Origin of the sequence: Parapusillimonas granuli, from assembly GCF_013416525.1 — a bacterium.
Classification (GTDB): Bacteria; Pseudomonadota; Gammaproteobacteria; order Burkholderiales; family Burkholderiaceae_B; genus Parapusillimonas; species Parapusillimonas granuli.
The window spans coordinates 396,221-494,705 of the sequence record NZ_JACCEM010000003.1 but is presented as its reverse complement, the minus strand read 5'-3'; the positions used below and the strand labels follow the sequence as shown (position 1 = coordinate 494,705).

Below are 98,485 nucleotides of genomic sequence, written 5' to 3'. Positions count from 1 at the left end.
GGCCGGCGGGCGGCTGCCGCCATGAGTCTCATCCAATCAGCCAAGATGAATGGGCATGATCCGTATGCCTATCTGAAGGATGTGCTCACACGCCTGCCGACGCATCCGAATAACAGGATCGAAGCGCTCTTGCCGCATAACTGGGCTCCGCTCACCACCGCCTAAAAGATATCGGCCGCTTACGCGGCCGAGTCAATGTGTGATGCGCGGACGCTTACGGTTGTCTCTTTTCAAACGCGGGCATTTAGGAGTGGAAAACTCAGCTGCGTTGCTGCCGTCCGGGAAGTACCTTTTCAATCAGATCTCCTGGAACGCATGACACGACTATGCTGCCATAACTATAACGTTTGGTAGTAAGACATCCGCTGCATTGATCGCTTATGCTCCATTACCATCACCGTTCAGTTTTGGCAATGCTTTACCAGCACGCTCCACAAGTCCGATGGCTTTTTCAAGCGCGCCGATATCTGGCATAGAGTCATCTGACCGCTTAAATGCATTTGTACCTGTAATGTTCCAGTGCTCGAATGCTTCCTTGACTTGAGACCATTCAGCAGCAGCTCCGTACGATTCCAAGTAGAACTTACCAAAGTTGATGGCATGCCGCCGGTCGCCATTCTTCAATGCTTCTTGCATGTATGAATTGCCAAGAACGAAAGAGTATTTAGCAAGACCTGCAAGTAGGGCAATTGCTACTAAACCTTTGAAGACTGCGAACGCCAGGAACTCCCAAGTGACCGGGTCGGGGACTGAAATTGCCGTGGACAATGTCACGTATGCAAAAAAGGCTATTGCAGCTACCAGCGATCCTGCCCCAATGCCACTCCAAATTTTCGACATTTTGTGAAACTGAGCTTCTTTTTGATCCAGTGTCTCAAGCGCATCGGCAACGTAATCCTTTGATGTGCGCTCGATCTTCTTTCTGCTTTCTTCGTTATACCGTTCCTTCTCAAGCGCAAGCTCAAGGTGTGCCTGATGTAATTGTTCTTCCCGCTCAACAATCTCTGATTGCAACCGATTGCGAAGATGTTCAACCTCCGCCTGACGCTTCATTAAGCGTTCTTCTACGTCACGGTGTCGCGCCATGAGTTGTTTCTCACGTTGCATGAACATTTTTTCTCGCTCTTGCTGTTCCTTTTGGAGCGCCGCCTCTCGGGCGAGTTGTTCTTCCTGGGCACGCTTGCGATAGGCGTCGAATTCTCGCTGCTGTATCTCCAGCAGTCCTCGAAATTCGTCTAGTTCCCGTTCGCGAATTGAGAACCTCTCATGCTCATCCCGATTAAGCGCACGGCTGCGCTCTGCTTTCACGCTTTCTTGCATACTGCTAGCCCCTCCTTGGAGGAATATTGAATCACCCCAGGAATTGCGGAGGCTGTTTGGTTAAAGTGAAACAGGTTCCGCAGCGGGTGCTGCAAATTGTCGATAGTATCGCTCTTCAGCTTCTGCCGGCGGTATGTCGCCAATAGATCCGAGCAGGCGTTGGTGATTGAACCATGAGACCCATTCTAGGGTGGCCAGCTCTACGGCAGCCTTGGTCTTCCAGGGGGCTCGTCGGTGAATCACCTCCGTTTTGTACAGGCCGTTGAGGGTTTCGGCCAAGGCATTGTCGTAAGCGCTGCCGGTGCTGCCCACTGACGGGTTGATCCCTGCTTCGTTCAGCCGCTCGGAATAGCGGATGGAAACGTATTGGGCGCCGCGGTCCGAATGATGAACAAGCACCTGCTCCATCAGCAACCGCTCCGAACGGACCGAGTACAGCACCTGCAGCAGCATCGCCCGTAGCAGCTTCTGCGGCGCAATGCCGGGCCGCCCCCCCTTTGAGGCGTCTTCATACATGCCTGCAAACAGGTCTTCGAGCTGGCTTAACGCATCATTGACCATCGCGCGGATCGCCCGCAACGGGTGGGTGGCAGGAACAAAATCGTCCAGCTTCTTGATGCTGAATAGGCTCTCGGTAAAAGTGTCGGATCCGCGCATCCCTCATTATCGCGCGAAGACAACAGCTACGCTCAGTATTTCAGCAGCCTGCTAGACTGGTTTTAGCCCAGTTTTTTCATAGGGGGACTCCAATGGGGTTCCTGACTGATCTGAAGATCCGCTCCGCCTCGCCCAGCGCCAAAGAGTACCTGCTTGCCGACGGAGATGGCCTCTACTTGCGCGTCCGTGCGACCAGCAAGAGCTGGCTCTATCGCTACGAGTCCGAAGAGAAGCAGCTTAAAGTCGGCTTGGGTGCCTACCCTATTGTCACGCTGGCTATGGCACGCGAAAAAGCCAGGGAGGCAAATGCTCTACGAGTCCAAGGCGTCGATCTTCAAGCGGCCCGCCGGAAACAACAAGAGCAAGCCCTGCTCGCCAAGCTCAATACTTTCGAGTTGATATCCCGCGCTTGGCTGAAAACCGCGAATAAAGACCGTGAATGGTCGCCCGGATACAAGAGCAAAGTCACTCGTCATCTTGAAATCCACGTTTTCCCGTGGGTCGGCAATATGGCGATAGATAGCATCAAGCCCACGGAGATCGTACGCTGCCTTCATCGCGTCAAGGATCGCGGCACTCTGTATTTCAGCAGCCTGTTAGGGCGTTACGTACGACAAGCTGAAAAAATCCATACGGACGATACGCCTGTACCGGTTCTGGAACCAGGACGGTGCAAAACCCGCACGGGACGGCTCTGATATGTGCGCGATGATCGCCCGGCCGCCAGCCGTGCACCACCGGTGCGGGCCATATTATGATTGGTGCCATTGAGCCGGTGCGCAATGCGGGCGGTCGCCTACGATGGCAAACAGGCTGTGGCGATGTTGCGCTATGAGCCTCATGAGCCGGTCAACTCGATCTTGACGCGTTTGGATACAGCCATTGCCACGGCACAAGCCAGTGGTCAGCGCGTCGATGAGTGGAACAAGCCGGGGGTTAGCTGGACTTAAAGGCGCCGACCGTCAAGGCGGTACTCAAATGACGCTTACAGATATTCTCTAAACTCAAGGCGCTGTTACGGCGGGCGGCCAAACGGACCGTAGACGCCTTGTGGAAGGAGATCGGCAGAACCTTGGATCTGTCTACGCCTGACGAGTGCGCCAATTACTTCGCCTCTTGTGGATACGTAAAGATATAAATCAAAAATGCTCTAGTGCTTAAGTGCCGGCGCTTTCCAGTTGTTGTATGGCTTCGTTGCGGGAATCGTCAACCAGCTTTTCCATCGCGCGCCCCGCTTCTTCAGCGCGGCCCGCGACCAAGGCGTCGAACAGGGTCCGCCAGTGCCGCGCGGATTGCTGCCGGCGCTCTGCCGACGCAAGACTGACGCGCGTGTAGCGCCAGCTCTGGCGGGCCAGGGAGCGCAGGATATCCGCCAGCCGCTCGTTGCCGGAAGCCTGAGCCATGTCGAGCGCCAGCTCCACGCTGGCCGCAACATAGGCGGCGCCGCCGTCGGCTTCGGCGGCAAGCCGCTCCAGCGCTTCAACTCTGGGCGCGAAATTCAGGATCAGAGCATGATCCGCAGTGGCGAGGCGGCGTACCATCGCGCCTCCGAGCACCATGCGGATCTCGAAGATGTCGTTGACTTCCTTGCTTGAGAGCTTGGTGACGTGCGCGCCCTTGTTGGCTAGTACGCGCACCACCGAATCGCGCTCCAGAATGCGAAGCGCTTCGCGCACCGGGCCACGACTGACACCGTATGACTCTGCCAGAGCTTCCTCGCGGATGCGTTCGCCGGGTTGATATTCGCCGGCGATGATGGCGGAGTAGATATGTTCGGCGATCTGTTCAGGGAGCGTGGTTAGCACCGACCGCTGCGCTCCAAAGGTGGCTGTGTGCCCGGCATTGGCTTTCATTAATTCTCTATGACTGCGAGTTCTTGGCCTTCTTTCACAGCGTCTCCTTCAGCAACCAGAATCTTGACAAGGCGACCGCCGTCCGGGGCCATTACGGGGATTTCCATCTTCATGGATTCCAGCACCATGATAGTTGCGTCCTCCTCAAGTATATCGCCGGGTTTGGATTGAATCTTCCAGACACTTCCGGTCACTTCCGACAGGATCGTTTCGGTAGCCATGACGTTTCTCCTTGTTTATGTGATGAAGGGCCAGTATACTTTATTGTCTTATTGTTAACAATCTGAAAGTAGACAATAATATCGACTTACAACCAGGAGACAATCATGATAAAGACCCCCCTTACCTTCTTTGCCCGCTGCTTCGCGGTGGCCGGCTTGAGCCTCGCGGCGGCCCTGCCTACCTCAGCGCAAGAAAACTGGCCCCGGCAGACTGTAAAACTGGTCGTCCCTTACGCGGCCGGTGGCACCACCGACCTGATCGCCCGCCGTCTGGCGGAGCGCCTCAATACCGAACTCGGCCAGACCGTCGTAGTCGAAAATAAGCCCGGCGCCAGCACCAACATCGGCGCGCAATCCGTCGTGAATGCCAAAGACGGCCACACCATTCTGCTGGGCAGCATCTTCCAGTTGCTGAATCACACTTTCGGGCCCAAGCCGGACTTCAACATGTTCGAAGCGCTGGAGCCTGTCAGCCTGGTGGCGAACATGCCCTTCGTGCTGGGAGCCAATCCGGGCACGCCATTCAACAATGGCAAAGAACTGGTCGCAGCGGCAAAAGCCGAACCCAGGCACCTGTCTGTCGCGCATGCGCAACTGGATGTCTCGCTGACGCTGCTGAACGACAAAGCCGGCATGGAACTGCTGCTGGTGCCCTACAAAGGCGGCGCCCCCTCCATTTCGGCGGCAATGGCCGGCCAGGTGGACATGGCTTACTCGCTGGTTCCGGTAATGCTGCCGCAACTCCAGGCCGGCAATCTCAAACCGCTGGCCGTGTCCTCCGCGAAACGCTTTGAAAGTTTGCCCGACGTGCCGACCTTTGCTGAGAGCGGCGTCGATTTCATCATGGAGATGTGGTACGGCCTTTTCATGCCGGCCGGCACTCCTCAAACCATCATCGACAAGCTGGCCGAAACGACGCAGAAGATCATGGCCAGCGAACAGATGATCACATCGATCCGCGCCGCCGGCGCCGACCCGGTGCACAACACCCCGGCTGAATTCCGCGCCCAGTTGGAGAAGGAACAGACCACATGGGACGAGGTTGCACGATCCATGCCCAATCTGGTACAGCGGTGAGGAAGAAATGAATCAACAGCATGAAGGAGCAAAACGGCAGATTCGCCGCCTGTTCGTGGCGAATCGTGGCGAGATCGCGGTGCGCGTGGCGCAGGCCTGCCGAACACTCGGCATCGAAGTCGTCGCCGGCGTGTCGGAAGCCGATCAAAACAGTCTGGCTGCCCGGATGGCCGATAGCATGACAGTCATCGGCGCCGCGCCCGCGGCGGAAAGCTATCTGAACATCGAGAAAGTAATTAGCGCGGCCAAGCGCAGCGGCTGCGACGCCCTGCATCCCGGCTACGGCTTTCTGGCGGAACGTCCGGCCCTTGCCCGCGCCTGCGCCGAAGCCGGCATCCTGTTCATCGGCCCGACGCCGGAAGCCATCGAGCAGATGGGCGACAAGATCACGGCGGTGAAGCTGGCCGAAGCCGCCGGCGTGCCGCGCGTGCCTGGCTCCGATGCGGTGAAAGACGCCTCCGAGGCAGCCGGTGTCGCACAGGCCATCGGTTATCCCGTGCTGCTCAAGGCCACCGCCGGTGGCGGCGGCCGCGGCATGCGCGTGGTGCGTGAGGAAGCCGAACTGGCCGTCGCCATGGAATCCGCCTCCAATGAAGCGCAAGCTGCTTTTGGCGACGGCACCGTCTATCTTGAAAAGTTCATCGAACAGGCCCGCCATATCGAAATCCAGGTGATGGGCGATCGCCTCGGCAATGTTGTCCACCTGGGAGAGCGCGAATGCTCCACTCAGCGACGCCACCAAAAGCTGATCGAAGAAGCGCCTTCTCCCGCCATTAACGCCGGGCTGCGCGCCGAGATGGGACGATGCGCCGTCCAGCTCGCCCGCAATGTGAACTACGTCGGCGCCGGCACCGTGGAGTTTGTGCTCGACGAAGCAGAAGGCCACTTCTATTTCCTCGAAATGAATACGCGCATCCAGGTCGAGCACCCGGTCACCGAGATGGTGACCGGCATCGACCTGGTGGCGGAACAAATCCGCGTGACGCAGGGCCTGCCGCTATCTTTCAAGCAGGAAGACATCCAACTACGGGGCCATGCCATCGAATGCCGTATCAACGCGGAAGACTTCAATAAGAACTTCCTGCCCAAGCCGGGCCTGATCACCGCCTGGAATCCCCCAGAAGGCAATGGGATCAGGCTGGATTCCCACTGTTATGCGGGCTACAGCGTGCCGCCCTACTACGATTCACTGCTGGCCAAGCTGATCGTTCACGGCGCCACACGCGCCGAAGCCATCGAACACATGTTGCAGGCCCTGAAAAACTTCGGTATTGAAGGTATCCCCAGCACTATTCCCTTCCACCAGGAAGTGCTGCGCGAGCCGGCTTTCATTGAAGGAGCCGTCACCACGCGCTGGGTGGAGCAGACCTTCCTGCCTGAGCGCAAGGCGCGTCTGCGCGCCGCTGCGGACGCGGCCAAGGCCACCGCGGTGGCGGCCGCATCCACGCAGGAGCAAGCATCATGAACGACCCGCGACACCCCTCCTATGACGGTCCCTTGGCAGGCTACCGCGTGCTGGAACTGGGCTCCACCGTCGCCGGCCCTTTCTGCGGCCGGCTGATGGCCGACTTCGGCGCCGAAGTCATCAAAGTGGAACCCATCGACGGCGATGCCGTGCGCACGATGGGCAAACGCAGCAAAGGCGAATCGCTTTACGCGGCCAGCATCCTGCGCAACAAGTCCTTGATCGCCCTGGATCTGCGCAGCGAAGAGGGCCGCGATATCATCCTGCGCCTGATCAAGCGCTGCGATGTGCTGGTAGAAAACTTCCGGCCCGGCCAGATGGAAAAATGGGGGCTGGGCTATGACGTCCTGTCAGCCATCAACTCCGGGCTGGTCATGGTGCGCATCAGCGGTTTCGGCCAGAGCGGGCCCTACCGCGAACGCCCCGGCTACGGCGTGATCGGCGAAGCCGTCAGTGGCTTGCGGCACATCACAGGCGACCCTGACCGCCCCCCTACCCGCGCCGCAGTGTCCCTTACGGACAAATTCACCGGCCTGTACGCCGCCTTCGGTGCGGTGATGGCATTGCTGGAACGCAAGCGCAGCGGCAAAGGCCAGGTAATCGACGCCGCACTGTACGAATGCGCCTTCAGCTTCATGGAGCCGCACATTCCGGCATACGAAAAGCTGGGCCATATCGCCAACCGCGCCGGCTCGCGCCTGCCGGACAGCACGCCCAACAACCTCTATGCCACCCGCGACGGCACCCACATCCACATCACGGCAATGGGCGAAGCCGTATTCAAGCGCCTGGCGGCGGCTATGGGCAGCCCTGAACTGAGCGAAGACCCGAAATACGCCACCGCCCGGGCGCGCTCCGAGCACCATACGGCACTCGATGCGCTGATCAGCGACTGGACGGCCAATCACGACCTAATCGAACTGGAAAACCTGCTGCAGGAAGCGGCGGTGCCTGCAACACGTATCTACACCATGGCGGATATTTTCGCCGACCCGCACTTTCATGCCCGACAGATGCTGGTGCAGGCGCCGCACGAAACACTGGGCCAAGTGACAGTCGCCGGCGTTGTGCCCAAGCTGTCGCGCACTCCCGGCCAGGTGAACCAGGCAGGCGGCGCAGTGGGCCGGGACACCCAGAGGGTTCTAGAAGACATCGCCGGGCTCCCGGCGGCAACGATTGAGAGACTGCGTGCCCGGGGTCTCATCCACTGCCTTGAAACACAAGCCGCCTGAAAGGCCGGCAAGCATCACGCAACAAATAGGAAACGATTATGGACATGGTAACGAAACCCCTCGCCGACCCGCTTCAGGCGGAATACCAACGACGCTGCGATCAAGCCCTGGCCATGGGCGGCGAAGCCAAGCTGGCCGAGCGCAAAGCCGCCGGCCTGCTGAACGCCCGCGAACGCATCGATCAATTGGTGGACCCCGGCAGCTTTCTCGAATCCGGCATGCTGGCCACATCGGTGATCGAGTCTGCCCGCGAAAAATCCCCCGCTGACGGCAAGATCGTCGGTTACGCGCGCGTTGCGGGGCGTGAGGTCGCCGTCGTCTCCAATGACTTCACCGTAATGGGGGCCTCCAGCAGCGCTACCAACGGCAAGAAGATCGGCCACATGAAGCGCACCGCGACGGCGCGCGGCCTGCCGTTGATCTTCCTGGGTGAGTCATCCGGCGCCCGCATGCCGGACACCATGGGCGCGCGCGGCATGGGCACCATGCTGGGCCACGACCCCGCACAGTACACGCGCATGCGCGAAACGCCCTGGGCCGGCGCGGTGATGGGCTATTGCTACGGCTCATCCACTTGGTACACCGGCTTCTGCGACTTCAGCGTGATGCGCAAGGGAGCCATTATGGCCGTCTCCAGCCCACGCCTGGTATCCATGGCGGTGAAGGAACAGATCGATCCCGAAGAGATCGGCGGCTGGAAGCTCCACTCCGAAGGCACCGGTCTGGTGGATATGGTTGTTGACACCGACGAACAGGCGCTGGAAGCCATCAAGAAGTACCTGAGCTACATGCCCAGCCACCACAACGAAGCGCCCCCCGTCTTGCCGGTGACACCGGGCTCCGGCGAAGACATGCACAAGATTCACCAACTGGTGCCGGCGAACCGCACCCAAGTCTACGACGTGCGCAAAGTGGTGAAAACCATCTTCGACAAAGACAGCGTGTTTGAAATGAAGCCGCGCTTCGGCAAGGTGGCTGTCACCGCGCTGGCCCGGCTGGACGGCCGCACCGTGGGCGTGATCGCCAACAATCCACTCCACAAGGGAGGCGCACTGGATACAGAAGCCTGCGAAAAAATCACCAGCTTCATCGTGATGTGCGACTCGTTCAACATCCCGCTGGTGTTGCTGGTGGACACCCCAGGATTCATCATCGGGCTGGATGCGGAGCGCAAGCGCGCGCCAGGCAAGATTATGAACTTCATGACGGCGCTCCAGCTCGTGACGGTGCCGAAGATCTCCATCATCTTGCGCAAGAGCTACGGCCAGGCCTATTTGAACATGGGCGGCGGCCGCAACTCCGACGAAGTCGCCGCCTGGCCAACGGCGGAAGTCAGCTTCATGACGCCGAGCTTTGCCGTCAATATCGTACACGGCCTCAACCCCGGCGACCCCGGCTTCGAGGAAAAGCTCGCCGAAATGGAGAAAAACAGCAACGTTTATGATCTGGCTTCGATCTACGCGGTGCAAAACGTCATTCTCCCTCATCAGACCCGCGATTACCTTATCCGCACGCTGGAGGTGCACCGTCTGCGCCTGACCAACGGCGTGGGTAAACACCTGATGCAAACCTGGCCATCCACCTACTGAGACAAAGCCCGAACGCCATGCTGATTGAAATCCTGTTGGTCGGAGCAGTATCGGGATTCATTCAGGGGCTTTCGGGCTTCGCCTTCGGTCTGGTCGCCACTTCCATGTGGGCCTGGATGATGGAACCACAACGGGTCGTGCCGCTGGTGGTGATGGGGTCGTTCGTAGGGCAGTGCGTCTCGATCCTGAGCGTGCGGCATGAAATCCGCTTTGCGCGCGTGCGGCCTTTCATCGTCGGCGGCGTGATCGGCATACTAATGGGCGCGGCACTACTGCATGCGCTGAACGCGAATTCCTTCCGCGCAATATTCGGGATTTTCCTCGTGGTCTATTCCTCAGTCATGCTTCTGATGAAGCAACTGCCGAAGATCCAGAAGGTGGCTTGGGGCGCTGACAGCGTCATCGGCTGGATCTCGGGCGCGCTGTCCGGCGCCTGCGGCATGGGCGGGCCGCCCATAACCCTGTGGTGCTCGCTGCGCGGATGGAGCACCATCTCCCAACGCGCCACCTTCCAGGCCTTCTTCATCACCATGCAGATGCTGCTTCTGCTGGTGTACGCCTGGCAGGGCATTATCGACAAACCTCTGCTGATCAGCTTCGCCTGGCTGGTGCCTGTCATCATGCTCACCTCCTGGAGCGGCTCGCGCGTCGGCCGCCATTTCGGCGACGTCCAGTTTCAGAAAATCGTCTTCGGTCTGCTGCTGCTTTCCGGCATCGTGATGCTGCTGCCAGCGATTTCCAGCCTGGCGGGCAGACTCGCGTCTTTCTAAGCCGCTTTAACTTTGATCATGAAACCATTGTTATGTGAAGCAGGCGCCGCTCTGGCCGCCTTGAGAAAAGGTCCGCACACCAGCGCACACCTCGTCCGGTGGTGCGCAGCCCAGCAGAACTGGGACAAAATCCACTATGACGCCGGATACGCGCAACAGCGCGCCGGGCTGAAAGAACGGGTGATCAACGGCGCCCTGAAGCAGCACTACCTGACGCAAGCGCTTCAGTTGAATTTCTCCCCCACAGTACGCATACAACGTCTGAAGTACGATTTTTCCGGCCCAGACTACGTCAATGAAACGTTGGAAGTCCAGGGCGAAATCGTGGATGCGTGCCCGGAAGGTGATGATCTGAACGTATATATCACGCTTCGCATCTGGAATCTGGAGCAGGCCCAGGCCAACACCCTGGCCAAAGCCATTGTCGTGGTGCCGCAAGAAGCCGGAACAATGGTGGAGCGCGGCGCTGCGGAAGGTTTTATCTCTAGCCGCATCGACGACCAGCCGGGCCAGATCGACCCGGCCGCGCCCGCATCCGTTCGCCGCTTGCATGGCTTGGTTTACGAGCGTCTTGACTCCCGCTTTCCGCTGGATTTAAGCCGTCTGCGATTATTCTGCGACGCGATCGGGGACATGCCGCGCCTTCATTATGATCAGTCCGCCGCGACGGAAGCCGGATACCGCCATGTCATCGCACCTCATCTGTTTCCCATACACGGCCTGGAGACGCTGCCCGACTCTCTTCCGCTATCCTCTGAACTAGGCGCCCTGGGGCGCGAGGCGGTGAATGAAGTCGGCCGCAATTTTGGCAGGCATTCCGGCATCCCCGACCACGGCATGGTGAACGGCGGCAATGATGTCGAATTCTTCTCCTTCCTGGAAGTCGGAGAAACCGTTCGGGCGCAAAGCCGCTTGCTCGAAGCCAGAGTCAGACGGGGCCGCAGCAGCGGCAACATGCTGATCACGACATCGCTGAATACCTACTCGACCACGAGCGGGCGTCTGCTGCTGCGGGAACGGCAAAGCATCCTCTACAGGGATTTTTAGCCGCACCCATTTCACGCGGATCATACCGTCAAGCTGTCTTTACCGGCCTTCAGCGGGCGCAGTTTTTCGTCAAAATCATTCAGGCTGGGAAACTGGAGAGGCGCGTCGGCGTTAATCGACCGGATGCGTTTTCTCCATGATTCCATGATTTCCCGGCGAGCCTCATCAGAGATATAAGGTATATGCCAACCGATAAAAGGCGGCAGCACATCCAGCCCAGTGGATGCCAGTGTTCCCTGCAGGAAAGGCCTGAGCATGACCTCTTCCAGCGGGCCATGCATGCCGTCCTCTCCGAACATATGCGCTTGCCCGCCCAGCGTGATAGCCGCCAATGCCCGCCGCCCGGTCAACCCGCCCCGGTCATAGAAACGTTTACCGCCGTAGATCTCGCCCGAAACGAAAACGCGGTAGGTGATGGCAGCGCTTCCGGCCGCTCTGTGCCTTTGGATGTTGTTGAGTTCGAATCCAGTGTGGCGAGCAATGGTGTGGCAGGTAACCACATCTGTGCTGTCACAACAGCTGGGACTGCGAAGTGCAGTGGAAGGGGGAGGGTCAACCCGGTAACAACCGCTCTATCAATAGCCTGAGCTACGTGGACGTTCTCAGCGATTAAGGGCTAAGGAACACAGCAAAGCCGAAGAATTTAAATGCTCTTCGGCTTTGCTGCATTCTAGGCATGCGGCTATCTCCTTTTTCACCTGAATTGAAAGGTCTGGATTCAGGAAGACTGCATCGCCAAGCAGCTCAATTCGAATACGTCAAGCACCGCAGCCGGACGCCTAGCTCAGAAATGGTAGGCCTCATTACGCAACCCCGCTATTTCTTCTGCACGGTAGGTCGTTGCATCAGCACCTGTACAATCGAGGGATTGGCTTCCAGCTCCGACATAGCGATCTGATAGCCATACAGCTTATGCAGCCCCAACACCACGGCGCAGGATCGGGAAAAGCCTCCCTCACAAGGCAACACTGCAATACGCGCTACTCCAGTACCAGCATAGGTGGAGAGTCTTCGACAGCCGCATGGCCATGTTCTCCGGAGATCTCCGTAAATTCGGCTTGCTCCCGGCCTTTGCAGCGGCTTCAATTTCGGCAACCACATAGCTCAAGGAAGATGCAAATATGTTCCTGTGGATGCCTTTGATCCTCGCCTGCGGCTTCTATGCCATCTCCTTTTGCGCAATGGCATCGCGCGAGCGCCCCGAACAGGTCATCGCGCTACTTGAGTACGCCGTCCAGCATGCGGGCGCGCCAGTGCAAGAGACACTACCAACGCCAGCCCCTTCTTGAGTCGCCGAGTCACCACCTTGTCAACGCAACGCGCAACTTCACCAAGCCGGAGAGGGATTATTGGATGACCGCTGACACTACGCACAGGTAGGTGCACACCCCTTCGTTCCCTAAAAGGCACGCTCGACTTGCACCCATCCCTACTCCCATGGCTTGAACCTTTCAACCGCAAACGGCCCCGCCGCCGCCCCCATACGCACCTCTTCCTCCAGCAACGCCGCCATGCGGGCGCCCGAAGGCGACAGCACGGCGCCCGCCCTGGTCCGCAGGCCCAGCGTGCGCCGGATGACCGGCTCGACCAGCGGGACGAACACTAGGTCATCCTGCCCCGGCGGCACACCAAGGCGGGCCAGTACGGTCACACCCAGATTGCGGCGCAGCATGGCGATCAGGGTCAGCATGTTGGCGATGAACAGGGGCCGGTCGCGCAGGACCGCCGCCTCCGGCCAGTCGCGCAGCTGCTTGTGCGCGACGGTTCCGATGAGCGGCAAGGATTCGATTTCTTTCCATGTCAGCGATTTTCTGAGGGCGGCGGGATGGCTGCGGTGGCAGACCAGCCCGAACTCGTCTTCGTACAGCGGCTGGAACGTCAGGGCTGGGTCCTGGCTGACCACGCTGCACAGGCCCAGTTCGACCTGCCCATTGAGCAGCATCTGCTCGACGCCTTCGGAGTTGTCGTCATGCACGTTGAGCATCACATTGGGATATAGGCGGCGATAGGCTTGCAGCAGGCCGGGCATCCAGTGCGTGGCAACCGACATGACGCTGGCAATGCTCAGGTAGCCGGTGTCGCTGCGCGCCATGCGGCCCATGGTGCCCGCCACCAGGTCCGCATGCGCCACCAGTTGCTTGGCCAGCGTAATACAGGACTGGCCAAAGGTGCTGAGCCTGACCGGGCTTCCGCGGATGAAGAGCGGTTGTCCCAGCCGCTCTTCCATTTCACGGATCGCCAGGGAGATAGCCGGCTGGGAGCGGCAGGCTCGTTCGGCCGCCAGGCGGAAGCTGCCGGTGTCCGCCACGTAGACGAAGTAGCGGTAATGATTGATGGAAAATAGTTCCGTCATGGAATTTGAAATTCTCATCGTTGGATCAGAATAATTAATTATATTTATTTTATCGGCCTACCTATAATGAATTCATGAGTACGCTATCGACACCCGCACACCTGGATTTCAGCGCCTTTGACTCGCGTCGCCCCATCATGGCGGACGATTGCCTGGTCTATGAGGGAAAGCGGTCGTCGTCGTCCACGATGCCGTCGCTGCTGTTCGTGGCGGGCGGCTACCATGGCGCGTGGTGCTACAGCCACTACCTGGATTTCTTCGAACAACGCGACGTGGCATGCCTGGCTGTGGATTTGCCGGGGCATGGCGCGCTGGCCGGCCATCTGGACGTTGGCGCGGGCATTGCGCAATTGGCGCAAGCCCTGGCCGCATGCTGCCGCAGCCTTGCGCAGCCGGTGGTGCTGGTAGGGCATAGTGTGGGCGCATTGCCGGTGCTGCTTGCGGCCATGCAGGTGCAGCCCGCGGGCGTGATCCTGCTGGCGCCCTCGCCGCCGGGCAATTTGCCGGGCGCGCGCATGCTGCCGGCAGTGCCGCCGGACAGGCCCAAGCCGGCGCCGGATGCCGCCGAAGTCCGGCACCGGTTCCTGGGGACGAAATGCGACGTGCCCGTCGACACCGTCATGGCTCGCCTGGGGCCGGAGAGTCCCGCCGTACTCAATGATCGCTACAGGCTGGGCATCGCCATCGACCCGGCGCGCATTGCCTGCCCAGGCATTTGCTTTGAAGCAGAGTTCGACGATGGCGAGCGCCATCCGCCGGGCCAGGACCAGGCGATCGCTCGTTTTCTAGGGTTTGAACACCGGATCATGCCGGGTCAGCCCCATTGCATGATGTATGGCTCGCGCTGGCAGGAAAGTGCACACGCATTGCTGGACTGGTTCCGGGATACCTACGGCTCGCCTGGCGCAGCGAACCTTCCCGGATACTCAAGCCAGCGAAACGCCGCAGTACCCTAAAAAAGGAAACGAAACATGAGTAAGCAACTTATCGGCATCATGGTGCGGACTACGCTGGCCGCTTCTTTGTTGTTCACCGCCGCAGCGCAGGCGCAAGCGTGGCCGGGAAGCAAGCCCGTAACCATCGTCGTGCCCTCCGCGCCGGGCGGCGCAGGCGGCATCATCGGAACGGCGGCCGCCAAGAACGCGGCAGCCGACGGCCATACCTTCCTGTTGTCCACCAATTCCACCCAATCCGCCAACCAGTTCCTCTACAAGAGCCTGCCTTACGACGCCGCCAAGGATTTCGTCGATATCGGCATGATAGGGAAGTTCGGCACGGTAGCCGTGGTGGCGCCCAACAGCCCGATCAAGGACCTGAAGGAGCTGGTCGACCTGGCCAAGAAAAAACCCGGCGAGGTGTTCTTCGGCTACTACAGCTCGTCTTCGCAAGTTCCGCCCAACCTGCTCAAGCAATACGCCGACATCAACACCGAAGGCGCGGCCTACAAGAACATCACCCAGATCCTCACCGATTTGCGCGGCGGCCTGATCCAGTTCGCCTTTGTCGACTATCTGACCGCCAAAGGCCAGATAGACGGCGGCAATCTCAAGCCCATCGCCGTCACCGGGGCGCAGCCCAATCCCCTATGGCCCAACGTCCCGACCACTGACAGCATCTATCCGGGTTTCGTGGTGGAAGGCTGGCTGGGCATTTCGGCGCCCGCAGGCACGCCGAAGGAAGTCGTGGCGAAGATGAACGGCTATCTGAAAGCGGCCGTCGGGGACAAGGCGACGCGAGAACAGCTGACCAATATGGGCCTGCAGCCCGAAGCGATGGACGTCGATGCCTTCGGCCAATATGTGCGCGATGACACGCAACGCTGGAAGGAATGGGTCAAGACGGCCAAGATACAGCCGCAATAAACGCAGCTGCGCCCGCGGCGGCATCAGCCGCAAGCCATCGAAGGCCGTCAACCGGCCGGCAACAGCCCCGCGATTGATCGCGGGGCTGTTTTATTTGATGGGCGCATTCGACTTGCCCAGCAGCCTATGCATCTGGCGCCCTCGCACTCGCCTGTGCCTGGAGTCATGCCAGGGGCTGCTGCGCTATTCTTATCTGTGAGATGCGAGGGTTAGAATGTCGAGTACTTTGACATAATCTATAGCGCCAACGCCTCATGCGATATGCAAGTACTACCCCCTCTGAATTCGCTGCGCGCTTTTGAGGCTGCCGCGCGCCGGTTAAGCATTACGGAGGCGGCTGACGAGCTGCATGTGACTCCGGGTGCCGTTAGCCGGCAGATTCGTGCGCTGGAAGCGGCATTGGGCAGGCAGCTGTTCGTCCGCGGCCATCGGCAAATCTCGTTGACGCCGGCGGGGGAAGAATACTTCAAGGCCGTGACCAAGGCTGTGGCAGACTTGCGCGATGCCACCTCGAAGCTAACCAAGGGCACCGGGCCCAATAAACTCAAAGTCCGTGCGTATACCACCTTCGCCATGCGATGGCTGATCCCGCGGTTATCGAGTTTTCATGCTGAAAACACCGGGGTAGAGGTGCTCTTGACGGCCTCGCTCGATCCAGTGGACTTTGACCGGGAGGATATCGACGCCGCCATCAGGCTCGGTCCGGGCTCTTGGCCGGACGTCAGGGCTTATCGCCTTGCGTCGAATGTACTGGTGCCGGTATGTTCTCCGGAACTTGCGCGCAGGGTGCGTGAACCCGCCGACCTGGTGAATCAAGTCTTGCTGCATTCAATCGCCCGGCCGGACGACTGGGCGATCTGGCTGCGGAAAGGCGCCGGCCTGTCCACGATAGATCCATCGAGTGGAATGACTTACCAAAGTTCCGCGATGGCCTATGCCGCCGCCCTGGAAAGCCAAGGTTTCGCTATTGCCCAGAAGTTTTTGGTCGAAGGAGACTTGGCAAGTGGAAAGCTGGTCGCGCCATTTAGCCAGGCCGTAGACATGGGCGATTTCACCTATTATCTGCTCACTCCAATGGCTCGCGGGGAAAGCAAAAGCATGCGTCTGTTCAGGGAGTGGCTGCTGTCGCAGTTTGCATGATGCGCCACACCGATATATGAGCACTGTCATCGCCACGCATTAGCTGCTTCGCTGCGACTCGACGATATCGACTTTTTCGATTGAGAAAATATCAAACGATAGGGCGGAAATATCGTTTGTCGCGCTCCGGGCGAAACGCCAGAATGGCCTCCAAACGAACCGAACAACCTGGAGACCGCTGTGACATCCGCCGTCGACACTCTATGGGGTGTCCCGCGTTCTTCATATGCGTCCGGCCAGGTCCTTTATGTCTGCGGTAGTCGCAGTCTTTCGTCCCCGAGCGCCTGAGAAAGTGAAATGAGCGTACACAAAACCCTGTCCGGCCATGTCGCCACATTGACAATCGATCGCCCCGCTGCCCTGAACGCGCTGGATTTGCCTACCTTGCGGCGCCTGCGCCAGCACCTGATGGAGGCGCGAGACAATCGTGAAATACGAGTCGTCGTCATAGCCGGCGGCGGGGACCGCGCCTTCTGCGTCGGTGCGGACCTCAAGGGAACAACGACATCGCCGGCGCCTTACGCGGAAGCCTATTTTCAGGCCAAAGAGATAGCGGCGGACATGGGGCTGTACGTCAGGCTCATGGATCTATCTGACCTGGATTTGAACAAACCCCTCATTGCCGCGATAAACGGCCACTGCCTGGGCGGTGGCTTGGAGCTGGCTCTGCAATGCGATCTCCGGATCGCCTCTCACAACGCGACGTTCGGCCTGCCGGAAGTCGCAGTCGGATCCGTCCCTGCCGTGTCGGGACTACATCGGCTGCTACGTGCGGTCCCGTCCGCGGCGGCCATGCAACTGGCATTGACGGGCAACCGCATTCAAGCCGAGCAAGCTTTGCAATGGGGACTGATCAGCGAGATGGTTCCCCAAGAGAAGCTGGCAACCCGTATCGCAGATATCGCCGGGCAAATCGCTGCGAATGCTCCATTGGCCGTGCAGGCTGTAAAGAAGCTTGCCGCTCAAACCGCGCACCTGAGCTATGCGGACGCTCAACAACTCACCGAGCTGTACTGGGGTGTGCTGCGCGACACCGATGATCGCCGAGAGGGAAGACGGGCTTTCGCCGAGAAGCGCAGCCCCCGATTTGCGGGGCGCTGAAGGCAGGCAGCACAGAGGAACAAAAAATGATTCGTGAAGCGCTGAAGGGCATCACTGTCGTCGATTTTACGCAGATTGGCGCGGGACCCACATGCACGATGCTTTTGGGGGACATGGGAGCCCGTGTCATCAAAGTCGAACCGCTGGAAGGTGAAATAGGCCGAGGCTTGGGCCCGGCCTGGGTCGGAGACGATGCCGCGCTTTTCCATGGGTTCAATCGCGGCAAGCAAGGCATCGCCCTGAATATCAAAACCGAGACCGGGTGCGAGATCGCCCGCAAGCTGATCGCCAAGGCCGATGTCGTCGTCGAAAGCATGAGACCCGGCGCCATGGAACGAGCCGGGCTGGATTACGGCCAATTTCGTGAGCGGCATCCGGGCTTGGTCTATTGCTCGATCTCCGCTTATGGCCAGCAGGGTCCATATGCCGGACGGGCAGGCGTCGACGGCGTCCTGCAAGCAGATTCCGGATTAATGAGCTTGATTGGCACGCCAGGCGGCGAGCCGTGCAAGGTCCAGACGCCCATTGTCGATATCATGACCGGCTACGTCGCCTGCCTGGGCATCCTGGCCGCCGTGACCGAGCGAAATCGCACCGGCCTGGGCCAACACATAGACGCGAGCTTGCTGAACGGCGCCCTGGCGCTTCAACAGTCATCGCTCAGCAGCTACTTCGCCGACGGCCGTCTTCCTTCGCCCATGGGCAGCGCGGCGCCATACTCCGCTCCGAACCAGGCATTCCAGGCAGCCGATGGATGGATCATGGTGGCAGCCTACATGCCGGAACGCTGGAAGGCGCTCTGCCGCGTGCTGGACCGCCCTGAACTCGAAACCGATCCACGTTTCATGACGTCGCCCCTACGCGTTCAGAACCTACCGGCGCTGGCGGCCACACTGACGGACAGTTTTCGCGCCCGATCTTGCGACGACTGGCTTGCAGTGCTCGAGCAGGCGGACATCATATGCACGAAAGTGGCCAATTATGACGACCTGGCACGCCACCCCCAAATCGAGGCCAATCGCATGTTGGTCGAGCTTGAGATAGACGGCCATGGAACGATACGCGTGCCGGGCTTTCCGCTAAACAGCCATGTTGCGAATAGCAAACCGTACACCCGCGCGCCTTCGATAGGTGAACATACATACGGCATCTTGCGAGAAGCGGGCTATGGCGCCGACGCGATCGCAAGCCTGGAAAAGGCTGGAGTAGTGAGGTGCGCGAACCATGAATAGCCTTTCCATTCTCGATGCTGTTTCAACGCGGCGCAGCGTCCGCGCTTTCCAGGCCACCCCCGTGGAGGCCCCGACAATCGCCGCGATTCTGCAGCATGCGGCTCGTGCTCCAAGCGCGTCGAACACGCAACCTTGGCATGTCCACGCATGCGCCGGACCCGCGCTACGGGGCCTCAGCGATGAACTCGTCAAAGCGCACCATGAGGCCAGCGGCGAGCACGCAGAGGAATTTCCCTATTACCCCGGCGAATGGCTGGATCCTTACTTGGCACGCCGGCGACAGGTGGGGAAGGATCTGTATGGGCTGCTTGGAATACCGAAAGGCGACACTTCCCGCATGCAACGACAGTATGCGCGCAACTATGAATTCTTCGATGCCCCGGCAGGCCTTTTTTTCACGGTCGATCGTCGATTGGTCACAGGACATGCCGCGTGGATGGACCTGGGCGCGTTCGTCCACGGTGTCATGCTGATTGCCAGGCACTACGGTCTGGACACCTGCGCACAGCAGGCGTTCGCCCGATATCACAAGATCATACGTAGACACCTGCCGATCAGCGATGAAGAGATCCTGGTCTGTGGCATGTCGATCGGGTACGCGGACCTCGCCCATCCAGCCAATCGACTCGAGACGGCGCGCGAGCCTGTCGAAGCATTTACCTCATTCACCGGATTTTCCATTGCACCCAACGCAGGTGCTCTAAATGACCCCATCCTCAAGGAGACATCATGAACTATCAGTCGCTATTTCGCATTCCAGCGCTGGCCGTGCTTTCTGCAGGACTTGCGCTTGGAGCGCTGCCCGTTGCGCAGGCCGCCGACTACCCCAGCAAACCGATCACGCTGGTCGTACCTTTCGCGCCCGGCGGCTCAACCGATATTCTTGGCCGCCTGGTCGCGGACGAGCTGCGATCCCGGCTCGGACAATCCGTAGTTGTCGAAAATCGCAGCGGTGCGAACGGGAATATCGGTACGGCTCAGGCAGCACGAGCAGCGCCCGACGGGTACACACTATTGATGGCGAACGCCGGCACCAACGTCGTCAACCCGTCGCTTTATAAGAACCTCCCCTGGGATCCGATCAAGGATTTCACGCCGCTCGCGATGGTGGCCGTGGTCGATAACGTTGTTGTCGTAGGCCCCACCCTGAAGGCGCAGTCCCTCAAGGATCTCGCCGATGCGGCCAGAAGCAATCCAGGCACGGTGAATTACGGCTCGGTAGGCGTGGGCAGCATCTTTCACCTGGCCGCCGAGATCTTCGGCCAAGAAGCGGATGTGAAGATGACTCACGTTCCTTATCGGGGTGCCAATCCGGCACTGACGGACCTGATGGCGGGCAACATACAGGTCATGTTCGCCACCATTCCAGGCGCCCTGCCGTTCATTAAGTCGGACCGCTTGCGGGCGATCGCCGTGACGGGGCAAAGCCGGTCCTCTCTTTTTCCCGATCTGCCCACAGCCGTGGAGGCCGGATATAAAGACGTCGTCATTGACAACTGGTTCGCTGTCATGGGCCCGGCCGGGCTGCCGGACGACGTCAAGAACAAGCTGATGCGGGCGCTCACCGATATGCAGAACGATGCGCGTTTCCAGGCGAAGCTGAAGGAACAGGGTGCGGAGCCAGGAAAGATAGGCGGGAAAGAGCTTGAGCAGCAGATGATATCGGATATCGCCAAATGGAAGAAGGTGGTTACAACAGCGAAGATTTCCATTAACGAGTGACCGTTTCCACGAACCGGCCGGGAACAGGCGCTGGTGCGCTGCCTGGCCAGTTCGCCCGTTCCAGCCCAGGCAACCGCAAACTACCCCCTGACCCGCTTCATCACATAATCCCCCAGATTCTTGAAGTGCGTCGCCAGCGCGCGTTTTGCGGCTTCGGCGTCGCCGGCCTCCAGGGCATCGAGGATGGCCAGGTGTTCCGCCCGGTCGTCGTCCACGCGGCCGAAGGGGTCCATGAGCTCGAACAGCCGGTTGCTGACGCGTGCCTGTGCGATGAGCCGCGCAAGCACGACGTTGCCCGAGGCTTCAGGGCACAGCATGTGCAGCATGTCGTCGACCTGCCAGTGGATGGGTTCCTGGTGGTTGCTGTCTTTGAGCGCTTCGATTCTTTCGCGCAGGTCCGATATCTTGTCCTTGGGGATCTTGCCGATGGCCAGCTCTATGGCCTTGCTTTCCAGCCATTCGCGAACCTGCAGGCTCTGGAAGTGCTCTGACGCCTTGACCGTCCGCACCGAATACGACCTGGCCCCCGCGCGCACCAGCAAGCCCTCTCCTTCGAGCCGCACCAGGGCTTCCCGCATCGGTGTGCGCGAGATGTTGAGTTCTTCGGCAAGACGCCCTTCGACGACCGCGGAGCCGCCGGGCAGTTCGCGCTGCAGAATCAGTTGCCGTATGGTGTGGTATGCGAGGTCGCCCAGGTTGATGGGGGTGGGCTCAGCCGGCAGGCGTTTGGTGGATCGCATGTCTTTCATGTTTTATGTGGGGCAGTCTGGCTACGTTTCTGTACACTTTCTATGATCAACAGGCCGCCGCCGATCACGATGCAGGCGCCGATGATGGCGACGGGGTCGAACGACGTATTAAAAACGAAAACATCAATTATCCCCGCCCAGACCATTTGCACATAGACGAATGGGGACAGGACCGAGGCGGCGGCGCCCGTGTAGGCCCAGATGAGCAGGAAATGGCCCACCGTGCCGAGCGCGCCCAGCACGCCCATCAGCGCCCATGTGGAGGCCGGCATGGGGGTATAAGACCACGGCAGGGCCAGGGTGGTGATGAGGGTACCACCCAGCGTTACGTAAAACAACGAGGTCAAGGGGCTGTCGCGCCGGCCCACCATGCGCGTCAGCACCTGGTAGAGCGCGTAGAACGTGGCCGCGCCCAAAGGCAGCAGCATGGCCCATTGCCAGTCCGACGCGCCGGGCCGCATGATGACCAGCACTCCGGCGAAGCCCATCAGGGCGCCCATTATCTGCTTGCGGGTGATTTGCTCTTTCAGGAAGTGCGAGGCCGCAAGCAGGACGATGAAGGGCGACACATAGGATATGGCGTAGGACAAGGCCACGGGCAGCACTTTCACGGCCTGGAACATGCAGCCCGTGGCGCCCACCAGCAGTATGCCGCGGGTCAATTGCAGCGCCAGGCTGCTGGTGGCGACCGTCTGCGAGACACCGGCAAAGAGCATGACCAGGACCACCAGCGCGAGGCTGCCGGCGTATCTGCCCCAGACGACGAGTGCGGGCGGCAGGGATCCCATCACCATCACCTTGGCCAGGGAATCGAGCGCCACGAAAAACACCGTCGCCGCGATGTACAGGGCTATGCTGCGCAAGATGGGATTCCGGGCGCCTGCGTTCATAAGGGCACGGTGCTCAATGGCGCAGGATCTTTCCGACGAAATCCTTGGTGCGCTGCTGCGTGGGATTGTCGAAAATCTGTTCGGGCGTGCCGACTTCAACGACGTGGCCGGACGCCATGAAGACCACCTTGGCGGAAACCTCGCGCACGAAGGCCATTTCGTGGGACACGATGAACATGGTCATGCCTTGCGACGCCATGAGGCGCACGACGTCCAGCACTTCGTTGACGAGCTCGGGGTCCAGCGCGGCCGTGACTTCGTCCAGCAGGATGATGTCGGGGCGCAGGGCAAGCGCGCGCGCGATGGCGACGCGCTGTTTCTGCCCGCCGGACAGTTCGTCGGGGTAGGCGTCGTGCTTGTCGGCCAAGCCGACCCGTTCAAGCAGGTGGGTGGCATATTCGATCACTTCTTTTTTGTCGCGCCCGCGTATCTTGATTGGCGCGATGGTCACGTTCTTCATGACGCTCATGTTCTGGAACAGATTGTATTGCTGGAACACGATGGCCATGTGCCGGCGCAATTCCTGTACCTGGGCCTTGTTGCGGTAGTCGATCTTCTTGCCGTCCAGGATGACGTGGCCGGAGATGGGCGGCAGCAAGCCGGTCAATACGCGGAGCAGCGTGCTCTTGCCCGAGCCCGAAGGGCCGATCAGGCTGATGGTCTCGCCCTTTTCGACGGCCATGTTGATGTCTTCAAGCACGGTCTGGCCCCCGTATGAGGCCTTCAGGTTAACGATTTCTAGCTGGGGCAAGTTTTTTCTCCAACCGCTGGCCGAATTTTGCAAGGGGATAGGACAGCGAAAAATACAGGATGAGTATGGTTCCAAAGACGAGCGTCGCCGAAAAGCCTTTGTTGTTCATGACCTTGCCGGCGTAGGTGAGCTCCAGCACGCCGATCTGGGACGCCAGCGCCGTATCCTTGATGAACAGGATGAAGAAGCTGAACACCGGCGGCAGGATTACCTTCCATGCCTGCGGCACCACCACATAGCGCAGGGTCTGGAGGTATGAAAAATTCATGGCGTACGCCGCATCCCATTGGTTGTCGTGCACGGATTCGAAGCCGCTGCGCACGATCTCCGCAATGAAGGCGGTGCCGATCGCGCAGACCGTGACGAGCGCCACGCTGAACATGGACAGATCCCATTTCAAGGCCTGGAAGACGAAGAAGGCCAGCATCAGCGTCACCAGGAAGGGAATCCGGCGGAACATCTCGGTGTAGAGGATCAGGGCGCCCCTCAACGGCATGAGCACGGGCGAGGTCGTGTTGCGCCCGACCGCGATCAGGAAGCCCAGGACCGACCCGATGACGCACCCCAGAGCCGACAGCAGGAAGGTGGCGAGCAGCGCCTTCAACAGGAAGACGATGTTGTAGTAGGTGAAGAACCTGGGGATTTCGTTCAGTAGCGTTTCCAGCATCAGAAGAGCCTCATCTTTGCGCGGAAGCCGTAGCGGCCTATCAGTGCGAGCGAGAGCGTCGCCAGGAAGGTGATCGCAATGTATACACCCGCGGTGACCGTGAATATCTCGACGGACCTGAAGGTTTCCGAATTGATGTTGAAGGCGCGCCCCGTCAGCTCTTCGAGCCCGAAGATGGCCGCCATGGACGTGCCCAGCGTCATGATGATGTACTGGTTCGACAGGGGCGGGAACAGCACCTTGATGATGTGCGGCACGATCACGTAGCGTATGGACTGGATGCGCGAGAAACCCATGGTTTCCGCCGCTTCCATTTCAGTCACCTGGACCGATTCGAAGCCCGCGCGCTGGATTTCCGTCAGGTAGGCGCCGGCGTTCAAGGTCATGCCAAGCAGCACGGCCTCGTACGGAGTCATCAGTATGCCGATCTCGGGCAGGGCGAAGAAGATGAAATAAATCTGCACCAGCTGCGGCGTGTTCATGAAAAAGCCTACGTAGCCGTTCACGCAGCGCCTGGCGATGCGGTTGCCGTACGCCTGCAGCGAGGCGCCGATCAGCCCCAGCAGCATGCCGCCCGCAAAGGCCAGGAAAGCCACCTGCAGGCTGATCCAGGCGCCGCCCAGCAAGTAGGGAAAGTGGCCCCAGATGGCCGAAAACTGCAACTCCATATCGTCTCCTTGCAACGCACCCGGGGTGCGTCTTCGCGTCTTGCCTTGCCGTGCGCGGGCCCCTGGGGAACTACCGCCGGGGCCCGCACGTACAAGGTCTGTTCGGGCCCCGGGCGCCGAAGCCCGGAGCCGCAACAGCGCGCAGGGCTATTTGTTGTAGTAGGGAGAGCTGCGCGGATCATGCAGCATGGGGCCCCCGAACCATTTTTCCCACTTCTCGTCGATGAAGCCGTTCTTGTGCAGCTCCTTGATGATGCCGTTCAGGCGTTCGGCCAGCGAGGTATTGCCCTTCTGGACGCCCATGCCGCAATAGTAGACGTCGATCGGGGTCTGCATCATGTGCCATTTGACGTTTGCATGCTTGTTGGTGTGTTCGCGCATGAAGTCCAGCACGTCGATCATGGCGTCGGCGCGGCCCTGGGCAAGCGCGCGCACCGCGTCTGGGTAGTTGTCCAGCAGCAGCAGCTGGGCCTTGGGAAGCTGCTCTTGCACGAGCTTCACGGGCGTGGCGCCGCGCACTTCCACCATCCTGACCGAAGAATTGTTCAGGTCGGTCCATTCTTTGTACGGCTTGTCCTTGGTGGTGAGCACCCCGAGCACTTCCGTATGGATCGGCACCGTGAAGTCGATGACCTTGGCGCGTTCGTCGGTGCGCGTCATGGCCCCCATGACGGCGTCGATCTTGTTGCTGATGACGAAAGGAATGCGGTCCGGCGAACCGACCGGCACGATCTCGAGCTTGACGCCGAGCATTTCGGCGATCTTGCGCGACACGTCGACGTCGAAGCCGTCGATCTCGTTCTTGTCGTTATACACGCCCAGAGGCGGGAAGTTGGGATTGATGCCCACGATCAGCTTCTTGCTGGCCATGACCTCGTCGAGACTGCGCGCATGGGCCGCCGCCGGGCCCAATGCCAGGATGGCTGTGCCGGCCATTACGAAAGCACCCACAAAAGCCTTGATTAGCTTCATTTGTCTTCTCCATGTATGAATGAATCGGCCCGTTGCGCCCTTGGTGGGAACCACAAGCCACCCGCGTAATTCTTCTTGCCTTGTCGTGTACGATTCGTATACGATACGTACACTGTACGTGATGACCAGGATGAAAGTCAAGCCTGAACGAGTTTTTTGTTGGGCTGAATCAAGGACGGGGTGGGAGACATGCGAATCACAAAAGGGGTGGCACGGGGCGAGCCGGTGTCGTTTACGTTCAATGGCGTGTCCTATACGGGCTATGCCGGGGAAAGCGTCGCCTGCGCGCTGTTCGCCTCCGGCATGGCGCATCTGCGCGACAGCCCGCGCAGCCATCAGCCGCGCGGCATGTTCTGCCTGATGGGCTCGTGCCAGGAATGCCTGGTCTGGGTAAACGGACGCAAGGTGCCGGCCTGCCAGCAGCCCCTGGTGGCGTCGCTGCAGGTGTCCTCCATCAGCAACGAGGCGCCGTGATGGACAACGAAGTCGACGTGGTCGTGCTGGGCGCCGGGCCCGCGGGCGTGAACGCCGCGGTCGCCGCCGCCCGCCATGGCCTGAAAGTGGTGCTGGTGGATCAAAACCATGATGCGGGCGGGCAGGTATTCCGCCCGATGCCGCCAGGCTTCGCCTCGTCCGGAAACTCGCCCGCGACGCACGAAGGCGACGAACTGCGCCGTCACCTCGCGCATAGCCGGGTGCTCGCCTTTTTCAACCATACGGTCTGGAACGTCAGCACGGGCTTGCGGGTCGATGCGGTCGGGCCGGACGGTCCGGTTCACTGGCAATGCAGGGCCCTGGTGCTCGCTTCCGGGACGACCGAGCGCGTCGTGCCCTTCCCCGGCTGGACTCTGCCCAAGGTGATGGGGCTTGCGGCCGCCACCATATTGCTGAAGTCGCAGAAAATGCTGCCCGGCGCCAACACCCTGGTCGCGGGCTGCGGGCCTTTGCTGGCGGCGGTGGCGGTGGGCATCGTGGAAGGCGGGGGCAAGGTCGCGGCGCTGGCCGATGCGGCGCCCCGGTCGGCCTGGCTGCAAGCCTCGCCCGCCATGGCGTCCCGCCCCGACTTGATGTGGCAAGGAGCGAAATGGCTGGCGCGGATCAAATCCGCGGGCATTCCCATATTCTCGGCGCATGCGATCGAAAAAGTCGAGGCCGCCGGCAGGGGGCTGCGCGCCACGCTCGCCCCCGTGGATGGCGACAGGCGGATCATCCAGGGCGAACGGCGGGTGGTGCATGTCGATGCCGTGGTGGTCGGCAACGGTCTGGTGCCGGGCACCGACGTGAGCCGATTGCTCCGGGCCGAACATACCTTCGACAGGAAGCTGGGCGGCTGGGTGGTGGTGACCGACGAGCGCTGCCGCACTTCTTTCGCCGGCCTGTATGCTGCCGGCGATGGCTGCGGCATCTCGGGCGCCGCCGCGGCCGTCCACCATGGCCTGCTTGCCGGCCTGTCCGTCGCGCACGACCTGGGCGCGCTGGACAAGAACGCTTTCGAGCGTGAAGCCGGACCGGCCCAGCGCAGCCTGGGAAAAGCCGGCAAGTTCGGTCGGGCCATGGGAGCCTTGATGGCGCTGCCGGCCAGGCAGGTCGAGACCATTGCGCCGGACACGGTGGTGTGCCGGTGCGAGGACGTCACCCGCGCGGAAATCGACGCCGCCGTCGCCGGCGGCGCGCGCGACATGAACCAGCTCAAGGCCTGGACCCGCTGCGGGATGGGGCCGTGCCAAGGCCGCAGCTGCGGCGACGTGGCCGCGGAGCTGGCGGCGCTGAAAGCCGGCTGCGAACGCACCGAAGTCGGCTTCTTTACCGGCCGCGCGCCCTTGCGGCCGGTCTCCCTGGAGCAGCTGACCGGGGACTACGACTACGCCGACATCCCCTTGCCGAAGGCGGCGCCGCTATGACGAACGGACCGGACCTCATCAATTCGGCCGACCGGCCGTTCGACGCGGCGGTGATCGGCGCGGGAGTCATGGGCTGCTCGACGGCATTCCACCTGGCGCAGGGAGGCATGAGCGTCGCCCTGATCGACCGCGGGCAGCTTTGCCGCGAGGCGTCGGGCGTGAACGCCGGCACCTTGACGCTGCACATGACCCGCGCGGCCCTGGTTCCCTATGCCATGAAAGCCTGGGAAATGTGGATGACGGCGGAACAGTGGCTGGGCGCCGGGGTGCTTGCCACCCATGTGCCCGGCCTGACGCTGGCATTCACCGAGGCGGAATGCGAGATGCTCGAACAGCGCGCCGCCGCCAGGCGCGAGTATGGCGCGAACATCAATATCCTGACGCCGCGACAGGCGCTCGAGGTCGAGCCCGGCCTGAACCCGCGCCTGCTCAAAGCCGCGCACTGCGACATCGACGGCTTCGCTTCCGCCTATCTCACCGGCCGCGCCTTCAGGCATGGGCTGGACGCGCAGCGAGTGAGCCTGTACGAAAATCTTCCGGTGGAAGCCGTGGACCGCCTCGGCGGCGTGTTCCGCATCCGCTGCGGCGGCGGCCGGGTGCTGCATGCCCGGCGCATCGTATTGGCCGGCGGAGTCTGGATAGAGCCGATGCTGGCCTGGCTGGGGGTGAAGATCCCGATCAAGACGCTGATCAATCAGTTGAGCATCACGGAAAGAATGCGGCCCGTGATGCGCACCGTCATGAGCGTGGCCAACGGCCTGCTGTCGCTCAAGCAGTTCGCGAACGGCACCATATTGATCGGCGGCGGCTGGCAGGGCGTCGGGGATCGTGAACGCGGCGGCGTCGAGGCCATTCCTGAAAACCTCATCGGCAACATGCGCCTGGCGCGCTATGTCGTGCCGGGGATGTCGGAAGGCCGCATCGCGCGCATCTGGCTGGGGCTGGAAGCGGAAACGGCCGACGCCATGCCCATCATCGGCGACGTGCCCGGGGTGGAGGGCGCCTATGTCGTCGGGAGCGCGCACTCGGGCTACACCAGCGGCCCCTTCATGGGGAAGATCATCGCACAGCACATCCTGGGCCTGCAGCCCGAGATGCCTTTATTCGATCCCGCCCGCCTGCTCGACAAGCAGCCGGGCAATGAGGAAACTTAATGTTCACAAGCAAAAAAGCAAGCTTCAATGGAATTTATGCCGCAACGATCTGCCCCTTCACCGCGGACGGCGGGATCGACGAAGAGGCTCTTGCCGCGCATTTGCGCGAAGTGTCGTCCGTGGACGGCATCGTCGGCTTGCTGATCAACGGGCACGCCGGTGAAAACTTTTCCCTGAACCGGCACGAAAAAAAGCGCGTCGTCGAGATCGCCCATGAAGTCTGCGGCGAGCGTTCGATACTGGTCAACGGCATCAACGCGGAAAACAGCCACGACGCGCGGCTGGAAACGGCCGAGGCCCGGGAGGCGGGCGCCGACATCGCCTTGATCTTCCCTCCTTTTTCCTGGGCGCTCTCGCATACGACCGAAATGGCGGTGCAGCATCACGTGATCGCCAATGAGGCCGCGCAAATGCCGATCATGCTGTACCAGGCGGGGGTGAACGCCGGCGCCATGGCATACAGCCACGCGACGCTCGAAGCGCTGGTGCGCCTGCCCAATGTCGTGGGCATCAAGGAAGGCAGCTGGGAAACCAGCGCCTATGAAGGCAACAGGGCGCTGGTGAAGCGCGTGGCGCCGCAGGTCGCCGTCATGGCGTCGGGAGACGAGCACCTGCTGACTTGCTTCGTGCTGGGCTCCGAAGGCAGCCTGGTCAGCCTGGCCATCGTGATTCCGGAAGTCATCGTGGCGCTGGATCGCGCGGTTCGCGCGGGCGACCTGGCGCAGGCGCAGGCGCTCAATGCACGCATCTATCCGCTGGCCAAGGCCATTTACGGCACGAGCCCGGGCGGGTACGCCAATGCCAGGCTAAAGGCCTGCCTGAAGCTGCTGGGCCGCATCAAGAACGATGCGGCGCGCGCGCCCATAGGCATCCTGCCGAAGAACGAAATCGCATCGCTGGAACTGGCCTTGAAAGCGGCCGGGCTCTGAACAACCGCTGGAGACACCATGCCTACACTCATACGCAACGGACGCATCATTACGGCCGTCGACGACTACGTCGCCGACATCCTGCTGGAAAACGGACGCATTCAGGCCATCGGAGCCTCGCTGTCCGCCGGCGCGGACGTGACCGTGGTCGACGCGGGAGGCCTATATGTGCTTCCCGGCGGGGTCGATTGCCATACTCACATGGAGAACACCTTCGGCGATTCGACGACCTGCGATACCTTTGAATCCGGTACCAAGGCGGCCGCGTTCGGCGGCACGACCACCATCATCGATTTCGCCTTCCAGAACAAGGGCACCAGCCCCCTGGAAGCCATTGCGCGGGCGCAAGCGACCGCCGGCGACAAGGCCAGCATCGATTACGGCTTCCATGTGATCGTCACGCACGTCGACGACAAGGTGCTGGAAGACATGAAGGTCGCCATACGCCATGAAGGCGTAAGCAGCTTCAAGATGTTCATGGCCTACCCCAACACCGTGATGGTCGACGACGCGGCCATCTTCAGGGCCATGCGCATGGTGGGCCAGCATGGCGGCATGGTCGCCCTGCATGCGGAAAACGGCACGATCATCGAACTGCTGATCAAAGAGGCGCTGGAACAAGGCCATACCTCGCCGCGCTATCACGGCCTGACGCGGCCCGCCCTGATGGAAGGCGAGGCCACGCACCGGGGCATCCGCCTGGCGGAGCTTGCCGAAGCGCCGGTGTATTTCGTGCACCTGTCGGCAAAAGAAGCGCTGAAGCACGTCGTTGAAGCGCGCGACCTCGGCATACCGGTATTTGCCGAAACCTGCCCCCACTACCTGTTTTTCGATGACTCGGAATACGAGAAGGAAGGCTTCGACGTGGCGCGCTACGTGATGAGCCCGCCGCTGCGCGACAAGGAGTCGCAGAAGGCGCTATGGACGGCCCTGAAGACCGATGACCTGCAGCTCGTTTCCACCGATCATTGCCCATTCTGCATGAAAGAAGGACACCTGGGCCGAGTGCGCCAGAAGCCTTACGGCGAGGATGATTTTTCGCGCATACCGAACGGCGTGCCGGGCGTCGAAACCCGCATGACGGTGATTTACGACGGCGGCGTGCGCCAGAACAGAATCACGCTGAACCGTTTCGTGGAGCTGACCTCGACCGCGCCGGCCAAGCTGTTCGGGCTGTTCCCGCGCAAAGGCACCATCGCCGTGGGCAGCGACGCCGACATCGTGCTCTTCGATCCGAATGAATGCCACACCATTTCCGCCCACACGCATCACAGCAACTGCGATTACACCCTGTTCGAAGGAAAGCACGTGCATGGACGCGTCAAAAAGGTATTTCTACGCGGCGAATTGATCGTCGACGGGGACAGCTGGCTGGGCAGGCCTGGAAACGGCCGATTCGTCAAACGCGGCGAAGTAGGCGGATACTAAGGGAGCCATATGGATTCGAACACAATAAACGATCGCCTTGCGGGCTGGGTGGACCAAAATTTCGACGCGGAAGTCGCCTTCCTGCAGCAGCTGGTGCGCATGCCGACTGACACGCCGCCCGGCGACAACGCCCCTTACGCGCTGGCGGTGGCCGGCATGCTTGAAGAATGGGGCTGGCAAGTCGGTAGGCATCCCGTGCCCGCCGAGCGCGTACGGGCCTACGGCATGGAGAGCATCACCAATCTGGTGATCAGGCGGGAATACGGCGCCGGGCCGACCATTGCGCTCAATGCGCATGGCGACGTGGTCCCGCCCGGCGAGGGCTGGACCTTCCCGCCTTACGGCGGCCAGGTCCACGATGGGCGGCTCTATGGCCGCGCCGCGGCCGTATCCAAAAGCGATTACGCGAGCTATCTGTTTGCGGTGCGCGCGCTGGAAGCGTCCGGCGCCCGGCTGAAGGGAGCGATAGAACTGCATTTCACCTGCGACGAAGAGTTCGGCGGCCTGCTGGGGCCGGGCTGGCTGCTGGACGAAGGTCTCGTGAAACCCGACCTCGCCATCTGCGCAGCCTTTAGCCATGCCGTGGTCATGGCCCATAACGGCTGCCTGCAATTCGAGGTTACGGTCAACGGCAAGGCGACGCACGGTGCCGTGCCGCATACCGGACATGATGCCTTGCGCGCCGCCAACAAGATCCTGGATGCGATCTACACGCAGGCCGACAAGCTGGCCACGGTCCGTTCTTCCGTAGCCGGCATCGATCACCCGACCATGATCGTGGGCCGCATCGCCGGCGGCACCAACACCAATGTCGTGCCGGGCCAGGTGGTCCTGAAGATGGACCGGCGCATGATCCCGGAAGAAGACCCGGCGCAGGTCGAGCAAGACGTGCGCTCCATGATCGAGAACGCCGTCCAAGGCCTGGACGGCATCCGCGTGGAGATCCGCCGCTTGCTGCTCGCGAACGCCCTGCGGCCGCTGCCGGGACATGAAAAGCTGGTGTCGGCCATTCAGCAAGCCGCCAAAACGGTGCTCGGGGAAGACATCCCCGCGGTGGGCACGCCGCTATATGCGGATGCACGCTTGTATGCGGAACGCGGCATACCGGTCGTGATGTATGGCGCCGGCCCGCGCACCCTGCTCGAATCCAACGCCAAGCGCGCCGACGAGAACATCGCCCTGGAGGACTTGCGGGCGGCCACCAAGGTGATCGGGATGGCGCTGGCGACGCTGCTGGCGGCGGACGGACGCTGACGCCGCTCCCCCGGCCGGGCTCGCGCTGACGGGACTTGCGAAGGTAACGGGCAACTGATCGAGTGGGGCAATCATTTCTCCCGGCGGCACGAACTGACCAGCGCGCGCTGGCAGGTTCTGGGCGCCATCTCGATGGCGCCCCAGGCGCCCAGCATTCCTCAGATCGCCGCGGCCATGGGCGTCACGCGGCAAGGCGTACAGAAGCAGATCAGGCTGCTTGTCGACGAGGGGCTGGTTCCAGCCCCGGCCAATCCGACACACAAGCGCTCACCCCTGCATGCGCTGACAGCCAAAGGGCGGGACATCTACGGCTCCCTGACCGAACGCTGGCACGAGCATGTCGGCGGCATGGCCGCGGAGTTCAAGGCTGCCGACCTGGACGCCGCGATCCGCGTGCTTTCGGCCATGTCGCGCGGCGGGTTCAACATGGACGCGGTCCCCGTTTCCGGGCCGGCGGCCAACCGTCAGGAAGGGGAGTCATGATGCCAAGAATCATCCATCCGGTCGCCGGGCTGATCGCCCTTCTCACCATCGCGACGTTCTGGATTTCAACCGCCTCTACCGAATTGTTCGCTTCCGATGCAGCGGTCGCAGCGGTCAAGACCGCCATTCCCTGGGGCTTCATTCTTTTGATACCGGCGCTGGCCATCACCGGCGGATCGGGCTTTGCCTTGACCAAAGGGGCGCGCAAAGGGCTGGTCGGCGCCAAGCTCAAGCGCATGCCCTTCATCGCCGCCAACGGCCTGTTGATCCTCGTGCCGGCGGCGCTGTTTCTCGCCGCCAAGGCCAGGGCCGGTGAGTTCGATGCCATGTTTTATGTCATACAGGTGCTGGAACTGCTGGCGGGCGCGGTGAACATCGCCCTGCTGGCGCTGAATATGCGCGACGGCATGGCGCTGGCACGGCGGCGGCGCGGGCTGCGGAATTGAAAGACGGCGCCGGCCGATCTGGCCGGCGTCAGGAGGAACCAGCACCCACCTCGGGCGGCAGCAGTTCGAGCAATAGCCGGCGGTGCGCCGCCCGCAGCTTTGCCAGCGTGGCGCCCGCCGCTTCCGCATCCTGAAGAAAGCGCAGAATGGCGGCCAGCAGCACCGGCGCGTGTATGAGCTGGACCATGTCGGTCAATGCGCTGTCGCGCAGCAGCCCGCCGGCGACGGCCTGGGTGATGGCCGCCTGCTGTTTGCTCAGGAGTTCGGCGTGCAGAGTGTTCCAGGGCTTCAGCGCATCGCGGGCCCTGGGGCCTTCCGCGATCAGCAGATGCAGCGTCCGCACGAAGCGATCGTCTTGAAGGCGCCCGTAGGCGCGGTCCAGAAACTCGTCTATGGTCTGGGCCAGCGATGAGTCTCCGGGCGCGGCGCCGGCCCGGGCGGAGCCGGCCACCTGCTCGCTGAACAACAGGTCCGGCATCAGCATCCGCTGCAAGACGGCCTCGAAGATGGCTTCCTTGCTTTTGAAATGCGCATAAAGCCCCCCCTTGGACATGCCAGCGCGCTCGGCGATGTCGTCCATGCGGGCCGCGCCGAACCCGCGCTCGGAGAAAACGAGCAAGGCTGCGTCGAGTATCTGGTCCTGACGCTCGTGCGCGGGCAGGCGCCGGTTGCGCGGCTGGCGCTCGGCGCGCTCCGAGCGGCCGGGCGCGGGCCGGACCGATTCGCGCTCTTGGGTTTGCGTGTGTTTGGGCATAGCAATTGATTCTCGGAGAATGCGTGGACGGCCAGTTTGATCTATATCAGAGCGTCCCGTAGAATTATCGACTAAAAAGTCGTTAACGACAAATCTCCATCATGCCGAGGCCCAAAATGAACGCAGAGACCAAGACCGCAGCCCGATTGACGGACGAGTTCTTCCATGCCAGCCAGGCTCGGGCATTTGCTTCTCTTTCGCCCGCCTCGCTCAGTCTTGCATGGCTGGACTGGGCCATGCATTTGGGGGCGTCTCCCGGCAAGCAGATAGAACTGCTGCGCCTGGCCTTCGACCACCAGCGCGAACTGGGCCAGTACCTGGTCGAGTGCCTGAAGGCCTCCGGCGATCCGTCCACGGTCTGCGTCGAGCCGCCGGAGACGGATCGCCGATTCAGCGATCCGGCCTGGTGCAAGTGGCCGTACAACATAATGCACCAGAGCTTTCTGGTGACGCAGAATTGGTGGGAAGAAGCCACGTCGGACATGCGCGGCGTCAGCCGCCACCACCTGGACCAGGTCTCTTTCTGGGCGCGCCAGCTTCTGGACATGGCCTCGCCCGGCAACCAGCTCTGGACCAACCCCGTCGCCCTGGACCGCACGATCCAGCAGCGCGGCATGAACCTGATGCGCGGCGGTGCCTATTTCCTTGAAGACATCGTGCGCCACCAGGCGGGCATGCCCGTGGCCGGCGCCGACAAATTCCGGGTCGGCCACGACGTCGCCACGACGCCCGGCAAGGTGGTCATGCGCAACGGCCTGGCCGAGCTCATCCAGTACGCTCCTTCGACCGAGACGGTGCGCCCGGAGCCCATTCTGCTGATCCCAGCCTGGATCATGAAGTATTACATCCTGGACCTGTCGCCCCACAATTCTCTGGTGCGCTATCTGCGCGACCAGGGCTATACGGTCTATTGCCTGTCCTGGAAGAATCCCAAGGACGAAGACGCCGAACGGGGCATGGACGACTACCTGCGCGAAGGTTTTTTCGCCGCCCTGGATACGATCAACAAAATCCAGCCCGGGCGCGCGGTGCATGCCACCGGCTATTGCCTGGGCGGCACGCTGCTGGCGATCGCGGCGGCCGCCATGGCGCGCGACGGCGACCAGCGGCTAGCCAGCATCAGCTTGTTCACGGCCCAGGTCGACTTCAGCGAACCGGGCGAAATCGGCCTGTTCATCGACGAATCCCAAGTCCACATGCTCGAGGCCCAGATGCAGCGCCGGGGTTATTTCAGCGCCGACCAGATGGCCAGCGCCTTCCAGATGCTGCGCTCCTATGACCTGCTCTGGTCGCACGTCATCAACGTCTACCTGCTGGGCGAGCGCCGTCCCATCAATGACTTGATGGCCTGGAACGCCGACACGACGCGCATGCCCGCGCGCATGCATTCCGAATACTTGCGCCGCCTTTATCTGAACAACGACCTGAGCGCGGGCCGCTACCCCGTGGCTGGGCGGCCCGTGTCGATCAGCGACATCCGCCTGCCGATGTTCGCGGTCGGCACCGTGACCGACCACGTCGCCCCCTGGCGCTCGGTTTACAAGCTGCACCAGCTCTACCCGGGCGAACTCAGCTTCGTGCTGACCAGCGGCGGCCACAATGCCGGCATCGTCAACGAACCGGGACATCCGCGGCGCCACTACCACATACGCGAGCGCCGGCCGCGCGACCCCTTCCTGCCGCCCGATGAATGGCTGGCCAAGGCCGACCTGCAGCAAGGTTCCTGGTGGCCCGCCTGGACACAGTGGCTGGCCGGCCGGTCGGGCAAGGCCGAAGCCCCGCCAAGCCCGGGCTGCTCCGATTGCCCTTCGCTGGGCGACGCGCCCGGGCGCTACGTGCTGGAGAAGTGAGCCATGCAAGCGCGATATTGCCGGCCGCTCCGCCGCGTCCGGACGCGCGTGCGGCCGCATTCCGAGCTGACGCAAGCTTTTTGACCGATTTTCGCCATGACTAGATTATCAAGGATGCCCATCCGCGCCCTGGGTGCCGCCGGCCTGCTGCTGGCCCTGTCGTCCTGCGTAAACCTGGCTCCCCAGGCCCTGCTGCCGCCGCTTCCGGTAAGCGACGCCTGGCCGCAGGATACGCAAGCCTCCGCCGCGCGGAGCCTGGCGAACCTGGACTGGGCCGGCTATTTCCAGGATGCCGAACTGCGTCGCCTGATCGGCCTGGCGCTCGAACACAATCGCAATCTGCGCCTGGCCGTGCTGCGCGTCCGCGAGGCCGAGGCAAGCTACCGCATCCAGCGGTCGGACCAGATGCCGTCCGCCACGGTCTATGGCCACAGCGAGCGCAGCCGGACGCCGGCCGACCTGAACCTCACCGGCCTGCCATTGACCCAGTCCCGGCACCAAGCCGGCGTCGGCCTGACCAATTGGGAAATCGATTTATGGGGGCGCATCCGCAATCTCAAGGACGCCGCGCTGGACGAATGGCTGGCGACGGACGCCGCCCGCCGGGCGGTGCAGGTCGCCCTGGTGCGCCAGGTGGCCGACTCGGCGCTGGCTTTGCGCGAACTGGACGAGCGCGCCTTTCTTGCCGGCGAGGCCGTTCGCGACCGCAGGCAGACACTGGAGATCTTCACCCACCGCCAAGCCGCCGGCTCCTCATCGGAGCTCGAATTGACTCAGGTGCGCAGCCTGCTGATACAGGCGCAATCCCTGCAGGCGCAGCTGGAACAGGAACGCGCCGCCGCCCTGCATGCGCTGACCCTGCTGGTGGGCGCCGACGCGGATATCGCGCCCGCCCGCGGGGTCTCCCTTGAATCGACGCGGCTGGCTCACCTGGAGCCCGGCCTGCCATCCGAAGTGCTGCTGGCGCGCCCGGACATTCGCGCCGCAGAATACCGGCTGCGTTCCGCGCACGCCCGGATCGGCGCCGCGCGCGCCGCTTTCCTGCCGCGTATCGCCCTGACTTCCAGCGCCGGTTCGGCCAGCGCCGAGCTGGATGGGCTATTCGGCGGCGGCAGCAAGGCCTGGACCTTCGCGCCGACGATCGATATTCCGATTTTCACGGCCGGCCGCCTGCAGGCCAGCCTGGACGTCGCGGAAGTCCGCCGCGACATGGCCGTGGCCTCTTATGAGGAAAGCATACAGACGGCGTTCCGCGAAGTGTCCGATGCATTGTCCGCACGCCAGTGGTTGGCCAGGCAGCTGGAGATCCAGGCGCGCATGGCGCAGACGCAGGCCGAACGCGCCGACTTGGCCCAGCTGCGCTACGACAGCGGTGCGGCGCCTTACCTGGAAGTGCTGGACGCCCGGCGCGAATTGCTGACCGCGCAGCAGCAGCTCGTCCAGATCCGCCGTGCCTGGCTGTCGAGCCAGGTCGCCTTGTACGCCGCCCTGGGCGGGGGCGCGGGCCCCGCGCTCGCTAGCACGGCCGCCGCCTCGAACGCCCCCGCCGACCCGGCGCCGGCCGCCGGCAGCCCGACCTCATCAACCGAAACCGTACTCTGAGCCACATGAGCCTGACTGAAAAAATCAAGAAATCCCTGCCGCTGCTCCTGATCGCCGCCATCGCCGCGGGCGCCTACGCGGCATGGCATCTGTCCCGGGATGGCGGGCCGCCGCCCGGATTCATGCAGGGCAACGGCCGCATCGAAGCCACTGAAATCGATATCGCCACCAAGCTCCCGGGCCGCGTGGAGCAGATCCTGGTCAACGAGGGCGATTTCGTGAAAGCCGGCCAGACCCTGGCGATCATGAATCCGGAGTCCCTGCAGGCGCAGCTGGAAGAAGCCCAAGCCCGCCAGCGCCAAGCCGACCACGCCGTTGCGGCGGCCCGGGCCCAGGTCGCGTTGCGCGAAAGCGAAGTGGCGACCAACCAGGCGCTCGTCCGGCAGCGCGAAAGCGACCTGAACCTTGCCCGGCAGCGCCTGCGCCGCTCCAGCACGCTGGCCAAGCGGGGCGCCACCTCGCAGCAAGAGCTGGACGACGACCGCGCCGGCGTCCATGGCGCGGAAGCGAGGCTGGAGGCCGCCAAGGCCCAGGTCATCTCCGCGCAGGCCGGCGTGACCGCGGCAAAGGCCGACCAGGTAGGCGCCGAATCGGCCGTCGCCGCGGCGGCCGCGACCGTGACGCGCATCCGCTCCGACCTCGAGGACAGCCGGCTCAAGGCTCCACGCGACGGGCGCATCCAATTGCGCGTGGCACAGCCGGGGGAAGTGCTGGCGGCCGGCGGCAGGGTATTGAACATGCTCGACCTGGCCGACGTGACCATGACCTTCTTCATGCCCGAGACGATAGCCGGCCGCCTGGCCATGGGCAGCGACGTGCGCATCATTCTGGATGCGGCGCCCAACTACGTCATTCCGGCAAAGATCTCTTTCGTTGCCAGCCAGGCGCAATTCACGCCCAAGACCGTGGAAACCGCCAGCGAACGGCAGAAGCTGATGTTCCGCATCAAGGCCCGCCTCCCGGTGGACCTGCTGCAAAAAAACCTGGAACAGGTCAAGACCGGCCTGCCCGGCGTCGCCTGGGTCCGCTACGATCCGTCGCAGTCCTGGCCCGAGTTCCTGAATGTCCGCCTGCCCGAGTAAGCCCATGGATGCTTGCGTCGCCCGCATCAAAGGCCTGAGCCATCGCTACGGCGAGACCCAGGCATTGGACCGCATCGACCTGGACGTGCCCACGGCGCGGATGGTCGGCCTGATCGGCCCCGACGGCGTGGGCAAGTCCACCCTGCTGTCGATCCTGGCCGGGGCCCGGATCATACAGGAAGGCGGCGTCCATGTGCTGGGCGGCGACATGGCGGAGCGCACGCACCGCAACCGCACGTGCCCGCGCATCGCCTACATGCCGCAAGGTCTGGGCAAGAATCTGTATCCGACCTTGTCGGTCGAGGAGAACCTCCAGTTCGTCGCCAGGCTCTTCGGCCAGGGCCCGGACGAGCGCCGGCGCCGCATCGACGAACTGACGCGCAGCACCGGCCTGCAACGCTTTCTGTCGCGCCCGGCCGGCAAGCTGTCGGGCGGCATGAAGCAGAAGCTGAGCCTGTGCTGCGCCCTGATCCACGACCCCGACCTGCTGATCCTGGACGAGCCCACCACCGGCGTCGACCCGCTCGCCCGTGCCCAGTTCTGGGAGCTGATCGCCCGCATCCGCGGCCGCCGGCCCGGCATGAGCGTCATCGTCGCCACGGCCTACATGGACGAGGCCCAGCGCTTCGATTGGCTGGTTGCCATGGACGAAGGCCGCGTCCTGTCGACGGGAACCCCGGCCGAGCTGCTGGAAAGGACCGGCGCGAAGACGCTGGAATCCGCCTTCATCCAGCTTCTGCCCGCCGGCAAGCGCGAGGGCTATGCGCCGGTGGTGATTCCTCCGCTGGCTGAAACCGGTACGGAAGACATCGCCATCGAGGCTCACGACCTGACGATGCGTTTCGGCGATTTCGTGGCCGTCGACCATGTCAGTTTCCGTATCCGGCGCGGCGAAATCTTCGGTTTCCTCGGCTCGAACGGCTGCGGCAAATCGACCACTATGAAGATGCTGACCGGCCTGCTGCCCGCCAGCGAGGGCCAGGCCTGGCTATTCGGCCGCAAGATCGACCCGCACGACATCGACGTGCGCCGGCGGGTGGGCTATATGTCGCAGTCTTTCTCCTTGTATGGGGAACTGACGGTCCGCCAGAATCTCGTCCTGCACGCCGGCCTGTTCCATGTGCCGCCCGAACGCATCGACGAGCGGGTCGACGCCATGGTGGAGCGGTTCGGCCTGGGCAAGGTGCTGCACGCGCTGCCCGACAGCCTTCCGCTCGGCATCCGCCAGCGCCTGTCGCTCGCGGTGGCCATGGTGCATGAGCCTGAATTGCTGATCCTGGACGAGCCCACGTCCGGAGTGGACCCGATCGCCCGTGATGAGTTCTGGCGCCTGCTGATTACGCTTTCACGGCGCGACCGCGTGACGATCTTCATCTCCACCCACTTCATGAATGAAGCGGAACGCTGCGACCGGATGTCGATGATGCATGCGGGGCGCGTGCTGGAAAGCGACCGGCCCGCCGAGCTGGTGCGGAAGAAAGGAGCCGCCACGCTGGAAGAAGCCTTCATCCGCTATCTGCTCGACGCCAGCGATGAAACGGCCGCGCCGGACGCTCATGAAGCGCCCGGCCCCGCGGCCGAGGCGCGGGATGCGGATGCGCCGGACGGCGCCGGGCGCATCGCCTCTTTCAGCCTGGCCCGGCTGCTGAGCATCGCCCGGCGCGAATCGATGGAACTGCGCCGCGACCCGGTGCGCGGCACGCTCGCCCTGCTCGGCTCCCTGGTGCTGATGTTCGTCATCGGCTTCGGGATCAGCATGGACGTGGAGAACCTGCGCTTCGCGGTGCTGGACCGCGACCAGACCACCATCAGCCGCGACTATGCGCTGAACGTGGCGGGGTCGCGCTACTTCGTCGAACATCCCCCCATCGCCAGCGATGCCGACATGGACCGCCGCCTGCGCAGCGGCGAGATTTCCTTGGCCATCGAGATACCGCCCGGCTTCGGACGCGACCTGCTGCATGGCCGCACGGCCCAGATCGGCGCCTGGATAGACGGCGCCATGCCGCAACGGGCCGAGACCGTCAAAGGCTATGTCCAGGGCCTGCACCAGCAATGGCTGATGCAGCAGGCGCGCGAACGGCTGGGCACGCAGGCAAGCCCGCCGGCCAGCCTGGAAACCCGCTTCCGCTACAACCCGGACGTGCGCAGCCTGCCGGCCATGGTGCCCGTGGTCATTCCATTGCTGCTCATGATGCTGCCGGCCATGCTGACCGCCCTGGCCGTGGTCCGTGAAAAGGAAATCGGCTCGATCATCAATCTGTACGTCACCCCCGTCACCCGCAGCGAATTCCTGCTGGGCAAGCAGCTTCCCTACATCGGCCTGGCCTTGGTGAATCTCCTGGCGATGTGTCTGCTGTCGGTCACCGTTTTCGGCGTGCCGATCAAGGGCAGCCTGCCGACCCTGGCCTTGACCGGCGTCCTGTATTGCGTCGCCGCCACCGGCCTCGGCCTGCTGGCGTCGGCCATGACGCGCAGCCAGATTGCCGCCATGTTCTTCACCATGATCGCCACCCTCATTCCCGCCATCCAGTTCTCGGGCCTGATGGACCCCGTCAGTTCCATGGAGGGGCTGGGTCGGATCATCGGCAACACCTACCCGGCCGCCTACATGTTCACGATCAGCCGCGGGATCTTCAACAAGGCGCTGGAGTTCCGGGACTTGTGGCCGTCGATATGGCCCATGATGCTGTCCATCCCCGTGATCCTGGGCATGGCCGTCGCCCTTCTTCGCAAGCAGGACCGCTGACATGAAGCTCAAATCCATGGCGACCATCTGGCGGCTGGGCATCAAGGAACTCTGGAGCCTGTGGCGCGACCCCGTCATGCTGGCATTGATCGCATTCTCGTTCACCGTCTCGGTCTATACCGCCGCCACGGCGGTGCCTGAAACGCTGCACCACGTCTCCATCGCCATCGTGGACGAGGACCATTCCCCGCTTTCCCAGCAGATCACCGCCGCGTTCTACCCGCCCCAGTTCATCGCGCCCGCCATGATCAGCCACCGGGAGGTCGACCCCGGCATGGACATCGGCCGCTACTCCTTCGTGCTGAACATTCCGCCCAACTTCCAGCGCGACCTGCTGGCGGGGCGCAATGCCGAGATCCAGATCAACGTGGACGCCACGCGCATGAGCCAGGCCTTCACGGGCAACGGCAACATCCAGCAGATCATACAGGGCGAGATCGACACCTTCCTGCGCGAACGCAACCCCGTGCAGGCGGCGCCGGTGGACCTGGTGCTGCGGGCCAGATTCAACCCCGGCCTGGAAAAAGCCTGGTTCGGCGGCCTGATGGAGATCATCAACCAGATCACCATGCTGTCCATCATCCTGACGGGCGCCGCGCTGATCCGCGAACGGGAACACGGGACCATAGAGCACCTGCTGGTCATGCCCGTGACGCCCCTGCAGATCATGCTGTCCAAGGTCTGGTCGATGAGCCTCGTCGTCCTGGCCGCGGCCGCCCTCTCGCTCAACGGCATCGTGCGCGGCCTGCTGCATGTGCCCATAGACGGTTCGCTGCCGCTGTTCTTCTGCGGCGCGGCCCTGCATCTGTTCGCCATGACCTCGATGGGAACCTATCTGGCCACCCTGGCACGCAACATGCCGCAGTTCGGCATGCTGATGATGCTGATCCTGCTGCCCTTGCAGATGCTGTCCGGCGGCACCACCCCGCGCGAGAGCATGCCGGCGCCGGTGCAAGACCTGATGCTGGCCGCTCCCACCACGCATTTCGTCGAACTGGGCCAGGCGATCCTGTATCGGGGCGCGGGCTTCGACGTCGTCTGGCCGTCGTTCCTGTCCCTATTGATCATCGGTTCGATCATGTTCGCGCTGTCGTTGCGGCGCTTCCGTTCGGCCATCAACAGCATGGCCTGACATCCACTCTTGAAGGAAACATCATGACAACTACTCATACCGCGCTGGTCACCGGCGGCACCGGCGGCCTGGGCCAGGCCATCGCCCGCGCCCTGCACGACCAGGGCCACACCGTGCTGGTCGCCCATTCGCCCGCCAACGATCGCGTAGCGGCCTGGCTCGAATCGCAGGCGGAGCAGGGCTATCGCTTCCAGGCTTATGGCGCCGACGTCGCGGACGAAGCCGACTGCCTGGCCATGGCCGAGCGCATCCGGACCGACGGCCATGTGGTGGACATCCTGATCAACAACGCCGGCGTGACCCAGGATGGCACTTTCCGCAAGATGCAAAAGTCCGCCTGGGACCGCGTGCTGCGCACCAATCTGGATTCCATGTTCAACGTCACGCATCCCTTCATCGACGGCATGATCGAGTCCGGCTGGGGGCGCATCGTCAACATAGCGTCCATCAACGGCAGCAAGGGCCAGTTCGGCCAGACCAACTACGCCGCCGCCAAGGCAGGCATCCATGGCTTCACCAAGTCGCTGGCGCTCGAAGTCGCCCGGAAAGGCATCACCGTGAACACGGTCTCGCCCGGCTACATGGACACGGCCATGGTGGCGGCCGTCGACCCCCAGGTCCTCGAGACCCAGATCATCTCCCAGATCCCCGTCGGCCGCCTGGGACGCCCCGAAGAAGTCGGCGCCCTGGTGGCCTTCGTCTGCAGCGAATCCGCCGCCTTCATGACGGGCAGCAACCTGGCCATGAACGGCGGCCAGCACATGTATTGAGATCGCGACACTTATGACTCATTCGTCACCGTCCACTTTGCGCAATCCGGCCTTCGAAGAGTTCGCCGTCGGCGACAAGTTCCTGGTGGAGGCGCGCGTCACGTCCCTGGATGCGCCCCGCCGGCGCATCCATCTGGCCTGCACCTGCACGCTGCCCGACGGCACGGTCGCCATCGAAGGCGAGGCTTATGTCCAGGCGCCGCAGGAATCCATCACGTGCGCGCGCAGCGCCCCGCCCGAAATCCACGTCGAGGACTCGCCGCCAGCCGGCCTGCATGCCTTGCTGGCGCAGGTAAGCGGCCTGGCGCCCATCCGGGTGGCCGTGGTGCACCCATGCGATGAAATCAGCCTGAAAGCCGCCTTGGACGCACATTCCCAAGGCCTCATCGAACCCGTCCTGGTGGCGCCCGCCGCCCTGCTGGCCCGGACCGCCCAGGCGCTGGGCGTGTCGCTCGACGGCCTGGACGTCCGCGACGCGGCCGACAGCCAGGCGGCGGCCGCCGCCGCGGTGGCCCTGGCGCGCGCCGGCGAAGTCGAGGCCTTGATGAAGGGGCACCTGCATACGGACGAACTCATGGAGGCCGTGGTGCACAGCGCCGGCTTGCGCACGAAGCGCCGGATCAGCCATTGCTACCTGATGCAGACCCCGCACTACCCGCGTCCCTTCATCATCACCGACGCGGCGGTCAATATCGCGCCCACCCTGGAGCAGAAGGCGGACATCGTCCGCAATGCCATCGACCTGGCCCACGCCATCGGGGTGAAAAAGCCGCGAGTGGCCATTCTGGCCGCCGTGGAAACCGTAAACCCCGCCATGCCGGCCACGGTGGACGCCGCCGCCCTGTGCAAGATGGCCGATCGCGGCCAGATCACCGGCGCATGCCTGGACGGGCCCCTGGCCTTCGACAACGCCGTCTCCCAAACCGCGGCCCACATCAAGGACATCCACTCGGAAGTCGCGGGGCTGGCGGACATCCTGGTGGCCCCGGACCTGGAGAGCGGCAACATGCTGGCCAAGCAGCTGATGTACCTGGCGGACGCCGCCAGCGCGGGCCTGGTGCTGGGCGCTCGGGTGCCCATCATCCTGACCAGCCGGGCCGACACCCATGAATCCCGCATCGCATCCTGCGCCCTGGCGCTGCTGCTGGCCCACCATTACAGGAATTCCCCGATATGACCTTCGATCACGCTTGCGCACAGACCCACATCCTGGTGCTGAACTGCGGTTCCTCCAGCATCAAGTTCGCCCTGTTCGATACGGCCGCCGGCCCCGCGCCCCGCAATCCGTCCTGGAGCGGCAAGGTCCAGGGCATAGGCTGCCAAAGCCAGGAGCTCCATGAAACAGGCCGCGCGCCCTTGGCCGTGCGCCTGGACCCCGGCCATCCCTATCGGGACGCCGTGGAAATCATTCTGCAACGTGTCCATGCCTTGCTGGGCCACGGCCGCCTGCTGGCGGTGGTGCACCGCGTGGTCCATGGAGGCGGCAAATACTCCGCCCCCATCCGCATCGACGCCGACGTCCTGGCGGACCTGCGCAATTACACGCCGCTGGCGCCGCTGCACCAGCCGTTCGCGCTGGAAGCGATCGACATCCTGCTGGGAAAATACCCCGGCCTGCCGCAGATGGCCTGCTTCGATACGGCCTTCCACAGCACGGTGCCCCAGGTCGAGCAGATGCTGCCGCTGCCCTATGCCGCCTGGGAGCGCGGCCTGCGCCGCTACGGCTTCCACGGCCTGTCGTATGAATACTTGACGGTGGCGCTTGCGGAGCAGTATGGCGAGCACGCACGGGGCCGGGTGATCGCGGCTCATTTGGGCAGCGGCGCCAGCCTGTGCGCCATGCGCGCGCTGCGCAGCGTTGCCACGACCATGGGGTTCTCGGCCCTGGACGGCCTGATGATGGGAACCCGCCCCGGATCGCTGGATCCCGGCGCGGTGATCTACCTCATGGAGATCGAAAAGCTCAGCCTGGAAGAGGTCAGCCACATTCTGTACTGCGAATCGGGGCTCAAAGGCGTCTCGGGGGTGTCGCCCGACCCGCGGGAACTGCTGCCGCGCGAAGCCGATGAGCCGCGCGCCAGGCTGGCGCTGGACATGTACGTGCGCCGCATCGTGCGCGAGATCGGCGCCCTGACCTCTGTGCTGGGCGGGCTGGACATGCTGGTGTTCACCGCCGGCGTCGGCGAGCACAACGCAACCATACGCGAGCGGGTCTGCGCGGACCTGGCCTGGCTGGGCGTGGAACTGGACCCGCAGGCGAACGCAGCATCCCAGAAAACGCTTTCGTCCATGAGCAGCTCGGTGCTGGTCGTCATGGAGCCTACCAACGAGGAATGGATCGCCGCCCGCCATGCACAGTCGTTCCTGAGCTCGAACGCCATGGCGAACCTTTGAACACTGATCCGGTCGGCCCCATGCAATCCATCAAAATTACCATCGTCGTTTTATTCGCGTTCGTCACGGGGCTTTGGCTCATGGCGGACACCTTCATGCCGCAGCCCTTCGGCTATTTTCCCTGGCGCCACGTCATGGTGCAATATTCGGGCGTCATGGCCATGACCGCCATGAGCGCGGCGCTGATACTGGCGCTGCGCCCCAGATTCCTGGAAGGCTTCTTGGGCGGCCTGGACAAGATGTACCGCCTGCACAAGTGGCTGGGCGTCACCGCGCTGGCCGCAAGCGCCGCGCACTGGATTTTTGCCAAGGGCACGAAGTGGGCCGTGGGCTGGGGCTGGCTGATCAAGCCCCCGAAAGGCGAGCGGCCGGCCTACGAAGGCCTTGAAGCCGTGTTGCGCACCCAGCGCGGGCTGGCCGAAACCCTGGGCGAATGGGTGTTCTATGTCGCCATGGCGCTGGTCGTGCTGGCCCTGATCAAACGCTTTCCATACCATCTGTTTGCCAAGACGCACAAGGTGCTGGCCGCGGCCTACCTGATACTGGTTTTCCATGGCGTCATCCTCATGGAATTTTCCTACTGGAGCCAGCCTGTCGGCGTCGTCATGGCGGTCTTCATGGCGGCCGGCGGCATTGCCGCCATCATGGCCCTGACGGGATATGTCGGCCGCAAGCGCGAAGTGCACGGCCGCATCAAGGCGCTTAGCTATTACCCCGAAATGCGCACGCTGAAAACCTGTATTGAAATCGACCCGGAATGGCCCGGGCACGATGCCGGGCAGTTCGCCTTCGTGACCTCGAATCGCCGCGAGGGCGCCCATCCCTACACGATCGCGTCGGCCTGGCATCCGGGCACGCGGGAAATCACTTTCATCACCAAGGGGCTGGGCGACCACACCGGCCAGCTTCACAAAAAGCTTGCGGTGGGCGATGCCGTTACCGTGGAAGGCCCTTATGGGCGGTTCAATTTCGCCGACGGCAACCGGCGGCAGATCTGGATAGGCGCGGGAATAGGCATCACGCCTTTTCTGGCCCGCCTGCAGGATCTGGCGCGGGGGAAGCAAGGTGACTACGAGATTGATCTATTCCATCCCGTCTCGACGCTGGCACAGGAGGCGCGCCAGTCGCTGGAACGGCATGCGCAGGCGGCGGGAGTGCGCCTTCATTTGATGGTGGGCGACCAAGGCGGACGTTTGAGCGGCGAGCGGCTACGCGAGCTGATTCCCGATTGGAAGAGCGCGGGCGTCTGGTTTTGCGGACCGGCGGGGTTCGGCCGCGCCCTGCGGGAAGACCTGGTCGCCCATGGGTTGAGGGCGGGCGATTTCCATCAGGAGCTGTTTGAAATGCGCTGAGATTCCCTGGGCCTGCGCCCGGGCGCGAGGATCAATCCACGATGAACAGCTTCGCGCCCGTCTCCGTCATCGACCGATGAGCCTCCGCATCATCGGCCACCTGATAAGACATGCCGGGCGTCAATACGTATCGCCTGCCATCGGCCAGCTCGGTTTCCAGCGTTCCAGCCAAGCAGAGCAGAATATGGCCTTTCGAGCACCAATGGTCGGCAAGATAGCCCGGACTGTATTCCACCATGCGAACGCGGATGGGCCCGAACTGACTGGTGCGCCATAAAGCCATGCCCCGTTCACCCTTGTGCTCGGTGGGTGCCATGGCGTCCCAATCCACGGTGCAAAACGGCAAATTATCAATTTTCATCTTGAATCCTATCGATCCTTTAACTTTCGAAAGCCCTTAAATGCGGAAACCGCCCTTCCGCAATATAAGCCTCTTCCGCCGGAGTCGAGCCGCGTCCAAGCACCTGATTGCGATGCGGATGGCGGCCAAAGGCCGCAATGACCTGCCTGACGTCGCCGGCCTGCTTGACCAGCGACTGATAAATAGGCCGCAGCTCCGCCGGCGATTCCGCGGCGATGCCCCGGCGAAGACGAATCAAGAGATTCAGGCGGTCGAGGTGATCCGGGCCTTCACAGTGGCCTAGCGGCAAGCCGAAGACGACCTTGTGCCATGGCTTGTCCAGCGCCGCATAATGGCCGTTTGCAATGCCGTCCATCGCCAAGGACAAGGCGGCCGTATCCTGCGCATAGGCGCGGGCGGTGCCGCGCCAGACCGACCGCGAAAACTGGTCGAGCGCGATGATCAGCGCAAGCCGGCCGTAAGGGTCGGCCGCCCAGTCGGCAAGACGGCCCGCGGCGGCTTCCGTGGCGAGATCCGAGAATCGAGCCGTGATTTCGCCATCCGCCCCGCCGCGCATCCGCCAGAACCAATGGCCATGATGCGTGCCGGCATCGACGACGGCCAAGCGCCCTTCGGGAAACCAGAAGTCGATGACGTCCTGCCATTCCCGATGTTCGGTTGCGGATCCGGGGGTGGGCCCATGTGCGGCTCGGGTGGGTTGCTGCATGATGGTCTCCGGCTATCGCCCCGCGCCGCATGCAGCGGGCGTGCGTTCCATATACACGGCGCCCTCGCCGTAGGCGGCAAGCTTCGCCGCCAGGTCCTGCGCGCTGGGCTGGAACCCGAAGCGCGACCAGAACCGCATCGTGCCATACACGGAGATCAGCGCGGTCTTCGGAAAGCCCCCGGCAATGGCGAGCAGCTTGTCGACGCCGGCGCGCGCCAGGCCCGAGCCTCGCAAGACCGGCGACAGCGCAAAGTCATGGATGTAGTAATGGCGTTCGCCCTGGGCCAAGCCGCCCAGCAGAGTGTCGAGCCGCGGCGGATTCGCGGGCGCGATCGGATGCGACACCGCATAACCCAGGATCCTCCCGCCGCGATCCGCCACCAGGCATCCATCCGGAAAGAGCCGCTGCCGCTCGCCGAAGACCTCCGCGCGCTCGATCAGCCCGGGGTGGATGCTGTCGGCCAGGGCCATCACACCGGGGATATCGCCATGATTCATCTCGCGCCAAATCGCCATGCCTTTCCTGCTTGATTCCGGATTGCCACAGTCCAGAGTTTACCTTGGGACTTGCCGGCCACCCGTCCGAAACCGCGCTACGCCCCCTTGGGATTCTCAAGTCGTCCACTTGCGTTCAAAATCCATTTTCTTGAAATGATCAGCCAGGAAGTCGATGAATGCCCTTGATTTGATAGGCAGGAATTGACGATTCGGGTAGGCGATATTGATGGTCAGGTGCGGCAACGACCAATCGTCCAGGACCGACACCAGCCGCCCAGCGGCGATATCGTCATAAATAATGTATTTGGGCTGCACCAGGATGCCCAAGTCGAGCATGGCCGCAGAGCGGAGTACCTGCCCGTCATTGGAGTTCAACAGCCCCTTGCCCGACCACACCGATGTTTTCCCGTTCTTGCGAAAACGGAGCTCGTCGGGTTTGTTCGCGTAGGTATAGATCAGCATGCTGTGCCGGTTCAAGTCTTCGATCGTCCTGGGCATGCCACGCAACTCGAGGTACCTTGGCGATGCCGCCAGAATGCGCCGCGTTCCTGCCAGTTTGCGGATAGTGATGTTGGAATCGGGCTCGTGCTCCCTCGTGCGAATCGCAACGTCTATGTTGTTGTCGATCAGGTCGTAATAGCGGTTCGAAGCCACCACATCCAGATTCAAGTTGGGATACTGCCGGGTGAAGGCGGGGATGAGCGGCGCGATGTGGTTCAGGCAAAACGACAGTGATGCCGTGACGCGCAGCATCCCGGTCGGATTCATCGTGCTCGCATGGACCGATGCTTCGGCTTCCAGCGAATCGGCAAGAATGCTCCGGCACCTGCGATAGAAGTCCTGCCCCACGTCGGTCAGGTATAGGCGGCGGGTATTGCGCTCCACCAACCGGGCCCCAAGCCGCGTTTCCAGCGAGCGCAAGTGTCGGCTGGCCGCCGCATTCGACATCGACATGGCCTCTGCGGCACGGCTAAGGCTTTTACGCTCGGCAACCTCTACGAAGAGAGCCATTTCCGTCCATCTGCCCATAATTTTTATTCCACTTACTGAAAAAGTGTTTTCCCAAAACTTCGTTTTATTCCAATTTTAAGTCAGATATAGTAAACGCCAGAACAAAATCCGAGACAAGCAAACCGTTCTTTTTGGATAATCCCGCCGCATGATTTATTGTTTTCATCTGATCGACGCGCCCCATTCCGAAGCTCTGCGCACCGAGGTCCGGCCCCGGCACAAAGCCTACTTGGCGACAGTGGCCGACCGTATCGCATTTGCCGGGCCGCTATTGGCCGAAGACGGCCGCACGATGGTCGGCAGTCTGCTGGCGATCGACTTCCCCAACCGCGCTGCGGCCTTGCAGTGGCTGAGCCAAGAACCATTCACCAAAGCGGGCTTGTATGCCAGTGTGTCGGTGTATGCGTTCTCCAATCTCTGGCCCCAGAAGCAGGGCTTCCCTCCCGCGGCCGCATCATGATCAAGCATATTGTGATGTGGAACGTGCGGGGTGACACACCGGACGCGAAGCAGGACGCCATGGCGCGCCTGAAGTCGTCCTTCGAAAGCCTGCGCGGATGCATTCCAGGCATGACGCATCTGGAGATCGGCCTGGATCACAGCCGTATTTCGTATGCCTGCGACGTCGTCCTGTATAGCGAATTCGAATCCCAGGAGGCGCTGGACGCCTACGCCGGCCATCCCGAGCACCTTCGCGTTCGGCAAGAGCTCGACGGCTTGCGCATTGCGCGGCATCAAGTCGATTATGTGGCGCAGACGCCGCCCGCCAAGTATTCCTCAGCCCACGAGAGCATCGCATGAACTCCATAGCCATTTCACCCGTTTCCCTTGAACAACTCTTCACCGAAGCCCGCACCCAGAATGGCTGGACGGACCGGCCGGTGGATGACGCAACCTTGCGTGCGCTGTATGAGTTGGTGAAGATGGGACCCACCTCGATGAATTGCCAGCCCATGCGCGTGGTGTTCCTGACGACGCCGGAAGCCAAGGCGCCTTTGCTCGACGCCTTGCTGCCTGGCAATGTGGACAAGACCCGCGCGGCGCCCGTGACGGCCATCATCGCCTATGACTCGAAGTTCTATGACCACATTCCGCGCATATGGCACAACGCGGCGGCGCGCGACATGTTCGCTTCGAACGAAGCCTTGTCGCATGCCACGGCGTTTCGCAATGGGTCCATGCAGGGCGGATACTTTATCCTCGCGGCGCGTGCGGTGGGTCTGGAATGCGGACCGATGAGCGGGTTTGACGCTGAAAAGGTCAATTCGGCGTTTTTTGCGGGCTCCACCTACCGCGTGAATTTTCTGTGCAACCTTGGCTACGGGGACCCCAGCGTCCTAATGCCGCGCCAGCCGCGACTGGCTTTTGATGAAGTCTGCCGTATCGCAAAATAAATATATCCGAGGAGAACACCCATGAGAAGCTATGTCGTTTCATTCCTGGCGTCGTTGATGCTGACGCCGGCCCTGCATGCGGAAACTGCGCAAAACTACCCGTCCCGGCCCATCACCATCGTGGTTCCTTTCGCCGCTGGCGGAAGCACCGACGCACTGGCGCGCGCTCTTTCCAATCATCTTGGCAACAAGCTGGGCCAGTCGGTGGTCGTGGAGAACAAGCCGGGGGCGGCCGGCGCCATCGGCGCCGCAAACGTCGCCAGCGCGCCGGCGGACGGCTATAAACTTCTCGTGGCGACGAGCAGCACGCATAGCATCCTGCCGCTGCTTCGCGAGCTCCCTTATGACAGCATCAAGGACTTCACGCCGGTCGCCGGCCTGGGCGTGGCGCCCAATGTCCTGGTCGTCAGCCCGACGCTCAATGTATCTTCGGTTGCGGAATTGATCGCATTGGCCAAAAAGGATCCCGGTGCCCTGACCTTCTCGTCCAGTGGTACCGGCACCATCACCCATTTGATCGGTGAGCAGTTCCTGCAGCGGGCCGGCATCGAAGCCGCGCACATTCCCTACAAGACCGGCGTTCAGGCTTTAGGAGACATCACGACGGGCCGGGTCTCGTTCGCGTTCGACAGCGTGGTGTGGACCTTGCCCCAGTCGCAAAACGGCAAGGTGAAGGCGCTCGCCTTGACCAGCAAAGAGCGCTCGGCCTTGGCGCCGTCCCTTCCCACCATGTCGGAAAGCGGCTTGCCCAACTTCGATGCGGCGACCTGGTTCGGCATCATGGCGCCTTCCGGGACACCTCCGTCCGTTGTCGACAAGCTCAATACGGCGATCAACGACGTTCTGAAGGATCCCGCGATGCTGGATCAACTGCGGCAAGTGGGCGCCGTGCCGCTGGGTGGTTCGCCTGAAACACTGGGCCGGCTCGCCGGCGACGAGATGCAGCAATGGAAGCCCGTCATCAGTCAACTCAAGATCAAAGTGGAATAAAAGACATGTCCCATGCACAACGCAGCACTTTTCGTCAGCTGGTCGAAACCGAACGCCCCCTGGTCCTTCCCGGCGCTCACGACGCGCTATCCGCCTTGCTGATCAAGCAGGCCGGTTTCAAGGCGTATTTCATTGGGGGATTCCCCTTGGTGGGCGCCAGGTACGGGGTCCCGGACATCGGCTTGGTCGCGCTCGGCGAAATCTCCGCCGGCATAAGAGACATCATGGCCGTATCGGATCTTCCAGTGCTGGTCGACGTCGACAACGGCTATGGCGACGTAAAGAACGTGGTCTATTCGATGCAAACCTATGAAAAAATGGGCGCCCAGGCCGTTTTCTTCGAAGACCAGGTTTCGCCCAAGCGCTGCGGCCATATCGCGGGCAAGGCGCTGCTGTCCTCGCAGCAGATGGAAGCGCACATTCGCGCCGCCGCCGAAAATCGTCTCAACCCCGATACGTTCATCATCGCCCGTACCGATGCCAGAGAGGTATACAGCCTGGACGAAGCATTGCGCCGAGGCGAACGCTATGCCCGGGCGGGTGCCGACGGGATATTCATCGAAGCGCCCGAGTCCATTGAAGAGCTGGAAATCATCAGCCGAAACCTCGACGTGCCCTTGATGGCCAATATGCTCGAAGGCGGGCGAACACCTATACTCAAGCCTACGGAATTGGAAGATCTGGGATATCGCATCGTCATTTACGGCATTTCCTTGCTCATGCGCGCAACGCGCGCCATGCAGAACTGCCTTGAAGACATTCGCAGCAACGAATTCAAGCTCATGGGCACAGGAATCGGGTTCGAAGATTACAAGAAAGCCATCGGCTTCTACGACTGGGCCGACATCGAATCACGCTACTCGGTCAGCGAAAATGTGCAGCGAAGCGAGTGAAAGACATGTCCATGATCAATTTGGATGAAAACACCATCACGCAGGCGGTCATCGACAGCCATGCAAATGCTTCGAATCCTCGGCTGCAAGAAATAATGACTTCCCTGGTGCGGCATCTGCATGCATTTGCCCGCGACGTGGATCTTACCGAAGCGGAATGGAAAATCGCCATTGACTTCCTGACCGCGGTCGGCCAGAAGTGCAGCACGACCCGTCAGGAATTCATTTTGCTGTCGGACACTCTCGGCCTCTCGACACTGGTCACGGCGCAGAACCATCGCCATCCGCCGGGCCATACGGAAGCGACGGTGTTCGGGCCCTTCCATGTACCCGACGCGCCTGAATATCAGCTGGGAGACGACATCGCCCAGGGCATGGCCGGCAAGCCCTGTTTCGTGCAAGGCGCCATCAGGACCATAGATGGCACGCCCATAGCCGCCGCCCGCATAGAGGTCTGGCAGGCCGACGCCGAAGGGTTCTATGATGTACAGAGGCCTGAACTCAAGGGCCACCAAGGACGAGGCGTGCTGCGCAGCGACGCCGAAGGCCGCTTCCGCTTCAAAACGGTTCTGCCGGAATGCTACCCCATTCCCCATGACGGCCCCGTCGGACAAATGCTGGAACGCCTGGGACGCCACCCATGGCGGCCCGCGCATCTTCATTTCATGATCGAGGCTGCCGGCTACAAGTCCCTGGTGACGCATGTCTTCAGGTCGGACGACAGATATCTGGAATCCGACGCCGTGTTCGGCGTGCGGTCTTCTTTGGTCGCCGAATGGAAGAAGAACCCTGCCGGCGCCGGGCCGGATGGAACCGCATACACAGATGGCTACTACACTCTGGACTTCGATTTCGTGCTCGAACCAGGGTGAATGCGTCTCAACGAGGACAGAACATGGAGCTACCATTCTTCACGATTGGGCATTCCAACCGCAGCCTGGAAACCTTCACCGCCTTGCTGACCGGCGCCGGCATCGAGGTGCTGGTGGACATCAGAACCGTGCCGCGCTCCAGGGCGAATCCTCAGTTCAATGAAGACACCCTGCCCGGCTCGCTCGCCGGATTCGGCATCGCTTACGAACGCATCGCCGCGCTGGGCGGGCTGCGCGGCAAATCGAAAACGGTCGCTCGCGACGTGAACGGCTTTTGGGAAAACGACAGCTTTCACAATTATGCCGACTACGCGCTGACCGACCCGTTCCTCCAGGGACTTCGTCAACTGGTGGCGATAGGCCGCGAGCGGCCCAGCGCCATCATGTGTTCGGAAGCGGTGTGGTGGCGCTGCCATCGGCGCATCGTCGCCGACCACCTCATCGCCCGGGGGGAAAAGGTCATGCACATCATGGGCGAGGGCCGGCTCGACGCCGCCACACTGACGCCGGGCGCCGTATTGCACGAAAACGGCTCTGTGACGTATCCTGCCGGTTGAACGCCCGTCGCCCGGGAACAGGCTGCAGGGCAAGGCGGTCGTGGCGCCCAGCGTGCATGCCCGCCATGGGTCGGGCATCCGAATTGCTGGCCGACGGCCACCAGTTTTCCACTCTTCATTCGCATGCCGCCTTATTTCAAAGACCGTGAAGACGCCGGACGGCAGCTGGCCGAGGCCATGCCCCGGCATTACCGGGGGCGCGACGACGTCATCGTGCTGGGCTTGCCGCGCGGCGGGGTTCCCGTTGCCGAACAGGTGGCCAAGGCCCTGAATGCGCCGCTGGACGTCCTGGTGGTGCGCAAGCTGGGCGTGCCGGGCCAAAAGGAATTTGCCATGGGTGCCATCGCGCCAGGCGGCGTCACGATTCTGGACGAGTACGTCGTCCGGGAAATGGGCGTATCGCGCGAGGCGGTCGATGCGGTTCGGGAAGCCGAGCAGAAAGAGCTCGATCGCCGCTTGCGCCGTTACCGTGCCGGGCGTCCCGCCCTTGCACTGGCGGGCAAGACCGCCATCCTGGTGGACGACGGCCTGGCCACCGGCTCGACGATGCAGGCGGCGGTGGCGGCGGCACGCAAATCCGACGCGGCGGCGGTGGTGGTCGCGGTGCCGGTTTCGTCTTCGGAAGCTTGCGCCCTGCTGGCGGCGCAAGCCGATGCAGTCGTCTGCCCGTTTACCCCCCCGCGGTTTCTGGCGGTCGGAAAATGGTATGCCTCGTTTCCGCAGACCAGCGATGAGGAAGTATGCGACATTCTTCTCAGAAGGAGTTGAACACTTTGCCATGAAAGCCGCCATGATGCCCGGCGCAATGGAGCCGGCATGCGAGACTTAGTGTCCGGCTTGCGCCGGGCGGCGCTTCCGCTACGCGGCGCCGGCGACCTCGCGCGGTCGATGCGCTTCATTTCCCTGTCGACCTGCGGGAGCAGCCGCCCAGTACATGGCCCAGCGGCATATAGCGAAAGGCGCGATCCCCCTGGGCTACAATTCAACTCTTATACGCCCGTTCTCAAGAACGCAAACAATATCAACTCATACAACGCCACGCGATGCAACATGGCAGTCGATCAACCTCACCGGCTAGCTCGGCCTCGAGCTGAACAATCGGCGCCGGCGCTCGCTCCGGTGGTACGGGTCAAGACGCTCGGAGACCAGGCTTACGAATCCTTGCGTGAAGCGCTTGCTTCCGGCGAGCTTTCTCCCGGCCAGAGACTGACGGTGCGAGGTTTGGTATCGCTGCTCGGAATCGGTTTTACGCCGGCCCGGGAAGCCTTGAACAGACTGGCTGCGGAAGCGTGCCTGGAGCCGGGTCCCCAACGTGGCCTGCTGGTACCGTATTTGAGCGAAACGCGCTATATGGAGCTGGTCACCATCCGGCTCGAACTCGAACCCATGGCAGCGAAGGCCGCGCTTCCGAACATGACGGCTGCCGATATCGCTGCGCTTGAAGAAACCCAGAATGCACTGTTGGCGGCCAAGGAGCGGCAGGACTATGTCAGCGTGCTGGCTCGCAACCGCGAGTTTCATTTCCGCATATATCGCCTGTGTGAAATGCCGACCCTCTTGGCGATTCTGGAATCGCTGTGGATGCAGACGGGACCCATGCTGCGGCTTCTGTACCCGCTAAGCACGCCTGAATGGAAAGGTGGCGTCAATCATGCCGCCATTCTCGCCGCTTTGCGTGGCGGCGACGCAAGGCAGCTTGCCAAGGCGATCCGGCAAGATTTGCGCGACGGCTCGCGGCAGCTATGCGATGAATTACGCCGCAAAATGCCGCAATTGGCGCATTCCTGACCCCTGCGTCAGTCTTTCCCGCTCCAATGCACCAGTTTGGCTTCCAGCAGGCGAAACAGCCTGTCCAGGCTGTAGCCCAGCAGCGCCATGATGAGGACGCCCACCAGCACAACATCGGTCAGCATGAAGTCCGCGGCGGTCAATGCCATCCAAGCGATACCGTCATTGGTGGCAACCATTTCGGCCCCCACCAGCATGGTGACGCCTATGCCGATCGAGACTCTTATCCCGGTAAAAATGCCGGGCAGGCTGGCAGGCAGCAGCACCCTTCTGAATATCACGGCCGGCGTCGCCCCCAGCGACTGGGCCGCCTGTATTTTCCGTAAGCTGACCGATCGCACCGCCTGCATGGCGCTGATCGTCATCATGGGAAACAAGGCGGCAATGATCACAATAGCCTTGGACAGTTCGCCGATGCCGAACCAGATGATGAACAGCGGCAGCAATGCGAGCTTGGGAATAGGACGCGTAATTTCAATGGGCGGATCCAGCACTGCGCGAACACCGCCGTGCATGCCCATCAGCAAGCCAACGGGTACGCCAACCACGATGCAGAACGCGAAGGCCACGCCGAATCGCGCAAGGCTGATCAGGAAGTGATGAAGCAGCGTATTGCCTTGGTAGCCGGTCATGCAGAGCTTCCAGAACGTTTGTGCGACGCCCAGCGGCGACGGCAGGAACATGGGGTCGACAATGGGGGCCCATAACCCGCTGCCTGTCAGCCCGATCCAAAGGGCCAACATGGCTATGAACGAGGCAATGCTCAGGTGCAAGTTCATCGTCGCCGCCCGTGCCCCGGTGGAGGATTTCGATCGTTCGTTGCTCACTTCATCGCCTCCTGTCGTTGCGCCTCGATGGACTCTTCCCGCAGCAAGGCCACGATCTGGCGTTTGGCTTCCACGAACTCCGGCGTCGTGCTGATGAAGGGGTCGGCGCTATCGCCAAAGGTAGTCTGGAACGCAGCTTTGACGCGTCCCGGGCGCGCACTCATTACGACGATGTGCGTGGCTAGGTAGAGTGCCTCGTCTATGCTATGAGTGATCCACACGATCGTCTTACCGGTGCCTTTCCAGATACGATGTATTTCCTCTTGCAGCAGTTCGCGAGTCTGGTGATCCAGCGCGGCGAAGGGTTCGTCCATGAGCAGCACCTCGGGCTCATTGGCAAGCGCCCGCGCAATTGCCACGCGCTGCTGCATGCCCCCCGAAAGCTCATAGGGATAGCGATGCGCGAACGATGCCAAGCCCACTAGGTCGAGGTGTCGCATGGCGGTTTCCCGCGCCTGCGCCGCAGACCATCCAAGGGCTTGGGGACCAAAGGCCACATTATCGAGCACCGTCATCCAGTTGAATAAAGCGCCTTGCTGAAAAACCACGCCACGCTCGGGGCCTGGCGCATTGATCGCGTTTCCGGCAACCATGACGGCGCCGCTGGTCGGCGATTCAAATCCGGCAATGATATTGAGCAAGGTACTTTTGCCACAACCCGAGGGACCGACAATGCACACGAAATCTCCATCGGCGATAGCCATGTCGACGGGCTCGAGCGCTACGACACCATCCAGCAAGCTCCCGTAGCGCTTGGAAACCGCATTGATGCTGAGTTTCGCCGCAGCTGCGCGGGCGGGTGAACTCATGTCTACGACTTGTATCGACATAGATTTCCCGTCAGAGCATTTGCGCCAGGAACGATGAGTCCACATAGGGCGCAAACGTATCCGGTACGGAGGGCAGCTGATTGGCCGACTTCAGGAATTCCGCTTGCATCTGCAATGTGTGCAAGACGCCCGTGTCCTTTGCGCCCGGCATTCCCATCCACTTGTCTGTCGCCTGATCGGCGGTTGGCACCGGATGGAAGGTCCTTATGTAGGCGTGGGTCATCTCGGGCGTAAGGCTCAAGTAGGGCGATAGCGTCTTAACCACCTGCTCGGGATCGTTCCGATAGATATCGCATAGCCGCGCATATTCTTTCAAATAAGCGAGCACGAGGTCGGGATGCTCTTTCTTGAAGGAATCCCGCACCACGATGCCATCGAATACAAGCACGCCCGACTCTGCCAGGTCCCCCGTGCGCATCAAAATGGCGCCGTCTTCGGCGACGAGATCGTTCAGGATCGGAGCCCATATATATGCGGCGTCGATACTGCCTCTTCTCCATGCGGCCTGGATCGAATCCGCCTTGATGTTCAACAGTCGGACGTCGCCGGGGCCCATCCCCATCGACTCAAGCGCGGCAATCAAGGCGAAATGTACCGACGTGTTGAAAGGAAGCCCGATCGACTTTCCTTTGAGCTCGCGCAGGCTGCCGATTCCCGCCGCATTGCGGACCACCAGCGACTCGCTGTCGGTGATGTACTTCTGCACATACACCATGGACATCTTTACACCCTGTCCGAACCCCACGACCATGGGGCTGGACCCTATATTGCACAGGTCCATGCTGTTGCCTGCAATGGCCGCCAAAACCTGCGAGCCGGCGGATACGGATACGAAGTCCGTTTTCACCCCCGAGCCCAAGGCTTCGGCGAAGCTGGAAGTGGCTTTACCGAGTACCTGAGGATTCGCCGATCCAAAATGCCCAAGGATGGCCCGCTTTTGTTGTGCCATGGCGGCTCGGGGCCGAGTAAATGGACTGGTAGCGACTGTTACCGTACCTATGCTGCACATCAACCGCAAGATGTCTCGACGCGAGATGGATCCAGGAACTGGCATGATGCTCTCCAAAAATGGACAAGGGAGGGGAGGAACTGCGTTCTAATACTTCGCGGACTCTCGTGCGCCGTCCTGCCCTGCTTCCATCTGTTGGCGCACAATGGCAGAACATGCTTGTAAATCGGATAGATATTCTTCACGTACGGGCTCATGAAGTATAGACAGCATGATGTGCAAGCCTTCGGGCCGCGACGTCATCCCGGGCAGCCAGCCTTTTTCCGACATCATCGCCGCAACGCGGGGCATGTCTAGCGATGGATCCGCAAACGCCAGCAGCGCCAGATCAGGCCGAGCCAGCATGCCATAACCCGATATGGCTTCTATACCCTCGACGTAGGCGTCCCGCATGGCCATGATGCGTTGGGCAATGCGCCGGTATCCCTCGGCGCCCAGGAAGTTGAGCGTCGCCCACGCGCCAGCCACGCCGCCGGCCGGACGCGTACCCACTAATGTAGGAGTGACAAACCGTCCAGATGGCCATACATCCAGGTCGAACCCGGCAAGTCCGGCGCGTTCGGAGTTCGAAAAGAACACGGTGGACGCCGGCTTCGGGCAGAATCCATATTTATGAAGGTCTGCCGACAACGAGGCGACGCCTGGCACCGAAAGGTCGAAGTCCGGAATGACATAGCCCACGTCGCGCGCAAACGGAGCGAGGTAGCCGCCGACACATGCATCGGTATGGAGCCAAACCCCGCTGCCCTGCGCCAATTCTCCCAATTCACGTATCGGATCGATCACACCATATGGAAAGCATGGCGCGGACCCCACGAGCATGACCGTCTCTTCGTCCAAGGCGTCGGCCATCGCTCGGACATCCGCACGCCCGTCTTCCAGCACGGGGACGCGTCGTTCGACTAGATCCATTGTTTCGGCGGCCTTGGCAAAGGCCGGATGGGCCGTGATGGGAAGAACGATGTTTCCGCGCCCTTTCGGCAGGCCGCGCTTGAGCCGAGCTTCGGAGCGTGCGGCGCGCACGGCCAGGAAGATGCTTTCAGTGCCGCCGCAAGTGAATATGCCCGCCATGTCGGCGCTTCCGTTCAGCAGCGAAAGACACATTTCCAGGACTTCCTCCTGCATGGCTTTCACACTGGAGAAGGCGCGATTGGCTCCAAGGGCATTCTCGGAAAAATATCTGAAGAACGCGTCCCTGCCTATCTCGTAGGCATCGTGATCGCCACGGAATACATACAGCGGAACACGGCCCGCCCGCCAATTCTTGTCTTGCGCCGCAAATGCGTCCAACGCGCGGTCGATATGTTGCCTTGAAAGACCGCGTACGGGGAAATCCGCCATTGTCTCACTCCTATAATTTTGATGTATGTTATATCAAAATAAGGAAAAAGGTAAGGAGCGGCTTTCAAGCAGAGACAAATCATAGCGGCATGCCATTACGCCATGCCATGGACTAAATAGTTAGCGCGCCGAACGGCGCGCTAAAGATGCGAATAGTGAAAAACCCGCAGCAGCCATAGGGCGTCAGCCCGCTTCAAGGCGGGCGGGAGACCTTACAGCAAGCGAGAGCCATCAGGATATGCGGTGCCGTAATAATCATGGATCTGCCGGCCCCAGGTCTGGTCCGCCATGTCTGGCCAATCGTCCTTGTCGAACCCGGGTGCGTTCTTCAGGCGTTCCTTGTCGACATCAAGAATGAACCGATGGTTCACAGGATCCAATTTCAAGGCTGCCCAGGGCACAGCGAAGAGCTTCTCACCCATCCCGAGAAACCCGCCAAATGAAAGGACGGCATAGGAAACCTTGCCGGAGGCGACATCCAGCATGATTTCCTTGATGTCGCCCAGATCCTCTTCTTGGGCGTTATAGACATCGTTGCCGATCAGCGTTGAAGCACCCATGGTTTCGGGGCCCGGGCCGGTTGAATCGTAGCGGTTGTACATACCATACGTATCACGTTCGATATAGCTCATGTGCAGCTCCTTGCTTGATTGTTTCGTGGCCGGTTCGTAAAGCGCGGGGCACTTGGTCACCGGTACCCACGAATGCTCCAGCAGTTTTCGTGCCAACGACGCTCAAGACCGAGCGCTCTGTTCATGAGGTCGATTCCCCAGGGGCGGCTCGTGCACGACTTCCGTCAAGAGCCGGCGAATGCTGCGCGATACCAGTTCGACCGCACGCCCCGGGGATTTCGCCTTGCCAAAGGCTATGGAAATGGTGGACCTGACGCTCGGACCGACGATACGCGAGGCCTGGAGCTTCCCCGCGGCCAGCTCTTCTTCGATGGCGTGAACGGAAAGAACCACATTGAGTCCGTGATTCATCGCCAATGACTTCAATAGCGCCAGGGATTCCGACTCCAGCACGGGCGCAAGCACGATGCCCGCGGTCCGCGCAAGGGTATCCAGCTCGCGCCGCAGGCCATTGGGATAGCTGGGCAGCACCAGAGGCACGGAAGCCAGCGCACGAAAATCCACCGTTTCATTGGCGGTGGCACGGTCTCCGGGCGGCCCGACAAGGTGGGCGTCGACGCTGGCGAGCGCTTCTTCCCCCCTCGGCAAAGGAAGCTTGTAGCGATAGAGCAGGCCGATGTCGGCACGCCCATCGGCGAGCCATTCGACGACTTTGCCGCTGGCCCCTTCCATGACCTTGATATGGACGTCGGGATGCGTATCACGCAGCACGGTAAATACCCGCCCCACGAGCGTGGCCGCGATGGACGGCATCATGACCAGCGTCACGCTGCCTCTTACCACATCGGCCTGCTCGCGTATCGTCTCTTCAAGCAGCGACGCTTCCGCCAAGAGCGCCTGGACCTGCGGATAAATCCGCAAACCGGCTTCGGACAGGCTCACGCCACGGCCGGTCCGATTGAACAGGCGCGTTCCGCATTGTTGTTCAAGGGCGCTGATCTGACGGCTCAATGCGGCGACGTCGCTGTCCAGATGCACCGCCGCGCGAGTCAGGCTGCCCTCTTCGGCGACCACGGCAAACATCCGCAGCCGCAATAAGCTGGCTGTGGCGTCGAGCCGGATGCTGCTTGCTTTGGTCACGGTAAGGATGGCGGGCAGGTGAGATCCATGGCACAGAATATCAAATTATTGCCCTGGCATGGCAATCCGTCCCTGCTTTGATTTGATCTCACGCGCAAGTCAGCTATGACGCACCCGGCAACACGCCATGCGCCCTCGCCCTCTATAGTGGCTGATCGTCCCTTCGCCCAGAGGCACAAGCCGTTGAGTACGTCCATCGTTTGCCTATCCTTTGATTTCGACGCGATTTCCTTGTGGATCGCGCGCGGAGCCACCTCGCCCACACCGATTTCACGGGGTGAGTTCGGCGTCGTGGGAACCCGCCGCATTCTCCGGCTGCTCGAACGCTACGACGTGAAAGCGACATGGTTCATCCCCGGCCATACGCTGGAAACGTATCCCGATCTATGCCGGGAAATCCGCGACGCCGGCCATGAGATCGGCCACCATGGCTGGTCGCATGTCTCGCCCGTGAACATGAGCCTTGAGGAAGAGCGGGCTTCCTTGATCCGCGCCAATGAAACCATCCGCAACCTCACCGGCGCCTATGCCGCGGGCTATCGCTCGCCGGCATGGGACCTGAGCGCGAATTCGGTCGACCTGCTGATCGAACAAGGCTTCAAGTACGACAGCAGCATGATGGCCGACGACTACACGCCTTATTTCGTGCGCCATCGCGACGTCATCGAGGCGGATCAGCCCGCCAGATTCGGGCCCGCGACCTCGCTCGTGGAAATGCCCGTGAGCTGGAGCCTGGACGATTTCCCGCATTTCGAGTTCACCCGCACGCCCGCCGGCATTCTTCCCGGACTCATGAACGCCAACGGCGTGCTGGAAAACTGGATGGAAGACTTTCTTTACATGAAGGAAAACCTGGACTGGGGCGCCGTCACTTATACCTTCCATCCGCAAGTCATAGGTCGTGGACACCGCATGCGCATGCTGGAGCGTTTGATCATCCGACTGCTGGAAGAAGGCGCCCAATTCGAGCGCATGGCGGATGTGGTGGCAGAGCACACCCGGCGCCTCGATCAACTCAACTCCCAAACAGCCTGACAACCTTCTCATGCAACATCATTTCGATCACGACGGCGTACGCTTCAACTACTACGTGGATGACTTCACCGATCCTTGGGACCCGGCCCCCACCATCTTCATGCTTCATGGGGCCATGGCCAACGCCGACCGTTTCCGGCCATGGGTTCCGGGCTTGTCCCGACAGTACAAAGTCGTCCGCATGGACATGCGCGGCCATGGGAAAAGCAGCGTCCCGGCTGCGGATGCGGAACTGTCCATGGAAATCCTCGTGAACGACACGCTCGCTCTCATGGACCATCTGGGCTGCGACGCCGTCCACTTCGTCGGCAACTCGGCGGGAGGCTATGTGGGGCAGCACCTAGCCATGAACCATCCGGAACGGATCGCCACCCTTGCCCTGTTCGGCTCCGCGCCGGGGCTGAAGAACAGCCAGGCCAGCTCATGGCTGCCCATGGTCGCTGAAAAAGGCCTGCGCAACTTTCTTGCCGACACCATCGACGACCGGTTCCCGCCGCATATGATCGGCACGCCGCAGGTCGAGATGTTCCTGGACGCCCTGAGCGACAACGACGTACCGTTCATCGGCAAGTTCGTCGGCTACATGGCGACCCAGGAATGGTCGGACCAGCTCCATCGCATCACCTGCCCGACGCTGGTGGTGGTGCCGGGCGCCGGGCGCATCGGCGACGCGTCGGTGTACAAGCCGATGAAAGAGCGCATGAGCCGTTCCGAGGTCCTGATGTACGACGGCGAGCGCCACAGCATCTGCGAGTACCTGCCCGAGCGGTGTGTCACGGATCTGCTCAGTTTCCTGGCTCGCCATGCCGGTGCGACGCAATGAATTGCGACGAATACCTGCGCCATGACGGCCTCGGCCTGGCCGGATTGCTGTCGTCCGGGGAAGTGACGACACGCGAGCTCATGGAATGCGCGATCCGCCTTGCGCAGGATAGCGGCCAGGGCCTGAATGCGATTTGCCATCCGGAGTACGAGCTGGCCCGCGACTGGGCGGGCGCCTGGAAACCCACGGGCAGGTTTGTCGGCATACCCTTTCTGCTCAAGGATTCCGGCCTGGCTTCGAAGCGGTTGGCGTCCAGCCTGGGGTCCCGGCTGTTCCGCGATACCCGCTATGCCCACAATGCCACGCTGGTCGACCGCTTCGAGGCCGCGGGGCTATTGCCGTTTGCCCGAACCACGGTGCCGGAGCTGTGCATGGCGCCCACGACCGAGGCGGCGCTCTATGGCGGCCCGACCCGCAACCCTTGGGACCCCAGCCGCTCCAGCGGCGGCTCCAGCGGCGGCGCCGCCGTGGCGGTGTCGCTGGGCATCGTCCCGATCGCGCACGGCAGCGACGGCGGCGGATCGATACGCATCCCCGCGGCCTGCTGCGGCGTATACGGCCTCAAGCCGTCCCGCGGGCTCGTTCCCATGGGCCCGTTGCGAGGCGAAGGCTGGGGAGGGCTGGCTTGCGACGGGGTGCTTACCCGGACCGTGCGCGACACGGCGGCGGTCCTGGACCAAGTCGCCGGCATGGAATTGGGGGCGCCCTACGCCGCGCCCCCTGCGGCCGGCCCCTACCTGGACGCCGTGAGGCAAGCCCCAGGAAAATCATTCAAGATCGGGGTATGGCGCGAAGCCTGGAACGACATCGCTGTGAGCAGCGAGGCCGCGGCCGCCCTGGAGGCCGCCGTGAAGCTCTGCCGGTCGCTGGGCCATACGGTGGTCGATTCGAGCCCGCCCCCGCTGGATTACGATGGCTTCATCCAGGCCCTGATTCATGTCATGGCCGCCAACATCAAGGTGTCGGTCGACGCGAAGCTGGCGGCGACAGGACGAGCCCTGCGGCACGACGACCTGGAGCCGGCCATGCTGGACGGCTATGCAATGGGCGCGGCCCTCGATGCAAGCGACTACATTCTGGCGATCCAGCGTTTCCACCATATCGGCCGCGTGTTTGCCGGCGCGCTGTCCGGCTTCGACCTGGTGCTGACGCCGGCGCTGACGAGCACCGCCGTCAAGCTGGGCACGATTTCAATGCGCCAGCCGTCGTTTGCGGAGTTCCGCCGGAAAGCCGCGCTCTACACGCCTTTCCTGGCGCCGGTCAATGCCGCCGGCCTGCCGGCCGCGAGCGTGCCGGTGCACCAGGATGCCGGCGGCCTTCCCGTGGCGTGCCAGATACTCGGCCCCTTCGGGCGCGAAGACCTCATCCTGCAGCTCTCCGCCCAGCTTGAAGCCGCCAACCCCTGGGTTGGCCGCCGCCCGCCGGCCAACCCCGATCAACCCCAAGAGCAGCCACGCTCGTAATCACCTTCTGGAAGCGACATGAAAATCCTCAAAACGATATCCGCCGCCTTGTCCATGTGCCTGTTCGCATGCACCGCCGTCGCGGCCGACTTTCCCACAAGGCCCGTAAAAATAGTCATTCCCTATAGCGCCGGCGGGACGAGCGACATACTGGGCCGGCTCGTGCAAGGCCCTTTATCGGAAAACCTGGGGCAGAGCGTCATCATCGAGAACAAGCCGGGCGGCGCCTCGGTCATCGGCACCTCTCAGGTGGCGCGCGCCACGCCGGACGGACACACCATATTGTTCGCGGACCTGGCCTTGCTGGTCAATCCCGGCCTGATGGCCGATCTGCCTTATGACACCACCAAGGACTTCAGGGCGATCACCGGCTTTGCAAAGGCGCCGCTGGTGCTGCTGGTCAATGGCGACCTTCCCTTCAACTCACTGCCCGAACTCATCGACTACGCCAAAAAGAATCCCGGAAAGCTGAATTTCGGTTCCGGAGGGTATGGCTCGTCGACGCACATCGCAGGCGAACTGTTCAAGAAGGTCACGGGGCTGGACATCATGCACGTTCCTTTCCAGGGCGTGGCGCCGGCGATGACCGCCATACTGAGCGGCCAAGTGGAAATCTACTTCGGCGGCACGACCACCGCCTTGCAGCACCTGCGGGAAAAGAGGCTGAAGGCGCTGGCGATTACCGGAAATCAACGCAATACGCTGATCCCCGACGTCCCGACCTTCAAGGAGCAAAGCGTGGACGGCATGAACGCCGACACCTATTGGGGCGTGTACGCGCCCGCCGGGACACCGGATGCGGCCATTGCCCGGCTGAACCAGGCATTCGACGCCGCCATGAAGGACCCGAAAGTCAAGGAGCGCGTCGATCAGTTCGGGATCGAACTGATCCACAACTCGCCTGCAGAGCAGGACAAAGCCTTCCGCCAGATGGTCGATTACTGGTCCCGCTTCATCAAGGAGACAGGCATCAAGGTTCAGTGAGGCGGGTCGGCATCGCGGCGATCGGCGGGGCGGGATGCACCTGGCGTCCCGGCGCGCCCGCCGCTCGTCTATCTTCTTTTAAAGCATCCACTCCTATAGGCAGCCAATACCGGCTTCCAGTAGATCTTTCCTACGCTTCATATAGCCGGCGTGAACGCTGCGACATCGGTTGCATGCAGCGAATCGGTCAGCTTTTCACACATCGAGTATCGGCACGAATCCGCCGAATATCATGCGTTTACCGTCGAAGGGCATTTCCTCGCCCATGGCCTTCATGCGCGGATCGGACATCATTTTCTCGTTCGCGGCGTCACGCACTTCCTTGGACGGATATTCCAGCCAACTGAAGACCACGACTTCATCCTCCTTGGCCTTTACGGCTCCGCGAAAATCGGTGAGTTTCCCGTCTGGCACATCATCACCCCAGCATTCCACAAAACGGATGGCGCCGAATTCCTTGAACAGGTGTGATGCCGCTTCGGCGTGTCTCCTATATTTCTCTTTGTTCGCCGCAGGCACTGCGAGGACAAAGCCTTCTACATATTTCATCGTCGTTCTCCTTGGTGGGGTCAGATGAAAATATAGGTCCGAACGCCATGCGCTTGTTTTTCCATGTGTTTCATGGACCTCGCACAGCTATCCGCCCAATAGCTGCGCAACGTGTGACTGCTCCATCCTGGAGATTTCTGCACAATAGTCGAACCCGGCGAATTTCCGCTCTGCCCGCGCCGCCGGCACAGGGACCCAATTCACGATCAGGCTGTCCAGCACCTTGGTGGACTTGCGGGTGTGATTCGCGTCGTCGCGCTCCGCGTAGACCGCTAGCGCCGGCGCGACTTTTTCGCCTTCCGTTTCCCAGACGCATATCATCAAGTATCGGGGCAAGGCGCTCAGATCCATGACGGGCCTGCGCAGCACGAACTCATGCTTGGTCTCCGCCAAGGACAGCGAGGGAAGATACTTTGCATGGGTCAGCAGCACGACCTCGTCCGAAGCGTCCATCCAGCCAAATACAGCACTTCCGCCCGCTGTGTCGACCTGTTCGGCAAATTGGACATATGCACGGAAGTCGGCCTGGTACGAACCTTTTTTCTTGTCGGAGGGGCTGTACATGCCAAAGAACGAGCCGCGGCCGGTATGCTCGCGTTGATGCAATGAACTTTCCATCGACGCCGGGGGCACCGCTGCGGGCCTGTCCGCCGATGTTCCGCCTTGGCCTGCCGGCTTGTCAGGCCGCGGCGACGCGACCCCAAGAGCCGCGCCTTGCCGGCTCGTGTCGGATGCCGATTGCGAAGGCTTGCACTCTTGATCGGGCGGCGCCTCCGCCTGGCTTGCCAACCGTAGTTCGCACGCACGCTCCTTGACCATGGCGCGCAGGCATTCGGCCGCTTCTATCTGGCTCAAACTGCCGGATGCCGAACCATAGAATGCGCAGTTCGCGTCGCGATACTTGATCCAGGCGCGTTGCGCGGCCTTCAACGGCGCCTGCTGGCCGGCCTCGATGCGATTCATCAGTTCCTTGTAGGAACCATTCAGCCGCTTATCCCAGTGCTTCGCTTCTTTGTTGAGGCAATCGACGATGCCAATGGTCGTGTCCTGACTGCATTTCTCGTAGTCGGGGCCATACATCTCGGCAAAGCAGACGACGGGAAGAATCATCATTAAGAGAACTATCGCACGCACGGTCGCCTCCCGACAGGTATCGCTGAACTCAAGGCTAGCCTCTTTCCGGCATGAACGTCATCGGTCAAACAGCTAACGCGCCCACCAGTACGCTAATGGGAGGGCGGCACCCGCCCACGCATGCGCTTGACCTCGCCTCGGGCGGCCTTGCTTTCCAGGCGCTTGCGGCGGGAGGCCAGCGTCGGCCGGGTGGGTTTGCGCCGTTTCGGCGGCACGGCCACGCTGTCTACGAGCGCTTGCAGCCGAGCCATGGCCTCGGCCTTGTTCTGTTCCTGGCTGCGGCTGTTCTGGGCCTTGATCACCACGACGCCTTCGGCCGTGATGCGCTGATCGCCAAGCGCCATGAGGCGCTGCTTGATCGCCTCGGGCAGAGACGAATCGGGAATCGAGAAGCGCAGATGGATGGCGCTGGATACCTTGTTGACGTTCTGCCCGCCGGCGCCCTGCGCGCGAACGGCGGTGAAGGTCATTTCGTCTTCCGGGACGCTTACCCTGGATGTGTCCGCCATGCCATGGGTCCTCCGGCATAATCCCTGCAAACTGCCAATACATGAATTGTCACACAATTTTCCGCCGCCCGGCGCGCCTTGCGCCGCCGCGCGCGCGGGCGCATGCCGCCCGCCTCGTGGCATGGGCGGGCGCCGCCCACGGCGCGGCGGTCCGGATGGAGCAGCCGGAGGGAGCATGGACTTTTTGCCGCGAGCGCCTTTATACTCGGCTCATACAGGGGCGCCGCGAGCCGCCCCCAGTGACTGCCTCAATGCAGCTTCAATCATCTGGAGGGCCCCCATGGTCAACATGAGCCGGCGGCAATTCTTCAAGGTGACGGGTACGACATTGGCAAGCTCCAGCCTGGCATTGCTGGGCGCGGCGCCTGCTCCGGCCTTGGCCGAAGTCCGCCAATACAAGCTGGCGCGCATGAAGGAAACGCGCAATACCTGTCCTTACTGTTCCGTGGCATGCGGCATACTGATGTACAGCCTCGGAGACGGCGCGAAAAATGCGCATGCGCGCATCGTGCACATCGAGGGGGACCCCGACCACCCCGTGAACCGGGGCACGCTCTGTCCCAAGGGGGCCGGCCTGACGGATTTCATCAACAGCCCCCATCGACTCAAGTACCCCGAATACCGGGCGCCCGGCTCCGACAAGTGGGAGCGCATTTCCTGGGACGACGCGCTCGACCGCATCACGCGGCTGTTGAAAGACGACCGCGATGCCAATTTCATCGAACGCAGCGACGACGGTAAAACGGTCAACCGCTGGCTGACCACCGGCATGCTGGCGGCGTCGGCCAGTTCCAACGAAGTCGCCTACATCACGCACAAGGTATTCCGCAGCTTCGGCGCGCTGGCGTTCGACAACCAGGCTCGTGTCTGACACGGCCCGACGGTGGCAGGTCTTGCCCCGACGTTTGGCCGAGGAGCGATGACGAACCATTGGGTCGACATCAAGAACGCGGACATCATCCTGATCATGGGCGGCAACGCCGCCGAGGCGCACCCTTGCGGCTTCAAATGGGTCACCGAAGCCAAGGCGCACAACAAGGCAAAGCTGGTCGTGGTCGACCCGCGCTTCACGCGCTCGGCCTCGGTCGCGGATTTTTATGCGCCCATACGCACCGGCACCGACATCGTCTTCCTGGGCGGGGTCATACGTTATCTGCTGGAAAACGACAAGATCCAGCATGAATACGTGCGCAACTACACCGATCTTCCCTTCATCGTGCGGGAAGACTTCAACTTCGAAGACGGCCTGTACTCCGGCTACAACGAAAAAACCCGCAAGTACGACCAGTCCAGCTGGGACTACGAGCTGGGCGAAGACGGCTACGTCAAGGTCGATCCCACGCTGCAGCATCCGCGTTCGGTGTATCAATTGCTCAAGAAGCACTACGAGCGCTATACGCCTGAAATGGTCGCGCGGGTTTGCGGCACGCCGCAAGACAAGTTCCTGAAGGTCTGCGAAATGCTGGCCTCGACGGCGAGCAAGGACCGCGCGGGCACGATACTGTACGCGCTGGGCTGGACGCAGCATTCGATCGGTTCGCAGATCATCCGCACGGGCGCCATGGTGCAGCTGCTGCTGGGCAACATCGGCATCCCCGGCGGCGGCATGAATGCGCTGCGCGGCCATTCGAACATCCAGGGCCTGACCGACCTGGGCTTGATGTCCAACCTGCTGCCCGGCTACCTGAACCTGCCGGCGGACGGCGAACAGGTGTACGAGGACTACATCAAGCGCCGCACGCAGATGCCCTTGCGTCCGAACCAGCTGAGCTACTGGCGCAACTACAGCAAGTTCCACGTCAGCCTGATGAAGGCCTGGTGGGGCGACGCCGCGGTGCCCGAGAACAACTGGGCCTACGACTACCTGCCCAAGATGGACCGGCCCTACGACATGCTGCAGGTCTACGAGCTCATGCACCAGGGCAAGATGACGGGCTATATCTGCCAGGGCTTCAACCCGCTGGCGGCGGCGCCGTACAAGGCCAAGCTGCTGGAGGCCTTCGCCAGGCTGAAGTTCCTGGTCATCATGGACCCGCTCGTGACCGAAACGTCGGAATTCTGGCGCAACGTGGGCGAGCACAACGACGTCGACAGCGCCAAGATCCAGACCGAGGTCTTCCGCCTGCCCACCACCTGTTTCGCCGAAGAAGAAGGCGCGCTCGTCAATTCGGGGCGCTGGCTGCAGTGGCACTGGAAAGGGGCCGAGCCGCCGGGCGAGGGCAAGAGCGACATCGAAATCATGGCGCTGATCTACCAGCGCATGCTGGCGCTGTACAAGAAAGAAGGCGGCAAGTTCCCCGATCCCATCGTCAACCTGACCTGGCCCTACGCCACGCCCGACAACCCCACCGCCCAGGAGCTCGCCAAGGAGATCAACGGGCGCGCCCTGGTCGACCTGGTCGAAGAAACGGACCCGTCCAGGCCGGCGCGGGTGCTGCGCAAGGCGGGCGAACAGCTGTCCGGCTTCGGCGAACTGCGCGACGACGGCACGACCCTCAGCGGATGCTGGCTCTATACCGGCAGCTGGACCTCGCTTGGCAACCAGATGGCCCGCCGCGACAACAGCGACCCGACCGGCATCGGCCAGACGCTGAACTGGGCCTGGGCCTGGCCGGCCAACCGGCGCATCATGTACAACCGCGCTTCCTGCGATACCGCCGGCCAGCCGTTCGATCCGCGCCGCGCGCTGATACGCTGGAACGGCAAGTCCTGGGTGGGGTCCGACGTGCCCGACTACAAGCTGGACGAGAACCCGGCGGGCGGCATGGGGCCCTTCATCATGAACCCCGAGGGCGTCGCCAGGTTCTTCGCCCGCAAGGGCATGGCCGAGGGCCCCTTCCCGGTCCACTACGAACCCTTCGAGACGCCGGTGGGCTACAACCCGCTGTTCCCAGACAACAAGCTGGTGGTCAGCAACCCCGCCGCCCGCGTCTTCGAGCAAGACCTGGCGTCCATGGGCAAGGCGGCCGAGTTCCCGCACGTCGGTACCACCTATCGCCTGACCGAGCATTTCCATTACTGGACCAAGCACGTCGAGCTCAATGCCATTCTGCAGCCGGAACAGTTCGTCGAGATCGGCGAAGCGCTGGCCAACGAGCTGGGCATCGCCCATGGCGAACGCGTGAAGGTGTCGTCCAACCGCGGCTATATCAAGGCGGTGGCCGTCGTCACCAAACGCATCAAGGCGCTGACGGTGGAAGGCAAGACCGTGCACCAGGTGGGCATCCCCATCCATTGGGGCTTCGTGGGGCTGGCCAAACCGGGCTTCCTGGCCAACACCTTGACGCCGCCGGTGGGCGACGGCAACTCGTACACGCCCGAGTCCAAGTCCTTCCTGGTCAAGGTCGAGAAAGCATAGGAGCGAACCATGGCACTGCAATCACTGGACATCAAACGGCGCTCCGCAACCACCACGCCGCCGCCCGGCGTGCGCCAGACGGTCGTCGGCGGCGGCGTCGCCAAGCTGATCGACACCACCAAGTGCATAGGCTGCAAGGCCTGCCAGGTGGCCTGCATGGAATGGAACGACCTGCGCGACAAGATCGGCACCAACGTCGGGGTGTACGACAACCCGGCCGACCTGACCGATCAGTCCTGGACGGTCATGCGCTTCGCCGAATACGAAAACACGGCCGGCGACCTGGAATGGCTGATCCGCAAGGACGGCTGCATGCACTGCGAAGACCCGGGCTGCCTGAAGGCCTGTCCGGCGCCGGGCGCCATCGTCCAGTACGCCAACGGCATCGTCGACTTCCATGAAGAAAACTGCATAGGCTGCGGCTATTGCATCACGGGCTGCCCCTTCGACATCCCCCGCCTTTCCGACAAGGACAACAAGGCCTACAAGTGCACCCTGTGCTCCGACCGGGTCGCGGTCGGCCAGGAGCCCGCCTGCGTCAAGACCTGCCCCACCGGCGCCATCGTCTTCGGCACCAAGGAAGACATGAAGAAGCATGCCGACGACCGCATCGCGGACCTGAAGTCCCGGGGCTTCGACAACGCCGGCCTGTACGACCCGCCCGGCGTGGGCGGCACCCACGTCATGTACGTGCTGCATCACGCCGACCGGCCGGGCCTGTACAGCGACCTGCCCAAGGACCCCGAAATCAGCCCCATGGTCGGCCTGTGGAAAGGCATCGCCAAGCCGCTGGCGGTGGCCGCCATGGCCGCGGCCGCGCTGACCGGCTTCCTGCACTACATCCGCACCGGCCCCAATGAAACGGACGAGGAAGACGAACGCAAGGCCAAGGAGATGAGCGATGAATGACGCCAAGAAACCCCGGCTGATCCTGCGCTACACCGCCGGCCAGCGCATCAACCACTGGATCATCGCCATTACCTTCGTCCTGCTGGCGCTGTCGGGCCTGGCCCTGTTCCACCCGGCCTTCTATTGGATGAGCAACCTGCTGGGCGGCGGCGTATGGACCCGCATCCTGCATCCCTTCATCGGGGTGCTGATGTTCCTGTGCTTCGTGGTGTTCGCCGCGCGCATGTTCCGCCACAACCTGATGTCCCGCCGCGACTGGCGCTGGCTGGCGGGGTTTCGCGACGTGCTGAACAAGCGCGAGGAAAACGTCCCCGAGGCGGGGCGCTACAACGGCGGGCAGAAACTGCTGTTCTTCGCCATGATCCTGCTGCTGCTGGGGCTGCTGCTGACCGGCTTGGTGATGTGGCGCTCGTACTTTGCCTTCCTGTTCCCCATCTGGGCGATACGCCTGGCCTCGCTGCTGCACGCGCTGTTTGCATTCCTGATGATTTGCGCGATCATAGTGCATATTTATGCGGGCATCTGGGTCAAGGGCTCGGTGCGAGCCATGACGCGCGGCACGGTGACGCCGGGCTGGGCCTGGAAGCACCACCGGGCCTGGCTGCGTCAATTGCGCGGCGGCGCCGGGTCCCATAAATAAGCGTCCTTCGGCTCCGTACCTGCATGGCTGCCCCGGCCGGTCGCGCGGGGCAGCCGTGTTTTTCAGGAGAAACCGCTATGCAGCGAGTGCTTGCGCGTGGCGAGATCGAAAGCCTCGACCACACTTCCATACCGCGCCTGCGCCTGCCCGTTCGGGCCGCCGTCTTTTCCGATCGGGCGGCGCGCCTGCGCCAGCTCGCGCAAGACAGTCCCCTGGCGGGCTATCTGTCGCTGATGGCCGACCTGGCCGACGGCCAGCACCAGGCGCTCCGGCACTGCAAGATGCCAGGCCCCACGGAAGAGCGCATCGAACTGGCCCAGGCGCACGGCATGCCGCCGCTGCAGGCCACGGGCTGGCGGCGCGACCCGGCCTGGCGCGCCCTGCTTGCCGGCCTGCTGGATCACATGGCCGCGCTGCGCGGCTTGCCGCCCCAGGCGGCCCAGGCCGTGCAGGGTTTGCGGCACACCCTGGACGGCGACCCGGATGCCATCGAGGCGCAGGCCGACGCGATCCTGGCCGAACGCGAGGACGGGGTGGACGCGGCCGCCGCGCCCTTCATCATGGCGGCGCTGCAGGTGTATTGGGCCGGCCTGGCGGCCGACTTCCCCGAAAACGCCCTCCCCGTGGTCACGCCCCACGGCGTATGCCCGCTATGCGGCAGCCTGCCCGTGGCCAGCGTGGTGCGCGTGGGCGGCTCGGCCGACGGCTGCCGCTACCTGTGCTGTTCGCTGTGCGCGGCCGAATGGCACCTGGTGCGCGTCACCTGCTCGCATTGCAAGAACACCAAAGACCTCTCCTACCATTCCATCGAGGACGGGCCGGAAGGGATCAAGGCCGAGTCCTGCGACGCATGCCACACCTACCGGAAGATCTTCTACCAGGAAAAAATCCTTGGGGTCGATGCCGTGGCCGACGACCTGGCCAGCCTGACGCTGGACATGCTGATGGGGGAAGCGGGCTACGCCCGTGCCAGCGGCAACCCGCTGCTCTGGCAGCAGGAACAAGCGGCATCATGAGGGCGCATTCCGCCTTCGATGCCGATGACGCGCCCGGCGCCCGCGCCGGCGCGGCCGACATTCCTTCCCTGGAGCGCGTGCTGGCCTGCGACGCCGGGCGGCTGCTGGCGGCCGAGACGGGCCGCGACCGGCTTGCCGGCGCGCTGCGCCAAGTGCTGGCTGACGCGCGCACCCGGGCACTGGCGAACGAGCTGCCCATGGGCGAGCTGGCGCCGGCCGCCCTGGTGGACCAGGCGCGATCGCGCCTGCAAGCCCAGGACCGTCCCCGGCTGCGCGCCGTCTACAACCTGACGGGCACCGTCCTGCACACCAATCTGGGGCGGGCGCTGCTGCCCGACCAGGCCGTGCAGGCCGTGGCGCAGGCCTTGTCGGCTCCCGCCAATCTGGAGTTCGACCTGGACACGGGCCGCCGCGGCGACCGTGACGACATCGTCGAAGGCCTGTTGCGCGAACTGACCGGCGCCGAAGCGGCGACCGTGGTGAACAACAATGCGGCCGCGGTGCTACTGATGCTGAACGCCCTGGCCAACCGGCGCGAAGTCGTCGTGTCGCGCGGCGAACTGGTCGAGATCGGCGGTGCGTTCCGCATCCCGGACATCATGCAGCGCGCCGGCGCGCGCCTGGTCGAGGTCGGGACCACCAACCGCACGCATCCCGCCGACTACGAAAACGCCATCGGCCCGCGCACGGCCATGCTGATGAAAGTGCACTGCAGCAATTATGCCGTCACCGGCTTCACCCGCAGCGTGTCCGTCGCCCAGGTGGCGGGAATCGCTCACCGGCACGGCCTGCCCGCCGCCATGGACCTGGGCAGCGGCACGCTGGTGGACTTGACCCGCTGGGGCCTGCCGCGCGAAGACACGGTGCGCGAGACCCTGCAAGCCGGGGCCGACATCGTCACCTTCAGCGGCGACAAGCTGCTGGGCGGCCCCCAGGCCGGCCTGATCGTCGGGCGGGCCGACCTGATTCGCAAGATCAAGAAGAATCCATTGAAGCGCGCCCTGCGCGTGGGCAAGCTTACCCTGGCCGCGCTGGAACCCGTGCTGGCGCTGTACCGGTCGCCGGAACTGCTGGCGGAGCGCCTGACCACCTTGCGCCTGCTGACGCGGCCGCAGGCGCGCATGCGCCTGCAGGCGGAGCGCCTGCAAGCCGTGCTCCAACAGGCGGTGGGCGCGGACTATGCCGTAGAGGCCGCCCCCATGTTCAGCCAGATCGGCAGCGGCGCCCTGCCGGTGGACCAGCTGCCCAGCCATGGCCTGGTCATCCGCCCCGTGGGCGCGGGCCGGCCCGGCCGGGCGCTGCAGACACTGGAAAGCCGGCTGCGCCGGTTGCCGCGGCCCGTCATCGGGCGCATCGCCCAGGATGCGCTGTGGCTGGACCTGCGCTGCCTGGAAGAAGGCGACGAGACCGCCTTCGTGCAGCAGCTGCAAGGGCGGGCCGCATGATCATCGGCACGGCCGGCCACATCGACCATGGCAAGACCACGCTGGTAAGGGCGCTTACCGGCGTGGACACCGACAGGCTCAAGGAGGAAAAAGCGCGCGGCATTTCCATCGAGCTGGGCTATGCCTATGCCCCCTTGGCCAACGGCGACGTCCTCGGCTTCATCGACGTGCCGGGCCACGAGCGCCTGGTGCACACCATGGCGGCCGGGGCCGGCGGCGTCGATTTCGGCTTGCTGGTGGTGGCGGCCGACGACGGCGTCATGCCGCAGACGCGCGAGCACCTGGCCATCCTGTCCTTGCTGGGCGTGCAACGGGGCGCGGTGGCGATCTCGAAATCCGACCGGGTGGACGAAACGCGGCGGCGCGACGCGCGGGCCCAGGTCGAAAGCCTGGCGTCGGGCACCTTCCTGGAAGGCATGCCGGTTTTCTTCGTCAGCGCCGCCACGCCCGGCGACCCCGGCGTGGCGGCGCTGCAGGCCCATCTGCATGCGGCGGCGCAAGGCATGGCGGCGCGCGGCACGGAAGGTCCTTTCCGCCTGGCGGTGGATCGCGTCTTCACGCTCAAAGGGCATGGCACCGTCGTCACCGGCACCGTGCACGACGGCGTATTGCGCCTGGACGATGAAACGATCGATTTGCGCCTGATGCCGGCGGGGCGCAAGCTGCGCGTGCGCAGCATCCATGCGCAGAACCGGCCCGCGCGGGAAGCTCGGGCGGGCCAGCGCTGCGCCTTGAATCTGCTTGGCCTGGACCAGGATGGCGTTGCGCGCGGAGACTGGATCGCCGATGCCCGCTGCTTCACGCCCGCGCGCAACATCGACGTGCAGCTGCGCTTGCTGCCCGACGCCGGGCCGGTGCGCGCCTGGAGCCCGCTGCACATACATCTGGGCGCGTCGCATTTCCTGGCGCATGCCGTGCCCCTGTCGAGCGCCACGCTGGCCGCCGGCGCGGCGGGCCGGGTGCAACTGGTGTTCGACCAGCCGATATGCGCGATGCCGGGCGACCGCTACATCGCCCGCGACGCGCAGGCGCGCCATACCGTGGGCGGCGGAATCGTGCTGGACCCCGACGCGCCGCCACGCAAGCGCCGGTCGCCCGAGCGCATGGCCTGGCTCGGCGCCGTCGCCGCGCTATATGCGGGCGACAGCCTGGCGGACCTGCTGCGCGTGGCGCCGTGGGGCCTGGACGAGCACCAGTTGCTGCGCCTGGCGCGACGCGGGCCCGACGGCATCGCGGCCCCGGAAGGCGCGCTGTGGCTTGCCGCAAGCGGCGGCCAGGCGCCGCGCCGCCTGATTCTGCAATCGCGCTGGGACGCCTTGGCCGGCCAGGTTTCGAACACCCTGGCCTCCTTCCATGAACGCTGGCCGGACGAGCCCGGCGTCGACACGGCGCGGCTGCGCCGCATGGCGCTGCCCGCCATGCCCGAAGCCCTGTGGCCGGCGCTGTGCGAACATCTGTTCGATACGGGGCGGCTCGCGCGCAATGGCCCATGGCTGCATGCGCCCGGACACACCGCGGCGCTGGCGCCGCAAGAGGCCGAACTGGCCGAGCGCCTGCTGCCGCTGATCAGCGAAGGCGGCTTCGACCCGCCCTGGGTGCGTGACCTTGCCCGGCACCTGGGCAAGGACGAAGACCACGTCCGGCAATTGCTGTTGAAGCTGCTGCGCCGCGGCGAGCTGTACCAGGTCGTGCGCGACCTGTTCTACCATCGCGATCAGATCGCCCGCCTGGCGGAGCTGGTCAGGGCCGCGGGTGAAAGCGAGGGGGTTTGCGCCGCCGGGTTTCGCGACCTGACCGGGCTGGGCCGCAAACGCAGCATACAGATACTGGAATTCTTCGACCGCAGCGGATACACCAGGCGCTTGCGCGACCGCCACGTGCTGCGCAAAGATGGTGCTGACTTCCGGCAGCGGCTATCATAAGGCGCTGGAGCCTGTTAACGTAACAGGCCCTAAGGGAAGGCATTCGTGTCCGGTGGCATGGCTGGGCTTCAAACCCAGTTGGGGGCGTCAGACGCTCCCAGGTAGGTTCGACTCCTGCTGCCTTCCGCCAAACGCCGACCGCTCGGAAGCATTGCCGGCGACGTCAGTCCGTGCCGGGTTCCGTCATTTGGGCGACCGAGGGCTTGGGCCGTTCATCGACCAGCAGCTTGAAGATGTCGGGACGCGCGTAATGGCCCACGACATCGAAATCGTACTTGCCGCGCACCACGTCGTCCAGGTCCAGTTCGGCGGTCAGTATGCATTCACCGTCGTGGGAAGGCCCGGCCAGCACTTCCCCGGCAGGGTTGACAATGACGCTGCCGCCGCGCATCAGGACGGTATCGGGCGCATTGCCCTGAATGGCATCGTAATCTTCCGGATAGTCCGCGCGAGTCGCATACTGGCAGGCGCTCAGCACGAAACAGCGGCCTTCGATGGCGATATGCTGCATGGAGCTGGTCCAGATTTCGCGGTCGTCGGCCGTGGGTACGCAATACAGCTGGATGCCCTTGCCGTACATGGCCATGCGCAGCAACGGCATGTAGTTTTCCCAGCAGATCACCGACCCCAGCTTGCCGATCGGGGTGTCGAACACCGGCAAGGTGGAGCCGTCTCCGCAGCCCCAGATCAGGCGCTCCATGGCGGTGGGCATGAGCTTGCGGTGCTTGCCCATCAGGGCGCCGTCAGGCGAGAAAAACAGCGTCGTGCAGTACAGGGTTCCGCCGTCCCGCTCCATGACGCCTATCACCACGAAAGCCTGCGCTTCGCGGGCGGCCGCGCCGATCTGCTCGGTGTGCGGGCCCGGCACGTCGATGGCCCCGTTGTAGTAAGCCAGAAACTCTTCACGGCCGCGCGGCAGCCTGCCGCCCACCCGCGCACCGAAATCGGCGCCCTTGGGGTAGCCGGACAGGGTGGCCTCCGGAAATACCATCAGCTTGGCGCCCAGCGCGCCGGCCGCCTGTATTTTTTCAACGACTTTGGCGCAGGTCGCATCGTTATCGAAGGGGACCGAAGCCATCTGTACAACTGCTGCTAGAAATTTCATGATCTTTAAAGCCTTTGAACTGTGGTTGTTTCCACGGCCCCGGGCTGGACCTCGCCGCGCTCGAGCACGATCATGCGGTCCGCCATGGACTGTAGAAGTTGAGGATTGGATTCGGTCACCAGAATCGCCAGATCCGGCCGCGCATCGCGCAGCGCGCGCAGCATGCCCGCGTAGGCCTGCGCCAAAGCGGGGGCAAGGCCCTGGAACGGCTCGTCGAGCAGCACCATGTGCTTGCCCGCCATCAACGCCCTGCCCAAGGCGACCATCTTCTGTTGCCCGCCCGAAAGCAGCCCCCCAAAACGCGGGGACAAGTCCTTGAGTTCAGGGGCCACGAAATAGATCAGCTCCAGGCGCTCCTGGATTTCGGCTGCGCCGAGCCGGCCCGCCCAAGCCGGCAGCAGAATGTTTTCCTGCACCGTGAACTTGCCGATCAAGCGCCGCTCTTCAGGGGCATAGCCTATGCCCAGGCCGACCCGCTCGTGGGCGGGCATCGACGTGATATCGCGGCCGCTGAACTCTATCTTTCCTTCGACCAGGGGAAGCGCCCCCATGATCACCCGCAGCAACGATGTTTTGCCCGCCCCATTGCGCCCGATCAGCGCCAGCGTCTCGCCCGCCGCGATATCCACCGAAACCCGGCGCAACACCTGGCTGCCGGCAATCGCGGCCACGGCCTGGTCTACCCTGAGTAATGCCATCAGATCGCCCCCACCACGCTGCGCAATACGCGCTCATCGCGCAGGACGGCGTCCGGCGCTCCGTCGGCCATCACCTGGCCGGCATTCCAGACGATGACGCGGTCCATATAGCGGGCCACCAGCTCCATGTCGTGCTCGACCAGCAGCGCTGTGATCTTGCGCTCGCGCAAGATCGGAATCAGGATGTCCATGATCTCGAATTTCTCGCTGGAGCTCACTCCGCTGGTGGGCTCGTCCATCAACAGCAAGGTGGGCGACAAGGCCATCGAAACGGCGATATCGACCAGCTTGCGCACCCCTTCCGGCAACGAATGTATGTGGCGCTCCGCTTGCGGCGTCAGGCCGAAGATGGCGAGAATGTCCATCGCTTCGCTACGCAACGCGGGACGATCCAGCGCGCGCAGGTTCCAGAACCCGGTGCGCGCCGCCAAGGCGATCAGAACGTTCTGGATGACCGTATCTTCGGTAAACAGTTGCGGCAGCTGGAAGGTGCGCACCGCCCCGAGGCGGGTGATGTCGCGCGGCGGCATGCGAGTCAGGTCCTTGCCGGCGAAGATCACCTCGCCTTTGCTGGGCCTGACGTAGCCGGTGCACAAATTGAGGAAAGTCGTTTTGCCCGAGCCATTGGGCCCGATGATGGAAGCCAGCTCCCCTTCATAGAGATCCAGGTCGACGCCATTGGCGGCCTTGACGCCCCCGAACTCGACGTGCAGGCCTTTGGATTGCAGCACCGTGACGCGACTCATAGCCGTTCCTCCTTGGCCCGCGCCGGCAGCACGCGCTGGACCACGCCCCACAAGCCCTGCGGGGCAAACAACACCACGAACACCAGCACCGTCCCGAGGATCAATTGCCACGCATTCCCGGCGTAGATGCTGGCGTAGCTGCGGATGAGCTCGAAGGAAACGGCGCCGATCAGCGCGCCGACCACATTGGCCGTGCCGCCCAGCACCGCCACGAAAACGAATTCGGCCGAGAGGCTCCAATAGGCCAGATCCGGCGTCACGTGGCCGGTCGACAACGCCACCAGCCCCCCGCCCAGCCCGGCCAGGCCGGCCGCGCTGACGTGCGCGACGAACATGACCCGATAGGCCGAAATCCCCAGATACTCCAGCCGCACCTCGTTGGTCTTGACGGCGCCCAGCGCCGCGCCCAGCGGGCTGTGCAAATAGCGATGGACCATCCAGAACACCAGCGCCAGCAGCGCAACGGCGCAATAGTACAAACCCCAGCCGAACTCGTAGGCGTCCAGCGAGAAACCCAGCATGGGCGGCGGAACCACGCGGATGCCATCGCTGCCGCCGGTATAGGAATAGGCTCGCAGGAACACGGTGTAGCCCAGCATGGAAAACGCCAGGTTCAGCATGCCGTAGAAAATGCCGCGATAACGCACCAGGATGGTTCCCAGCAGGGCGCCCGCCGCGACACTGCAAACCAGGGCCAGCCCCAGCAGCACCCAGAGGTCCAGCCCCCCTGCGCGCGAACCGAAGGCAACGACATAGGCGCCTATGGCGAAATACAAGGCGTGCCCGAACGACACCTGGCCGGCCCGCAATAGAATGAGCAGCCCGATCGCGCACAGCGCAATGCTCATGGCCACCAGCAGCAGCGGGCGCAAGGACGGGAGCAGCATAGGCGCGATCGATATCAAGACGAGCGCGACGGGCTGGGCCACCAAGGCCCCGAAACGTGAATTCATATCCTGCGCACCTCTGGACTGCCGAACAAGCCGTAAGGTTTCACGACCAGAATCACGGTCATCACCAGATAAGGCATCACCGCCGCGATTTCGCTGTAAAAGTGCACGCTGAACGCCTGTGCCAGGCCTATCAGTAGAGCAGTCACCGCCGCACCTTGAAAATGCCCCAGGCCGGCCGACGCCACGATCGCGAACGACAGCACGATGGTGCCGGCCCCGGTGCCGGGCACCAGCGACGTGGTGGGCGAGGCCAGCGCCCCGCCCAAGGCCGCCAGCGTGGCGCCCAGAATGAAAGTCCAGAAGTAGACGCTGCGGGCGTTCACCCCCATCACGCTCGCCACTTCGAAGTCCTCGATGACGGCGGTGATCAATTTGCCTTTGCGCGTCCGGTTGAAGAACCAGGCGAGCCCCAGCATGGTGGCCAGCGCCGTCAGCGGCAAGACCACCAGCTGGTAAGTGGTGTAATAGATGCCGCCTATCTCCATGGTGCCCAATATGGCCAGCGGCGCATCATTGAAGTATGGCTCGACACCGAATATCAGCTTCTGGGCGTCTTCAAGCATCATGAAGATGCCGAAGGTGATCAATAGCTGAAGCGTGTGCTCTTTGCCGTAGATGCGGCGCAGCAGCACGCGCTCTATCAGGGCGCCCAGCGGCACCCCGACGACCAGGGCCGACAGCACCAAAGCCAGATACAGCCATGGGCCGTCGCCCCATGCCGCCGAGAGCCAGAGCCCCGCCGCCGCGGCCGTGTAGCCGCCCAAGGCATAAAGGCTGCCGTGGGCGATGTTCAGGATGCGCATGATGCCGAACACCAAGCTGAGCCCGACCGCCACCATGAACGAGACGGAAGCCTGCGCCACGCCATCCATGATGGCTAACAAGGCGGTTTGCAGCACTTTGGACTCCTGAGCTAGTTCTTAGCGGGAACGTTGAATTTTTCGAGCGTCCCCGCCGGCAAGGCCTTGAGCCAGTCTTGCGCCTTGGTGCCCGCCGGCGGCGTGATCAGGTCGCCGGGGAACAGCACCAGCTTGTTCAGGACCATGAAGTTGTGGGCGTCGCTTTTGCCGGTCACGCCGACCAATTGCCCTTCCACCGCCTGGTTGTCCTCGCGCAGCGCGAGCTCGCCGGTAAAGTCCTTGAGGCTCAGGTTCTTCCAGCCCGCCAGCAAGTCGCGCTGCAGCGTTTCGCGGCTTCCGTCCCAGTTCTTTTCCAGGGCGACCTGGATCGAGCGTATGGCCTGTGCCATATGGTAGGAAGGAAAGCTCGGGTATGCGCCGGTGCGTTCCTTGATGGCATCGATGAAGGCCTGATGCCCGGGGACGTTCGCCATTTTTGGATCGAGCGCCCAGCTGTCGCCCCGCACTCCGATGATGGCGTTTTCGGGGAAGGATTTCCCGAGCTGTTGCAGGGAGCTCTCGCCGTTGGGGCTGACCAGCGTCGCGTTGCGGAACAGCGAACGCGACGACGACTGGCGAATGAAAGTGTTCATGTCGCCGCCCCACAAGGAGGTAAAGACCACGTCGGGGCGCAAGGCCGAAAGCTTGGAGATCTCTGTCGAGTAGTCCGACGTGCCCAGCTTGGGGAACAGCTCCGCCACGATCTTGACGTCCGGGCGCAATGTTTGCACGGCTTGCTTGAAGGCGGCCCAGTTGTCGCGCCCGAAAGCATAGTCCTGGTTGATGCCGGCAACCGTCTTGACCTCGGGCATGGACTTGAGCATGTAAAGCGCCACCGCAAGGTTGTTCGGCGGAGTCCAGTCAGAAGTCCGGTACACGTAGTCGTATTTGCGCTCTTCGTAGAGCCGTTCCGTGCCGCAGTCCCAGAACATGGTCGGCATCTTCAATTCTTCGGCCGCGGGCGCAACCGCCAGGCAGATGGAGCTGGAAAGCCCGATGATCATGGCATCGACCCGTTTGCTCTCGACCAGCGCGCGGAATTCGACCACGGTGTTGTCGACGCCACGGTTCTCGTCCAGGAAGGTGAGTTCGACCGGACTGCCTTTGATGCCGCCCGCCTTGTTGATCTGTTCAACCAGATATTGCGCTGTTTGTTGCGCCGGAACACCGAATACCGCCCCGGCCCCCGACAAAAAGGTTGAAACGCCAATCCGTATGGGCTCGCCGGCGGCTGCGGATGCGCCCGGCCAGAATGCCGCCAGCGACGCCATCACGAGGCCGGCGGCCGTCTGTTTCCACTTTGAAGTGCTCATAGTTCCCCAATCCCTCATTGAAAAGACATGCGCCTGCAACGGATGAAGCATGAAGACGAGTATTGCCGCGCAAAACCACCCGCATACTATTATTGACGGAATATTCCGTCAATTAATTTTGGTGTGTTACTAGGGTATAACCTAGTATTTACAGGGAATTTATCTAATAGAGATCAAGAAATAGAGCGTTAAATTGTAATTTAGTCGGATTTTCCCGACATATAATGACTACAATGGGTCATGCTCTATACTTTCCAACTTGCCGCGTTGCGAAGTACGGCCGTCGACCCGGCGCGGCGGGGCCGTTCCGAGGCGTCGCGCGTCAGCGCCGCCATCATCGCGCATCGGACCTTATCGGGAGCAAGTCATTGGATCTTCAGGAAAAGCTCAGTCGCCTTGGAATCAGCGGCAATCTTTTTACTGTCTACCTGAGCGCGATCAACATGGGAGCGGCCACGGTGGCCTGCCTGGCGCAACGCACCGGTCTGGCGCGCACGACGACCTACGATGCCGTCGCCCGGCTGGAAGAGGAAGGCCTGGTGGAATTCCAGGGCAGCGGCCGCAAGCGCATGGTGGTGGCACGCGACCCCAGTGTATTGATGGAATACGTGGCGGCGCGGCGGCAGATGGTGACCGACATGCTGCCGCAACTGCGGTCCATGTACAACCACGTCAAGGGCAAGCCGCAGATCAGATTCTATGAAGGCCTGGAAGGCATGCGCACCGCCCTCTGGGATTCGCTGCGCGACGACTCGCTGACCTTGCGCGCCACCTTCTCGATGTACGAAATCGAAGGAATGCCCGGCCTGGACGAGATAGAGCGATACCGCCAGGCCCGAGTCGAACGCAAGATCTTCATGCGGGTCATCCGCTCGCGCAGCCGCGACACCCGCGCCATCTGGCCAAGCAGCGCAGAAGACATGCGAGAGGTGCGCTTCACCCCTCCCGCGCTGACGCTGGCCATGACCACCTTGATCTACGGCAACACCGTCGCGCTGATGTCATCGAAGCGCGAGAACTACGGCCTGATCATCGAAAGCGAGGAATACGCGGCTCACCAGGGCATGCTGTTCGAGGCCGTCTGGATGGCCAGCGAGCCCGCTCCGCCCGCCGCGTCGCAGCCTTCCGCCGACGCTCCCTGACATTCGATACGGAAAGATGGGCGGCGCCCGGCTTCAAGCCTGATCGCCGGCATTCACGCTCACGATGGTCCGCCGCAGCCAGGCGTCGATCCGGCGGGCGATGTCGTCGTTATTGTCGTCCATCATCAGCACATGCGAATTCCCCTGGATGCCGAGATCTTCCAGGCGCAGTATCTGCAAAGCGGGGAACCGGCGCGCAAATGCCGCTATCTTGGCGCTGAGCGACTGCCACCGCCCGTCCGACTCCATGTTTCCGCCCAGGACGACCAGCGTCGGCGTGTCATAGGTCTCCGGCGCCGGCGACGGCATTCCGGCGGGCTCGATACCCACGATGGCGCTCACTTGACCGGCGGATTCCGCCGCCAGCCGCATCGCCAACGGCCCCGACTGCGAATGGCACACGATGGCCGCTTTGCCGATGCGCCTCAGCAGCGCCTTGAACGCCTCTACCATCGCATCATTGGTATGAGTCCAGCGCGGCACCATCTGCAGGCAGAACGCATCGAAGTGATCCACCGGAAATCTGGTGTTGCGGTAGGCCGTGCGCCGTGCCGGATCATCGTGGTAGCTGCCCGCCCCGTCGCCGATGCGAAAGCGCGTGTAGACGTCGTCCACGGTCTGTGTGACGGGGCCCTCGGGCCAGATGTCCGGATACGGCGCGAAGCCGGACCGGCCCCTTTCCACTGCGTCACAGACATAGACGTCCCAGCCTTTGCGGACAAAATGATTGACCCAGCCTTCGCGCCCGTCAGGCGTCGTTTCCCACACGGCGCCGGTCATTCCCCCGCCATGCCAGAAGACCAACGGGCCCCTCCCATTGGAGCGCTCGGGAAGATAATACTGGACGTACATCTGCTCGACGGCATAGCTGCCATTGGGATTGATGCTGACGGGCTCTCCCCCTTCGCTCATGGTTCGTTCGTAGGCGGCGCGGCCCGCTAGGCGCAAGCGCCGGCCGCCGACGTGGAAAGACCCCATGGCGCGCAAACATAAGGGCTCGGACAGGTGAGTGCTGAACATGTGGCGGGCGGGCGCCTTATTCGACGGTGATGCCGTTTTCCTGGATCAACCGGGCGAGCGCCGTGGTTTCACGCTCCAGAAAATCGGCCAGGGCGGCAGGGCTTCCGCCGGCCGAATCGACGCCCAGGCCTTCCAGACGCTGCTTCACTTCAGGGTCGTTCAGCGCCGCGTTGAAGGCGGCATTCAGTTTGTCGATGGCCGACTTTGGGGTGCCCGCGGGCGCAAGCAAGCCGAACCAGGGATTGACCAGCATGTTGGGGTAGCCCGATTCCGCAAACGTGGGAACGTGGGGGATCGCCCGCGCGCGCTGCTTGCCGGCGACCGCGATCGCCACCAGGCGCCCTTCCTTGATGCTCGCCAGCGAGGCGGGCAGGTTGTCGAAGTACATGTCGACCTGGCCGCCAAGCAGGTCGCCTGCCACTTGGCCGGCGCCCTTGTAGGGGATGTGGGCGATGTCCACCTTCGCTTCGCGCTTCAGGAGCTCCAGCGCGAGATGCGCCGAGCCGCCCACGCCGGAGGACGCGGCGTTCAGCTTGCCCGGGTGCGCGGTGGCGTAGTCGATGAATTCCGCGACGCTTCTGGCCGGCACCGTGGGGTTCACCACCAGCACGCTCGGTACGGTGCCCACCATCATGACGGGCGCGAAATCCTTGGAAATGCTGTATGGCGCCGGCTTGTACAGCGACGGCGCGACGGCGCAGCTATAGGCGCACATGACCACCGTATAGCCGTCGGGCTTGCTGCGCGAGACGTATTGGACGCCGATGTTCCCGCCCGCCCCGCCCTTGTTTTCAACCACCACGGACTGATTCAAGCTTGCGCGCGCCTTGTCGGCCAGCATGCGGGCGATGATGTCGGGCGTTCCTCCGGCGGGGAATGGCACCACTATCGTCACCGGCCGTCGAGGGAAGGAGTCAGCCGCATGTGCCGGCGCGAACAGCGAGGTCACGGCCGCCGCCGAAGCAATGAAAAATACCCTGTAGCGCCTCGAAAAGACGGATGTCATGTTCTGCCTCCATGCAGTCTTGATCATGAAGCGCAATTCTAGTCAGGGCTGTTATATTTAAATAATGATTTGTTTTTATATTATTCATATCGAAAATGGTATGAATATCGTATGAGCCCAGCCATGCCCGCCGACAATCCTTCCAGTTTCTCCCTGCTACGCCGCGCCAGCCTGCCGGTGCTGCTGTGCTTCGATTCGCTGATGCACACTCGAAGCGTGACGGCGACCGCGCAGCAGTTGAACAAGAGCCAGCCGGCCATCAGCCGCGATCTCGCGCGGCTGCGCGAACTGCTCAAGGACCCGGTTTTCGTCGTGATCCGCAAAAAACTCGTCCCCACCGAACGCGCGCTGTCCCTGCACCGGCAGGTGCAGGGCGCATTGTCCGGCCTCGAGCAGGCCTTGGGGGCCGGGCAGCCCTTCTCGCCGTCCGAAGTTTCCGGCGTCCTCAATATAGGCGCAGCCGCGCACATAGAGCTTCTTCTTGCCGCGCCGCTGACCATGGCGCTTCAGCAGGCGGCGCCCCGGCTCACTGTTCGCTTTCAACCCGTGCACGGCGACTTCTCGCCCGACGACCTCGATTCGGGGCGCATGGACTTGGCGATCGGCCTCTTCCCTTCGCTGTCGCCGCGCTTCCCCAGCCAAGTGCTGTTCAACGACGAACGCGTGGGCGTCGTGTCTTCAAACCACCCGCTCGCGCGGCGCCGAAACCTGACCCTGAATGATCTGGGCCGCGTGAAATGGCTGGCGTTTTCTCACATGTACGGCAAGGAAACCAATTTCGATCGCGCGCTCCAGGGCAGCGGCCATGCCATGCGCTTCAGCGCCTATGTGTCGAGCTTCGGTCTTGCGCCCCATTTCTTGATGGAAACCGACTATGCCACCACCATGCCCCGCGTCATCGCGGAGAAGTATCGCCGGCACTTCGACCTGCAACTCATCCGCCTGCCCGCCGTCCTGCGCGAGGCGCGCATGATGATGGTCTGGAGCGCGCAGAACGACAGCGCCCGGCTGAATCAATGGCTAAGGAAGATGGTGGCCGATCTGACGGCGGAGCTGGTGGCGTAAGCGGGAACGGCGTAGGCGAGGGCTTCCGGCGCCGCTGGTTTTCTTGCCGGCGGCAGGGCTGGCGCGCCATCGGCGCACTACCAATCGGCCTTGCCCGCATCGGTCCGGATCAAGCCGGAGGCTTCCGCGATCAGGCTGGACCGCAGCGTTTCGGCGGGCCGGCTCAGTGTCCGATCATGCGGCCAGACCAGGCAGAGGCCGATTTCAGGCGCCGCCAGAAGATGGCGGGTCACCAGCCCCTGGCGTTGCGCATAATGGGCGCCGAGCGTTTCCACGATCGCGATCCCCATTCCCTGCGCCGCAAGAGCGCAGGCCGCCGATGACTGGCCCACCTCGATGATGGGCTGATAAGGGAGCCCGGCCTCTTCCAAGGCCTGCCGGGTGATCCGCCCCGCCGGCAGCGTGGTCGCCAGGACGATGGGGCCGGCATGCGCCAGGGCTTCCAGGCTCAGGCCGGGCTTGGAAGCCCATGGATGAGTGGGATGCATGACGGCATACAGGCTCATGGGCGCCAGTACGCGGCTGGCCGCCCTGTCCTTTTCCGCGGGCGTGCCCACGACGATGCCGAGGTCGATGCGGTGATCGACCGCCATCTCGATGATGTCCAGTGCCGTCCCCGCCCGGACCGTCACCGCGATGCCGGGATGCTCGCGGCGCACCACCGCCAGGGCAGGCGGCAATATGCTCGATGCCGCGATGGCCACCGCGCCGATCGCCAGGCGGCTCAACGCGCCCTGGCGAATGTCGCCCGCGAGCTTGTCCACGGCTTCCATGCCCGCCAGCGCGTTCAAGGCGTCGGGAATCAGGGCGCGGCCCTGGCTGGTCAGTTGAAGGCGGCGGTTCTGGCGGCTGAACAGCGCAAAACCCAGACGCGTTTCCATTGCGCGCAACAAGGCGCTGGCGGCGGGTTGCGTCATATTGATGGACTCCGCGGCGGCGGTCACGGTTCCGCATTGATACATCGCGCGCAGCAAAGCCAGTTCACGTCGACTTAGCATACGAATTTTATTATGAAACCATCTTGTTTATCTATTTGACCATATATATCGCAGGCCGGACAATGGCCGCATGAAACATGACATCATCCGCTCGGTCACTTGCATCCCGATGCGCCTGCCCTTTCATCACTGGACCGACCCGCCGCTGTTCGCCGGGCGGCCGCGCACGACTCTGGACAGCGCATTGGTCCGCCTGGAAACCCAGGACGGCGTGGTGGCGTGGGGCGAGTCCTACTGCGTGGAGCCCAGGGCGCTACTGGCCATTTTCGAGACGCTGATCGCTCCGCTGGCCAAGGACAAGCCGGCATCCGATCCCATGCTGCTGCCCTCGATGCAGCGGACGCTGCACAACCTGGGGCGCTCCGGTCCAGTGGTACACGCGCTGGCGGGACTCGACATCGCCCTGTGGGATTGGCGCGCCAAGCGCGCGGGCGTCCCGCTTCATGAGCTGCTGGGCGGCAAGCGCCGAGACCGCGTGCGGGCGTATGCGTCGCTGCTGCAGTACTACGACGACGCCGAGCTGCTGGACGCCGTCAGCACGCGTGCCCTGCAAGAGGGCTATGCGGAAATCAAGCTGCATGAACGCAGCGCGGAAGCGCTCTCGGCGGTGCGCCGCGCCGCGGGCCCCCGGACTCCCATCATGGTCGATACGAATTGCGCCTGGCTGCCCGATGAAGCGCCCGGCGCCATCGAGGCCATGCGCGAGCATGATCCGTTCTGGATCGAAGAACCGCTATGGCCGCCCGAAGACGGCCGCGCCTTGGCACGCCTTCAGGCGTCCTGCGGCGTGCCGCTGGCCGTCGGCGAGAATGCGAGCAGCGCCCACGCCCTAAAGGAAATGATCGACGAAGAGTCCGTGCGCTACGTCCAGCCCAGCGTCATCAAGCTCGGGCTCAGCGCGGCGCGGGATATCGCGCGGCACTGCCAAGGAACCGCGGTCGTGTGCGCGCCGCAGGTTGCGTTCTTCGGGCCGGGCTATCTTGCCAGCCTGCATCTGATCGCCGCGCAGGAGCGGGAAGTATCGCTGGAGCGGCTATACGTGCGGCTCGCTCACACCCCTTATCAGCAGACCGTGCCAATACAGGACGGCTGGGCGCAGGTTCCCGACGCGCCCGGCCTGGGCGCGGACCCTGAACCCGAACTCGTCGCAGGCCGCTTTGGCAGCTTTAGTAGTTAGAACCGAGAAACACCGTGAAAGGTGAAAGGAGACATCGATGAATACTGGACGCCGCTCGTTCGTAATTGGCGCCGCCGCCCTGACGCTGGGCGCCGCGGCAGGCGCCTGGACGCGCACCGCTCAGGCCGCCGCCGGCTACCCCGGCAAGCCGGTGCGCGTGCTGGTTCCCTATCCGCCCGGCGCAGCGACCGACAATCTGGGGCGCATGGCCGCCGATGAATGGGCCAAAGCGTTCGGCCAGCCGTTCATCGTGGAAAACCGGGGCGGCGGCGGCACGATGATCGGCACGCGCGCGCTGGCCATGTCGGAGCCGGACGGCTACACGCTGGGCATGGTGGATTCCGCCTTCGTCATCAATCCAGGGCTGCGAGGCGCTGAAGTTCCCTACGACACGCTGAAGGACTTCAAGCCCATTTCACAGATCGCCACCGCGCCCTTCGTGATGGTGGTCCATCCGTCCGTCGCCGCCAAAGACCTGAAATCGTTCATCGAGCTCGCCAAGGCGCATCCGGGCACCTTGTCCTATGGCTCGGCGGGAGTCGGCAGCGGCCCGCACCTGGCCGGCGAACAATTGCGCCAGCACGCCGGCATCGACATCCAGCACATCCCTTACCGCGGCGGCGGCACCGTCATCACCGACCTGCTTGGCGGCCAGGTGCAATTCGCGTTCGCCACGGTCCCCACGCTGCTGGAACATATCAAATCCGGGCGCCTGCGCGCCATTGCGGTCACCACCAGCCAGCGCGTGGACCAGCTGCCCGACGTGCCGAGCTTTGCGGAGCTGGGCCTGCCCGGCGTCGACCTGACGCCGCTATTCGGCCTGATCGCCCCGGCCGGCGTGCCGGACGACATCATTCAGAAGCTGTCCACCACCATTGCCGCGTCGATACGGTCCGGCGACATGCACGGGAAGCTCACCAAGATGGGGTTCATCCCGGTGGGCAGCACGCCCGCCGAATTCGCACGCCGGATCCAGGACGAAGTGCGGAAATGGACCGAAGTGATCAAGCGCGGCGGGATAGCCGCGCAGTAACGGCCCGGGCTCAGTTCACCGTGACGCCGGCGTCGCGCACGACATCGCTCCAGAGCTTTATTTCCTTGACGATCTGGTCGCGGAAGGCCTCGGGGCTGCCGGGCGCGGATTCTTCTCCGGTCGTCCGCAGCCTGTCCGCCATTTCGCCCTGCTTCACGGCGGCGTTGATGGCTTCGTTGAGCTTGGCCTGAATCGCCGGCGGCATGCCTCTGGGCCCGATGATGCCGTACCAGACGGTGACGTCATAGGGAACGCCTTCCTCGCGGACGGTGGGGATGTCGGTCGCGGACGACACGCGCTCGGGCAGGGTAACCGCCAGGACCTTCAAGCGCTTGTCCTCCCGGTAAGGCAGCGTGGACCCCGCCGTGGTCAGCATGGCGTTCACCTGCCCAGAGACCGTGTCGGTCAGCGCCGGCGCGGAACCTTTGTAGGGGACGTGCGTCATGGAGATGCCGGCGGTCTTGAGGAAGAGCTCCATGGCCAGATGCGATATGCCGCCCGTGCCCGACGAAGCGTAGGTCAGTTCGCCCGGCTTCTGCTTGGCCAATGCGATCAGTTCCTGCACGCTATTGGCCGGAACGCCGGGGTTGACCGACAGGAAGAAAGGCGCCTTGGCGATCATCCCGATGGGCGTCATGTCGTGCACCGGATCGAACGGCAGCTTGTACAGGCTGGGATTGACCGAATAGCTGTTCGATATCAAGGTGAGCGTGTAGCCGTCCGGCTCCGCCCGAAGGCCGATCTCGACGCCCAGCTTCCCGCCCGCGCCGGGACGGTTCTCGATGACGACCGGCTGCTTGAGCGAGGTGGACAGCAGCTGGCCCAGGGTACGCGCGATGCCGTCGTTGCCGCCGCCCGCGGCGAAAGGGACGATGAGCTTGATGGGCTTGGACGGATATTCGTCGGCATGCGCCGCGGCGGGCCACACCGCCACGGCCGCGACCGCCGCCGACAGCAAACCGCCTGTGAACATGTTCCGGATGGCTTTGAAGCCGAACTGCTTGGTCATGCGTGATCTCCTTCTATGCATTCGTAGCAGGCCGGATTATGCAACAGATCGCTGCTTGACGGCTCATGCTCCGGCGGCGCCATGGGCGTCGTCATGCCTTTTCAATCAAAACTGATCCCCTGCGCCAATGGCAGTTCACGGGAGTAATTGACGGTATTGGTCTGGCGCCGCATATACGCCTTCCAGGCGTCGGACCCGGATTCACGCCCCCCGCCGGTTTCCTTTTCCCCGCCGAAGGCTCCGCCGATTTCGGCGCCGCTGGTGCCTATGTTGACGTTCGCGATGCCGCAATCGCTGCCCAGCGCGCTCTGGAACAGCTCCGCTTCGCGCAGGTCGGTCGTGAAGACGCAGGAAGACAGGCCTTGCGGCACTTCGTTGTTCAAGCGAATCGCCTCGGCAAAGTCGCTGTACGGCATGACGTAGAGAATGGGCGCAAAGGTTTCATGGCGCACCACGTCGGTCTGCCCCGGCATTTCGACGAGGGCGGGGGATACGTAATACGCGTCTGGGTATTCGTCGCTCAGCCGGCGCTCGCCGCCGTGTACCTTGCCGCCTTCCTGCCGCGCCTGCGACAGGGCGTTTTGCATGGCCTCGTAGGCCGCCTTGTCGATCAGGGGCCCGACCAGATTTCCTTGCAAGGGATGCCCGATGCGCACCTTGGCATAAGCCGATTTCAAGCGCGCCACGATTTCGTCCCGGACGGATTCATGGGCGATCAGGCGGCGCAAGGTGGTGCAGCGCTGCCCCGCCGTGCCCACCGCCGCGAATAGAATGGCGCGCACCGCCAGGTCCAGGTCCGCGCTCGGCGCGAGAATCATGGCGTTGTTGCCGCCCAGTTCGAGGATGCTGCGCCCGAAGCGTGCCGCCACGCGCGGGCCGACCTCCCGCCCCATGCGCGTGCTGCCGGTCGCGCTGACCAAGGCCACCCTGGGATCGTCCACCAGCGCCAGCCCCGCCGCCCGATCGCCCACGCAGACCTGGCTGAGCCATTGGGGAACATCGCCGTGCTCGCGCATGGCCTGCTGCAGCAATGCCTGGCTGGCCAGTGCGGCAAGCGGGGTTTTTTCGGACGGCTTCCAGATCACCGCGTTGCCGGCGACCAGGGCGAGCGTCGTATTCCACGCCCAGACGGCGACCGGAAAATTGAATGCGCTGATCACGCCCACCACGCCCAGGGGATGCCAGGTTTCGCGCATGTGGTGGCCCGGACGCTCGGACGCGATGGTCAGGCCGTACAGTTGGCGCGACAAGCCGACGGCGAAGTCGCAGATATCGATCATTTCCTGTACTTCGCCCAGCCCTTCCTGGGTGATCTTGCCGGCTTCCCACGACACCAGTTCCCCCAGCGCCTGCTTGTTGCGGCGCAGGACTTCACCGAACACGCGCAGCAGTTCTCCACGCCGGGGAGCGGGCACTGCGCGCCAGGCGTCGAATGCCTGTCGGGCCTGGGCGATCTTGGCCGCCACGTCGGCCGGCGTATCGAGCCGGACCGAAGCGATGCGGCTTCCATCGATGGGAGTATGGACGGGATGGGACCCCATGGTGTAGGCGGATCGCTCCACGCCGAGGCTGGCTAGCAAATTGTCGACCATAACGCATCCTTTATATGTATAGAGGATAGATTGACTTGTAGTATCCGCGATGGGCCGCCGCAGGCCAAGCGACAAACAGCGGCCGCGGTGTTGCGCCAGGCGACACTTTCCCGCTGCGAACTGGCACAATGCCTGCTTGGCAAATCGCGCGAAGAGGATTTGCCATTGCAGGTGAACGCCCGGGCTCGCCCCTCATCCAGACCTTGGGAACCCTTCATGACATCCATCGGTTTCGCTTCCAGTTATATCGCCCCCACCGGTTCGCCCATCCGCGAGCTATTTCCTTATCTGAGCCGGCCGGGCATGATCTCGTTCGCGGGCGGATACCCTTCGCCCAGCCTGTTCGACGCGGAGGGCCTGCAAGCGGCCGCGCAGCGCGCGCTGGCCGACCCGGCCGGCAGCCTGCAATACGGGGCGACGGAAGGAACGCCCGCGCTGCGGCAGGCCATCGCGCAGCTGTGCGGAGCGCGCGGCATCGCCTGCGACGCGCCGGATGTGCTGATCACCACCGGTTCGCAGCAGGCTTTCGATCTGCTGGTCCGCATTTTCATCGAGCCGGGCGCGCCGGTCTATGTGGAAACCCCGGCCTACCCTGCGGCGATCCAGGCCCTGCGCCTGGCGCAGGCCCGCATCCACGAAGTCCCCGTCGATGCGGAAGGGCTGGACGTCGATCGCTTGCGGCATCAGCTGGAAACCGCCGCGCCGGCGGACCGGCCCAAGCTGCTGTACACGGTGCCGAATTTCTCCAACCCCTCCGGCACCCTGATGACGGCGTCCCGCCGCCAGGCCTTGGTGCAGCTGGCGTTGCGCTACGGCTTTCTGATCATCGAGGACGACCCCTACGGCGAGCTGCATTTCGGCGAGCAGGCCCCGCCTCCCGTGTATGCGGCGGGCCAGGCGGCCGGCAAAGACAACCCGGTGCTGTACCTTTCCAGCCTGTCCAAGACCGTGGCGCCGGGCTTGCGCGTCGGCTGGATGCTGGCGCCGCCGGAAATACTCCGGCGCTGCACGGTGGCCAAGCAGGTCACCGACCTGTGCACTTCGCCGCTGGCGCAGGCCGTGGCGCTCCAATACCTTGCCGGCGGCCGGTATGCGCCCACGGTGGAACGCGCACGCGCGGAATACGGCCGGCGCCTGCAGGCGCTGACGCAATCGCTGCGCGCCGAAGCCGGCGACGGCCTGAGCTTCGTCGAGCCCAAGGGGGGCATGTTCTTGTGGGCCGCCTGCGCGCCCGAGGTCGATGCCTCTCGCCTGTTCCAGGCCGCCGTCGACGGCGGCGTCGTCTACGTGCCCGGGGCGGCATTCTACCCGGGCGAGGCGAAGGCCACCGCCATGCGGCTTTCTTATGCGACCCCGACGGTGGACGAGATCAAGGAAGGAGCAAGACGCCTGGGGTGGGCGATGCGCCAGTGACCGGGCGGCCGGCAAACGGCATCCGATGGCGATCAGGGCGAAGCCAGGGGAAACGCGCCGCCCGCCGAATCAAATCAAGGCTTCGATCAGGAACGGCCCCTTGCGCGCCAGGCCGGCCTGCAGGCAACGGATGAAGTCTTCCACGGTGTCGGCGCGCACGGCCTCGACGCCCAGGCTGCGCGACAAGCCCACCCAGTCTATGGGCGGTTCGTGCAGGTCCAGCATGCGCCTGGCGTTCCGGCCCGGATCGGCGACGCCAACGTTCTTCATTTCGCCGTACAGCGTCGCATAGGAACGGTTGGCCAGGATGATGGTCAGGCAATCGAGATTCTCGCGCGCCTGCGTCCAGAGCGCCTGGACGGTGTACATGCCGCTGCCGTCCGCCTGCAGGGTGATGACTTTCCGGTCGGGGCACGCAACGGCCGCGCCGGTGGCCAGGGGCAGGCCTATGCCGATGGCGCCGCCGGTAAGCTGCAGCCAGTCGTGCGGAGCGCTGGCGGCGCTGTGCACGGGAAATTCACGCCCCTGGGTAATCGATTCATCGCACACGATGGCGTGCTCGGGAAGCCGGCTGGCCAGCACCATGTTCACCGCGGCGCCGGTCAGGCGGCCGCTGACGGGGATGTCGGCGGAAGGAGCGGGCGCGGCCAGTTGCGGGGCGCTGGCGGCGATTCCCAATTCGTCGGCCAGCCACTCCAGGGCGTGGTCCATGTCCTGGTCGGGGGCTGCCAGGGTCAGGATGGCGCAGTCTTCGGGCGCGAGCTTGCTGGGCTTGCCGGGATAGGCGAAGAATGCGATTGGCGCGCGCGACCCGGCCAGCAGCAAGTGCTTGGCGTCTTTGAGGCTATCCAGCGCCAGGTCGACGGGATAAGGCAGCCGCGCCACGGGCGGGCGGGTCCGGCCGCGCTCGACCCGGCGATTGGAGGTTTCTGCGACCAGCCTGACGCCGGTTGCGTGGGCGATGCGCCCGGCGGCGGCCAAGGCTCTGCCCCTGAGCGCGGCGCCGCCCAATAGCAGCACGGTGGCCTGGCCCGAACGTATGGCCCGGGCCGCGGCGCTGATGGATTCGGCCGAGGTCTTGCCGGGCGGGTCGACCCGGGCGCGCACCGGCGCCGGCGTGCCGGACGGAAGATCGGTCCAGGCGGCATCGGCCGGGAGGATCAGGGTGGCGACCTGGCCCGGCGCCCGGCACGCCACGCGCACCGCTTCCGCGGCGTCGGCGCTGACCGATTGCGCATCGGGCGTGCGCCTGACCCAGTGCGACATGGGCCCGGCCAGCGCCTCGATGTCGCTGGTGAGCGGGGCGTCGTATTGCAGGTGATACGTGGCGTGGTCGCCCACGATGTTGATCATGGGCACGCGGGCGCGCCGGGCATTGTGCAGGTTGGCCAGGCCGTTGCCCAGGCCGGGGCCCAGGTGCAGCAAAGTCGCCGCGGGCTTGTCCGCCATGCGCGCATACCCGTCGGCGGCGCCGGTGACGACGCCTTCGAACAGGCCGAGCACGCAGCGCATGCGCGGTTTCCGGTCCAGCGCGGCCACGAAATGCATTTCAGAAGTGCCCGGGTTGGCGAAACAGACGTCCACGTCGTTGGCCAGCAGGGTGTCGCAAAGGCTATCTGCACCGTTCATAATGTTCCATGAGATCGACAATATCGGGAGTGGGAGCGCGCCAAGATCAAAGAAGCTGGGGTTTGACGTTTTCCAGCGTGTCGACGAACCTTCCGACCATGTCCTTGACTTCCGCTTCCGTGATGATGAGCGGCGGGCAGAACGCGATGCTGTCCTGGATGCCGCGCACGATCAGCCCGTGCTCGTGCGCCGCCTCGTAGACCGCCGCACCCGCCTTGCCGAGCGGGTCGAAAGGCACGCGGCCGGCCTTGTCGGCCACCAGTTCCACGGCGGCGATCAGGCCCGTGCCGCGCACTTCCCCGACCAGGGGGTGGTCGCTCAGCGCGCGCAGCGAGGACTGCAGCACTTCGCCCACGCGGGCGGCGTTTTCGACCAGGTTTTTCTCTTCGATGATGCGTATGTTTTCGAGCGCGACGGCGGTGGCCACGGGGTGCCCGCTGGTGGTGTAGCCATGGCCGAAAGTGCCGAGTTCGCCCGAATACCGGGTGATGGCGGAATGCACCTTGTCGCCCAGCAACACAGCGGCGAGCGGCAGGTAGGACGAGGTGATCTGCTTGGACAGCACCATGATGTCGGGTTCGATGCCGAACTTCTGCGAGCCGAACATGGTGCCCAGGCGGCCGAAGCCGGTGATGACTTCGTCGGCGATCACCAGCACGTCGTACTTGCGGCATACCGCCTGGATTTTGTCCCAATAGGTTTCGGGCGGCACGATGACGCCGCCGGCGCCCATGACGGGTTCGCCGATGAAGGCGGCCACGGTGTCCGGCCCTTCGTTCAGGATCAGGGTTTCGAGCTCTTCGGCCATGCGGGTGGCAAAATCCTGCTGCGTTTCGCCTTCCTTGCCTTCGCGATAGAAGTGCGGGCAGGCGACGTGCTTCATTTGCGGCAGGGGCAGGTCGAAGCCGCGATGGTTGGGCGCGAGGCCGGTGAGGCTGGCCGCGGCGACCGTCACGCCGTGATAGCCCCGGTTGCGGGCGATGATCTTCTTCTTTTGGCTGCGGCCCAGGGCGTTGTTGTAGTACCAGACCATCTTGATGACGGTGTCGTTGGCCTCGGAGCCGGAGTTCGTGAAGAAGGCGGCCCGCATGCGGCCCTGCGTCAGCTGCACGAGCTTTTCGGCGAGCTCGACCGAAGGCGTGTGCGTCTTGTGGGTGAAGGTGTGGTAGTAGGGCAGCTTCTCCATCTGGCGCGCGGCGGCATCCATGAGCCGCCGCTCGTTGAAGCCGACCGCCACGCTCCAGAGGCCGGCCATGCCTTCGATGTATTTGCGGCCCTGGTCATCGTATACATAGATGCCTTCGCCGCGCTCGATGACGCGGGGGCCTATTTGCCGGTGCTTGACGGCATTGGTGTAGGGGTGCAGGTGATGGTCGATATCGCGGTTTTGTATGGCGCTCAGTGTGCTCATGTCTTGGGTCGGTGTCGGGTACGGGAAAAATCGTCAATCCGGATGATAGCCTTAATACTCAATAGCCGACCGCCTGGCCGTCCCGCCTGGGGTCGGAACCGGCGATGTAGCCGCCGTGAGGCAGCCTCTGGATGACTTGCGCCGCGCCGAAATCCAGGCTGTCGGCGGGCTGCATGTCGATATTGTGCCCGCAGGCGCGCAGCGCGTCGACCACCGGCGCCGGCGTGTGGGCCTCGAGCATGACGCGCGGGCCGGCCTCGACCCGGAAGCGCGGCGCATCGACCGCCGCCTGCGGATTGCGTTGCAGGTCGACCAGCTGCTGCATCATCTGCACGTGGCCCTGCGCCTGCATGTTGCCGCCCATCACGCCGAAGCCGGCGAAGGGCTGGCCTTTGTGCGTGATGAACGCCGGAATGATGGTGTGCATGGGCCGCTTGCCGGGCCCCACCTGGTTGCGATGGCCCGGCGCGAGCGAGAAGCCGCGGCCGCGGTTATGCAGCGCGATCCCGGTTTCCGGCACGACGACGCCCGATCCGAAGCCGTGGTAGTTGGACTGGATGAACGACACCATCATGCCGCCGGCATCCGCCGCCGCCAGATAGACCGTGCCGCCTTGGCCGGGCAGGCCGGCGGCGGGGGTGGACGCCCTGGAGGGATCGATCTGCGCCGCGCGCCGGCGCAGGTAGTCCTTGTCCAGCAATTGCGCCGTCAGGTCGCCCATGGCCACGGGATCGCCGACGTGCTCGTGCAGGTCGGCGAAGGCCAGCTTCATGGCTTCGATGGGCAGCTTGAAGAGATCGAGCGGATCGTCGCCGCGCGGCGGGTCGAAGGTATCGAGCATGCCCAGGGCCATCAGCGCGGCAATGCCCTGCCCGTTGGGGGGCAGTTCGTGCAGGGCGTAGTCGCCCCGGTAGCTCATGGACAGGGGTTCCACCCAGTCGCAGCGGTGCGCCGCGAGATCGGCGCGCGCGAGTGCGCCGCCGGTGGCCGCGGCGAAGGCCGCGATGCGATCCGCCAGTTCGCCTTCGTAGAAATCCTTGCCCATGCTGTCCGCGATGCGCCGCAAGGTGGCAGCCTGGGCC

95 protein-coding genes, 1 tRNA gene and 4 pseudogenes (1 of these 100 only partly in view) are annotated in these 98,485 nt (G+C 63.2%); 59 read left to right on the top strand and 41 right to left on the bottom strand.

Annotated features, from left to right (window positions below; translation table 11 throughout):
• The coding region (locus H0A72_RS07605; RefSeq protein WP_180154454.1) for a transposase domain-containing protein at nt 1-165 on the top strand (165 nt) is incomplete at its 5' end.
• Between the two features lie 213 nt (nt 166-378).
• On the opposite strand, the gene H0A72_RS07600 is transcribed toward H0A72_RS07605, so the two are convergent.
• The 3 genes and pseudogenes from H0A72_RS07600 to H0A72_RS22120 all read right to left on the bottom strand — a co-directional run.
• Nucleotides 379-1,320 (bottom strand): hypothetical protein, encoded by a 942-nt coding sequence (locus tag H0A72_RS07600; protein ID WP_180154453.1) that lies wholly within the window; start codon nt 1,318-1,320, stop codon nt 379-381.
• Nucleotides 1,321-1,380: 60 nt separating this feature from the next.
• The gene (locus H0A72_RS22125; RefSeq protein ID WP_246436871.1) at nt 1,381-1,728 is read right to left on the bottom strand and encodes an integrase core domain-containing protein; all 348 of its coding nucleotides are present in this window, start codon (nt 1,726-1,728) and stop codon (nt 1,381-1,383) included.
• Nucleotides 1,720-1,977: pseudogene (locus H0A72_RS22120) on the bottom strand (transposase); the annotation flags it as partial. The pseudogene H0A72_RS22120 and the gene H0A72_RS22125, both read right to left, overlap by 9 nt.
• A 92-nt stretch (nt 1,978-2,069) precedes the next feature.
• On the opposite strand from H0A72_RS22120, the pseudogene H0A72_RS22115 reads away from it, so the two are divergent.
• The 3 pseudogenes from H0A72_RS22115 to H0A72_RS22110 form a co-directional block, all read left to right on the top strand.
• Nucleotides 2,070-2,321: pseudogene (locus tag H0A72_RS22115) on the top strand (Arm DNA-binding domain-containing protein); the annotation flags it as partial.
• A 51-nt stretch (nt 2,322-2,372) separates the two neighbouring features.
• Nucleotides 2,373-2,672, top strand: a pseudogene (locus H0A72_RS22505) (phage integrase central domain-containing protein); the annotation flags it as partial.
• A 299-nt stretch (nt 2,673-2,971) separates the two neighbouring features.
• Nucleotides 2,972-3,115 (top strand): annotated as a pseudogene (locus H0A72_RS22110) (IS630 family transposase); the annotation flags it as partial.
• A gap of 19 nt (nt 3,116-3,134) precedes the next feature.
• Here H0A72_RS22110 and H0A72_RS07580 read toward each other — a convergent pair.
• Both H0A72_RS07580 and H0A72_RS07575 read right to left on the bottom strand, forming a co-directional pair.
• Nucleotides 3,135-3,830 (bottom strand): GntR family transcriptional regulator, encoded by a 696-nt coding sequence (locus tag H0A72_RS07580; protein WP_180154451.1) that lies wholly within the window; start codon nt 3,828-3,830, stop codon nt 3,135-3,137.
• Nucleotides 3,830-4,051: an acyl-CoA carboxylase biotin carboxyl carrier protein subunit gene (locus H0A72_RS07575; protein ID WP_180154450.1), complete on the bottom strand. Its 222-nt coding sequence runs from the start codon at nt 4,049-4,051 to the stop codon at nt 3,830-3,832. The genes H0A72_RS07580 and H0A72_RS07575 overlap by 1 nt, the downstream gene beginning before the upstream one ends.
• A gap of 105 nt (nt 4,052-4,156) precedes the next feature.
• On the opposite strand from H0A72_RS07575, the gene H0A72_RS07570 reads away from it, so the two are divergent.
• Genes H0A72_RS07570 through H0A72_RS07545 form a run of 6 tightly spaced genes read left to right on the top strand, consistent with a single transcriptional unit; the run spans nt 4,157 to nt 11,231 of the window.
• The gene (locus tag H0A72_RS07570) at nt 4,157-5,128 is read left to right on the top strand and encodes a Bug family tripartite tricarboxylate transporter substrate binding protein (protein WP_180154449.1); all 972 of its coding nucleotides are present in this window, start codon (nt 4,157-4,159) and stop codon (nt 5,126-5,128) included.
• Between the two features lie 7 nt (nt 5,129-5,135).
• The gene (accC, locus tag H0A72_RS07565; protein WP_180154492.1) at nt 5,136-6,593 is read left to right on the top strand and encodes an acetyl-CoA carboxylase biotin carboxylase subunit; all 1,458 of its coding nucleotides are present in this window, start codon (nt 5,136-5,138) and stop codon (nt 6,591-6,593) included.
• Nucleotides 6,590-7,825, top strand: a complete 1,236-nt coding sequence (locus tag H0A72_RS07560; protein WP_180154448.1) for a CaiB/BaiF CoA transferase family protein — start codon at nt 6,590-6,592, stop codon at nt 7,823-7,825. The genes accC and H0A72_RS07560 overlap by 4 nt, the downstream gene beginning before the upstream one ends.
• 38 nt (nt 7,826-7,863) lie before the next feature.
• Nucleotides 7,864-9,414, top strand: a complete 1,551-nt coding sequence (locus H0A72_RS07555) for an acyl-CoA carboxylase subunit beta (RefSeq protein WP_246436847.1) — start codon at nt 7,864-7,866, stop codon at nt 9,412-9,414.
• A 17-nt stretch (nt 9,415-9,431) separates the two neighbouring features.
• Nucleotides 9,432-10,184, top strand: a complete 753-nt coding sequence (locus H0A72_RS07550; protein ID WP_180154447.1) for a sulfite exporter TauE/SafE family protein — start codon at nt 9,432-9,434, stop codon at nt 10,182-10,184.
• Between the two features lie 18 nt (nt 10,185-10,202).
• Nucleotides 10,203-11,231 carry an FAS1-like dehydratase domain-containing protein gene (locus H0A72_RS07545; RefSeq protein WP_180154446.1) on the top strand — a complete coding sequence of 343 codons (1,029 nt, stop codon included), beginning with the start codon at nt 10,203-10,205 and terminating at the stop codon, nt 11,229-11,231.
• A gap of 20 nt (nt 11,232-11,251) precedes the next feature.
• On the opposite strand, the gene H0A72_RS07540 is transcribed toward H0A72_RS07545, so the two are convergent.
• Entirely contained in the window at nt 11,252-11,731 is a 480-nt protein-coding gene (locus H0A72_RS07540) for an NAD(P)H-dependent oxidoreductase (protein ID WP_180154445.1), read from the bottom strand.
• A gap of 929 nt (nt 11,732-12,660) precedes the next feature.
• A complete protein-coding gene (locus H0A72_RS07535; protein ID WP_246436848.1) occupies nt 12,661-13,584 on the bottom strand; it encodes a LysR family transcriptional regulator in 924 nt (307 codons plus the stop codon).
• 74 nt (nt 13,585-13,658) lie between these two features.
• Here H0A72_RS07535 and H0A72_RS07530 point away from each other — a divergent pair, with 74 nt between their 5' ends.
• From H0A72_RS07530 to H0A72_RS07500, 7 genes are all read left to right on the top strand, one after another.
• Nucleotides 13,659-14,540, top strand: coding sequence for an alpha/beta hydrolase (locus H0A72_RS07530; protein WP_246436849.1), 882 nt, complete (start codon nt 13,659-13,661; stop codon nt 14,538-14,540).
• A gap of 15 nt (nt 14,541-14,555) precedes the next feature.
• The gene (locus H0A72_RS07525) at nt 14,556-15,446 is read left to right on the top strand and encodes a Bug family tripartite tricarboxylate transporter substrate binding protein (protein ID WP_246436850.1); all 891 of its coding nucleotides are present in this window, start codon (nt 14,556-14,558) and stop codon (nt 15,444-15,446) included.
• Nucleotides 15,447-15,707: 261 nt separating this feature from the next.
• Nucleotides 15,708-16,586: a transcriptional regulator GcvA gene (gene gcvA / locus H0A72_RS07520; RefSeq protein ID WP_180154443.1), complete on the top strand. Its 879-nt coding sequence runs from the start codon at nt 15,708-15,710 to the stop codon at nt 16,584-16,586.
• Nucleotides 16,587-16,883: 297 nt separating this feature from the next.
• Nucleotides 16,884-17,687: an enoyl-CoA hydratase/isomerase family protein gene (locus tag H0A72_RS07515; RefSeq protein ID WP_180154442.1), complete on the top strand. Its 804-nt coding sequence runs from the start codon at nt 16,884-16,886 to the stop codon at nt 17,685-17,687.
• Between the two features lie 26 nt (nt 17,688-17,713).
• Nucleotides 17,714-18,919 carry a CaiB/BaiF CoA transferase family protein gene (locus tag H0A72_RS07510; RefSeq protein WP_180154441.1) on the top strand — a complete coding sequence of 402 codons (1,206 nt, stop codon included), beginning with the start codon at nt 17,714-17,716 and terminating at the stop codon, nt 18,917-18,919.
• Nucleotides 18,912-19,652, top strand: coding sequence for a nitroreductase (locus H0A72_RS07505; RefSeq protein ID WP_180154440.1), 741 nt, complete (start codon nt 18,912-18,914; stop codon nt 19,650-19,652). Before H0A72_RS07510 ends, H0A72_RS07505 begins: the two co-directional genes overlap by 8 nt.
• Nucleotides 19,649-20,641 (top strand): Bug family tripartite tricarboxylate transporter substrate binding protein, encoded by a 993-nt coding sequence (locus H0A72_RS07500; RefSeq protein WP_180154439.1) that lies wholly within the window; start codon nt 19,649-19,651, stop codon nt 20,639-20,641. Before H0A72_RS07505 ends, H0A72_RS07500 begins: the two co-directional genes overlap by 4 nt.
• Before the next feature lie 80 nt (nt 20,642-20,721).
• On the opposite strand, the gene H0A72_RS07495 is transcribed toward H0A72_RS07500, so the two are convergent.
• From H0A72_RS07495 to H0A72_RS07470, 6 genes are all read right to left on the bottom strand, one after another.
• On the bottom strand, nt 20,722-21,381 hold the full coding sequence (locus H0A72_RS07495; RefSeq protein WP_180154438.1) for a GntR family transcriptional regulator: 660 nt from the start codon (nt 21,379-21,381) through the stop codon (nt 20,722-20,724).
• Between the two features lie 5 nt (nt 21,382-21,386).
• A complete protein-coding gene (locus tag H0A72_RS07490) occupies nt 21,387-22,253 on the bottom strand; it encodes a DMT family transporter (RefSeq protein WP_180154437.1) in 867 nt (288 codons plus the stop codon).
• A gap of 40 nt (nt 22,254-22,293) precedes the next feature.
• Nucleotides 22,294-23,031, bottom strand: a complete 738-nt coding sequence (locus H0A72_RS07485) for an amino acid ABC transporter ATP-binding protein (protein ID WP_180154436.1) — start codon at nt 23,029-23,031, stop codon at nt 22,294-22,296.
• On the bottom strand, nt 23,009-23,698 hold the full coding sequence (locus H0A72_RS07480) for an amino acid ABC transporter permease (RefSeq protein WP_180154435.1): 690 nt from the start codon (nt 23,696-23,698) through the stop codon (nt 23,009-23,011). Before H0A72_RS07480 ends, H0A72_RS07485 begins: the two co-directional genes overlap by 23 nt.
• A complete protein-coding gene (locus tag H0A72_RS07475) occupies nt 23,698-24,366 on the bottom strand; it encodes an amino acid ABC transporter permease (RefSeq protein WP_180154434.1) in 669 nt (222 codons plus the stop codon). The genes H0A72_RS07480 and H0A72_RS07475 overlap by 1 nt, the downstream gene beginning before the upstream one ends.
• Before the next feature lie 147 nt (nt 24,367-24,513).
• Nucleotides 24,514-25,338, bottom strand: coding sequence for a transporter substrate-binding domain-containing protein (locus H0A72_RS07470; protein WP_180154433.1), 825 nt, complete (start codon nt 25,336-25,338; stop codon nt 24,514-24,516).
• Between the two features lie 189 nt (nt 25,339-25,527).
• Between H0A72_RS07470 and H0A72_RS07465 the strand changes: the two genes are divergently transcribed.
• From H0A72_RS07465 to H0A72_RS07430, 8 genes are read left to right on the top strand one after another with little or no spacing between them, the layout of a single operon-like run.
• A complete protein-coding gene (locus H0A72_RS07465) occupies nt 25,528-25,812 on the top strand; it encodes a (2Fe-2S)-binding protein (RefSeq protein ID WP_180154432.1) in 285 nt (94 codons plus the stop codon).
• Nucleotides 25,812-27,239 carry an FAD/NAD(P)-dependent oxidoreductase gene (locus H0A72_RS07460; RefSeq protein ID WP_180154431.1) on the top strand — a complete coding sequence of 476 codons (1,428 nt, stop codon included), beginning with the start codon at nt 25,812-25,814 and terminating at the stop codon, nt 27,237-27,239. The genes H0A72_RS07465 and H0A72_RS07460 overlap by 1 nt, the downstream gene beginning before the upstream one ends.
• On the top strand, nt 27,236-28,393 hold the full coding sequence (locus tag H0A72_RS07455) for an NAD(P)/FAD-dependent oxidoreductase (protein ID WP_180154430.1): 1,158 nt from the start codon (nt 27,236-27,238) through the stop codon (nt 28,391-28,393). Before H0A72_RS07460 ends, H0A72_RS07455 begins: the two co-directional genes overlap by 4 nt.
• Nucleotides 28,393-29,322 carry a dihydrodipicolinate synthase family protein gene (locus tag H0A72_RS07450; protein ID WP_180154429.1) on the top strand — a complete coding sequence of 310 codons (930 nt, stop codon included), beginning with the start codon at nt 28,393-28,395 and terminating at the stop codon, nt 29,320-29,322. Before H0A72_RS07455 ends, H0A72_RS07450 begins: the two co-directional genes overlap by 1 nt.
• A gap of 18 nt (nt 29,323-29,340) precedes the next feature.
• Entirely contained in the window at nt 29,341-30,750 is a 1,410-nt protein-coding gene (hydA, locus tag H0A72_RS07445; RefSeq protein WP_180154428.1) for a dihydropyrimidinase, read from the top strand.
• A gap of 9 nt (nt 30,751-30,759) precedes the next feature.
• Nucleotides 30,760-32,004 (top strand): ArgE/DapE family deacylase, encoded by a 1,245-nt coding sequence (locus H0A72_RS07440; protein ID WP_180154427.1) that lies wholly within the window; start codon nt 30,760-30,762, stop codon nt 32,002-32,004.
• A gap of 54 nt (nt 32,005-32,058) precedes the next feature.
• Nucleotides 32,059-32,487, top strand: a complete 429-nt coding sequence (locus H0A72_RS07435) for a MarR family winged helix-turn-helix transcriptional regulator (protein ID WP_246436873.1) — start codon at nt 32,059-32,061, stop codon at nt 32,485-32,487.
• Nucleotides 32,484-32,933 (top strand): hypothetical protein, encoded by a 450-nt coding sequence (locus H0A72_RS07430; RefSeq protein WP_343060135.1) that lies wholly within the window; start codon nt 32,484-32,486, stop codon nt 32,931-32,933. Before H0A72_RS07435 ends, H0A72_RS07430 begins: the two co-directional genes overlap by 4 nt.
• 28 nt (nt 32,934-32,961) lie before the next feature.
• Here the strand turns inward: H0A72_RS07430 and H0A72_RS07425 are convergent, their stop codons facing one another.
• Nucleotides 32,962-33,687 carry a TetR/AcrR family transcriptional regulator gene (locus H0A72_RS07425; protein WP_180154425.1) on the bottom strand — a complete coding sequence of 242 codons (726 nt, stop codon included), beginning with the start codon at nt 33,685-33,687 and terminating at the stop codon, nt 32,962-32,964.
• A 116-nt stretch (nt 33,688-33,803) separates the two neighbouring features.
• Here H0A72_RS07425 and H0A72_RS07420 point away from each other — a divergent pair, with 116 nt between their 5' ends.
• The 9 genes from H0A72_RS07420 to H0A72_RS07380 all read left to right on the top strand — a co-directional run bounded on the left by H0A72_RS07420 (nt 33,804) and on the right by H0A72_RS07380 (nt 46,618).
• Nucleotides 33,804-35,537 carry a PHA/PHB synthase family protein gene (locus H0A72_RS07420; protein ID WP_180154424.1) on the top strand — a complete coding sequence of 578 codons (1,734 nt, stop codon included), beginning with the start codon at nt 33,804-33,806 and terminating at the stop codon, nt 35,535-35,537.
• A gap of 96 nt (nt 35,538-35,633) precedes the next feature.
• Entirely contained in the window at nt 35,634-37,139 is a 1,506-nt protein-coding gene (locus H0A72_RS07415) for an efflux transporter outer membrane subunit (protein ID WP_180154423.1), read from the top strand.
• A 5-nt stretch (nt 37,140-37,144) separates the two neighbouring features.
• Nucleotides 37,145-38,221, top strand: a complete 1,077-nt coding sequence (locus H0A72_RS07410; RefSeq protein ID WP_180154422.1) for an HlyD family secretion protein — start codon at nt 37,145-37,147, stop codon at nt 38,219-38,221.
• Nucleotides 38,202-40,970 (top strand): ribosome-associated ATPase/putative transporter RbbA, encoded by a 2,769-nt coding sequence (gene rbbA, locus H0A72_RS07405; protein WP_180154421.1) that lies wholly within the window; start codon nt 38,202-38,204, stop codon nt 40,968-40,970. Before H0A72_RS07410 ends, rbbA begins: the two co-directional genes overlap by 20 nt.
• 1 nt (nt 40,971) lies before the next feature.
• Complete coding sequence (locus H0A72_RS07400; protein WP_180154420.1) at nt 40,972-42,102, top strand: ABC transporter permease; 1,131 nt, start codon at nt 40,972-40,974, stop codon at nt 42,100-42,102.
• A 23-nt stretch (nt 42,103-42,125) separates the two neighbouring features.
• On the top strand, nt 42,126-42,872 hold the full coding sequence (phbB, locus tag H0A72_RS07395; protein ID WP_180154419.1) for an acetoacetyl-CoA reductase: 747 nt from the start codon (nt 42,126-42,128) through the stop codon (nt 42,870-42,872).
• Nucleotides 42,873-42,885: 13 nt separating this feature from the next.
• Nucleotides 42,886-44,049 (top strand): bifunctional enoyl-CoA hydratase/phosphate acetyltransferase, encoded by a 1,164-nt coding sequence (locus tag H0A72_RS07390; RefSeq protein ID WP_180154418.1) that lies wholly within the window; start codon nt 42,886-42,888, stop codon nt 44,047-44,049.
• Complete coding sequence (locus H0A72_RS07385; protein WP_180154417.1) at nt 44,046-45,266, top strand: acetate/propionate family kinase; 1,221 nt, start codon at nt 44,046-44,048, stop codon at nt 45,264-45,266. Before H0A72_RS07390 ends, H0A72_RS07385 begins: the two co-directional genes overlap by 4 nt.
• 20 nt (nt 45,267-45,286) lie before the next feature.
• Nucleotides 45,287-46,618, top strand: coding sequence for a ferredoxin reductase family protein (locus tag H0A72_RS07380; RefSeq protein ID WP_180154416.1), 1,332 nt, complete (start codon nt 45,287-45,289; stop codon nt 46,616-46,618).
• Nucleotides 46,619-46,649: 31 nt separating this feature from the next.
• On the opposite strand, the gene H0A72_RS07375 is transcribed toward H0A72_RS07380, so the two are convergent.
• The 4 genes from H0A72_RS07375 to H0A72_RS07360 form a co-directional block, all read right to left on the bottom strand.
• Nucleotides 46,650-46,979 carry a DHCW motif cupin fold protein gene (locus tag H0A72_RS07375; RefSeq protein ID WP_180154415.1) on the bottom strand — a complete coding sequence of 110 codons (330 nt, stop codon included), beginning with the start codon at nt 46,977-46,979 and terminating at the stop codon, nt 46,650-46,652.
• Between the two features lie 19 nt (nt 46,980-46,998).
• A complete protein-coding gene (locus H0A72_RS07370) occupies nt 46,999-47,685 on the bottom strand; it encodes a DUF924 family protein (protein WP_180154414.1) in 687 nt (228 codons plus the stop codon).
• Between the two features lie 12 nt (nt 47,686-47,697).
• Complete coding sequence (locus tag H0A72_RS07365; protein WP_180154413.1) at nt 47,698-48,201, bottom strand: GNAT family N-acetyltransferase; 504 nt, start codon at nt 48,199-48,201, stop codon at nt 47,698-47,700.
• Between the two features lie 96 nt (nt 48,202-48,297).
• The gene (locus H0A72_RS07360) at nt 48,298-49,212 is read right to left on the bottom strand and encodes a LysR family transcriptional regulator (protein ID WP_180154412.1); all 915 of its coding nucleotides are present in this window, start codon (nt 49,210-49,212) and stop codon (nt 48,298-48,300) included.
• Between the two features lie 130 nt (nt 49,213-49,342).
• On the opposite strand from H0A72_RS07360, the gene H0A72_RS07355 reads away from it, so the two are divergent.
• From H0A72_RS07355 to H0A72_RS07315, 9 genes are all read left to right on the top strand, one after another.
• Nucleotides 49,343-49,654: a YciI family protein gene (locus tag H0A72_RS07355; RefSeq protein ID WP_180154411.1), complete on the top strand. Its 312-nt coding sequence runs from the start codon at nt 49,343-49,345 to the stop codon at nt 49,652-49,654.
• Nucleotides 49,651-49,995, top strand: a complete 345-nt coding sequence (locus tag H0A72_RS07350; RefSeq protein ID WP_180154410.1) for a Dabb family protein — start codon at nt 49,651-49,653, stop codon at nt 49,993-49,995. The genes H0A72_RS07355 and H0A72_RS07350 overlap by 4 nt, the downstream gene beginning before the upstream one ends.
• Nucleotides 49,992-50,588, top strand: a complete 597-nt coding sequence (locus H0A72_RS07345; RefSeq protein ID WP_180154409.1) for a malonic semialdehyde reductase — start codon at nt 49,992-49,994, stop codon at nt 50,586-50,588. The genes H0A72_RS07350 and H0A72_RS07345 overlap by 4 nt, the downstream gene beginning before the upstream one ends.
• A 21-nt stretch (nt 50,589-50,609) precedes the next feature.
• Entirely contained in the window at nt 50,610-51,578 is a 969-nt protein-coding gene (locus H0A72_RS07340) for a Bug family tripartite tricarboxylate transporter substrate binding protein (protein ID WP_180154408.1), read from the top strand.
• Between the two features lie 5 nt (nt 51,579-51,583).
• A complete protein-coding gene (locus H0A72_RS07335) occupies nt 51,584-52,471 on the top strand; it encodes an isocitrate lyase/PEP mutase family protein (protein ID WP_180154407.1) in 888 nt (295 codons plus the stop codon).
• Nucleotides 52,472-52,482: 11 nt separating this feature from the next.
• A complete protein-coding gene (locus H0A72_RS07330; protein WP_180154406.1) occupies nt 52,483-53,343 on the top strand; it encodes an intradiol ring-cleavage dioxygenase in 861 nt (286 codons plus the stop codon).
• 23 nt (nt 53,344-53,366) lie between these two features.
• Nucleotides 53,367-53,900, top strand: a complete 534-nt coding sequence (locus H0A72_RS07325; protein ID WP_180154405.1) for a DUF488 domain-containing protein — start codon at nt 53,367-53,369, stop codon at nt 53,898-53,900.
• A gap of 123 nt (nt 53,901-54,023) precedes the next feature.
• Nucleotides 54,024-54,668: a phosphoribosyltransferase gene (locus H0A72_RS07320; protein WP_180154404.1), complete on the top strand. Its 645-nt coding sequence runs from the start codon at nt 54,024-54,026 to the stop codon at nt 54,666-54,668.
• Nucleotides 54,669-54,950: 282 nt separating this feature from the next.
• Nucleotides 54,951-55,688 (top strand): GntR family transcriptional regulator, encoded by a 738-nt coding sequence (locus tag H0A72_RS07315; RefSeq protein WP_180154403.1) that lies wholly within the window; start codon nt 54,951-54,953, stop codon nt 55,686-55,688.
• 8 nt (nt 55,689-55,696) lie between these two features.
• Here the strand turns inward: H0A72_RS07315 and H0A72_RS22105 are convergent, their stop codons facing one another.
• From H0A72_RS22105 to H0A72_RS07285, 6 genes are all read right to left on the bottom strand, one after another.
• The gene (locus H0A72_RS22105) at nt 55,697-56,515 is read right to left on the bottom strand and encodes an ABC transporter permease subunit (RefSeq protein ID WP_180154402.1); all 819 of its coding nucleotides are present in this window, start codon (nt 56,513-56,515) and stop codon (nt 55,697-55,699) included.
• A complete protein-coding gene (locus H0A72_RS07305; RefSeq protein ID WP_218953208.1) occupies nt 56,512-57,345 on the bottom strand; it encodes an ABC transporter ATP-binding protein in 834 nt (277 codons plus the stop codon). Before H0A72_RS07305 ends, H0A72_RS22105 begins: the two co-directional genes overlap by 4 nt.
• Nucleotides 57,346-57,355: 10 nt before the next feature.
• Nucleotides 57,356-58,294: a taurine ABC transporter substrate-binding protein gene (locus H0A72_RS07300; protein WP_180154400.1), complete on the bottom strand. Its 939-nt coding sequence runs from the start codon at nt 58,292-58,294 to the stop codon at nt 57,356-57,358.
• 147 nt (nt 58,295-58,441) lie between these two features.
• Entirely contained in the window at nt 58,442-59,695 is a 1,254-nt protein-coding gene (locus H0A72_RS07295) for an aminotransferase class V-fold PLP-dependent enzyme (RefSeq protein WP_180154399.1), read from the bottom strand.
• A gap of 212 nt (nt 59,696-59,907) precedes the next feature.
• Nucleotides 59,908-60,327 (bottom strand): PRC-barrel domain-containing protein, encoded by a 420-nt coding sequence (locus H0A72_RS07290; protein ID WP_180154398.1) that lies wholly within the window; start codon nt 60,325-60,327, stop codon nt 59,908-59,910.
• A gap of 102 nt (nt 60,328-60,429) precedes the next feature.
• Nucleotides 60,430-61,407 carry a LysR substrate-binding domain-containing protein gene (locus H0A72_RS07285; RefSeq protein ID WP_180154397.1) on the bottom strand — a complete coding sequence of 326 codons (978 nt, stop codon included), beginning with the start codon at nt 61,405-61,407 and terminating at the stop codon, nt 60,430-60,432.
• A gap of 183 nt (nt 61,408-61,590) precedes the next feature.
• Between H0A72_RS07285 and H0A72_RS07280 the strand changes: the two genes are divergently transcribed.
• From H0A72_RS07280 to H0A72_RS07265, 4 genes are read left to right on the top strand one after another with little or no spacing between them, the layout of a single operon-like run.
• Nucleotides 61,591-62,442: a polysaccharide deacetylase family protein gene (locus tag H0A72_RS07280; protein ID WP_246436852.1), complete on the top strand. Its 852-nt coding sequence runs from the start codon at nt 61,591-61,593 to the stop codon at nt 62,440-62,442.
• Nucleotides 62,443-62,452: 10 nt separating this feature from the next.
• Nucleotides 62,453-63,265: an alpha/beta fold hydrolase gene (locus H0A72_RS07275; protein WP_246436853.1), complete on the top strand. Its 813-nt coding sequence runs from the start codon at nt 62,453-62,455 to the stop codon at nt 63,263-63,265.
• Complete coding sequence (locus H0A72_RS07270) at nt 63,262-64,728, top strand: amidase (protein ID WP_180154394.1); 1,467 nt, start codon at nt 63,262-63,264, stop codon at nt 64,726-64,728. The genes H0A72_RS07275 and H0A72_RS07270 overlap by 4 nt, the downstream gene beginning before the upstream one ends.
• Before the next feature lie 18 nt (nt 64,729-64,746).
• Nucleotides 64,747-65,712 (top strand): Bug family tripartite tricarboxylate transporter substrate binding protein, encoded by a 966-nt coding sequence (locus H0A72_RS07265; protein WP_180154393.1) that lies wholly within the window; start codon nt 64,747-64,749, stop codon nt 65,710-65,712.
• A gap of 195 nt (nt 65,713-65,907) precedes the next feature.
• On the opposite strand, the gene H0A72_RS07260 is transcribed toward H0A72_RS07265, so the two are convergent.
• From H0A72_RS07260 to arfB, 3 genes are all read right to left on the bottom strand, one after another.
• On the bottom strand, nt 65,908-66,261 hold the full coding sequence (locus H0A72_RS07260; protein WP_180154392.1) for a DUF1428 domain-containing protein: 354 nt from the start codon (nt 66,259-66,261) through the stop codon (nt 65,908-65,910).
• Nucleotides 66,262-66,348: 87 nt separating this feature from the next.
• Nucleotides 66,349-67,374 (bottom strand): lysozyme inhibitor LprI family protein, encoded by a 1,026-nt coding sequence (locus tag H0A72_RS07255; RefSeq protein WP_180154391.1) that lies wholly within the window; start codon nt 67,372-67,374, stop codon nt 66,349-66,351.
• Between the two features lie 113 nt (nt 67,375-67,487).
• A complete protein-coding gene (gene arfB, locus H0A72_RS07250) occupies nt 67,488-67,904 on the bottom strand; it encodes an alternative ribosome rescue aminoacyl-tRNA hydrolase ArfB (RefSeq protein WP_180154390.1) in 417 nt (138 codons plus the stop codon).
• A gap of 280 nt (nt 67,905-68,184) precedes the next feature.
• On the opposite strand from arfB, the gene fdnG reads away from it, so the two are divergent.
• The 7 genes from fdnG (at nt 68,185) to H0A72_RS07215 (ending at nt 77,324) form a co-directional block, all read left to right on the top strand.
• The gene (gene fdnG / locus H0A72_RS07245; protein ID WP_180154389.1) at nt 68,185-71,262 is read left to right on the top strand and encodes a formate dehydrogenase-N subunit alpha; all 3,078 of its coding nucleotides are present in this window, start codon (nt 68,185-68,187) and stop codon (nt 71,260-71,262) included.
• A 9-nt stretch (nt 71,263-71,271) separates the two neighbouring features.
• Nucleotides 71,272-72,171 carry a formate dehydrogenase subunit beta gene (fdxH, locus tag H0A72_RS07240; RefSeq protein WP_180154388.1) on the top strand — a complete coding sequence of 300 codons (900 nt, stop codon included), beginning with the start codon at nt 71,272-71,274 and terminating at the stop codon, nt 72,169-72,171.
• A complete protein-coding gene (locus H0A72_RS07235) occupies nt 72,164-72,811 on the top strand; it encodes a formate dehydrogenase subunit gamma (protein ID WP_180154387.1) in 648 nt (215 codons plus the stop codon). The genes fdxH and H0A72_RS07235 overlap by 8 nt, the downstream gene beginning before the upstream one ends.
• 77 nt (nt 72,812-72,888) lie before the next feature.
• Nucleotides 72,889-73,827 (top strand): formate dehydrogenase accessory protein FdhE, encoded by a 939-nt coding sequence (gene fdhE, locus H0A72_RS07230; protein ID WP_180154386.1) that lies wholly within the window; start codon nt 72,889-72,891, stop codon nt 73,825-73,827.
• Entirely contained in the window at nt 73,824-75,272 is a 1,449-nt protein-coding gene (gene selA / locus H0A72_RS07225; protein WP_180154385.1) for an L-seryl-tRNA(Sec) selenium transferase, read from the top strand. The genes fdhE and selA overlap by 4 nt, the downstream gene beginning before the upstream one ends.
• Nucleotides 75,269-77,194, top strand: a complete 1,926-nt coding sequence (selB, locus tag H0A72_RS07220) for a selenocysteine-specific translation elongation factor (RefSeq protein WP_180154384.1) — start codon at nt 75,269-75,271, stop codon at nt 77,192-77,194. The genes selA and selB overlap by 4 nt, the downstream gene beginning before the upstream one ends.
• Before the next feature lie 34 nt (nt 77,195-77,228).
• Nucleotides 77,229-77,324: transfer RNA gene (locus tag H0A72_RS07215), tRNA-Sec, on the top strand.
• Nucleotides 77,325-77,357: 33 nt separating this feature from the next.
• Here H0A72_RS07215 and H0A72_RS07210 read toward each other — a convergent pair.
• The 6 genes from H0A72_RS07210 to H0A72_RS07185 are packed head-to-tail and all read right to left on the bottom strand — an operon-like array spanning nt 77,358 to nt 82,908.
• Nucleotides 77,358-78,299 (bottom strand): carbon-nitrogen hydrolase family protein, encoded by a 942-nt coding sequence (locus H0A72_RS07210; RefSeq protein ID WP_180154383.1) that lies wholly within the window; start codon nt 78,297-78,299, stop codon nt 77,358-77,360.
• Nucleotides 78,300-78,304: 5 nt separating this feature from the next.
• Complete coding sequence (locus H0A72_RS07205) at nt 78,305-78,997, bottom strand: ABC transporter ATP-binding protein (protein ID WP_180154382.1); 693 nt, start codon at nt 78,995-78,997, stop codon at nt 78,305-78,307.
• The gene (locus tag H0A72_RS07200; protein WP_180154381.1) at nt 78,997-79,743 is read right to left on the bottom strand and encodes an ABC transporter ATP-binding protein; all 747 of its coding nucleotides are present in this window, start codon (nt 79,741-79,743) and stop codon (nt 78,997-78,999) included. The genes H0A72_RS07205 and H0A72_RS07200 overlap by 1 nt, the downstream gene beginning before the upstream one ends.
• The gene (locus tag H0A72_RS07195; RefSeq protein ID WP_180154380.1) at nt 79,740-80,696 is read right to left on the bottom strand and encodes a branched-chain amino acid ABC transporter permease; all 957 of its coding nucleotides are present in this window, start codon (nt 80,694-80,696) and stop codon (nt 79,740-79,742) included. Before H0A72_RS07195 ends, H0A72_RS07200 begins: the two co-directional genes overlap by 4 nt.
• Nucleotides 80,693-81,595 (bottom strand): branched-chain amino acid ABC transporter permease, encoded by a 903-nt coding sequence (locus H0A72_RS07190; protein WP_343060136.1) that lies wholly within the window; start codon nt 81,593-81,595, stop codon nt 80,693-80,695. The genes H0A72_RS07195 and H0A72_RS07190 overlap by 4 nt, the downstream gene beginning before the upstream one ends.
• 14 nt (nt 81,596-81,609) lie before the next feature.
• Complete coding sequence (locus H0A72_RS07185) at nt 81,610-82,908, bottom strand: ABC transporter substrate-binding protein (protein WP_180154379.1); 1,299 nt, start codon at nt 82,906-82,908, stop codon at nt 81,610-81,612.
• 368 nt (nt 82,909-83,276) lie between these two features.
• Between H0A72_RS07185 and H0A72_RS07180 the strand changes: the two genes are divergently transcribed.
• On the top strand, nt 83,277-84,050 hold the full coding sequence (locus tag H0A72_RS07180; RefSeq protein ID WP_246436855.1) for a TrmB family transcriptional regulator: 774 nt from the start codon (nt 83,277-83,279) through the stop codon (nt 84,048-84,050).
• A 33-nt stretch (nt 84,051-84,083) separates the two neighbouring features.
• On the opposite strand, the gene H0A72_RS07175 is transcribed toward H0A72_RS07180, so the two are convergent.
• Together H0A72_RS07175 and H0A72_RS07170 are read right to left on the bottom strand one after the other, a co-directional pair.
• Nucleotides 84,084-85,070: an alpha/beta fold hydrolase gene (locus H0A72_RS07175; RefSeq protein ID WP_180154377.1), complete on the bottom strand. Its 987-nt coding sequence runs from the start codon at nt 85,068-85,070 to the stop codon at nt 84,084-84,086.
• Nucleotides 85,071-85,086: 16 nt separating this feature from the next.
• A complete protein-coding gene (locus tag H0A72_RS07170; protein WP_246436856.1) occupies nt 85,087-86,076 on the bottom strand; it encodes a Bug family tripartite tricarboxylate transporter substrate binding protein in 990 nt (329 codons plus the stop codon).
• Nucleotides 86,077-86,187: 111 nt separating this feature from the next.
• Here H0A72_RS07170 and H0A72_RS07165 point away from each other — a divergent pair, with 111 nt between their 5' ends.
• On the top strand, nt 86,188-87,141 hold the full coding sequence (locus tag H0A72_RS07165) for a LysR family transcriptional regulator (protein WP_246436857.1): 954 nt from the start codon (nt 86,188-86,190) through the stop codon (nt 87,139-87,141).
• 77 nt (nt 87,142-87,218) lie between these two features.
• Here H0A72_RS07165 and H0A72_RS07160 read toward each other — a convergent pair whose 3' ends face one another.
• The gene (locus tag H0A72_RS07160) at nt 87,219-88,139 is read right to left on the bottom strand and encodes a LysR family transcriptional regulator (RefSeq protein ID WP_180154375.1); all 921 of its coding nucleotides are present in this window, start codon (nt 88,137-88,139) and stop codon (nt 87,219-87,221) included.
• Nucleotides 88,140-88,209: 70 nt separating this feature from the next.
• Between H0A72_RS07160 and H0A72_RS07155 the strand changes: the two genes are divergently transcribed.
• Nucleotides 88,210-89,316 (top strand): mandelate racemase/muconate lactonizing enzyme family protein, encoded by a 1,107-nt coding sequence (locus H0A72_RS07155; protein ID WP_180154374.1) that lies wholly within the window; start codon nt 88,210-88,212, stop codon nt 89,314-89,316.
• A 37-nt stretch (nt 89,317-89,353) separates the two neighbouring features.
• Nucleotides 89,354-90,349, top strand: coding sequence for a Bug family tripartite tricarboxylate transporter substrate binding protein (locus tag H0A72_RS07150; RefSeq protein ID WP_180154373.1), 996 nt, complete (start codon nt 89,354-89,356; stop codon nt 90,347-90,349).
• Between the two features lie 10 nt (nt 90,350-90,359).
• On the opposite strand, the gene H0A72_RS07145 is transcribed toward H0A72_RS07150, so the two are convergent.
• Both H0A72_RS07145 and amaB read right to left on the bottom strand, forming a co-directional pair.
• Nucleotides 90,360-91,358, bottom strand: coding sequence for a tripartite tricarboxylate transporter substrate binding protein (locus H0A72_RS07145; RefSeq protein ID WP_246436858.1), 999 nt, complete (start codon nt 91,356-91,358; stop codon nt 90,360-90,362).
• Between the two features lie 101 nt (nt 91,359-91,459).
• Nucleotides 91,460-92,950 (bottom strand): L-piperidine-6-carboxylate dehydrogenase, encoded by a 1,491-nt coding sequence (amaB, locus tag H0A72_RS07140; RefSeq protein ID WP_180154372.1) that lies wholly within the window; start codon nt 92,948-92,950, stop codon nt 91,460-91,462.
• A gap of 216 nt (nt 92,951-93,166) precedes the next feature.
• Here amaB and H0A72_RS07135 point away from each other — a divergent pair, with 216 nt between their 5' ends.
• Nucleotides 93,167-94,363: an aminotransferase-like domain-containing protein gene (locus H0A72_RS07135; RefSeq protein WP_180154371.1), complete on the top strand. Its 1,197-nt coding sequence runs from the start codon at nt 93,167-93,169 to the stop codon at nt 94,361-94,363.
• A 69-nt stretch (nt 94,364-94,432) separates the two neighbouring features.
• On the opposite strand, the gene H0A72_RS07130 is transcribed toward H0A72_RS07135, so the two are convergent.
• The 3 genes in view from H0A72_RS07130 to H0A72_RS07120 are tightly spaced (at most 58 nt apart) and all read right to left on the bottom strand, a layout consistent with a single transcriptional unit that may run on beyond the window.
• Nucleotides 94,433-95,992 (bottom strand): acetolactate synthase large subunit, encoded by a 1,560-nt coding sequence (locus H0A72_RS07130; RefSeq protein WP_180154370.1) that lies wholly within the window; start codon nt 95,990-95,992, stop codon nt 94,433-94,435.
• A 46-nt stretch (nt 95,993-96,038) separates the two neighbouring features.
• A complete protein-coding gene (locus H0A72_RS07125; protein WP_180154369.1) occupies nt 96,039-97,403 on the bottom strand; it encodes an aspartate aminotransferase family protein in 1,365 nt (454 codons plus the stop codon).
• 58 nt (nt 97,404-97,461) lie between these two features.
• On the bottom strand, nt 97,462-98,485 hold the 3' portion of the coding sequence (locus tag H0A72_RS07120; RefSeq protein ID WP_218953207.1) for a gamma-glutamyltransferase family protein. It continues 572 nt past the right edge of the window; 1,024 of the gene's 1,596 nt are visible here — the last part of the coding sequence; its start codon lies off the right edge, out of view — the gene reads right to left on this strand; the stop codon is at nt 97,462-97,464.

Coding starts and splice junctions, on each gene's coding strand:
- H0A72_RS07600 (WP_180154453.1), bottom strand. CDS start 1,320: ATGCAAGAAAGCGTGAAAGCAGAGCGCAGCCGTGCGCTTAATCGGGAT.
- H0A72_RS22125 (WP_246436871.1), bottom strand. CDS start 1,728: ATGGAGCAGGTGCTTGTTCATCATTCGGACCGCGGCGCCCAATACGTT.
- H0A72_RS07580 (WP_180154451.1), bottom strand. CDS start 3,830: ATGAAAGCCAATGCCGGGCACACAGCCACCTTTGGAGCGCAGCGGTCG.
- H0A72_RS07575 (WP_180154450.1), bottom strand. CDS start 4,051: ATGGCTACCGAAACGATCCTGTCGGAAGTGACCGGAAGTGTCTGGAAG.
- H0A72_RS07570 (WP_180154449.1), top strand. CDS start 4,157: ATGATAAAGACCCCCCTTACCTTCTTTGCCCGCTGCTTCGCGGTGGCC.
- accC (WP_180154492.1), top strand. CDS start 5,136: ATGAATCAACAGCATGAAGGAGCAAAACGGCAGATTCGCCGCCTGTTC.
- H0A72_RS07560 (WP_180154448.1), top strand. CDS start 6,590: ATGAACGACCCGCGACACCCCTCCTATGACGGTCCCTTGGCAGGCTAC.
- H0A72_RS07555 (WP_246436847.1), top strand. CDS start 7,864: ATGGACATGGTAACGAAACCCCTCGCCGACCCGCTTCAGGCGGAATAC.
- H0A72_RS07550 (WP_180154447.1), top strand. CDS start 9,432: ATGCTGATTGAAATCCTGTTGGTCGGAGCAGTATCGGGATTCATTCAG.
- H0A72_RS07545 (WP_180154446.1), top strand. CDS start 10,203: ATGAAACCATTGTTATGTGAAGCAGGCGCCGCTCTGGCCGCCTTGAGA.
- H0A72_RS07535 (WP_246436848.1), bottom strand. CDS start 13,584: ATGACGGAACTATTTTCCATCAATCATTACCGCTACTTCGTCTACGTG.
- H0A72_RS07530 (WP_246436849.1), top strand. CDS start 13,659: ATGAGTACGCTATCGACACCCGCACACCTGGATTTCAGCGCCTTTGAC.
- H0A72_RS07525 (WP_246436850.1), top strand. CDS start 14,556: ATGAGTAAGCAACTTATCGGCATCATGGTGCGGACTACGCTGGCCGCT.
- gcvA (WP_180154443.1), top strand. CDS start 15,708: ATGCAAGTACTACCCCCTCTGAATTCGCTGCGCGCTTTTGAGGCTGCC.
- H0A72_RS07515 (WP_180154442.1), top strand. CDS start 16,884: ATGAGCGTACACAAAACCCTGTCCGGCCATGTCGCCACATTGACAATC.
- H0A72_RS07510 (WP_180154441.1), top strand. CDS start 17,714: ATGATTCGTGAAGCGCTGAAGGGCATCACTGTCGTCGATTTTACGCAG.
- H0A72_RS07505 (WP_180154440.1), top strand. CDS start 18,912: ATGAATAGCCTTTCCATTCTCGATGCTGTTTCAACGCGGCGCAGCGTC.
- H0A72_RS07500 (WP_180154439.1), top strand. CDS start 19,649: ATGAACTATCAGTCGCTATTTCGCATTCCAGCGCTGGCCGTGCTTTCT.
- H0A72_RS07495 (WP_180154438.1), bottom strand. CDS start 21,381: ATGCGATCCACCAAACGCCTGCCGGCTGAGCCCACCCCCATCAACCTG.
- H0A72_RS07480 (WP_180154435.1), bottom strand. CDS start 23,698: ATGCTGGAAACGCTACTGAACGAAATCCCCAGGTTCTTCACCTACTAC.
- H0A72_RS07475 (WP_180154434.1), bottom strand. CDS start 24,366: ATGGAGTTGCAGTTTTCGGCCATCTGGGGCCACTTTCCCTACTTGCTG.
- H0A72_RS07470 (WP_180154433.1), bottom strand. CDS start 25,338: ATGAAGCTAATCAAGGCTTTTGTGGGTGCTTTCGTAATGGCCGGCACA.
- H0A72_RS07465 (WP_180154432.1), top strand. CDS start 25,528: ATGCGAATCACAAAAGGGGTGGCACGGGGCGAGCCGGTGTCGTTTACG.
- H0A72_RS07460 (WP_180154431.1), top strand. CDS start 25,812: ATGGACAACGAAGTCGACGTGGTCGTGCTGGGCGCCGGGCCCGCGGGC.
- H0A72_RS07455 (WP_180154430.1), top strand. CDS start 27,236: ATGACGAACGGACCGGACCTCATCAATTCGGCCGACCGGCCGTTCGAC.
- H0A72_RS07450 (WP_180154429.1), top strand. CDS start 28,393: ATGTTCACAAGCAAAAAAGCAAGCTTCAATGGAATTTATGCCGCAACG.
- hydA (WP_180154428.1), top strand. CDS start 29,341: ATGCCTACACTCATACGCAACGGACGCATCATTACGGCCGTCGACGAC.
- H0A72_RS07440 (WP_180154427.1), top strand. CDS start 30,760: ATGGATTCGAACACAATAAACGATCGCCTTGCGGGCTGGGTGGACCAA.
- H0A72_RS07430 (WP_343060135.1), top strand. CDS start 32,484: ATGATGCCAAGAATCATCCATCCGGTCGCCGGGCTGATCGCCCTTCTC.
- H0A72_RS07425 (WP_180154425.1), bottom strand. CDS start 33,687: ATGCCCAAACACACGCAAACCCAAGAGCGCGAATCGGTCCGGCCCGCG.
- H0A72_RS07420 (WP_180154424.1), top strand. CDS start 33,804: ATGAACGCAGAGACCAAGACCGCAGCCCGATTGACGGACGAGTTCTTC.
- H0A72_RS07415 (WP_180154423.1), top strand. CDS start 35,634: ATGACTAGATTATCAAGGATGCCCATCCGCGCCCTGGGTGCCGCCGGC.
- H0A72_RS07410 (WP_180154422.1), top strand. CDS start 37,145: ATGAGCCTGACTGAAAAAATCAAGAAATCCCTGCCGCTGCTCCTGATC.
- rbbA (WP_180154421.1), top strand. CDS start 38,202: ATGTCCGCCTGCCCGAGTAAGCCCATGGATGCTTGCGTCGCCCGCATC.
- H0A72_RS07400 (WP_180154420.1), top strand. CDS start 40,972: ATGAAGCTCAAATCCATGGCGACCATCTGGCGGCTGGGCATCAAGGAA.
- phbB (WP_180154419.1), top strand. CDS start 42,126: ATGACAACTACTCATACCGCGCTGGTCACCGGCGGCACCGGCGGCCTG.
- H0A72_RS07390 (WP_180154418.1), top strand. CDS start 42,886: ATGACTCATTCGTCACCGTCCACTTTGCGCAATCCGGCCTTCGAAGAG.
- H0A72_RS07385 (WP_180154417.1), top strand. CDS start 44,046: ATGACCTTCGATCACGCTTGCGCACAGACCCACATCCTGGTGCTGAAC.
- H0A72_RS07380 (WP_180154416.1), top strand. CDS start 45,287: ATGCAATCCATCAAAATTACCATCGTCGTTTTATTCGCGTTCGTCACG.
- H0A72_RS07375 (WP_180154415.1), bottom strand. CDS start 46,979: ATGAAAATTGATAATTTGCCGTTTTGCACCGTGGATTGGGACGCCATG.
- H0A72_RS07370 (WP_180154414.1), bottom strand. CDS start 47,685: ATGCAGCAACCCACCCGAGCCGCACATGGGCCCACCCCCGGATCCGCA.
- H0A72_RS07365 (WP_180154413.1), bottom strand. CDS start 48,201: ATGGCGATTTGGCGCGAGATGAATCATGGCGATATCCCCGGTGTGATG.
- H0A72_RS07360 (WP_180154412.1), bottom strand. CDS start 49,212: ATGGGCAGATGGACGGAAATGGCTCTCTTCGTAGAGGTTGCCGAGCGT.
- H0A72_RS07355 (WP_180154411.1), top strand. CDS start 49,343: ATGATTTATTGTTTTCATCTGATCGACGCGCCCCATTCCGAAGCTCTG.
- H0A72_RS07350 (WP_180154410.1), top strand. CDS start 49,651: ATGATCAAGCATATTGTGATGTGGAACGTGCGGGGTGACACACCGGAC.
- H0A72_RS07345 (WP_180154409.1), top strand. CDS start 49,992: ATGAACTCCATAGCCATTTCACCCGTTTCCCTTGAACAACTCTTCACC.
- H0A72_RS07340 (WP_180154408.1), top strand. CDS start 50,610: ATGAGAAGCTATGTCGTTTCATTCCTGGCGTCGTTGATGCTGACGCCG.
- H0A72_RS07335 (WP_180154407.1), top strand. CDS start 51,584: ATGTCCCATGCACAACGCAGCACTTTTCGTCAGCTGGTCGAAACCGAA.
- H0A72_RS07330 (WP_180154406.1), top strand. CDS start 52,483: ATGATCAATTTGGATGAAAACACCATCACGCAGGCGGTCATCGACAGC.
- H0A72_RS07325 (WP_180154405.1), top strand. CDS start 53,367: ATGGAGCTACCATTCTTCACGATTGGGCATTCCAACCGCAGCCTGGAA.
- H0A72_RS07320 (WP_180154404.1), top strand. CDS start 54,024: ATGCCGCCTTATTTCAAAGACCGTGAAGACGCCGGACGGCAGCTGGCC.
- H0A72_RS07315 (WP_180154403.1), top strand. CDS start 54,951: ATGGCAGTCGATCAACCTCACCGGCTAGCTCGGCCTCGAGCTGAACAA.
- H0A72_RS07305 (WP_218953208.1), bottom strand. CDS start 57,345: ATGTCGATACAAGTCGTAGACATGAGTTCACCCGCCCGCGCAGCTGCG.
- H0A72_RS07300 (WP_180154400.1), bottom strand. CDS start 58,294: ATGGCACAACAAAAGCGGGCCATCCTTGGGCATTTTGGATCGGCGAAT.
- H0A72_RS07295 (WP_180154399.1), bottom strand. CDS start 59,695: ATGGCGGATTTCCCCGTACGCGGTCTTTCAAGGCAACATATCGACCGC.
- H0A72_RS07290 (WP_180154398.1), bottom strand. CDS start 60,327: ATGAGCTATATCGAACGTGATACGTATGGTATGTACAACCGCTACGAT.
- H0A72_RS07275 (WP_246436853.1), top strand. CDS start 62,453: ATGCAACATCATTTCGATCACGACGGCGTACGCTTCAACTACTACGTG.
- H0A72_RS07270 (WP_180154394.1), top strand. CDS start 63,262: ATGAATTGCGACGAATACCTGCGCCATGACGGCCTCGGCCTGGCCGGA.
- H0A72_RS07265 (WP_180154393.1), top strand. CDS start 64,747: ATGAAAATCCTCAAAACGATATCCGCCGCCTTGTCCATGTGCCTGTTC.
- H0A72_RS07260 (WP_180154392.1), bottom strand. CDS start 66,261: ATGAAATATGTAGAAGGCTTTGTCCTCGCAGTGCCTGCGGCGAACAAA.
- H0A72_RS07255 (WP_180154391.1), bottom strand. CDS start 67,374: ATGATGATTCTTCCCGTCGTCTGCTTTGCCGAGATGTATGGCCCCGAC.
- arfB (WP_180154390.1), bottom strand. CDS start 67,904: ATGGCGGACACATCCAGGGTAAGCGTCCCGGAAGACGAAATGACCTTC.
- fdxH (WP_180154388.1), top strand. CDS start 71,272: ATGGCACTGCAATCACTGGACATCAAACGGCGCTCCGCAACCACCACG.
- H0A72_RS07235 (WP_180154387.1), top strand. CDS start 72,164: ATGAATGACGCCAAGAAACCCCGGCTGATCCTGCGCTACACCGCCGGC.
- fdhE (WP_180154386.1), top strand. CDS start 72,889: ATGCAGCGAGTGCTTGCGCGTGGCGAGATCGAAAGCCTCGACCACACT.
- selA (WP_180154385.1), top strand. CDS start 73,824: ATGAGGGCGCATTCCGCCTTCGATGCCGATGACGCGCCCGGCGCCCGC.
- selB (WP_180154384.1), top strand. CDS start 75,269: ATGATCATCGGCACGGCCGGCCACATCGACCATGGCAAGACCACGCTG.
- H0A72_RS07210 (WP_180154383.1), bottom strand. CDS start 78,299: ATGAAATTTCTAGCAGCAGTTGTACAGATGGCTTCGGTCCCCTTCGAT.
- H0A72_RS07205 (WP_180154382.1), bottom strand. CDS start 78,997: ATGGCATTACTCAGGGTAGACCAGGCCGTGGCCGCGATTGCCGGCAGC.
- H0A72_RS07200 (WP_180154381.1), bottom strand. CDS start 79,743: ATGAGTCGCGTCACGGTGCTGCAATCCAAAGGCCTGCACGTCGAGTTC.
- H0A72_RS07195 (WP_180154380.1), bottom strand. CDS start 80,696: ATGAATTCACGTTTCGGGGCCTTGGTGGCCCAGCCCGTCGCGCTCGTC.
- H0A72_RS07185 (WP_180154379.1), bottom strand. CDS start 82,908: ATGAGCACTTCAAAGTGGAAACAGACGGCCGCCGGCCTCGTGATGGCG.
- H0A72_RS07175 (WP_180154377.1), bottom strand. CDS start 85,070: ATGTTCAGCACTCACCTGTCCGAGCCCTTATGTTTGCGCGCCATGGGG.
- H0A72_RS07170 (WP_246436856.1), bottom strand. CDS start 86,076: ATGACATCCGTCTTTTCGAGGCGCTACAGGGTATTTTTCATTGCTTCG.
- H0A72_RS07165 (WP_246436857.1), top strand. CDS start 86,188: ATGAGCCCAGCCATGCCCGCCGACAATCCTTCCAGTTTCTCCCTGCTA.
- H0A72_RS07160 (WP_180154375.1), bottom strand. CDS start 88,139: ATGCTAAGTCGACGTGAACTGGCTTTGCTGCGCGCGATGTATCAATGC.
- H0A72_RS07155 (WP_180154374.1), top strand. CDS start 88,210: ATGAAACATGACATCATCCGCTCGGTCACTTGCATCCCGATGCGCCTG.
- H0A72_RS07150 (WP_180154373.1), top strand. CDS start 89,354: ATGAATACTGGACGCCGCTCGTTCGTAATTGGCGCCGCCGCCCTGACG.
- H0A72_RS07145 (WP_246436858.1), bottom strand. CDS start 91,358: ATGACCAAGCAGTTCGGCTTCAAAGCCATCCGGAACATGTTCACAGGC.
- amaB (WP_180154372.1), bottom strand. CDS start 92,950: ATGGTCGACAATTTGCTAGCCAGCCTCGGCGTGGAGCGATCCGCCTAC.
- H0A72_RS07135 (WP_180154371.1), top strand. CDS start 93,167: ATGACATCCATCGGTTTCGCTTCCAGTTATATCGCCCCCACCGGTTCG.
- H0A72_RS07130 (WP_180154370.1), bottom strand. CDS start 95,992: ATGAACGGTGCAGATAGCCTTTGCGACACCCTGCTGGCCAACGACGTG.
- H0A72_RS07125 (WP_180154369.1), bottom strand. CDS start 97,403: ATGAGCACACTGAGCGCCATACAAAACCGCGATATCGACCATCACCTG.